The sequence below is a fragment of the Lichenibacterium ramalinae genome (assembly GCF_004137085.1).
In the GTDB taxonomy this organism is placed as follows: Bacteria; Pseudomonadota; Alphaproteobacteria; order Rhizobiales; family Beijerinckiaceae; genus Lichenihabitans; species Lichenihabitans ramalinae.
Genome location: NZ_QYBC01000016.1, coordinates 56,424 through 158,605, shown reverse-complemented (window position 1 = coordinate 158,605; position 102,182 = coordinate 56,424). Strand labels below are relative to the sequence as shown.

The 102,182-nt window shown below is 70.4% G+C and carries 99 protein-coding genes, 2 tRNA genes and 5 pseudogenes (1 of these 106 only partly in view); 61 read left to right on the top strand and 45 right to left on the bottom strand.

What is annotated here, in order from left to right; translation table 11 throughout:
• A pseudogene (locus D3272_RS28020) lies at positions 1 to 286 on the bottom strand (AraC family transcriptional regulator); the annotation flags it as partial.
• A gap of 170 nt (positions 287 to 456) precedes the next feature.
• On the opposite strand from D3272_RS28020, the gene D3272_RS18885 reads away from it, so the two are divergent.
• Together D3272_RS18885 and D3272_RS18880 are read left to right on the top strand one after the other, a co-directional pair.
• Positions 457 to 1,383 (top strand): DMT family transporter, encoded by a 927-nt coding sequence (locus tag D3272_RS18885; RefSeq protein WP_129220762.1) that lies wholly within the window; start codon positions 457 to 459, stop codon positions 1,381 to 1,383.
• Positions 1,384 to 1,471: 88 nt separating this feature from the next.
• A complete protein-coding gene (locus tag D3272_RS18880; protein ID WP_129220761.1) occupies positions 1,472 to 3,022 on the top strand; it encodes a S10 family peptidase in 1,551 nt (516 codons plus the stop codon).
• A 22-nt stretch (positions 3,023 to 3,044) separates the two neighbouring features.
• On the opposite strand, the gene gndA is transcribed toward D3272_RS18880, so the two are convergent.
• Positions 3,045 to 4,511, bottom strand: a complete 1,467-nt coding sequence (gene gndA, locus D3272_RS18875) for an NADP-dependent phosphogluconate dehydrogenase (protein WP_245496668.1) — start codon at positions 4,509 to 4,511, stop codon at positions 3,045 to 3,047.
• Positions 4,512 to 4,764: 253 nt separating this feature from the next.
• On the opposite strand from gndA, the gene D3272_RS18870 reads away from it, so the two are divergent.
• Entirely contained in the window at positions 4,765 to 6,153 is a 1,389-nt protein-coding gene (locus tag D3272_RS18870) for an MFS transporter (RefSeq protein ID WP_129220759.1), read from the top strand.
• A gap of 76 nt (positions 6,154 to 6,229) precedes the next feature.
• Here the strand turns inward: D3272_RS18870 and D3272_RS18865 are convergent, their stop codons facing one another.
• The 3 genes from D3272_RS18865 to D3272_RS18855 all read right to left on the bottom strand — a co-directional run bounded on the left by D3272_RS18865 (position 6,230) and on the right by D3272_RS18855 (position 9,291).
• Positions 6,230 to 6,940 (bottom strand): LrgB family protein, encoded by a 711-nt coding sequence (locus tag D3272_RS18865; protein ID WP_129220758.1) that lies wholly within the window; start codon positions 6,938 to 6,940, stop codon positions 6,230 to 6,232.
• Complete coding sequence (locus D3272_RS18860) at positions 6,937 to 7,344, bottom strand: CidA/LrgA family protein (RefSeq protein WP_129220757.1); 408 nt, start codon at positions 7,342 to 7,344, stop codon at positions 6,937 to 6,939. The genes D3272_RS18865 and D3272_RS18860 overlap by 4 nt, the downstream gene beginning before the upstream one ends.
• A gap of 93 nt (positions 7,345 to 7,437) precedes the next feature.
• On the bottom strand, positions 7,438 to 9,291 hold the full coding sequence (locus D3272_RS18855) for an alkaline phosphatase family protein (protein ID WP_129220756.1): 1,854 nt from the start codon (positions 9,289 to 9,291) through the stop codon (positions 7,438 to 7,440).
• A gap of 170 nt (positions 9,292 to 9,461) precedes the next feature.
• Here D3272_RS18855 and D3272_RS18850 point away from each other — a divergent pair, with 170 nt between their 5' ends.
• The 3 genes from D3272_RS18850 to D3272_RS18840 all read left to right on the top strand — a co-directional run bounded on the left by D3272_RS18850 (position 9,462) and on the right by D3272_RS18840 (position 13,872).
• Positions 9,462 to 10,625, top strand: a complete 1,164-nt coding sequence (locus D3272_RS18850; RefSeq protein WP_129220755.1) for an ROK family transcriptional regulator — start codon at positions 9,462 to 9,464, stop codon at positions 10,623 to 10,625.
• A 116-nt stretch (positions 10,626 to 10,741) separates the two neighbouring features.
• Entirely contained in the window at positions 10,742 to 12,055 is a 1,314-nt protein-coding gene (locus D3272_RS18845; protein ID WP_129220754.1) for an MFS transporter, read from the top strand.
• 155 nt (positions 12,056 to 12,210) lie between these two features.
• Positions 12,211 to 13,872, top strand: coding sequence for a formate--tetrahydrofolate ligase (locus tag D3272_RS18840; RefSeq protein WP_129220753.1), 1,662 nt, complete (start codon positions 12,211 to 12,213; stop codon positions 13,870 to 13,872).
• Between the two features lie 248 nt (positions 13,873 to 14,120).
• On the opposite strand, the gene D3272_RS18835 is transcribed toward D3272_RS18840, so the two are convergent.
• Together D3272_RS18835 and D3272_RS18830 are read right to left on the bottom strand one after the other, a co-directional pair.
• On the bottom strand, positions 14,121 to 14,474 hold the full coding sequence (locus D3272_RS18835; RefSeq protein ID WP_129220752.1) for a HepT-like ribonuclease domain-containing protein: 354 nt from the start codon (positions 14,472 to 14,474) through the stop codon (positions 14,121 to 14,123).
• Complete coding sequence (locus D3272_RS18830; protein ID WP_129220751.1) at positions 14,464 to 14,760, bottom strand: nucleotidyltransferase family protein; 297 nt, start codon at positions 14,758 to 14,760, stop codon at positions 14,464 to 14,466. The genes D3272_RS18835 and D3272_RS18830 overlap by 11 nt, the downstream gene beginning before the upstream one ends.
• A gap of 299 nt (positions 14,761 to 15,059) precedes the next feature.
• On the opposite strand from D3272_RS18830, the gene D3272_RS18825 reads away from it, so the two are divergent.
• A complete protein-coding gene (locus tag D3272_RS18825; RefSeq protein ID WP_207210258.1) occupies positions 15,060 to 15,311 on the top strand; it encodes a hypothetical protein in 252 nt (83 codons plus the stop codon).
• A gap of 17 nt (positions 15,312 to 15,328) precedes the next feature.
• Here the strand turns inward: D3272_RS18825 and amaB are convergent, their stop codons facing one another.
• The 3 genes from amaB to D3272_RS18810 form a co-directional block, all read right to left on the bottom strand.
• Positions 15,329 to 16,852: an L-piperidine-6-carboxylate dehydrogenase gene (gene amaB / locus D3272_RS18820; RefSeq protein WP_129220750.1), complete on the bottom strand. Its 1,524-nt coding sequence runs from the start codon at positions 16,850 to 16,852 to the stop codon at positions 15,329 to 15,331.
• A 29-nt stretch (positions 16,853 to 16,881) separates the two neighbouring features.
• On the bottom strand, positions 16,882 to 18,177 hold the full coding sequence (locus tag D3272_RS18815) for an NAD(P)/FAD-dependent oxidoreductase (protein ID WP_129220749.1): 1,296 nt from the start codon (positions 18,175 to 18,177) through the stop codon (positions 16,882 to 16,884).
• 101 nt (positions 18,178 to 18,278) lie between these two features.
• The gene (locus tag D3272_RS18810; RefSeq protein ID WP_129220748.1) at positions 18,279 to 18,740 is read right to left on the bottom strand and encodes a winged helix-turn-helix transcriptional regulator; all 462 of its coding nucleotides are present in this window, start codon (positions 18,738 to 18,740) and stop codon (positions 18,279 to 18,281) included.
• Positions 18,741 to 18,841: 101 nt separating this feature from the next.
• Between D3272_RS18810 and D3272_RS18805 the strand changes: the two genes are divergently transcribed.
• Positions 18,842 to 19,903, top strand: coding sequence for an SDR family oxidoreductase (locus tag D3272_RS18805; RefSeq protein ID WP_129220747.1), 1,062 nt, complete (start codon positions 18,842 to 18,844; stop codon positions 19,901 to 19,903).
• On the top strand, positions 19,900 to 20,808 hold the full coding sequence (locus tag D3272_RS18800; protein WP_129220746.1) for an EthD domain-containing protein: 909 nt from the start codon (positions 19,900 to 19,902) through the stop codon (positions 20,806 to 20,808). Before D3272_RS18805 ends, D3272_RS18800 begins: the two co-directional genes overlap by 4 nt.
• 10 nt (positions 20,809 to 20,818) lie before the next feature.
• Here the strand turns inward: D3272_RS18800 and D3272_RS18795 are convergent, their stop codons facing one another.
• Positions 20,819 to 21,619, bottom strand: coding sequence for a transporter substrate-binding domain-containing protein (locus D3272_RS18795; RefSeq protein WP_245496667.1), 801 nt, complete (start codon positions 21,617 to 21,619; stop codon positions 20,819 to 20,821).
• Positions 21,620 to 21,737: 118 nt separating this feature from the next.
• On the opposite strand from D3272_RS18795, the gene D3272_RS18790 reads away from it, so the two are divergent.
• Complete coding sequence (locus D3272_RS18790; RefSeq protein WP_129220745.1) at positions 21,738 to 23,306, top strand: D-aminopeptidase; 1,569 nt, start codon at positions 21,738 to 21,740, stop codon at positions 23,304 to 23,306.
• A 243-nt stretch (positions 23,307 to 23,549) separates the two neighbouring features.
• Here D3272_RS18790 and D3272_RS18785 read toward each other — a convergent pair whose 3' ends face one another.
• From D3272_RS18785 to D3272_RS18775, 3 genes are all read right to left on the bottom strand, one after another.
• A complete protein-coding gene (locus D3272_RS18785; RefSeq protein ID WP_129220744.1) occupies positions 23,550 to 24,404 on the bottom strand; it encodes an alpha/beta fold hydrolase in 855 nt (284 codons plus the stop codon).
• 68 nt (positions 24,405 to 24,472) lie between these two features.
• Positions 24,473 to 25,243, bottom strand: coding sequence for an enoyl-CoA hydratase/isomerase family protein (locus D3272_RS18780; protein WP_129220743.1), 771 nt, complete (start codon positions 25,241 to 25,243; stop codon positions 24,473 to 24,475).
• A 94-nt stretch (positions 25,244 to 25,337) separates the two neighbouring features.
• Positions 25,338 to 26,243, bottom strand: coding sequence for a LysR family transcriptional regulator (locus D3272_RS18775; RefSeq protein WP_129220742.1), 906 nt, complete (start codon positions 26,241 to 26,243; stop codon positions 25,338 to 25,340).
• A gap of 108 nt (positions 26,244 to 26,351) precedes the next feature.
• On the opposite strand from D3272_RS18775, the gene D3272_RS18770 reads away from it, so the two are divergent.
• The 5 genes from D3272_RS18770 to D3272_RS18750 all read left to right on the top strand — a co-directional run bounded on the left by D3272_RS18770 (position 26,352) and on the right by D3272_RS18750 (position 29,762).
• Positions 26,352 to 26,987, top strand: a complete 636-nt coding sequence (locus D3272_RS18770; RefSeq protein WP_129220741.1) for a glutathione S-transferase family protein — start codon at positions 26,352 to 26,354, stop codon at positions 26,985 to 26,987.
• Positions 26,988 to 27,104: 117 nt separating this feature from the next.
• Positions 27,105 to 27,779, top strand: a complete 675-nt coding sequence (locus D3272_RS18765; RefSeq protein WP_129220740.1) for a peroxiredoxin-like family protein — start codon at positions 27,105 to 27,107, stop codon at positions 27,777 to 27,779.
• Positions 27,780 to 27,827: 48 nt separating this feature from the next.
• Positions 27,828 to 28,544 carry an SDR family oxidoreductase gene (locus D3272_RS18760; RefSeq protein WP_129220739.1) on the top strand — a complete coding sequence of 239 codons (717 nt, stop codon included), beginning with the start codon at positions 27,828 to 27,830 and terminating at the stop codon, positions 28,542 to 28,544.
• Between the two features lie 239 nt (positions 28,545 to 28,783).
• Positions 28,784 to 29,260 (top strand): YbaK/EbsC family protein, encoded by a 477-nt coding sequence (locus tag D3272_RS18755; RefSeq protein ID WP_129220738.1) that lies wholly within the window; start codon positions 28,784 to 28,786, stop codon positions 29,258 to 29,260.
• Positions 29,261 to 29,480: 220 nt separating this feature from the next.
• On the top strand, positions 29,481 to 29,762 hold the full coding sequence (locus tag D3272_RS18750) for a hypothetical protein (protein WP_129220737.1): 282 nt from the start codon (positions 29,481 to 29,483) through the stop codon (positions 29,760 to 29,762).
• Between the two features lie 155 nt (positions 29,763 to 29,917).
• Here D3272_RS18750 and D3272_RS18745 read toward each other — a convergent pair whose 3' ends face one another.
• Positions 29,918 to 30,511, bottom strand: coding sequence for a hypothetical protein (locus D3272_RS18745; RefSeq protein WP_129220736.1), 594 nt, complete (start codon positions 30,509 to 30,511; stop codon positions 29,918 to 29,920).
• Positions 30,512 to 30,806: 295 nt separating this feature from the next.
• Between D3272_RS18745 and D3272_RS18740 the strand changes: the two are divergent.
• A pseudogene (locus tag D3272_RS18740) lies at positions 30,807 to 31,985 on the top strand (IS3 family transposase).
• Between the two features lie 85 nt (positions 31,986 to 32,070).
• Here the strand turns inward: D3272_RS18740 and D3272_RS18735 are convergent.
• The 5 genes from D3272_RS18735 to D3272_RS18715 form a co-directional block, all read right to left on the bottom strand.
• Positions 32,071 to 32,382 carry a DUF1330 domain-containing protein gene (locus D3272_RS18735; RefSeq protein ID WP_129220735.1) on the bottom strand — a complete coding sequence of 104 codons (312 nt, stop codon included), beginning with the start codon at positions 32,380 to 32,382 and terminating at the stop codon, positions 32,071 to 32,073.
• Complete coding sequence (locus tag D3272_RS18730; protein WP_165361417.1) at positions 32,382 to 32,858, bottom strand: lipocalin-like domain-containing protein; 477 nt, start codon at positions 32,856 to 32,858, stop codon at positions 32,382 to 32,384. The genes D3272_RS18735 and D3272_RS18730 overlap by 1 nt, the downstream gene beginning before the upstream one ends.
• An 11-nt stretch (positions 32,859 to 32,869) precedes the next feature.
• Positions 32,870 to 33,865, bottom strand: a complete 996-nt coding sequence (locus tag D3272_RS18725; protein ID WP_129220733.1) for an aldo/keto reductase — start codon at positions 33,863 to 33,865, stop codon at positions 32,870 to 32,872.
• Positions 33,866 to 34,020: 155 nt separating this feature from the next.
• Positions 34,021 to 34,251 carry a tautomerase family protein gene (locus D3272_RS18720; protein ID WP_129220732.1) on the bottom strand — a complete coding sequence of 77 codons (231 nt, stop codon included), beginning with the start codon at positions 34,249 to 34,251 and terminating at the stop codon, positions 34,021 to 34,023.
• A 1-nt stretch (position 34,252) separates the two neighbouring features.
• On the bottom strand, positions 34,253 to 34,648 hold the full coding sequence (locus D3272_RS18715) for a (R)-mandelonitrile lyase (protein ID WP_129220731.1): 396 nt from the start codon (positions 34,646 to 34,648) through the stop codon (positions 34,253 to 34,255).
• 109 nt (positions 34,649 to 34,757) lie between these two features.
• Here D3272_RS18715 and D3272_RS18710 point away from each other — a divergent pair, with 109 nt between their 5' ends.
• Positions 34,758 to 35,660: a LysR family transcriptional regulator gene (locus D3272_RS18710; protein WP_129220730.1), complete on the top strand. Its 903-nt coding sequence runs from the start codon at positions 34,758 to 34,760 to the stop codon at positions 35,658 to 35,660.
• A 402-nt stretch (positions 35,661 to 36,062) separates the two neighbouring features.
• Here the strand turns inward: D3272_RS18710 and D3272_RS18705 are convergent, their stop codons facing one another.
• The 3 genes from D3272_RS18705 to D3272_RS18695 form a co-directional block, all read right to left on the bottom strand.
• Complete coding sequence (locus D3272_RS18705; protein WP_129220729.1) at positions 36,063 to 36,350, bottom strand: hypothetical protein; 288 nt, start codon at positions 36,348 to 36,350, stop codon at positions 36,063 to 36,065.
• A 23-nt stretch (positions 36,351 to 36,373) separates the two neighbouring features.
• Positions 36,374 to 37,450, bottom strand: coding sequence for a YeiH family protein (locus tag D3272_RS18700; protein WP_129220728.1), 1,077 nt, complete (start codon positions 37,448 to 37,450; stop codon positions 36,374 to 36,376).
• Positions 37,451 to 37,528: 78 nt separating this feature from the next.
• Complete coding sequence (locus tag D3272_RS18695) at positions 37,529 to 38,917, bottom strand: cupin domain-containing protein (RefSeq protein WP_129220727.1); 1,389 nt, start codon at positions 38,915 to 38,917, stop codon at positions 37,529 to 37,531.
• Here D3272_RS18695 and D3272_RS18690 point away from each other — a divergent pair.
• Together D3272_RS18690 and D3272_RS28450 are read left to right on the top strand one after the other, a co-directional pair.
• Entirely contained in the window at positions 38,894 to 40,030 is a 1,137-nt protein-coding gene (locus D3272_RS18690) for a helix-turn-helix transcriptional regulator (RefSeq protein ID WP_129220726.1), read from the top strand. The genes D3272_RS18695 and D3272_RS18690 overlap by 24 nt on opposite strands.
• Before the next feature lie 98 nt (positions 40,031 to 40,128).
• A complete protein-coding gene (locus D3272_RS28450) occupies positions 40,129 to 40,266 on the top strand; it encodes a hypothetical protein (RefSeq protein ID WP_129220725.1) in 138 nt (45 codons plus the stop codon).
• A 139-nt stretch (positions 40,267 to 40,405) separates the two neighbouring features.
• Here the strand turns inward: D3272_RS28450 and D3272_RS18680 are convergent.
• Positions 40,406 to 40,627: pseudogene (locus tag D3272_RS18680) on the bottom strand (IS481 family transposase); the annotation flags it as partial.
• 250 nt (positions 40,628 to 40,877) lie between these two features.
• On the opposite strand from D3272_RS18680, the gene D3272_RS18675 reads away from it, so the two are divergent.
• From D3272_RS18675 to D3272_RS18650, 6 genes are read left to right on the top strand one after another with little or no spacing between them, the layout of a single operon-like run.
• A complete protein-coding gene (locus D3272_RS18675; RefSeq protein ID WP_129220724.1) occupies positions 40,878 to 42,605 on the top strand; it encodes an ABC transporter substrate-binding protein in 1,728 nt (575 codons plus the stop codon).
• A gap of 37 nt (positions 42,606 to 42,642) precedes the next feature.
• Positions 42,643 to 44,499 carry a dipeptide ABC transporter ATP-binding protein gene (locus D3272_RS18670; RefSeq protein ID WP_129220723.1) on the top strand — a complete coding sequence of 619 codons (1,857 nt, stop codon included), beginning with the start codon at positions 42,643 to 42,645 and terminating at the stop codon, positions 44,497 to 44,499.
• Positions 44,496 to 45,476 carry an ABC transporter permease gene (locus D3272_RS18665; protein ID WP_129220722.1) on the top strand — a complete coding sequence of 327 codons (981 nt, stop codon included), beginning with the start codon at positions 44,496 to 44,498 and terminating at the stop codon, positions 45,474 to 45,476. Before D3272_RS18670 ends, D3272_RS18665 begins: the two co-directional genes overlap by 4 nt.
• On the top strand, positions 45,473 to 46,426 hold the full coding sequence (locus D3272_RS18660) for an ABC transporter permease (RefSeq protein ID WP_129220721.1): 954 nt from the start codon (positions 45,473 to 45,475) through the stop codon (positions 46,424 to 46,426). The genes D3272_RS18665 and D3272_RS18660 overlap by 4 nt, the downstream gene beginning before the upstream one ends.
• A 22-nt stretch (positions 46,427 to 46,448) precedes the next feature.
• A complete protein-coding gene (locus D3272_RS18655; protein WP_129220720.1) occupies positions 46,449 to 47,756 on the top strand; it encodes an alpha/beta fold hydrolase in 1,308 nt (435 codons plus the stop codon).
• 24 nt (positions 47,757 to 47,780) lie between these two features.
• The gene (locus D3272_RS18650) at positions 47,781 to 49,013 is read left to right on the top strand and encodes a M24 family metallopeptidase (RefSeq protein ID WP_129220719.1); all 1,233 of its coding nucleotides are present in this window, start codon (positions 47,781 to 47,783) and stop codon (positions 49,011 to 49,013) included.
• A 276-nt stretch (positions 49,014 to 49,289) separates the two neighbouring features.
• Here the strand turns inward: D3272_RS18650 and D3272_RS18645 are convergent.
• Positions 49,290 to 49,365: transfer RNA gene (locus D3272_RS18645), tRNA-Thr, on the bottom strand.
• Positions 49,366 to 49,512: 147 nt separating this feature from the next.
• Between D3272_RS18645 and D3272_RS28210 the strand changes: the two genes are divergently transcribed.
• The 4 genes from D3272_RS28210 to yciA are packed head-to-tail and all read left to right on the top strand — an operon-like array spanning position 49,513 to position 51,117.
• The gene (locus tag D3272_RS28210; RefSeq protein WP_129220718.1) at positions 49,513 to 49,824 is read left to right on the top strand and encodes an SH3-like domain-containing protein; all 312 of its coding nucleotides are present in this window, start codon (positions 49,513 to 49,515) and stop codon (positions 49,822 to 49,824) included.
• Positions 49,821 to 50,111, top strand: coding sequence for an SH3-like domain-containing protein (locus D3272_RS28205; protein WP_129220717.1), 291 nt, complete (start codon positions 49,821 to 49,823; stop codon positions 50,109 to 50,111). The genes D3272_RS28210 and D3272_RS28205 overlap by 4 nt, the downstream gene beginning before the upstream one ends.
• The gene (locus D3272_RS18630; RefSeq protein ID WP_129220716.1) at positions 50,108 to 50,713 is read left to right on the top strand and encodes a nitrile hydratase subunit alpha; all 606 of its coding nucleotides are present in this window, start codon (positions 50,108 to 50,110) and stop codon (positions 50,711 to 50,713) included. The genes D3272_RS28205 and D3272_RS18630 overlap by 4 nt, the downstream gene beginning before the upstream one ends.
• Positions 50,713 to 51,117, top strand: a complete 405-nt coding sequence (gene yciA, locus D3272_RS18625; RefSeq protein ID WP_245496666.1) for an acyl-CoA thioester hydrolase YciA — start codon at positions 50,713 to 50,715, stop codon at positions 51,115 to 51,117. The genes D3272_RS18630 and yciA overlap by 1 nt, the downstream gene beginning before the upstream one ends.
• A gap of 19 nt (positions 51,118 to 51,136) precedes the next feature.
• Here the strand turns inward: yciA and D3272_RS18620 are convergent, their stop codons facing one another.
• Positions 51,137 to 51,871 (bottom strand): DUF1194 domain-containing protein, encoded by a 735-nt coding sequence (locus tag D3272_RS18620; protein ID WP_207210257.1) that lies wholly within the window; start codon positions 51,869 to 51,871, stop codon positions 51,137 to 51,139.
• A gap of 86 nt (positions 51,872 to 51,957) precedes the next feature.
• The gene (locus D3272_RS18615; RefSeq protein WP_129220715.1) at positions 51,958 to 52,617 is read right to left on the bottom strand and encodes an HAD family hydrolase; all 660 of its coding nucleotides are present in this window, start codon (positions 52,615 to 52,617) and stop codon (positions 51,958 to 51,960) included.
• A gap of 195 nt (positions 52,618 to 52,812) precedes the next feature.
• Here D3272_RS18615 and purS point away from each other — a divergent pair, with 195 nt between their 5' ends.
• From purS to D3272_RS18545, 14 genes are all read left to right on the top strand, one after another.
• The gene (purS, locus tag D3272_RS18610) at positions 52,813 to 53,064 is read left to right on the top strand and encodes a phosphoribosylformylglycinamidine synthase subunit PurS (protein ID WP_129220714.1); all 252 of its coding nucleotides are present in this window, start codon (positions 52,813 to 52,815) and stop codon (positions 53,062 to 53,064) included.
• Positions 53,061 to 53,744, top strand: a complete 684-nt coding sequence (gene purQ, locus D3272_RS18605) for a phosphoribosylformylglycinamidine synthase subunit PurQ (RefSeq protein ID WP_129220713.1) — start codon at positions 53,061 to 53,063, stop codon at positions 53,742 to 53,744. The genes purS and purQ overlap by 4 nt, the downstream gene beginning before the upstream one ends.
• A 202-nt stretch (positions 53,745 to 53,946) precedes the next feature.
• Complete coding sequence (locus tag D3272_RS18600) at positions 53,947 to 54,285, top strand: STAS domain-containing protein (RefSeq protein ID WP_245496665.1); 339 nt, start codon at positions 53,947 to 53,949, stop codon at positions 54,283 to 54,285.
• Positions 54,282 to 54,647, top strand: coding sequence for a response regulator (locus D3272_RS18595; protein WP_129220712.1), 366 nt, complete (start codon positions 54,282 to 54,284; stop codon positions 54,645 to 54,647). The genes D3272_RS18600 and D3272_RS18595 overlap by 4 nt, the downstream gene beginning before the upstream one ends.
• Positions 54,648 to 54,679: 32 nt before the next feature.
• Positions 54,680 to 56,899, top strand: a complete 2,220-nt coding sequence (locus D3272_RS18590; protein ID WP_129220711.1) for a chemotaxis protein CheA — start codon at positions 54,680 to 54,682, stop codon at positions 56,897 to 56,899.
• A gap of 5 nt (positions 56,900 to 56,904) precedes the next feature.
• Positions 56,905 to 57,372: a chemotaxis protein CheW gene (locus D3272_RS18585; protein WP_129220710.1), complete on the top strand. Its 468-nt coding sequence runs from the start codon at positions 56,905 to 56,907 to the stop codon at positions 57,370 to 57,372.
• On the top strand, positions 57,369 to 58,280 hold the full coding sequence (locus D3272_RS18580; RefSeq protein WP_129220709.1) for a CheR family methyltransferase: 912 nt from the start codon (positions 57,369 to 57,371) through the stop codon (positions 58,278 to 58,280). Before D3272_RS18585 ends, D3272_RS18580 begins: the two co-directional genes overlap by 4 nt.
• Positions 58,277 to 59,344 (top strand): protein-glutamate methylesterase/protein-glutamine glutaminase, encoded by a 1,068-nt coding sequence (locus D3272_RS18575; protein ID WP_129220708.1) that lies wholly within the window; start codon positions 58,277 to 58,279, stop codon positions 59,342 to 59,344. Before D3272_RS18580 ends, D3272_RS18575 begins: the two co-directional genes overlap by 4 nt.
• 4 nt (positions 59,345 to 59,348) lie before the next feature.
• The gene (locus D3272_RS18570) at positions 59,349 to 59,738 is read left to right on the top strand and encodes a response regulator transcription factor (RefSeq protein WP_129220707.1); all 390 of its coding nucleotides are present in this window, start codon (positions 59,349 to 59,351) and stop codon (positions 59,736 to 59,738) included.
• A complete protein-coding gene (locus D3272_RS18565) occupies positions 59,735 to 60,283 on the top strand; it encodes a chemotaxis protein CheD (RefSeq protein ID WP_129220706.1) in 549 nt (182 codons plus the stop codon). Before D3272_RS18570 ends, D3272_RS18565 begins: the two co-directional genes overlap by 4 nt.
• 20 nt (positions 60,284 to 60,303) lie before the next feature.
• Positions 60,304 to 60,732, top strand: a complete 429-nt coding sequence (locus tag D3272_RS18560; protein WP_129220705.1) for a hypothetical protein — start codon at positions 60,304 to 60,306, stop codon at positions 60,730 to 60,732.
• Between the two features lie 287 nt (positions 60,733 to 61,019).
• Positions 61,020 to 61,388: a response regulator gene (locus D3272_RS18555; RefSeq protein ID WP_129220704.1), complete on the top strand. Its 369-nt coding sequence runs from the start codon at positions 61,020 to 61,022 to the stop codon at positions 61,386 to 61,388.
• 198 nt (positions 61,389 to 61,586) lie between these two features.
• Positions 61,587 to 62,624: a GGDEF domain-containing protein gene (locus D3272_RS18550; protein WP_129220703.1), complete on the top strand. Its 1,038-nt coding sequence runs from the start codon at positions 61,587 to 61,589 to the stop codon at positions 62,622 to 62,624.
• Between the two features lie 5 nt (positions 62,625 to 62,629).
• The gene (locus tag D3272_RS18545; RefSeq protein WP_129220702.1) at positions 62,630 to 63,106 is read left to right on the top strand and encodes a PIN domain-containing protein; all 477 of its coding nucleotides are present in this window, start codon (positions 62,630 to 62,632) and stop codon (positions 63,104 to 63,106) included.
• A gap of 84 nt (positions 63,107 to 63,190) precedes the next feature.
• Here the strand turns inward: D3272_RS18545 and D3272_RS28330 are convergent, their stop codons facing one another.
• Positions 63,191 to 63,790: a Ros/MucR family transcriptional regulator gene (locus D3272_RS28330; protein ID WP_342634192.1), complete on the bottom strand. Its 600-nt coding sequence runs from the start codon at positions 63,788 to 63,790 to the stop codon at positions 63,191 to 63,193.
• A gap of 351 nt (positions 63,791 to 64,141) precedes the next feature.
• Here D3272_RS28330 and dinB point away from each other — a divergent pair, with 351 nt between their 5' ends.
• The 4 genes from dinB to D3272_RS18520 all read left to right on the top strand — a co-directional run bounded on the left by dinB (position 64,142) and on the right by D3272_RS18520 (position 68,390).
• On the top strand, positions 64,142 to 65,263 hold the full coding sequence (gene dinB / locus D3272_RS18535; protein WP_207210256.1) for a DNA polymerase IV: 1,122 nt from the start codon (positions 64,142 to 64,144) through the stop codon (positions 65,261 to 65,263).
• Between the two features lie 89 nt (positions 65,264 to 65,352).
• Positions 65,353 to 65,427 (top strand) — tRNA-Thr (locus tag D3272_RS18530).
• Between the two features lie 79 nt (positions 65,428 to 65,506).
• Positions 65,507 to 67,111, top strand: coding sequence for a site-specific integrase (locus D3272_RS18525; protein ID WP_129220699.1), 1,605 nt, complete (start codon positions 65,507 to 65,509; stop codon positions 67,109 to 67,111).
• Between the two features lie 679 nt (positions 67,112 to 67,790).
• Positions 67,791 to 68,390, top strand: coding sequence for a recombinase family protein (locus D3272_RS18520; protein WP_129220698.1), 600 nt, complete (start codon positions 67,791 to 67,793; stop codon positions 68,388 to 68,390).
• Positions 68,391 to 68,730: 340 nt separating this feature from the next.
• Here the strand turns inward: D3272_RS18520 and D3272_RS18515 are convergent, their stop codons facing one another.
• Positions 68,731 to 69,747: a hypothetical protein gene (locus tag D3272_RS18515; protein ID WP_129220697.1), complete on the bottom strand. Its 1,017-nt coding sequence runs from the start codon at positions 69,745 to 69,747 to the stop codon at positions 68,731 to 68,733.
• 440 nt (positions 69,748 to 70,187) lie between these two features.
• Here D3272_RS18515 and D3272_RS18510 point away from each other — a divergent pair, with 440 nt between their 5' ends.
• From D3272_RS18510 to D3272_RS18495, 4 genes are all read left to right on the top strand, one after another.
• Positions 70,188 to 70,622: a hypothetical protein gene (locus D3272_RS18510; protein WP_129220696.1), complete on the top strand. Its 435-nt coding sequence runs from the start codon at positions 70,188 to 70,190 to the stop codon at positions 70,620 to 70,622.
• Between the two features lie 360 nt (positions 70,623 to 70,982).
• Positions 70,983 to 71,432: a hypothetical protein gene (locus D3272_RS18505; RefSeq protein WP_245496664.1), complete on the top strand. Its 450-nt coding sequence runs from the start codon at positions 70,983 to 70,985 to the stop codon at positions 71,430 to 71,432.
• 56 nt (positions 71,433 to 71,488) lie between these two features.
• On the top strand, positions 71,489 to 72,268 hold the full coding sequence (locus D3272_RS18500) for a ParB N-terminal domain-containing protein (protein WP_165361416.1): 780 nt from the start codon (positions 71,489 to 71,491) through the stop codon (positions 72,266 to 72,268).
• Positions 72,269 to 72,537: 269 nt separating this feature from the next.
• Complete coding sequence (locus tag D3272_RS18495; RefSeq protein ID WP_129220693.1) at positions 72,538 to 72,921, top strand: hypothetical protein; 384 nt, start codon at positions 72,538 to 72,540, stop codon at positions 72,919 to 72,921.
• Between the two features lie 965 nt (positions 72,922 to 73,886).
• Here D3272_RS18495 and D3272_RS18490 read toward each other — a convergent pair.
• The 10 genes from D3272_RS18490 to oxlT all read right to left on the bottom strand — a co-directional run bounded on the left by D3272_RS18490 (position 73,887) and on the right by oxlT (position 85,181).
• On the bottom strand, positions 73,887 to 74,987 hold the full coding sequence (locus D3272_RS18490) for a glycosyltransferase family 2 protein (protein ID WP_129220692.1): 1,101 nt from the start codon (positions 74,985 to 74,987) through the stop codon (positions 73,887 to 73,889).
• Between the two features lie 25 nt (positions 74,988 to 75,012).
• Positions 75,013 to 76,230 carry a polysaccharide biosynthesis/export family protein gene (locus D3272_RS18485; protein WP_165361415.1) on the bottom strand — a complete coding sequence of 406 codons (1,218 nt, stop codon included), beginning with the start codon at positions 76,228 to 76,230 and terminating at the stop codon, positions 75,013 to 75,015.
• Positions 76,231 to 76,456: 226 nt separating this feature from the next.
• The gene (locus tag D3272_RS18480) at positions 76,457 to 77,764 is read right to left on the bottom strand and encodes a KpsE/RkpR family capsule polysaccharide export protein (protein ID WP_129220690.1); all 1,308 of its coding nucleotides are present in this window, start codon (positions 77,762 to 77,764) and stop codon (positions 76,457 to 76,459) included.
• Positions 77,761 to 78,426: a hypothetical protein gene (locus D3272_RS18475; protein ID WP_129220689.1), complete on the bottom strand. Its 666-nt coding sequence runs from the start codon at positions 78,424 to 78,426 to the stop codon at positions 77,761 to 77,763. The genes D3272_RS18480 and D3272_RS18475 overlap by 4 nt, the downstream gene beginning before the upstream one ends.
• Positions 78,408 to 80,096 carry an ABC transporter permease gene (locus D3272_RS18470; protein WP_129220688.1) on the bottom strand — a complete coding sequence of 563 codons (1,689 nt, stop codon included), beginning with the start codon at positions 80,094 to 80,096 and terminating at the stop codon, positions 78,408 to 78,410. The genes D3272_RS18475 and D3272_RS18470 overlap by 19 nt, the downstream gene beginning before the upstream one ends.
• Before the next feature lie 31 nt (positions 80,097 to 80,127).
• Positions 80,128 to 81,039 carry an alpha/beta hydrolase fold domain-containing protein gene (locus tag D3272_RS18465; RefSeq protein WP_165361414.1) on the bottom strand — a complete coding sequence of 304 codons (912 nt, stop codon included), beginning with the start codon at positions 81,037 to 81,039 and terminating at the stop codon, positions 80,128 to 80,130.
• Positions 81,036 to 81,641: a methyltransferase domain-containing protein gene (locus D3272_RS27430; RefSeq protein ID WP_165361413.1), complete on the bottom strand. Its 606-nt coding sequence runs from the start codon at positions 81,639 to 81,641 to the stop codon at positions 81,036 to 81,038. The genes D3272_RS18465 and D3272_RS27430 overlap by 4 nt, the downstream gene beginning before the upstream one ends.
• The gene (locus D3272_RS27425) at positions 81,638 to 82,399 is read right to left on the bottom strand and encodes a hypothetical protein (protein ID WP_165361412.1); all 762 of its coding nucleotides are present in this window, start codon (positions 82,397 to 82,399) and stop codon (positions 81,638 to 81,640) included. The genes D3272_RS27430 and D3272_RS27425 overlap by 4 nt, the downstream gene beginning before the upstream one ends.
• Positions 82,399 to 83,541, bottom strand: a complete 1,143-nt coding sequence (locus D3272_RS18455) for a GSCFA domain-containing protein (protein WP_129220686.1) — start codon at positions 83,539 to 83,541, stop codon at positions 82,399 to 82,401. The genes D3272_RS27425 and D3272_RS18455 overlap by 1 nt, the downstream gene beginning before the upstream one ends.
• A 356-nt stretch (positions 83,542 to 83,897) precedes the next feature.
• The gene (gene oxlT / locus D3272_RS18450) at positions 83,898 to 85,181 is read right to left on the bottom strand and encodes an oxalate/formate MFS antiporter (protein ID WP_281010971.1); all 1,284 of its coding nucleotides are present in this window, start codon (positions 85,179 to 85,181) and stop codon (positions 83,898 to 83,900) included.
• Positions 85,182 to 85,346: 165 nt separating this feature from the next.
• Between oxlT and D3272_RS18445 the strand changes: the two genes are divergently transcribed.
• From D3272_RS18445 to D3272_RS18430, 4 genes and pseudogenes are all read left to right on the top strand, one after another.
• Entirely contained in the window at positions 85,347 to 86,345 is a 999-nt protein-coding gene (locus tag D3272_RS18445) for an SDR family oxidoreductase (RefSeq protein ID WP_129220684.1), read from the top strand.
• 84 nt (positions 86,346 to 86,429) lie between these two features.
• Positions 86,430 to 87,329: an alpha/beta fold hydrolase gene (locus D3272_RS18440; RefSeq protein ID WP_245496663.1), complete on the top strand. Its 900-nt coding sequence runs from the start codon at positions 86,430 to 86,432 to the stop codon at positions 87,327 to 87,329.
• A gap of 270 nt (positions 87,330 to 87,599) precedes the next feature.
• Positions 87,600 to 88,069: pseudogene (locus D3272_RS28000) on the top strand (integrase core domain-containing protein); the annotation flags it as partial.
• A 947-nt stretch (positions 88,070 to 89,016) separates the two neighbouring features.
• Positions 89,017 to 89,934 carry a glycosyltransferase family 4 protein gene (locus tag D3272_RS18430; protein WP_165361411.1) on the top strand — a complete coding sequence of 306 codons (918 nt, stop codon included), beginning with the start codon at positions 89,017 to 89,019 and terminating at the stop codon, positions 89,932 to 89,934.
• Between the two features lie 247 nt (positions 89,935 to 90,181).
• Here D3272_RS18430 and D3272_RS18425 read toward each other — a convergent pair whose 3' ends face one another.
• Positions 90,182 to 91,426 (bottom strand): acyltransferase, encoded by a 1,245-nt coding sequence (locus D3272_RS18425; RefSeq protein WP_129220681.1) that lies wholly within the window; start codon positions 91,424 to 91,426, stop codon positions 90,182 to 90,184.
• 295 nt (positions 91,427 to 91,721) lie between these two features.
• Here D3272_RS18425 and D3272_RS28445 point away from each other — a divergent pair.
• Both D3272_RS28445 and D3272_RS18415 read left to right on the top strand, forming a co-directional pair.
• Positions 91,722 to 91,935, top strand: a pseudogene (locus D3272_RS28445) (transposase); the annotation flags it as partial.
• A gap of 179 nt (positions 91,936 to 92,114) precedes the next feature.
• Entirely contained in the window at positions 92,115 to 92,714 is a 600-nt protein-coding gene (locus D3272_RS18415) for a hypothetical protein (protein WP_129220680.1), read from the top strand.
• 187 nt (positions 92,715 to 92,901) lie between these two features.
• On the opposite strand, the gene D3272_RS18410 is transcribed toward D3272_RS18415, so the two are convergent.
• The 5 genes from D3272_RS18410 to D3272_RS18390 form a co-directional block, all read right to left on the bottom strand.
• A complete protein-coding gene (locus D3272_RS18410; RefSeq protein ID WP_129220679.1) occupies positions 92,902 to 94,728 on the bottom strand; it encodes a glycoside hydrolase family 15 protein in 1,827 nt (608 codons plus the stop codon).
• Between the two features lie 224 nt (positions 94,729 to 94,952).
• Entirely contained in the window at positions 94,953 to 95,624 is a 672-nt protein-coding gene (locus D3272_RS18405) for a hypothetical protein (protein WP_129220678.1), read from the bottom strand.
• 8 nt (positions 95,625 to 95,632) lie between these two features.
• Entirely contained in the window at positions 95,633 to 96,919 is a 1,287-nt protein-coding gene (gene fliI, locus D3272_RS18400) for a flagellar protein export ATPase FliI (protein ID WP_129220767.1), read from the bottom strand.
• A gap of 38 nt (positions 96,920 to 96,957) precedes the next feature.
• Positions 96,958 to 97,683, bottom strand: a complete 726-nt coding sequence (gene flgF, locus D3272_RS18395; protein WP_129220677.1) for a flagellar basal-body rod protein FlgF — start codon at positions 97,681 to 97,683, stop codon at positions 96,958 to 96,960.
• A gap of 7 nt (positions 97,684 to 97,690) precedes the next feature.
• Positions 97,691 to 98,554: a DUF1217 domain-containing protein gene (locus tag D3272_RS18390; protein ID WP_245496662.1), complete on the bottom strand. Its 864-nt coding sequence runs from the start codon at positions 98,552 to 98,554 to the stop codon at positions 97,691 to 97,693.
• A 478-nt stretch (positions 98,555 to 99,032) separates the two neighbouring features.
• On the opposite strand from D3272_RS18390, the gene motA reads away from it, so the two are divergent.
• The 4 genes from motA to D3272_RS18370 all read left to right on the top strand — a co-directional run.
• Positions 99,033 to 99,914 carry a flagellar motor stator protein MotA gene (motA, locus tag D3272_RS18385; RefSeq protein ID WP_129220676.1) on the top strand — a complete coding sequence of 294 codons (882 nt, stop codon included), beginning with the start codon at positions 99,033 to 99,035 and terminating at the stop codon, positions 99,912 to 99,914.
• Position 99,915: 1 nt separating this feature from the next.
• Positions 99,916 to 100,839, top strand: a complete 924-nt coding sequence (locus D3272_RS18380; protein WP_129220675.1) for a FliM/FliN family flagellar motor switch protein — start codon at positions 99,916 to 99,918, stop codon at positions 100,837 to 100,839.
• A gap of 222 nt (positions 100,840 to 101,061) precedes the next feature.
• Positions 101,062 to 101,643, top strand: coding sequence for a rod-binding protein (locus D3272_RS18375; protein ID WP_129220674.1), 582 nt, complete (start codon positions 101,062 to 101,064; stop codon positions 101,641 to 101,643).
• Between the two features lie 137 nt (positions 101,644 to 101,780).
• A protein-coding gene (locus tag D3272_RS18370) for a flagellar protein FlgN (RefSeq protein WP_129220673.1) crosses the window boundary here: on the top strand, positions 101,781 to 102,182 show its 5' portion. The gene runs 42 nt beyond the window's last position; 402 of the gene's 444 nt are visible here — the first part of the coding sequence; it begins with the start codon at positions 101,781 to 101,783; its stop codon lies off the right edge, out of view.

The window sequence follows — 102,182 nt, the reverse complement described above, 5'->3', positions numbered from 1 at the left end:
AGGCGAAGGGCGACGTGATCTCCCAGTCCGACGATGTGCCGTGCGGCATGAAGCACAGCGCCCCCGGCCAGCCGGCGCAGGACCGGCGGTCGACGCGCCGCGTGCCGCCGCCGCCCTCGAGATACAGGCTGAACGTGTGGCCGTCGGGGCGCTCGTAGGCCACGCGGTCGTCGTCGTTGCGCCACACGGCGGCGGAGCCGCCGGAGCCGAGGTCCAGGGTGGCGACCGCGCGGGCGCGCGGCGAGGCCGACAGGAAACCGAAGACCGAGGGGCGGCGGCGCGCCATGGGGGCAAGTTCCGGGACCGTGACTGGAACCCCGACCGTAGCGGCGCAGGACGGCGCGCGACAGCCCCGCCGGCAGACCGGCGGGCCCTCCGCCGCACTCCGCCGCAAGATCCTGCAAGAGCGGCGGCGCCCGCCGGGGTAGGGCTGCGGCTCCGCCGTGCGAGCCCGCCATGAACCTCCTGCTGTTCCTGTCCACCGTGCTGATCTGGGGTACCACCTGGATCGCCATCGCGCTCGAGGTCGGCCCGGTGCCGGTGCTGGTCTCGGTGTTCTACCGCTTCGCCCTCGCGGCGCTGATCCTGCTCGGCGCCCTCGCCGCCACCGGCCGCCTGTCGGTGCCGGCCCGGCGCCACCACCCCTTCATCCTGGCGCAGGCGCTGTGCCTGTTCTGCTGCAACTTCCTGTGCTTCTACGCGGCGGCCGCCACGGTGCCGTCGGGTCTGGTCTCGGTGGTCTTCTCGCTCGCGACCCTGTTCAACGCCGTGAACGCCCGCCTCTTCTTCGGAACCCCGGTCACGGCGCGGGTCGCCCTGGCGGCGGCGCTGGGCGTCTGCGGCCTGCTGCTGCTCTTCGGCCACGACGTCGCGGTCGGCATCGACGGCGGCACGCCGAGGGGCATCGGCCTCGCCGTGCTGGGGACGCTGTTCTTCTCGCTCGGCAACATGGCGTCGCGTCGCAACAGCGAGGCCGGCATCCCGCCGCTCACCGCCAACGCCTGGGGCATGGCCTATGGCGCCCTCGTGCTGCTCGCCCTCATGGGCATCACCGGCACGCCCTTCGTGGCGCCCCCGAGCGGGACCTATGTCGCCGCCCTGGCCTATCTCGCGGCGGTCGGCTCCGTCGTGGGCTTCACCACCTACCTGTCGCTGGTGGCGCGGGTCGGCGCATCGCGGGCCGCCTATGCCACCGTGCTGTTCCCCATCGTGGCGCTGGCGATCTCGACCCTGTTCGAGGGCTATCGCTGGCACTGGACCGGCCTTCTCGGCCTCGCCGTGGCGCTGCTCGGCAATGCCGTGACGTTCTGGCGGCCTGCGGCGCCGCGCACGCGGAGCAGCCTGCGCGGGAGGGCCGGGCGATTCCTCTCGGGATTGTCATGATGCGCTTTTCGGTCGTCGGCGCGCCCCCGCGGTGGTATGGGGCGGGGCGGGCCCGCGCCGCCGAGGCCGGTTCCTGGAGCCTTCGATCGTGCGATCAACCCTCCGGTCCCTGACCCTCTGCTGCCTCCTCGCCGCCGCCGCCATGCCCGCCGGAGCCCAGCAGGCCCAACAAACTCAGCAGGCCCAGCAGGCCGACGGCGACCGGACCCGCAAGGAGCGGGGCGACCGCAACCAGCAGCAGCCCGACCGGCCGCGCCCGCCGGCGCCCGATGCCGTGACCCGCCAGACGCTCGACCTGCCGGGCCGCAGCCTGCACGTCACCGCCACGGCGGGCTTCGTCCGCATCCTCGGCGAGGACGGCACGCCCGAGGCCGACATCGGCACGACCGCCTACACGCTCGACGGCGCCGACCCGGCGACGCGCCCCGTCACCTTCGTGGTCAACGGGGGGCCCGGCATGGCCTCGGCCTGGCTGCAGATGGGCGCGGTGGGCCCCTGGCGAATCCCCTTCGTGCCGGGCCCCTCGGCCTCGCCCGTGCCGCAGCCCAACGCCGACACCTGGCTCGACTTCACCGACCTCGTCTTCATCGACCCGCCCGGCACCGGCTACGGCACGGTGCTGCCGCCCGGCGACGCGGCGGCGAAGAAGCGGCTCTGGTCGGTGGACGGCGACATCGACGCCCTGTCGCAGGCGATCCGCCGCTGGCTCGACAGGGCCGGCCGCATCGCCACCACCAAATACCTGCTCGGCGAAAGCTACGGCGGGTTCCGCGGGCCGCGCCTCGCCCGGCGCCTCGCCCAACACGACGGCGTCGGCCTGCGCGGCCTCGTGCTGGTGTCACCGCTCTTCGACTACGGCAACCGCAGCGGCGCGCTCGACGTGCTGGGCTACGCGGCCGAACTGCCCTCCATGGCCGCCGCGGCCCGGGCCGACCGGGGCGAAGCCGTCGCCCGCGCCGACCTCGCCGAGGCCGAAGCCTATGCGACCGGGCCGTTCCTGGCGGACGTGCTGCGCGGCCTCGCCGATCCGGCGGCGCTCGCCCGGGTCGTCGACCGCGTCGTCGCCTTCACGGGCCTCGACCCGGCCGTGATCCGCCAGCACCGCGGCCTCGTCAACGCCTGGACCTTCCAGCACCAGCACGACCGTGCCGCCGGGCGGATCGACAGCGCCTACGACGCCACCGTGACGCTGCCCGATCCCTACCCGGAGGTGCCGGAGGGGCGCGGCGACGACCCCATGCTGGGCGGCCTGTTCGCGCCCGTCACCGGCGCCGTGCTGGCCGTCTACGACAGGCTGCGCTGGCACCCGGACGGGCAGGTCTACCGGCTGTTCGACCCCGAGATCCCGAAGCAGTGGGACTACGGGCGGGGCTTCCTGCGGCCCCAGTCCTTCGACGCGCTGCGCCAGGCGCTGGCGCTCGACCCGCAGCTGCACGTGCTGATCGGCCACGGGCTGTTCGACCTCGTCACCCCCTTCGAGGGCACGCAGATCCTGCTGAACCAGCTCCCGGCCGGCGCGGGCGGCGATCGCGTGCGGCTCGTCACGCTGCCGGGCGGCCACATGTTCTACAGCCGGGACGAGTCCCGCGCGGCCTTCCGGGCCGAGGCCGCCCGGCTGATCGGCGGCCTCGACCGTTGAGCCGGGGCGAGGCGCGCCGGCGTCAGCTGCGCGGCGTGCCGCCCTCGCTCGGCGTGTCGGTGCGGATCTCGGACCCGTCCTGGCTCCAGCGCGTGTGGAAGGAGCCCTCGGCGTCGAAGCGCCGGTAGGTGTGGGCGCCGAAATAGTCGCGCAGGCCCTGCAGCAGGTTGGCGGGGCCGCGCGAGCGACGCAGGCCGTCGTAGTAGGACAGCGACGACGAGAAGGCCGGGATCGCCACCCCGTGCTGCACCGCCAGCATCACCACCTTGCGCCACGCCGGCTCGGCCGCGAGCACGGCGTCGCGGAAATAGTCCTCCAGCACGAGGTTCGGGATGCTGTCCGACGCCTTGTAGGCGTCGCGGATGCGGTCGAGGAAGCGCGCCCGGATGATGCAGCCGCCGCGCCAGATGGTGGCGACCTCGCCGAGCTTCAGCTCCCAGCCATAGTCCTTCGAGGCCGCCGTCATCTGCTCGAAGCCCTGCGCGTAGGCGATGATCTTGGACGCGTAGAGGGCGTCGCGCACGGCGTCGATGTCGGCCTGGCTCGGCTTCAGCCCCGCCGGCGCGCGGAACGGCAGCAGCTTCTCGGCTTCGCCGCGCAGCGCCCGGCGGCCCGACAGCGCGCGGGCGAAGACCGCTTCCGTGATGCCGGTCAGCGGCACGCCGAGGTCGAGCGCGTTGGCGGCGGTCCAGCGGCCCGTGCCCTTCTGCTCGGCCTCGTCGACGATGCTGTCGACCAGCGCGCCGCCCGTCTTGGGGTCGCGCTTCTTCAGCACCTCGGTGGTGATGTCGATGAGGTAGCTGTCGAGGTCGCTCGACTTCCAGCCCTCGAAGATGTCGGCGATCGCCGCCGCGTCGAGGCCGTAGACGGTCTTGAACAGGTCGTAGGCCTCGGTGATGAGCTGCATGTCGGCATATTCGATGCCGTTGTGCACCATCTTGACGTAGTGGCCCGAGCCGCCGAGGCCGATGTAGGTGGCGCAGGGCTCGCCATCGACCTGGGCCGCCATCTTGGTGACCATGGGGGCGATGCGCTCGTAGGCTTCGCGCTCGCCGCCCGGCATCATGCTGGGCCCGAGCAGCGCGCCTTCCTCGCCGCCCGACACGCCCATGCCGATGAAGCGCAGGCCCTTCTCCTTGAGCTCGCGGTAGCGCCGGTCGCTGTCCGAGAACAGCGAGTTGCCGCCGTCGATGACGATGTCGCCCTCGTCGAGGAGCGGCACGAGGTCGGCGATGACGTCGTCGACCGGCTTGCCCGCCTTGACCATGATGATCATGGCGCGGGGCTTGGCCAGCGAGGCCACGAAGCCGGCGAGGTCCTTGGAGGGCACGAAGCGTCCCTCGTGGCCGAACTCCGACACGAGCGCGTCGGTGCGGCCGCCGTGGCGGTTGTAGAGCGCCACGCCGAAGCCCTTGCGGGCGGCGTTGCGGGCGAGGTTGGCGCCCATGACGGCGAGGCCGATGACGCCGATATCGCAGAGGTCAGTCACGTGTCGTCTCCTGGCAAGCGCCCCGGCGGCCGCGGCCGCACTCGGATGCCCCCATGATTGAGGGTGGAGCCCGCCCGCCGTCAACGCCCGCCACGACATCTCCGGCCTGCGCCCGGCCGCGGGCCGGCGCGCGAAACAGGACGCGGGGGGCGGCCGGGGCCCGTGGCGGCGCGATGCTGCCCCGCGCCGGCCGGCCTGTTCATTCCCGGCCGTGCCCCATAGAACTCGCGCCACGAGGGTTGGAGCGGTTCTGATGACGTCTGGGACTTCCGCGCTGCCGTCCGCCGCGGCGCCTGCCGCCCCCGGCTGGACGCAGGCCGCCGCGAGCCTCGGCTTCGCCCTGGTGCAGCTCGACGTCACCGTGGTCAACGTGGCGCTGCCGCGGCTCGGCGCCGACCTCGGCGCCGGCATCTCGGGCCTGCAGTGGATCGTCGACGGCTACGCGCTGGTCTTCGCCGTGATGCTGCTGATCGGCGGGTTCCTGGGGGACCGCTATGGCGCCCGGCGCGTGTATCTCGCGGGCGTCGGGCTCTTCGCGCTGGCCTCGGCGCTGTGCGGCGCCGCCCCCGACGTGGTCACGCTGGTGGCGGCCCGGGCCCTGCAGGGCATCGGCGCCGCCGTGATGCTGCCCTGCTCGCTGTCGCTCATCAACCACGCCACCCAGCACCACCCGCCGCTGCGGGCGCGGGCCGTCGGCCTGTGGACGGCCTCGGGCAGCATCGGGCTGGCGGCCGGCCCGGTGCTGGGCGGCCTGCTGCTCGCCGCCGGCAGCTGGCGGCTGATCTTCCTGGTGAACCTGCCGGTCTGCCTCGTCGCCGCGCTGCTGGCCCTGCGGGTGCCGGAAACGCCGCGGGAAGACGAGGGGCAGGGCTTCGACCCCCTCGGCCAGCTCCTCGCCATCGTGGCGCTCGCCGGCGTGACCGGGGCCGTCATCGAGGCGCACCCGCTCGGCTTCGGCCACCCCGCCGTGCTGGGCCTGCTCGCCGCCGCCCTCGTGGCCGGCCCGCTCTTCGTCGGGGTCGAGGCCCGGGCCGCGGCGCCGCTGCTGCCGCTGTCGCTGTTCCGCTCCGGCACCTTCTCCACCGCGCTGGTCTACGGCACGGTGGCGAACTTCACCTTCTACGGCATGGTCTTCGTGCTGAGCCTGTATTTCCAGCATGTGCGGGGCCTCGGCGGCACCGCCACGGGCTTCGCCTACCTGCCGCTCATGGCGACCTTCGTGGCGGTGAACCTCGTCAATGCCCGCATGGTCGGCCGCTTCGGCGTGCGGGCCTGCATGGTGGGCGGCTTCCTGCTCGACGCCTGCGGCTTCCTGCTGCTGCTCCTGCTCGGCCCCGACAGCCCCTATTGGATGGCGCTGCCGGCCTTCGTGCTGATCCCGGCCGGCATGGGGACGGGCGTGCCCGCCATGATCGGGGCCATGCTGGGCAGCGTCGAGCGCGCCCGCTCGGGCGTGGCCTCGGCCGTCTCCAACGCGGCCCGCCAGGCCGGGGGCGCCATGGGCGTCGCGGTCTTCGGCACGCTGGCGGGGCCGGACCTTGTCGCCGGGCTGCGGGCCGCCGCCGTGATCTCGGCCCTGCTGCTGGTCGCCATGGCGCTCGCCTCCTGGCGCTTCGTGCCGGGGCGCGCGGCGCGGCACTGACGGCGCCCGTGCGCCGCCCCGACGGGCGGACGACCCCGGGGCCGCGGTGTGGCCGCGTCGCGCCGCGCCGGGATGGTCAGAACAGCCCCAGCAGGATGGGCGCCAGCACCGCCGTCACCAGGGCGTTGAGCCCGAGCGCGATGCCGGCGAAGGTGCCCGCCACCGTGTCGACCGTGAAGGCCCGGGCGGTGCCGATGCCGTGGGCGGCGAGGCCGGCGGCGAAGCCGCGCGCCGCATAATCCTTCATGCCCATGGCGTTCATGAGCGGCGTCACCATCACGGCGCCGAGGATGCCGGTGAGGATGACGAGGGCGGCGGTCAGCGACGGCTGGCCGCCGAGCCGCTCCGACACCGCCATGGCGACCGGGGTCGTGACGGATTTCGGCGCCAGCGAGGCCAGCACGTCGCGCGGCGCGCCCAGGGCCGCCGCGATGCCCACCGCCGAGGCGATCGACACCACGGCCCCGGCCAGCAGCGCCGCCATCATGGGCAGGAGGTTGCGCAGCACCAGGGCGCGGTTGCGGTAGAGCGGGATGCCGAGCGCCACCGTGGCGGGGCCGAGCAGGAAGTGGATGAACTGCGCGCCGTCGAAGTAGGTGCGGTAATCCGTGCCGGAGGCGAGGAGCAGCGTCCCCACGATCACGGCGGCGATCAGCACGGCATTGACGGTGGGGTGGCGGCCCGAGGCCTTGGCCAGCGCATCGGCGGCGAGCCAGGCCAGCAGCGTCACGGTGAGCCAGAACAGCGGCGCCGTCGACAGGTAGACCCAGAGGCCGAAGACGCTCACGGCAGGTCTCCCTCGCCGCGCGGCGCCTCGTCGGAGGGCCGGTGGCCGACGAGCCGCGACACCCCGACGAAGACCAGCACCGTCACCACGAGGGTGAGGGCCGTGGAGCCGACCAGCGCCAGGGCCAGCGGCAGCGCCTGGGCCCTCAGCAGCCCGCCATACTGGATGACGCCGACGCCGGCCGGCACGAAGAGCAGGCCGAGGTTGGCGAGGAGCCCGTCGCCCACCCGCGCCACGGCGCTGTCGCGCACCTCGGCGTCGGGCCGCCCCCGTCCCCAGGCGGCGAGGCCGAGGACCAGCAGCACGAGACCCAGCACGGGGCCGGGCACCGGCAGGCCGAAGCCGCGCGACGCCATCTCCCCGACCAGCTGGCACACCAGCAGGATCGCGAAACCCAGGACCATCGAGGCACCCCCAACCGCAGCCGCCGCCCCCCGGCAATGCATGGTCCCGGCGCGCCGCGCAAGGCGGCGGGCCGGCGCCCCTGGGGCGAGGGTTCACCGGAAGCGGAACAGGTCCATGAGGTTGCCGATGGCCGGCGGGTTGACGGGCACGTAGGGGTTTCCGGCCGTCACGGGCTGGGGAAGGTTGTCGCGGCTGCGCCGCGACAGCGGGTCGAGGCCCCAGTTGGCCTCGATGAACTTCACCAGGGAGGCGTGGTCGGCATAGACGTGGCCGACGTGCCCGCCGCGGCTGAAGGGCGACACGGCGATCATCGGGACCCGGACGCCGTCGCCGAAGAAGTCGATCGGCTGGACGTAGCCCGAGTCCCAGTACCCGCCCCCCTCGTCGAAGGTGACCAGGATGGCGGTGTCCTTCCAAAGGTCCGGCTGGGCCTGGATCTCCTGGATGTATTCCTTGGCGTAGTTCTCGAAGGAGCTCAGCTTCGACGAGTCCGGATGGCCGCTCGGCGCGTCCTCGGGGCGCACGAACGAGACGGCGGGCAGGCGGCCGGCCCGGATGTCCTTGAGGAGGTCCTCGGCGTCGCGCAGGTGGGCGCGGCCCCCCGGCGTGCCCATGACGGCGGTGGAGAACTGGAACGGGTTGCAATTGTCGCAATAGCCGGGCGACGCCGTGTGGGAGGGGTCCGCCACGTAGCGGGCGTAGCCGCCGCCGAACCAGGCCCAGGAGATGCCCTTGGCGCTGAGTCGCTCGCCGAGGGTCGGCACGGAGGACCGGGGCAGGGCGTTGGCGGCCGTGTCGACGGTGCCGTCGGCGAAGAAGCCCGGATGGCGGCTCGCCACGTGGTAGTAGGCGCCCGGCGCGCAATGCGGGTCGGGGCCGTAGGGAAGCGAGGCCAGGTAGGCGCGGATCGTGGCCACGCCGGGCTGGGCCGGATCGGCGCAGGCGACGAAGTTTCCCCCGTCGTTCACCGGCGTGTTGTTGGCGCCCGGGCGCGGATCCGGGTTCAGGACCAGGCTGGTCGACGGCGTCGCGGGGTTGCCCTGGCCGTCGCTGTAGAAGAGTTCGTCGGCGGTGCCGAAGAACATCCAGTTCGGCGACGAGGGCCCGCGCATCGGCTGGTGGTAGTTGTCGCTCATCGTGTACTGGCGCGCCAGCGAGGCGAAATAGGGCACGTCGCCCCGCGCCACGTTGTAGAAGCCGAGGGCGACGCCGCCGCTGCCGATGCCGTTGGCGTTGCGGCTCGCCTCCACCCAGGGGAACAGGTCGTTGAGGCACCCGCTCGGATTGGCGGCCGTGGCATGGGAGACGGCGCAATCGGCCTCCTGCCATTCGGAAAAGAAGCCGTGGTTGGGGTCGGCCGTGTAGAAGTCGTAGGGCGTCTTGCCCGTCAGTTGGAAAGGCCCGTCGGGCAGAGCCGTGACGTTGGCGATCCGCGTGTCCGGCACGTATTTCGGCAACGCGTTGGCGCCGGTCGTCAGGTCGACGGGATTCAGGAGAGCCGCGAAGCCGTGGTAGAACTGACGTTCGTAGGCGAGCGCACCCGATGCCGTTGCGAAAGGCGGCCCGGCCGTATCGCTCGAACCCTGCGGCAGGTTGCCGGTCGTCTCGGCCGGCAGGTGGACGTAAGGCATCCTGCCGTTCGGGGCGAGTTGGAAGGTGCCGGTCTCCACCGCGCTGAACTGGGCGCCGGCGGGAAAGTTCGGGCCGGGCCGGCCCTGGATGTCGACGATGCCCTCCGACAGGAGGTTGCGGACGCGGTCGCTGGACGGCGCCCGATAGGTCGCGAAGACATGGTCGAAACTTTGGTTCTCGCCGATGATGACGACGAGGTGCTTGATGGGCGTCGTCGTCGATGCCGCCGCGGCGGCACCGGGAGCCGATGCGGCGACGATCGCCTGCAGGCTTGCGGCCGCCAGCCGCCTGCCGAACCGGTGTCGGGTGGCCATTGAGGTGGTCTCCTTGGGGATCGAGGCTCCCCGGTCCCGGTCGGACGAGGGTGGATGGGGGGTCGCGGCTGGCATGCTTCCGGGCACCCGGTCGGGACTTTACTATGCGTCATGCATAGTATGTGCTGAGCATGAAAGTCGCGTGACGGTGTGTCCGGACAGGGGGGGCCATGAGCGTGGTTGACGCCCGTCCGGAGCCGCACCGTCCCGGTCCCGCCGCCGGACCGGACGACCGGATCGTCAGCCCGGGCGGGCGCCGGGCATTGGACCTGCTGTTCCGGCGGGGCGTGCTCAGCCAGGCCGAGGTGACGCGGGCGCTCGACCTGTCCCAGCCCACCGTCGCGCGCCTGATCCAGGGCTTCGAACGGGACGGGATGGTGGTGCTGTCGCGCCGCACGACCGAACGTCCGGGGAACCCCAGCGTCGACGTGCGCCTCGCCCCCGGCTTCGCCTACAGCTTCGGGGCGGGCCTGATGGGGGACCTCGTGTCCCTGAACCTCATGGACTTCTCCGGCGCCGTCGTCGGCAGCCGCCGGGCCGCGATGCGCTCCATGGGCCGGGCGGCGGTGCTGGACCGTTTGACGGCCTTCCACGGCGAACTCGTCGCCGAGCATGGCATCGATCCCCGCCGCGTGGTCGGCCTGGGCGTCGGCGTGTCGGGCTTCTTCGTCGGCGAGGGACGGCGTCTCGACCCGCCGGCGTCGCTCGACGATTGGGGCCTGAGCGAGACCGCGCCGATCTTCGAGGAGGCTCTGGGGCTGCCCGTGACGGTGCAGAACGCTGCCGCGACGGCGGCGATCGCCGAAAGCCTCTTCGGCGTCGGGCGCACCTGTCCCGATTTCGCCTATCTCCATCTGTCCAACGGCTTCGGCGGCGGCATCATCTCGGGCGGCCGGCTGTTTCCGGGCGCGCATGGTAATGCCGGCGCGTTCGGCGGCATCTGGACGGCGGCCGGCCTGGGTTATCCCAGCCTCGACCGCATGCTCCACCTGGTCGGCGCCGCCGGAGGGACCTTTCCCAGCGTGGAGCCGATGCTCGCGGCCGTCGGCGTCGACACGCCGGGCGTCGAGGCCTGGCTCGCCGAAGCCGAACGCGCCTTCACCATGCTCTGCGCCTTCCTCGCCCATGCGCTCGATCCCGCCGCCATCGTGATCGGCGGGCGCCTGCCGCCGCCCATCGCCGGCGCCCTCGCGGCGCGGATCCGCATCCCGGCGGCGACCGAGCGCCGGATGCGGCCGCCGCCTCTGCCCGTGGTCCGGACGTCCGAGGTCCCGGGCGACGCGGCCTCGCTCGGCGCCGCCGCCATGCCGCTGCAGGCGACCTTCCTCGCCTGAACCGGACGCCGCGGCGTTTCCGGCCTTCCGCGGGCACGGAATCGATGCACAATGGGGTTCGGAACCGCCACGAGCCGCAAAGGCCGCCCGGTCCGCGCTTTTGGGAGGAGACCGACATGCAGGCCAAGGCCTCGCCGCGCGTCAGACGCATCCAGACCATCTCGCTCGCCCTGATGGTCACGGCCGGCGTCGTCAATTACGTCGACCGCGCCACCCTGGCGGTGGCGACCCCGCTGATCCGGGAAGACCTCGGCCTGTCCATCTCCGACATGGGCCTGCTGCTGTCGGCCTTCCTGTGGGCCTATGCCTTCGCGCAACTGCCGGCCGGCGCCCTGGCGGACCGGCTGGGCCCGCGCCTGATGCTGACGCTCGGCCTCGCCTGCTGGTCGCTGGGCCAGATGCTGGGCGGGGCCGTGACGTCGTTCTGGACCTTCGTGGGCGCCCGCATCGTGCTGGGGGTCGGCGAGGCGCCGCACTTCCCCACCTGCGCCCGGGTCTCGCGCGACTGGTTCAACATCCGCCAGCGCGGCACCGCCACCGGCATCTGGAACTGCGCCTCCTCGCTCGGCAGCTTCGTGGCGCTGCCGCTCCTCACGTTGCTCATGGTGAACTTCGGCTGGCGGTCGATGTTCGTCGCCATGGGGGCGGCGGGCCTCGTGCTGGCGGCCGCGATCTTCCTCGTGTTCCGCAACCCGCGCGAGGTGGACCTCACGGCGGAGGAGCGCGCCTTCCTCACCGAGGGCGACGCGCCGGGCGCCGCCGCGCGCGTGACCTGGGCGGACTGGAAGCGGCTCTTCGGATACCGCACCACCTGGGGCATGATCATGGGCTATTTCGGCTGCATCTACATGACGTGGCTCTACACGGCCTGGCTGCCCGGCTATCTCGAGCTCGAGCGCCACTTCACCCTGCAGAAGACCGGCCTCGTCGGGGCCATCCCCTTCGCCTTCGGCGTCGTGGGCGGCGTGCTGGGCGGCCGCATCGTCGACGTGCTGGTCCGCCGCGGCATCGACCCCATCCGCAGCCGCAAGATCCCCATGGCGTCGGCGCTGGTGGCGACGGCGGCCTGCACCGTCGTGGCGGCCGTGACGCCGAGCGACACGCTCGCCATCGCCTGCATCTCGGCCTCGCTCTTCCTGGTCTACGTCTGCTCCTCCTCGGCCTGGGCCATGGCGTCGGTGGCGGCGCCGGCCAATTGCACGGCCTCGCTCGGCGCCATGCAGAACTTCGGCGGCTACATCGGGGGGGCGCTGGCGCCCACCGTGACGGGCTTCATCGTGAAGGGCACGGGCCACTTCTCGCTGGCCTTCATCACCGGCGCCGTCATCGCCCTCGTGGCGGCCATGGGCTACTGGTTCCTGATCCGCGAGCCGATCCCGGAGGCGACGCTGGGCGGGCGCGTGGTCGGGGGGCTGCGGGCGGCGGAGTGACGGGGCGGCGGCGCGGCGGGAACGCCCCCCGCCCTGCGGCCCTGGCGACCGCGCGCGTCATGCGCTAGGTATCGCGTCCTCTGACGATGGACGTGGGATCGAGGCATGCGGCACGGACGATGGATGGCTGCGGGGTGCGGGGCGGCGCGCCGGCCATGACCACCGATGCCGAGATCGCCCGCGCCGCCGTGCTGCGCCCCATCGCCGAGATCGGGGCGCGGGCGGGCCTGCCGGCCGACGCCCTCTACCGCTACGGCCCCTACAAGGCCAAGGTGAGCTTCGACGCGCAGGAGGCCCTGCCGGAGCGGCGCGGCCGGCTCGTCCTCGTCACGGCCATCAGCCCGACGCCGGCCGGGGAAGGCAAGACCACCACGACGATCGGCCTCGGCGATGCGCTGAACCGCATCGGGCGCCGCACGATCATCTGCCTGCGCGAGCCCTCGCTGGGGCCGTGTTTCGGCCTCAAGGGCGGGGCGAACGGTGGCGGCCGCGCCCAGGTCGTGCCGCAGGACGAGATCAACCTGCACCTCACGGGCGACTTCCACGCCCTCACGGCGGCCAACAACCTCCTGGCCGCCATGATCGACAACCAGGTCTACTGGGGCAACCCGCTGGGCCTCGACCCGTCCCGCGTCACCTGGCGCCGCGCCCTCGACATGAACGACCGGGCGCTGCGCGACGTCGTCGTCGGGCTCGGCGGCAACGGCGCCGTGCGGCAGGACGGGTTCGACCTCACCGTCGCGTCCGAGACCATGGCGGTCTTCTGCCTCGCCGCCTCGCTCGGCGACCTGCACGAGCGCCTCGGCCGCATGGTGATCGGGCAGGACTTCGCCCGCGCCGACGTCCGCGCCGACGCCGTCAAGGCCACGGGCGCCATGACGGCGCTGCTGCGCGATGCCTTCCAGCCCAACCTCGTCCAGACCATCGACGGCTCGCCCGCCCTGGTCCACGGCGGGCCCTTCGCCAACATCGCCCACGGCTGCAACTCCGTCGTGGCGACCGACCTCGGCCTGAGGCTCGCCGACTACGTCGTGACCGAGGCGGGGTTCGGGGCGGACCTCGGGGCGGAGAAGTTCTTCGACATCAAGTGCCGGGCGGCCGGGCTCTCGCCCGCCGTCGCCGTCGTGGTGGCGACGGTGCGGGCGCTGAAGATGCACGGCGGCGTCGCCAAACCCGACCTCGGCGCGCCCGATGCCGCCGCGGTGCGCCGCGGTGCCGCCAACCTGCGCCGCCACGTCGAGAACGTGCGGAAGTTCGGCGTGCCGGTCGTGGTGGCGATCAACCACTTCACCGCCGACACCGAGGCCGAACTCGCCGAAGTCTTCGCCTGCTGCGCCGACCTCGGCGTCGGCGCGCACCTGTGCCGCCACTGGGCCGAGGGCGGCGCCGGGGCGGCGGACCTCGCCGAGGCCGTGGCGGCGCTGGCCGACGGCGGCACGGCCCGCTTCGCCCCGCTCTACCCGGACGCGCTGCCGCTCGCCGACAAGATCGACACCGTCGCCCGCGAGATCTACCGCGCCGACGGCGTCGCGCTGTCGCCGACGGCGGTCCGCAAGCTGGCGCGGTTCGAGGCCGCCGGCCACGGCCACCTGCCGGTCTGCATGGCCAAGACCCCCTACAGCTTCTCGGCCGACCCGGCGGCCCTCGGGGCGCCGAGCGGCTTCACCCTGCCGGTGCGCGACGTGCGGCTTTCGGCCGGGGCCGGCTTCGTCGTCGCGCTCTGCGGCGACATCGTCACCATGCCGGGCCTCCCCCGCCGCCCCGCCGCCGAAACCATCCACGTCGACGCCAGTGGGGTGATCCAGGGGCTGTTCTAGGCGGGGCCCTCTGCAGGCTCGTCGCAGGATCGGCGCGGGTCATCGTCCGTCTGACACAGGCCGGGCGCCCGATCCGCTCCGGATCGGGGACGGGCCCGCGGCGGTGTGCCTTGTCCGGCCGCTTCCTGAGCCGAGCCTCCCTGCGGTCGTCGCCGGACCCGCAAAGGACACCTTGCGGACCACGTCTCACGAGCCGAAAACCGAGGCCTCGCCTCGATGTCCGACAGGGGACCCGGACCAAGGTCCCATCACGCCCGACGATCTTCGGCCGCCAGTTCCGCTTCCACGATCGCCAACAGTGATGGCAAGGCTTCCTGCACCGTATACCAGACACGCTGTTGCATGACGTCCTCATAGTCATGCCGATAGATGCTGCCTGCACCGGCCATGTCCTTCCAGGGCATGGCCGGGTGGCGGCTTTTCAGCTCCGTCGACAGTTTTCGCGACGCTTCGGAAATGATCTCCAGAGCGCGAGTGACGGCGTAGAAGCTCTTCTCATCGTCACGAAAGCGCTCGAATGACAGCCCTTCGACGAACAGCTTCGCTTTCGCGATGTTGTCGCGGATGTGGATGAGCCGATACTGGTCGCCGTCAGAACGCATAGACCGCGTCGGCCATCGCCGACGGACGTACGTGTGGCTTCAGGCCTTCCCGATCGACGACATCCACGCAACCATCGAACATGTCGGCGATGAATCCCTTGAGGCCGGCATAGTCGAACACCGTCCGTACCACCTCGGGATCGAGATCGACCAGGATGTCGATGTCGCTGTCGGCATCGGCCTCGCCGCGGGCCGCCGAGCCGAACAGGGCGGCGTGGTTCACGCCGCGCCGCCGCAGCACGCCTTCCGCATCCCTCAGCCTTGCGATGATGCCGTCCCTGTCCATGAACTCATGATGGAACGTTCGGGCGGCAGGCTCAAGCCCCCGATGTCGCGGGCGTCTCGGCCGTCGCCGCTGGAGCGCTTGCGCCTTGGGCGCATTCGCTCCAACTCCAAATCGAGAGCATTCTCATCGGCTTGGAACCGCCAAGGCGGTCCCGAAAAAGCCGATCCTGCTCTGGGACGGAGCGGAAGGCGATGCCCCTCGGCCCGTCCTCCGCCGACCGCGTCCCCGCGCCCCACCGCTGCGACCCCGTCGCCGCTGTCGCGCCGTGAACCTCGGCGCCGCTGCGCCGTTGACGCGCCATGACCGACAAATCGACCGACACAGCGACCGACACCGACCGCATCGCCGATGCCCGCCGCCGCGAGATGGCGATCGAGCACCTCCTCTTCGGCACGATCCGCTTCATGGCGCATCGCCACCCGGATCTCCTCGACGAACTCGACGGCAGCCTCGCCCACCTGTGGGACAAGGCCGACGACGCGACGCGGGACGACGAGGCCGTCCGCGTCGTCGCCCGCCGCTTCATCAAGAGCCTGCGCGCCGAAAGCTGACGCGCCGGCCGCGCGCGTCACGCGATGTCGAACCTCACGCCCTGCGCCAGCGGCAGGCTTCGGCCGTAGTTGATGGCGTTGGTTTGCCGGCGCATGTAGCCCTTCCAGGCGTCCGAACCCGACTCGCGCCCGCCGCCCGTCTCCTTCTCGCCCCCGAAGGCGCCGCCGATCTCGGCGCCCGACGGGCCCATGTTGACGTTGGCGATGCCGCAATCCGATCCCTGGGCCGACAGGAAGCGCTCGACCTCGCGCAGGTCGTTGCCGAAGATCGACGACGACAGGCCCTGGGGCACGCCGTTCTGCAGGGCGATGGCCTCGTCGAGGTCGCGGTAGCGCAGCACGTAGAGGATGGGGGCGAAGGTTTCCTCCAGCACCGGCCCGCTCTGGGTCGGCATCTCGACCAGCGCCGGCCGGGCGTAGAAGGCGCTGGCGCCGTTGACGTCGACCCGCTCGCCGCCGTGCACGGTGCCGCCGGCGGCCCGGGCCGCGCCCAGCGCCGTCGCCATGCCGTCGAAGGCGGCGCGGTCGATCAGCGGCCCCACCAGCGCGTCCCCGGCGACCGGGCTGCCGACCGAGATGGCGCGGTAGACGGAGGCGAGCTTCGGCACCAGCGCGTCGTAGACGCTCTCGTGCACGATGAGGCGGCGCAGCGTCGTGCAGCGCTGCCCGGCCGTGCCCATGGCGGCGAAGGCCACGGCGCGCAGCGTCAGGTCGAGGTCGGCCGAGGGCGTGACGATCGAAGCATTGTTGCCGCCGAGCTCCAAAATGGCCTTGGCGAAGCGCCGCGCCAGCCGCTCGCCGACCGCCCGGCCCATGCGGGTCGAGCCCGTGGCGGAGACGACGGGCACGCGCGGGTCGTCGACCAGCGCTTCCCCGACGTCGCGGCCGCCGATCAGCAGCGTCGCCAGGCCCTCGGGGGCGTCGGCCCCGAACGTCGCGGCGGCACGGCGGAACAGGGCGTCGACGGCGAGGGCCGTGAGGGGCGTCTTCTCGGACGGCTTCCACACCACGGGGTCGCCGCAGACCAGCGCCAGCGCGGCGTTCCACGACCACACCGCCACGGGGAAGTTGAAGGCCGAGATGATGCCGACGACGCCGGCCGGGTGCCACTGCTCGGTCAGCTTGTGGTCGGGCCGCTCCGAGGGCAGCACGAGGCCGCCGAGCTGCCGCGACAGGCCCACGGCGAAATCGCAGATGTCGATCATCTCCTGCACTTCGCCGAGGCCTTCGGAGACGACCTTGCCGACTTCCAGCGTGACGAGGCGGCCGAGGGCCTCCTTGCCGGCCCTGAGCTCCTCGCCGAGCAGCCGCACGAGCTCGCCGCGGCGCGGCGCCGGCACCCGGCGCCAGGCCAGGAAGGCGGCCTGGGCGCGGGCGATGGCGGCCGGAACCTCGCCGGCCGGGGTTTCCGCCACGGCCGCGATCGCCTCGCCGGTGATGGGGGAGTGGACCGGCAGCGTGCCGGCCGCGAAGCGGCGCTCGTCGACGCCGAAGCGCCCCAGGATGGCGGCGGCTTCGGCCGCGAGGGATGTTGGGGCCATGGGTTCGTCCTCGATGTCGGGGGAGGGGGTCAGAAGCGGGCGGCGGTCGCGTGGGCCAGCTGGGCGCCGGCCTCGTACCAGGCCTCCTTGAGGCGCCGGCGGCGGGCCGGTACCGGCACCGTCACGGGGAGCGCCAGGTCGTCGTCGCCCAGGCGCCCCAGCACGAGGTCGGCGAGGCACCGGCCGAAGACCGTGCCGGGCGCGATGCCGCGGCCGTTGTAGCCGCTGAAGCCGACCGTGTTGCGGGCGAGGCGGTGGAAGCGCGGCAGGCTGTCCGCCGTCATGCCGATCTGGCCGTACCATTCGTGCGCGAAGGCCACGTCGCCGAGCTGCGGGAAGAGCCGCTTCAGCGCCCGCCGGCCCCAGTCCCGGTGGACCGCGCGGCCGGTGCCGCGCAGGGCGCCGACGCTGCCGAAGACCAGTCGGCCGTCCCGGTCGAAGCGGAAGGAACTCAGGATCTCGCGCGTGTCCCACACGCCCTCGCGCCCCGGCAGGATCGAGCCGCGCAGGTTGTCGCCCAGCGGCGCCGTGGCGAGGTTGAAATAGGGCAGGTGGACGATCTCCTGCCGGACCTCGGGCCACACGGCGGGGCCGCCGCCCCCCGTATAGGCGTTGGTGGCCACGACGACGTGGGGCGCCCGCACGGCGCCCGCCGCCGTGCGGATGCGCCAGTTCCCGCCCTCGTCCTCGGCCGCCACGACGGGGCTCCCGGTGAAGATGCGGGCGCCCGCCGCCAGCGCCGCCGCCGCCAGCCCCCGCGCATAGGCGAGCGGCTGGATCGTGCCGGCGCGCCGGTCGAGCAGGGCGCCCGCATAGGCGCCGGTGCCGACGCGCCGGGCGGTCTCGGCCGCGTCGAGGATCGCCACCGGGGCGCCGCGCGCCTGCCACTGCCGCGCACGCTCGGCGATCTCCGCGAGGCCCTTCGGCCCCACCGCGCAGTGGAGCGTGCCGGCGCGCTCGGCCTGGCAGGCGATGCCGTGGCGCGCCACGAGGTCGAAGACGGCCTGCGGGGCGTCGCCCAGCAGCTCCAGCAGGCGCCCGCCATGCACGGCGCCGAGCGCCGCCGGCAGGTCGTCCGGCATGACCCACATGCCGGCATTGACGAGGCCGACGTTGCGCCCCGAGCCGCCGAAGCCGATCTCGACGCCCTCGAGCAGCGCCACCGCGGCGCCGGCCTCGGCGAGGTGCAGCGCCGCCGACAGGCCCGTGAAGCCGCCGCCCACGACGGCGACATCGGCCACGACCTCCCCGGCGAGCGCCGTCGTCGCGGGGGGCGGGGGCGCGGAAGCTTCCCAGAGCCCGTGGCTGCGCGGATCGTCCCTCATGCGGCAAGCCCCCTGATGAGCGCCAGGACGCTATCGCACGCGCGGCGCGCGGCGGCCAGATAGGGCGCCGCCTCGTCCACCACCGGCGCGCCCCGCGCCCCTCATTCCCCTGCCGGGACCGTCTCCCCGGCGGGGTCAAGGGCGCGGGCGCCCGCATCGACGCCGTCGCCCGCCGCGTCCGGCCGGTCGCGCCGCCCGGTGCGGCGCCGGCCGAGCTGGTCCAGCGCGTCGGCGTTGCGGCGGCCCCAGTCGTAGAGCAGTTCCACGGCCTCGACGAAGCGCCGGCCGAGCGGCGTGAGGTCGTAGGCCACGGCGGGCGGCACCGTGCCGCTGACGTGGCGGGTGAGGAGCCCCGTCGCCTCCATCTCGCGCAACGTCTGCGTCAGCATCTTCTTCGAGATGCCGGGGAGGGAGCGTTGCAGCACCCCGGTCCGGGCCCGGCCGCCGTGCCGGGCTTCGAGCGTGTGCAGCACCATGCTGGTCCATTTGGTGGCGAAAAGGTCGAGCGTGCGGCGCGGCGCGCAGTCCTCGCGCCAGTCGTCGTCGGGTGTGCTTCCGGTCATGGGTGGGAACCTCGGGGTGCCTATGTCCCCAAATGGTGCCGTCTTTACGGGGCGAAAGGGAGGCCCCACGTCCGGCCCTCGACATCGACGAGGGGGACGACATGGCAGGCAAGGCTCTGGTGGTGGGGACGAGCGGGATCGTGGGCAGCGCCACGACGGCGCTGCTCCTGTCGGAAGGCTGGACCGTCCACGGCCTGGCGCGGCGGCCCGAGGCGGGGGCCGGCATCCTGCCGGTGGCGGCGGACCTCCAGGACGCGGCCGGGACAGCGGCGGCGCTGCGGGACGTGCGGCCCGAGGCGGTCTTCATCGCCACCTGGGCGCGGCAGGCCACCGAGGCGGAGAACATCCGCGTCAACGCCGGCATGGTGCGCAACCTGCTCGACGGGCTGCGGCCGGCCGGAACGGTGCGGCACGTGGCGCTGGTGACGGGCCTCAAGCACTACCTCGGGCCCTTCGAGGCCTACGGCAAGGGCAAGCTGCCCCAGACGCCGTTCCGCGAGGAGCAGGGGCGGCTCGACATCGAGAACTTCTACTACGCCCAGGAGGACGAGGTCTTCGCGGCGGCGACGCGGGACGGCTTCGCCTGGAGCGTCCACCGCCCCCACACGATCATCGGCAAGGCCGTCGGCAATGCCATGAACATGGGGACGACGCTCGCCGCCTATGCCGTGCTGTGCCGCGAGACCGGCCGGCCCTTCCGTTTTCCGGGCTCGGCGGCGCAATGGAACGGCCTCACCGACATGACGGACGCCCGCCTGCTCGCCCGGCAACTGCTCTGGGCCACCGAGACCCCGGCCGCCGCCAACCAGGCCTTCAACGTCGTCGACGGCGACGTCTTCCGCTGGAGCTGGATGTGGGGGCGGATCGCGGACTGGTTCGGCCTGGAGCCGGCGCCCTTCGACGGCACGGTGCGGCCGCTCGAGGAGCAGATGGCCGGCGACGCGCCCGTGTGGCGCCGCATCGCCGAGCGCGAGAACCTCGCCGAGCCCGATCTGGCGCGCATGGCCTCGCCCTGGCACACCGACGCCGACCTCGGCCGGCCCATCGAAGTCGTGACCGACATGTCGAAGAGCCGCAAGCTCGGCTTCACCGCCTACCAGGCCAGCGACGAGGCCTTCTTCGACCTCTTCGCCCGTCTCCGGGCGGACCGGCTGATCCCGTGAGCGGGCCGGCGCCCGTCGCGGCGGGGCCGGACTTCGCGGCGCGCGACGCCGCGATCCGGATCCTCACCTACACGCCCATCCGCCGGCGGGAGGGCGTGCCGCAGGACCTGTTCGACACCTATTGGCGCGACGTCCACGGGCCGCTCTGCGCGCGCCTGCCGGGGCTGGCGTTCTATGCCCAGCACCATGTCGCGCGGGAGCGCGGCGCCAACCTTTGGCCGCTGCCGGACGGGGTGAGGCCGCTCGACACGGTGCTGGACGGCCTGGTGGAGATCGGCTTCGCCGATGCGGCGGGGCAGGGGCGCTTCGAGGCCGCGAGCCCGCTGCTCTTCTCGGACGAGCGCAACTTCATCGGCCACGACGTGGCCTATGCGCTGCCGGACGGCGCCCGCACGCTGGTCGACCGCGATCCCGACCCGGTGCCGAACCGGATCGAGCCCGGGCACCGGCTGCACCTGCACCTGCACGGCACCGGCACCGACGCCTTCCGGGACTGGGCGGGGTCCTTCGCGGCCGGGCTCGCCGACGCGCCCGGCATCGTCAAGGTGCGGCTGCACCGGCCGGAGCCCTACCACAACGCCGCGCCCGCGCCGGCCGCGCCGGGCGTCGACCACGCCCTGCCGCGGGAGCGCAAGCGCGTCGCCATCGTGGAGGTGGGCTGGACGGACCGCCTCGCCGCCGAAGCCTTCCTGGCCGGCGACGCCTATGCGGCGCTGGCCGAGGGCCTCGCCACCCATGTCGCGGCGCTCGGCGCCTTCCTGGTGACCCGGCAATGCGTGTTCATCCGCGACGGCGTGCTCACCACGGCGGGGCTGCGCGGGAGCCGGCCGGCCGAGCTCATCGCGGCGCTCGGCGCCCTGAACCAGACCGAGCCGGCGGTGACGCGGCTGTTCCGCGGCACCTGACGCGGCGCGTTCAGGGCGCCACGGCGTCCCCCGGGAGGCCGAGCGCCGCGAAGGCCCGGCGCACCGTGCCGTCGCGCTTGGCCCGTTCGAGGAAGGCCGTGGCGGCCGCCAGCGCTTCGGGCCGGCCGGGCGGCACCGCGATCGAGATCGTGGTGCGCTGGAAGCCGCCCGGCACGATGCGGCTGCCCGGCACCGTCGGGGCGATCTGCTCGAGGCTGTCGCGGCTGAGCGCCAGCGCATCGGCGCGGCCGTCGCGCAGCATGGCGACGGCCTCGTCGACGCCCCGGATGGCGACCGGCCGGGTGGCGACGAGGCTGCGGCCCGCGGCCCGGATCGTCGTGGTGTCGGCGATGCCGACGACGCGGCGCCCGGGTCGGTCGACCTCGGCCAGCGTGGCGATGCCGGAGGCGGCCGAGACGAGGTAGGTGCTCTCGATGGCGGTGTAGGCGGGCCCGAAGGCGACCCGGGCGCTGCGGGCGGGATCGACCGGCATGAAGGCCACGTCGACGGCGCCGGACGCGACCGCGTCGGTGCATTCGCCGCTGTTGGGGAAGACGACGTCCGACACCGGCAGGCCCAGCCCGGCGGCGAGGGCGGCGCCGAGGTCCACCGTGACGCCGCGCGGCGCGCCGTCCGGGCCGACCGCGGCGAAGAACACGCCGGCCTGCGGCGCCCGCACCACGCCGACCCGCAGGATGCCGCCGGGGGCCAGGGCCCGCGCCGCTTCGGGCGGGGCCGGCGCCGCGCCGCCGGGCGCGACGACGGCCAGAACGGGGAACAGCAGCGCCGCGACACCGATCCTGCCCAGCATGCCCGCTCCTGTCGCTCCTGCGCCGCCACCCGCTATCAGGCGGGCGCGCCGGCCGCAACGGCCGCCACGGCCCTTCCCCGGCCTTTACGCGCCGGCCCGCAGGTCCCAGGATGGCGGCATGACGACGCTCGGCTCCCGCCTCGACCTCGCGCTTTCGGCCCTGCAGCGCCGTTTCCCCGGGCCCGGCGGCGCCGCCGCGGTGCTGCGCGAGGGCGAGGTTCTGGCCAGGCACGCCTGGGGCTGGGCCGATGCCGAGCGCCGCATCGCCTTCACGCCCGCCACGCTGTTCCGCATGTGCTCCGTCACCAAGCAGTTCACCTGCGGGCTGATGCTGGAACTGTTCCCCGACCCGGCCGTGCTGGACGGGGCGGTGCGGGCCCGGCTGCCGAGGCTGCGGGGGGATGCCCCGACGGCACTGCACCTCGCCCACAACCAGTCGGGCCTGCGCGACTATTGGGCGCTCGCCATGCTGCACGGCGCGCCGGCCGAATCGCCCTTCGGCGAGGCCGAGGCCTCGGCCGTGATCGGCGGTGCCGAAACGCTGCAGTTCGCGCCCGGCACGCGCTATTCCTACTGCAACCAGAACTTCCGCATCCTGTCCGACGTCCTGGCGGAGCGGGCCGGCCGCAGCTTCGCCGAGCTGCTGGGCGAGCGCGTCCTGGCGCCGGCCGGCATGCGGACGGCCTTCCTGGCCGCCGAGACCCGCGCCATGCCGGACGGGACGCAGGGCTACGAGGGCAGCCAGGCCGGCGGCTTCCGCCCGGCCGTGAACCGCATCCTGTGGACCGGGGATGCCGGGCTCGGCGCGAGCCTCGACGACATGATCGCCTGGGAGCGCCACATCGACGCGACCCGCGATGACCCGGCCTCGCTCTACCGCCGCCTGTCCGCGCCGGTCGCCTTCGCCGACGGCACGCCGGCCGCCTACGGCTTCGGCCTCGCCCGCCACGGGTCCTTCGGCCAGCCCGTCACGGGGCACGGCGGCGCCCTGCGCGGATGGCGCAGCCACAGGCTGCATGCCGCCGCGGCCCGCGTCAGCGTGGTGGTGCTGTTCAACCACCTGTCCGACGCCCGGGCCGCCGCGCTCGACCTCCTCGCCGCCGTGCTCGACGCGGAGCGGCCGGAGCCGGAGGCGTCGCTGGCGGCGCCCGACTGGTGCGGCGCCTACCTGGAGCCCGAGACCGGGCTCTCGGCCCGGGTGGATGCGGCGGCGCCGGGCCAGGTGGGGCTGCGCTTCGGCCAGACGGCGGAGCGGCTCGACCTGCGCCCCGACGGCACGGCCGGCCGGGACGGGACGCGGCTGCGGCCCGGCGCCGACGGGCTCGGCCTCGAGCGGCCGGGCGACAACATGCGCACCACCCTCGTGCCCTGCGCGCCCGCCGACCCCGCCGCGGACCTCGACCTCGCCGGCCGCTACCACTGCGCCGAGCTCGACGCCGACCTGACCGTGACGGAGGCCGGCGGCCTGCTCTACGGGGCCTTCTCGGGGCGCCTCGGGCCCGGCCGCATGGAACTGCTGGAACCGGTGGGGCGGGACGTGCTGACCCTGCCGTGCTGGCGCGCCCTCGACCATACGCCGCCCGGGGACTGGACGCTGGCCTTCCGGCGCGACGCCGCCGGCCGGCCGCGCGGCGTCACGGTGGGGTGCTGGCTGGCGCGCGGCCTCCCCTACGAGCGCGTCGCGTGAAGGCCCCGACGCTGGGCTCCAGACGGTCTCGAGAACAGGCCGGCGCGTGATCGTCGGGCCCGAGGAGGGCGTGAGCCGGTCTCGGTCCGACGTTCGGCAAGGTCGCGGCATGGCGGGCGGAGGTTTGCTGCGAAGTCGCTCCCCTGCGCGGCGGCGACGGTCGAAGAGCAATCCGTCCCGCCGACGCTGGCTCGCCTCGTCGGCCAATCCTTCCGGTCGACCGGCGCCGTTCTCCGCCGATCGTCACCCGAGGACGGCGTCGATGGCCCGCGCGATCTCCGCCGCATGGGTTTCCAGGGCAAAATGGCCCGTGTCGAGGAAACGCACGTCGGCGTGGGGCAGGTCGCGGCGGAAGGCCTCGGCGCCCGGCGGCAGGAAGAAGGGGTCGTTCCGGCCCCAGATGGCCAGGAGCTTCGGCTGGTGCTGGCGGAAATAGGCCTGGAAGGCGGGATAGAGCGCGACGTTGGTGGCGTAGCTGCGGAACAGGTCGAGCTGGATCTCGTCGACCTCCGGCCGCTGCATGTACCAGGCGTCGAGCGCGCTGCCGTCCCGCGACACCAGCGACGTGTCGGGGACGCCGTGCTCGTACTGCCAGCGGATCGAGGCCGGGGTGAGCAGCGACCGCAGCGCCTGCCGGTTGCCGTCGCTCGGGTCGCGCCAATAGCGCTGGATCGGGTCCCACCCCTCGCTCAGGCCCTCCTCGTAGGCGTTGCCGTTCTGGGAAACGATGGCGGTCACGCGCTCGGGATGGGCCATGGCGAGGCGGAAGCCCGTGGGGGCGCCGTAGTCGAAGACGTAGAGCGCGTAGCGGTCGAGCCCGATCACCTCGGTGAAGCGGCCGATCACCTCGGCGAGCTTGTCGAAGCTGTAGTCGAACGCTCCCCGAGGCTTGATCTCGGACAGGCCGAAGCCGGGCAGGTCGGGGGCGACGAGGTGGAACCGGTCGGCCAGGAGGGGGATCAGGTCCCGGAACATGTGTCCGGACGACGGGAAGCCGTGCAGCAGCAGCAGCAGCGTCGGCCGGGTCCGGTCGCCGGCTTCGCGGTAGAAGATGTCGAAGCCGTCGACGTCGGCGGTGCGATAGCGGACCTGGGTCATGGGGTGTCCTCGGACAGGATGGGGTCGAGGACCGCCCGGCGTCCGGCCGAGCGGTCGGTCGGGAAAGGTCAGGCCTGGGACGACAGGGTGCGGGCGACCTCGGCGGCGCTGATGCCCTCCAGCGCCATGCCGTAGCCGATGCCCTCCTCGACGAGACGCCGCAGCCGCTGCGTCAGCGCGATGCGGGTGTAGCGGCTCGTCAGCGGCGGCAGGGACGCGATGCCGTCCGCGATCTCGTGGGCCCGGGCGAGCAGGCCGTCGGCCGGCACGATCTCGTTGACGACGCCCCAGGCCTTGGCGGTCTCGGCGTCGAGCACCTGGCGCGTGAGCAGGAAGTACCGGCCCCGGATCGAGCCGATCACCTCGGGCCACAGGACGTGCATGCCGTCGCCCGGCACGATGCCGAACTCGAAGTGGGGCTTGTCCTGGAACACGGTCTCGGGCGTCGCCAGGATGATGTCGGTCAGCAGCGCATATTCGCTGTGCAGCAGCACCGGGCCGTTGAGCGCCGTGATCATGGGCACTTCGACGTCGAGGATGTTGGACAGCACCTTGCGGCCCTCGCGCAGGATCTTGTCGTAGCCGCGCGGGGTGAAGAAGTCGAAGCCCTCGGGGCTGATCGCATCCATGAAGGCGTCGCCGGTGCCCGTCAGGATCACCACGCGGTTGTCCCGGTCCTCGCCGATGGCGTGGAACAGGTCGACGAACTGCTCGTGGGTGTGGCCGTCGAAGACGAGCTTGCCGCCAGCCGTGTGCAGCGCGACTTCGAGCACGCCGTTCGGCTTGCGGCTCAGGCGGGCGTTGGGGAAGGCGTCACGATAGGTGTCGAACCGGGTCATCGTCGTCGTCCTGATGGGGCCGGCACCGCCGGCGTCATGGACAGGGTCTAGGCGGTTCGCTCCAGGGGCGGACGAGGGCGCGGGGCGATAAGGCTTATGCCTGGCCGGAATGGCCGGCCGCGCCGTCGGCCATGCCGGCCTCCACGAACGTCGCGAAGGCCCGGGCCTTGGCGCTGGCCATGCGGCCCGTGGGGAACACCGCCCAGAGATCGATGGGCGGCAAGGTCCAGGCGGTCAGGACGCGGCGCACGCCGCCGCTCACGAGTTCGGGCGAGAACATCCAGTCGGAGGCGATCGTCAGTCCCATGTCGGCCAGCACCGCCGCCCGCAGGCCTTCGGCGGCGCTGACCCGCACGCGGCCGTGGACCGCCACCGACACCTCGGTTCCGGCCTGGGAAAAGCTCCAGGCGCTCGGAAGCTGGCTGTAGATGACGGCCTCGTGGCCGGCGAGGTCGGCCGGGTTGCGGGGTTCGCCGGCCCGCTCCAGGTAGGCCGGCGTGGCCACGACCGATCGGCCCCCGGTCGAGATCCTGCGGGCGACGGCCGACGAGTCGGGCAGGTCGCCCATGCGCAGCGACAGGTCGATCCCCTCGGCCACGAGGTCGATGACCCGGTCGTCGAGGACCACGTCGATCTCGAGCCCGGGATGGTCCGCCAGGAACCGGGGCAGCAGCGGCACCACGTGCAGCCGCGCGAAGGTGGTGGCGGCCGACACCCGCAGGCGGCCGGACAGGCCCGCGCCGGAGCCACGGGCGGCGATGTCCGCCTCGTCCGCCTCGGCGATGGCGGCACGGGCGCGTTCGAAGAAGCGCTGTCCGGCCTCGGTCGGAGACAGGCCATGCGTCGAGCGCACCAGCAGGCTCACCTGGAGCCGGCTTTCCAGCTGCGCGATCGTCTTCGAGACGGCCGGTTGGCCGACGTTGAGCTGCCGGGCCGCGGCCGAGAAGGAGCCGGTTTCCACCACCCGCACGAAGGTCGCCATCGCCTGGTACCGGTCCATGCCATTCCTTCGAAGAATGAGCGTTATTGCCCGGAGCCGCCTGCCATGTCGGGCCGCGCGGAGGCATCGTCTCCTGGACGCTCATATCCGAGCCGCCGAGGCCACACCATGCTCGACCTCTACGCCTTCGCCACCCCGAACAGCATCAAGGTGCCCATCGCGCTGGAAGAACTGGGGCTCGCCTACACGCTCCACGGCATCAACGTCCGCAAGGGCGAGCAGAAGGCGCCGGACTTCCTCGCCCTCAACCCGAACGGCAAGGTGCCGGTGCTGGTCGACGCCGAGGCGGAGGGCGGACGGTTGGTGCTGACCGAATCCGCCGCGATCCTGGTGTATCTCGCCGAGACGACGGGCCGCCTGCTGCCGGCCAGCGGCACAGGTCGGGCCCGCGTCTTCGAGCAGCTCTTCTTCCATGCGTCGGGTCTCGGCCCCGCCTTCGGCCAGGCCGGCTTCTTCCAGCGCCAGGCGGCCGAGCCGCAGCCGCTCGCCATCCAGCGCTTCTCGGCCGAGGCCGAGCGCACGCTCGGCATGCTCGACGGCACCCTGGCCGAGCGCCCCTACGTCGCCGGGGAAGCCTTCAGCATCGCCGACATCGCCCATTTCGGCTGGCTGTGGCGGCGCGAGTTCGCGGGCGTCTCCCTCGACGCGGTGCCGCATGTCGCGCGCTGGTACGCCGCGATGACGTCCCGGCCCGCGGTCGAACGCGCCATCGCGCGGGTGAATGCCCTCGTGCCGGCCCCCTGACGTCCCGGTCCATTCCCAGACGGAACGACGCTCGGTCGGACGCCGCCGCCACGGCCGCCGACACGGTCCGCTCACCCTCCACCCTGAGGCCATCCACGCCACCCCGGAGCCCCCACCATGACCCTGCAAGCCAAGCTCGACGCCTTCAAGGCCGACTTCGAAGCCGGCAAGCCGCCCTACAACGTGCCGTATTCGGTCATCGAGACCATGCACCGCGCCACCGCCGGACTGGTCGTGTCCGGCGCCGCAGCGCGCGCCCTGAAAGCCGGCGACAGGGCCCCGGACTTCACGCTGAGCGACCCCGACGGACGGCCGGTCTCCTCCGCCGACCTCCTCGCCCGCGGGCCGCTGGTGGTGAGCTTCTACCGGGGTGTCTGGTGCCCCTACTGCAACATGGAACTCCAGGCGCTGCAGGCCGCGCTGCCGCGGTTCGAAGCGCTCGGCGCCGCGCTGGTCGCCATCTCGCCCCAGACGGCGCCCAACAGCCGCAAGTCCGTGCGCCAGAACGACCTCGGCTTCCCGATCCTGTCGGACCCGCACAACGACGTCGCGGCCGCCTTCGGGCTGCGCTTCGCCATGCCCGACGAGCTGGTGGACCTCTACAAGGGGCTCAAGAACGACCTGCCGGCCTTCAACGGCGACGCGAGCTGGACGCTGCCCATGCCCGGCCGGTTCGTCATCGCGCAGGACGGGACGGTGCTCTACGCCGAGGTGAACCCGGACTACACACGCCGTCCCGAACCCGACGACATGCTCCCGGCGCTGCGCCGCGCCGCTTCCGTCGCGGCCTGACCCCGCCCCGCCCCCGCCACGGCGGCGGGGGCCAACCCGGAGCTCCCCATGTCACGCACCTTCCTCGTCACCGGCGCCAGCAAGGGCATCGGCCTCGCGCTCTCCCGGCGGCTGGCCGTCGACGGGCACCACGTCATCGGGGTGGCACGCCGGCAGGCGGAGGCTTTCCCCGGCACCTTCGTGCCGCTCGACCTCGGGGACGCGAACGCGACCAGCGCGGCGCTCGCCGACCTCGCCGGGCGTTTCGCCATCGACGGCATCGTCAACAACGTCGGGCTCGTCCGGCCTCAGCGGCTGGGAGCCATCGACCTGCCCGCCCTGGACGAGGTGCTGCGCGTCAACCTGCACCCGGCGGTCCTGGCCGTGCAGGCGGTGCTGCCGGGACTGAGGGAGCGGGGCTGGGGGCGCGTCGTCAACGTGTCCAGCCTCACCGTCCTCGGGGCGGTCGAGCGCACCGCCTATGCGGCCGCCAAGGCAGCACTGGTCAGCTTCACCCGAAGCTGGGCGCTCGAACTGGCGACGACCGGCATCACGGTCAACGCCGTGGCGCCGGGACCGACCGAGACCGAACTGTTCCGCGCCAACAACCCGCCCGGCAGCGATGGCGAGCGGCGCTACCTGTCGGGCGTCCCCATGGGACGCTTCGGCACGCCGGACGAGATCGCCGCCGTGATCGCCTTCCTGCTCTCGGACGGGGCCGCCTTCATGACCGGACAGACGCTGCACGTCGACGGCGGCGCCTCGGTCGGCAAGGCCGCTTTCTAGGGCGCTTTCGCCTTCGGCGGATCCGCTCCAGCTCCGAATCGAGAGCAGTCTCATCGGCTTGGAGCCGCCAAGGCGACTGCGAGCACGCCGATACTGCTCCAGGCGCGCGGGTGCGGAGAGCGCTCGTGGGGGGGCGGCGTGAGGGGCGATGCTCCAGCGGACGGTCCTGGCGCCGGGCGAGCAGCACGCACGAGTTTCCCTCGCTACAATGGCGGAAAGAATCAGGCAGATCTTTCCGTATGAGCAGCGAGTCAGTCCGGAGTTTCCTGGCCGAACATGCGCCGGACCTCACGATCATCGATCATGGCCGGAGCACCGCCACCGTCGCCGAGGCGGCGTCGACGCTGAATGTCGCCCCCGCCCGGATCGCCAAGACGCTGTCGCTGCGAGCGCCCGAAGGGGTTGTGCTGATCGTCGCGCGTGGCGACGCCCGCCTGGACAATGCGAAGCTGAAGGCGGCACTCGGCGGACGCGCCAGGATGGTCGGCCCGGACGAGGTGTCCTCGCTGACCGGTCATCCCGTCGGCGGCGTCTGCCCATTCGGCCTCGCCACCCCACTGCTGATCCTCTGCGATATCTCGTTGCGCGACTTCGCGACCGTCTTCCCTGCCGCGGGGTCGCAGACGAGTTCGATCGAGGTCGCTCCCGAACGTTTGGCGACGCTTGTCGGCGCCCGCTGGGTCGACGTGTGCAGCCCTGCCTTGCGGGATGGGTGAAGGGCTCGGCTTCTGACACGCCCTCCCTCCTGCGAGATGCCCGCCATCGATGCCGTCTCACCGCTTCGAGCCGCTGACACCAGCCGATCGTGGAACGTCGTGTCGCAACCGAGAGCGGCCGGTTCGGCCATCAAGGCGGCTACTGGCGCGTTCCGATCGACACCATCTCCTCCTCGCTCGCCATCGAGCCCCGCCCCGACCTGTGGACCCCATTCCCGTGATGACGACGCGTTTCATCGATTGGTTTTGGCGAGATCGGCACACGGGCCGGATCGTCATCGCGCAGTGGCCGAACACTTGGCTTTGGATCTTCGCCATCGCATCCGTCCTCGAACTGTACACCGGCACCGCGGAACCGGTCGGCATCGGCGTCCACATCGTCGCAACCGTGTCGTTGGTGGTTTGGGCCGGTGACGAGTTGCTGCGCGGCGTGAACCCGTGGCGGCGCTGCCTCGGGGTCGCAGTCCTCATCGGCTTGACGACCAGGCTCGTCGCCTGGTGAATGCTCGCGTCAGGTGGCGTGCCGCGGGAGTCATGATGTTCGGGCCTGTCGCATCCCCACACGGCAGCCCAAGGCCGCGGCGGGCCTCGAACTCCGGCTCGGCCAACTGAGAAACGAGGTCGCCCGAACGTTCCCAGGCCAGCCGTGATGCCCTGTCAGGTCGCGTAAGAGTTGAGGTAGCCGTACGACGTCGTGGAGTCAGACGTCACGCTGCCCGGGACCTGGTGACCGTTCAGATATTCACCGGAACGAGACGAGTAGCCGGTGTGGTAGTATCCGTCCGCCAATGTCGTTTCGGAAGCGTTCTGGAAGCTTACGGTGCTGTATGCGCCATCGGTGTGCGTCTCGATGTCGGATACGTTGTATGAGGTGACCTCTCCCGGTCCATACGAACCGACATACGAGCCGTACGAACCGCCTGCCTGATAGGACGAGTATCCGTAGATGCCCGTAATGTGATACAGGGGCGGATTGTGATAGGAAAAATCAGCGATGTGACTGTAACGATACGATGCGTTCGAATAGTCGTAGGATGTGCTCTGCTCGTATCCGCCCTTGAACGTCGTTGTGTTCTGCTCGAAGATGCTGCCGTTCTGGCCTTCGTAGGCGTAGCTGGAATACTGGCCCTGTTGCAGGTAGGCGTGCGTGCCGGGACCGTCGAGATAAGTCCTCGCGTCGAGGTGGCCGCCGGGACCGGGCACCGAATAATACCCGCCGCCGTAACCGTAGTCATCATACCCATAGCCCATTTGCCTGCCCCTCGATCGTTGCCGCTGTGCTTTCGTCGCCGACAAATTCCACGCCAATAAGGCGCCGCTCGGCGCCAGGATGTTTCGATTGAGCGGCCGTCGCGTGGTGGAGAAGGGTTCGACACGGTCTGGACGTCGTCCGGCCGTCCGGGCCGTGCCCTCTCGGGTCCCGACCAAGACGGCCGGAAGGCGCGGGTCCCCGCCAGCGGTCGGGTGGAATGGGGTGACTGTGATCCTCCCCCCTTGAAGTGGTCCGCCCTGGAGTATGGGTTTCGAGCCCTGGAGGACGGACGATATGGCAAAGCGGCATAGGCCCGAGGAGATCGTCACCAAGCTGCGTCAGGTCGATGTGCTGGTGTCACAAGGGTCGAGCGTGGCGGACGCGATCCGCAGCATCGGAGTGACGGAAGTCACGTACTATCGTTGGCGGCAGGAGTACGGCGCGCTGAAGTCGGATCAGATCAAGCGGATGAAGGACCTGGAGACCGAGAACAGCCGGCTGCGCAAGGCGATCGCGGACCTCACGCTCGATAAGCCGATCCTGCGGGAGGCATTCCGGGGAAACTTCTGAGCCGCGCTCGCCGACGCGTTTGCATCGACCATGTCCGTGATGTGCTGAACATTTCCGAGCGCCGCGCCTGCCGGGCGCTCGGTCAGCATCGGTCGACGCAACGCAAGGTGCCGCGGGGCCGCGACGACGACGAAGAACTCACGACCTGATGGAGTCGGCACGCCAGTACGGCCGATACGGCTACCGCAAGATCGGCGCCCTGCTGTGGGACGCTGGCTGGGTGGTCAACGACAAGCGCGTCGAGCGGATCTGGCGCCAGGAAGGGCTGAAGGTGCCGGCTCGGAAGCCGAAACGCGGGCGGCTGTAGCTGGGCGACGGCTCCTGCATACGGCTTCGGCCCGAGCGCCGGGATCACGTGTGGGCCTATGACTTCGTCGAGGAGCGGACCCACGATGGCCGTAAGTTCCGCACCCTCAACGTCGTCGATGAGTTTACCCATGAGTGCCTGGCCATCCGGGTCAGCCGCAAGCTGAAGTTGATCGACGTCCTGTCCGACCTGTTCGTCCTGCGCGGCGTGCCGGAGCATGTTCGTTCCGACAATGGCCCGGAGTTCATTGCCAAGGCCGTACAGAGATGGATCTCAGCCGTCGGAGCTGAAACTGCCTACATCGCGCCCGGTTCACCCAGGGGAATGGTTATATCGAAAGCTTCAACGCCCGCTTTCGGGACGAGCTGCTCAACGGCGAAATCTTCTATTCGCTCCGTGAAGCCGAGATCATCATCGAGAGCTGGCGTCGCCATGACAAGGCGATCAGGCCTCATGCATCGCTCGGGTACCGCCCGCCAGCCCCGGAAGTGGTGGTGCCAACCTACGCCGCTTGGCCGGCTGCGCTGACCCGACCTGCTCCGCGTCCCCGCTCGACGTGCTACACGACACTCACAACTCAGCCGCTGGTGCGGTGATCACCGACCCGACCACTGGCGACACCATCACGGTCTTCGGTGTCACCAAGGCCCAGCTGCTCCACAACAAGGCAGACATCAGTCTTCACATTTGAGAATAGGCGGGCGAGTCGTACCAGGCCCTGGCCTTGTCCAGGCTGTCGAACATGATGACGACGAGGCGCCCCTTCGAGCGGGACGGGATCCGCCCCCGCACGATGGAGCGGCCACCGAACGGCTTGAACGTGCCTTCCACGGCGGCGCTGCAGGGCTTGATCCCCTCCTCGTCGCTCACCTTGACGTCGGCGACGTCGTCGGCGGGAGCGCCCGTCGCGGCCCTGTCCCGCGAGGCGGCCGGGTCGGCGACGCCGAGCGCCGCCACCCCGACGGCCAGGACGCGGATGGGAGCGAAACGCATCAATCGTGCTCCCACGTCACGGACCACTTCTCTTCGGGCCTGGCGGATCGCAACGTCAGGTGCCCGTCGGTCGAGAACTGCATCACGCGCGGCAGGTCCCGACCGATCAGCGTGCGCACGAGGGAGCCTCGAACGTGATGCGTGACGGTGTGGGCCTGCTCGTCGACGTCGTAGCTGCCGAACGACGCCTCGTACCCATCTTTGGAATACGGGGAATTGGTCGTGGAGGAGATGTCCGACGCGGGATACATGACCTGCACCGAAACGTGCCCGTCGGCCGTGTAGACCAGCATGGCATCCCGGTCGTCGCGATGGGTCAGCGTCCCGTCGGGCGCCTGTTCCTCCATCGACACCATGTGCCAGGCCCCCACCAGCCTCGCCCTGTCGGGGCCGGCGGCGGCCTGCCCGGAAGACTGCGCGGGCGCGGATCCGCCGGCCGCGATCATGGCGACCACGGCGAGCGCCGCTGTTCTCATGGTTTGGGTTCTCATCGGCCGACCAACCTTTCGTGGGCTTCGGGGTATCGGGCTCCCGCGACCTCGATCCGCGCGGAAGCGTCATCGATCGCGCGCAGGTCGTCAGGGTTCAGCTCGACCGCCGCCGCGCCGAGGTTCTCCTCGAGCCGGTGGAGCTTCGTCGTGCCGGGGATCGGCACGATCCACGGCTTGCGGGCGAGCAGCCAGGCCAGCGCGACCTGGGCGGGGGTCGCCCGCCGTTCCGCCGCGAACCGGACGAGGACATCGACCAGGGCCCGATTGGACTCGCGGTTCTCCGCGGAGAACCGCGGCACGCTGTTGCGGAAATCCGAGCTGTCGAACGTGGTGCCGGCGTCGATGGCGCCCGTGAGGAAGCCCTTGCCGAGCGGGCTGAAGGGGACGAACGCGATGCCCAACTCCTCCAGGGTCGGCATGACCGTTTCCTCCGGCTGCCGCCACCACAGGGAATATTCGCTCTGCAGCGCCGCCACGGGCTGCACGGCGTGGGCCCGGCGGATGGTCGCGGCGCCGGCTTCGGACAGGCCGAAGGCCCTGACCTTGCCCGCCTGGATGAGGTCCCTCACGGCGCCGGCCACGTCCTCGATCGGAACGTCGGGATCGACACGGTGCTGATAGAAGAGGTCGATCGCGTCGACCCTCAGCCGCCTGAGCGACCCTTCCGCCGCTGCCCGGATGTGATCCGGCCGGCTGTTCAGGGTGGACCAGCGGTCAGTGTCGTCCGGGCCGGGCGCCCAGCCGAACTTCGTGGCGATCGTCACCCGGCCCTTGAACGGCGCCAGGGCCTCGCCGAGCAGGTCCTCGTTCGTCAGGGGGCCATAGACCTCGGCGGTATCGAAGAAGGTCACGCCGCGATCGACGGCGGCGTGGAGCAGCGCCGTCATGTCCGCTCTGTCCTTGGCCGGTCCGTACGACCAGCTCATGCCCATGCAGCCGAGGCCGAGGGCCGACACCTCCAGGCCGCTATTGCCGAGCTTTCGCGTCTGCATCCGTCGTGTCCCCGCTGCTGTGGTCGATGCCCGTGTCGTCACCCCGAGCGCGCCGGCTCAGCGTCGGGCGGGGGTCGTCGGGCTGAGGTTCCGGCTGGCGCCGATCGTCGACCGAGCGACGCCGACGAGGCTTTGTCGGCTGGCCGGCGGCGGCCTCACGCCAGGTGGTAGCCAGGCTTCTTGTGGAGGCTCTCGGGTTTGCCGAGGATGTCCGGCCTGTAGACCTTCTCGGCCCATTCGGCTGGATCGACATCCTCGATGCTGACCGAGACGGCATCCTCGTCGACCGTCGTGGTGGCGACGAGGGCCTGGGTGATGGCGGACGCCATGCGGGCCTTCGTCTCCTGGGACCGGCCCACGGCGATCTTCACGATGACGTGGGGCATCTCAGCCCTCGTACTGGAGGTCGGTGACGTGCTCCATCCAGTCGACGGGCGAGCCGTCGAGCTTCTCCTGGATGGCGATATGGCTCATCGCGGTCGTGGCGGATGCGCCGTGCCAGTGCTTCTCGCCCGGCTCGAACCAGACGACGTCACCCGGCCGGATGGCCTCGATCGGACCACCCTCGCGCTGAACCCGTCCGAGCCCGGCGGTGACGACGAGCGTCTGCCCGAGTGGGTGCGTGTGCCATGCCGTTCGGGCACCGGGTTCGAAGGTGACGAGAGCCAGTCCGACGCGGGCCGGCTCGGGCGGGTTGTTCAACGGATCGATGCGGACGGTTCCGGTGAACCAGTCGGCAGGCCCCTTGCCGGACGGCTGAGAGCCACTGCGCTTGATGTCCATCGCCTTCTCCCTCGCGACGCGTCGCTGCCTGATGCCGAGGAAGATAGCGCTCTCGCCCAAGCCCGATTAGAAGCTGAATTGCGGATGTCGTCATTAGAAATGCTAATCAATGAGTGACGCAAACCTCAACGACCTCGCGGCTTTCCTGGCCGTGGCGAGGGAGCGCAGCTTCACGCGCGCGGCCGCCAAGCTCGGCGTGTCGCAGTCGGCACTGAGCCAGACCCTCCGCAACCTCGAAGGGCGCCTCGGCCTGCGCCTGTTGACGCGCACGACGCGTAGCGTCGCGACGACGGAGGCGGGCGAGCGCCTGCTGCGATCGATCGGTCCCCGGGTCGACGGCATCAAGGCGGACCTGGCCGCCCTCCGTGAACTGAGGGAGAAGCCGGCCGGCCTCGTCCGCATCACGGCGGACGAGAACGCGGCGCGCACGATCCTGTGGCCCGCCATGGCGAGGCTCCTTCCCGACTACCCGGAGGTCAGGGTCGAGGTGGTCATCGACTACGGCCTCGCCGACATCGTCGCGGACCGCTACGACGCCGGAGTGCGCCTCGGCGGCATCATCGCCAAGGACATGATCGCGGTCCAGATCGGCCCCGAGATGCGCATGGCGACGGTCGGGTCTCCGTCCTACCTCGCGTCCAGGGCTGCGCCCGTGACGCCCCAGGACCTGACCGACCACGCCTGCATCAACCTGCGCCTCCCGACCTACGGCGGCCTCTACGCGTGGGAGTTCGAAGACGGCAAACGCGAGTTGAAGGTGCGGGTGGACGGGCAACTCGTCTTCAACAGCGTCCCGATGATCCTGGACGCCGTCCGATCCGGGTTCGGGCTGGCCCACGTGACCGAGGATCAGGTCGAGGCTGACATCGAAGCCGGGCGACTGGTCCGCGTGCTCGCCGACTGGTGCCGACCCTTCTCAGGCTACCACCTCTATTACCCGAGCCGGCGCCAACCCTCGTCCGCCTTCGGTCTGGTGGTGGATGCGCTCCGCTTCAGAGGAGTGCCGTCGTGATCCGCGGGCGTCCACGACGGCCACGAATCCGCCGGAGTCGCGCTTACCGTTTATGGTGAGCGGGCTCGCCCCATCCTCGAAGCTCCGGAGATGTCCGCTTCCGAGCATAACTTCTCGACGGCAGCCGTTCTGGACTCCGCCCGGAACCGACGTTGCGCGACCCGCCGCTGTCGAGACACCGAGTCCGGATCGTGTGATCGACGTCATGCTCCGAACCTATCGCTAGAGCAGATCGCGATCAGGTCGAGTCACCTGATCGCGTGAAGATGCTCGCAAAAACATGGCACTAGAGCTGAAGTCGCGAGCCAAGGCGAGCGGCGACGGCTCTAGACGGGAGAACACGCCTGCAGCGGTGCTCTTCCATGGCGTGAGACGCCGTGACCGAGCGAGCAGCAGTCCGCGTCACAGGCATCGCTCGTCGGCCGCTGGTGAGCGGCCTTGACCGCTCATGAGGCGGCAGAGCTGTCGACCGGACGACAGCGTCGGCAGCGTCTGTCCGGGTGGCTGCCTCGACCAGAGGACGAGCCCGGACTGGCAGTCGTAGATGGCCACGATCTCGCCCTGCTCCTCGCAGGTGTCATGGCGCTCCGCGCTCCGGGACGGCGACCAGCAGCCCATGAGGAGCGTCACCGCCACGCCGCTTGGCACGATCCAAGTCCGGGCCTTGCCCATCCCGCGCAGCACCATCATTCGGAACTCCGATGTGGAAGGTTTCAGGACGGCGACAGGCCACGCACGATCGCGAGGCTCATGAGAAAGATGCCGGCGAGCGACCCGGCCACGGCCAGCGCGATCCGGTTGCCGCACCGGGTCAGGGTGCGGATGTCGACGTTGAGGCCGAGTGCCGCCATGGACACGACGGTCAGCAGGTGAGCGGCGACCGCGGCAGGTTCGACGAATGCGCCGGGCAGGAGGCCCGCCGAGCGGCACGATGCCAGGCCGACGAAGCCCACCAGGAACCAGGGGACGAAGGTCGAGACCGATGCCGCGATCCGGGGAGGTTCGCATGTCTCCGGCGGGGATCGATCAGTCCCGACGACGCGACGCGCGCGGCACACCTGGACACCGGCGATGCCCAGGACGACCGGGCCGAGCATGAGCACGCGCGACAGTTTGACGATGGTGCCGATCTGGCTGCTCAGGATTCCGACCGGCGCTGTCGCGGCCAGCACCTGAGGGATGGAATAGACGGTCAACCCCGCCAGTTCGCCGTACTGAGCCGGCGTCAGGTGTAGGATGGGGATGAGGGTCGGCAGGGTCAGCACGACGAGGAGGCCGAACACGGCGGTGAAGGACACGGCCGTGGTGATGTCGCGGGCATCGGCGCCGACGAGGGGCGCGACGGCGCCGATCGCCGCGTTCCCGCAGATCGCGTTTCCGCAGGCGATCAGGACCGAGAGCCGATGGGGCAATCCCCAGGCCCGTGCGAAGCCATAGCTGCCAGTGACGGCGGCCACCACGAGCAGGCCGACGCTGAGGATCGTGGTGGGCCCAAGCCGCGACAGCGTGTTCGCGTCGATCGAGGCGCCGATCAGCACCACGGAACATTCGAGCAGGACTTTGGCGCTGCAGGTGATGCCCTGCGCCCAGGCCGCGCCCGGCCGCCACACGGCGCGGACGGACGTCCCGAGAAGGATCGCGAGAACGACGGGATCGACGAACAGCCGACCCGTCAGGGCGATCTCGGCGGGCACGAGGCGATCGGCCAGGAGCGCGACGGCGACGCACAGCATGACGCCGGGAAGGATGCGCGCCAGCAGGACGATGCGGTTCAGGGCGAGGGTGGTCATGGTTGACCGACGACGAGGAGAGGGCAGGGCAGGTCCGGAGACGATGGCGGTTCCCGGGGCGAGCGCAGCCGCGGGCCGTCACGCGCGGGCGAAGACCAGGGGCTGCCGTGGCAACGAGGCGACCTCGGGTTCGGTCAGGCCGAGATTGGCGGCGACGAGGTGGGCCGGCACGGTCGAGAGCCACCGGGACAGGGAGCTTTCGGCATAGCTCGGAGCGTCGTGAACACCGACGAAGTGGCAGGGTTCGGCCCCGATGTTCTGCACGATGTGCCCCATGGCACGCGGCAGGTAGGCACAGTCGCCGGCCGCCAGTTCCGCCGTCGCCATCCGCTTGTCGGCTTCGAAGATCGTCACCTTCGTGCGACCCTTCAGGAGGAAGTGCCATTCGTTGGCGCCGGGATGCCAGTGCGGCGTGTGGATCGCCCCCGGCTGCAGGGTCTGGACGAAGCCCGTCATCGTGCCGGACACCGGGAAGGCCGCCGCTGACGCGACCCGGAGGGACCCCGCCTCGGTCTCGATCAGCGGGCTGGACCCCGACAAGGCGTAGCGGTGCGATCGCTTCGCATCGAGGCGTTGCTCCGCCGTCGCGCGGGCGCCGTCGAGCGGCACCACGGGGCCCTGCATGATGTAGGTCTCGCCTTCGGGCAGTCGCCGGGCCAAGGCCTCATCGACGCCGAGCGTGGTGCGGAGCATGGGCCCATCGAGGCGGCTCATGAAGTCGCTGAGCCCGAACGTTCCATGTTCGCCGTAACGTCCGTCGTCGAAGGTCAGGATGGCGTGACAGGGCGTCGTACCGAGGGCCTGGATCGCATGGGCGTGGCCGGCCGGAAACGACCATGTGTCGCCGGGCCCGAAGTTGACGACCTCCATGACCCCGTCGGGGTCCACGATCGTGGCCTGGCAGCGGCCCGCGATGACGTAGGCCCATTCGGCGGAGGCGTGCCAGTGCATCTCCCGGACCCCGCCGGGATTGAGGAACAGGTGGGCGCCAGCGATTCCGGTCGCGATGGGAAGCTGGTTGGTCGTCAGGTCGCGGGCCCAGCCACCCGAGGTCGCCTTGATCGGCCCGGAATCGAGGGAGGCCGAGAAGGCCTGCCCGGTTCCGGGCTTGCGCGGAAGCGTGCGGACGAAGGCGGATGCCGGGGTGGCCTCGTCGCCTGCGGCGCGCCCATCGCCATCGGCCGCGGCGGCCCTCGAGGCCGCGAAGGTTCCGGCTCCGATTGCGAGACCGCTGAGGATCTTCCGCCGCTCGACGTCCATGGCCGTCTCCGAAGTGCTCTGCACATCCGCGGCAGCGTCGAAGCGCTCAAGCTGAAGACGACCCGCCCTCGCACTGTCGATCGCGCGCCGCGCGATTGCATCATCCGAACGGATGAGACATAAACTACTCCTGAACCTGTCTACGAGATCGAGCCTGATACCGGATCGCCGGGAGACTGTTCGATGCAGACCACCGAGATCGAGCATCTATCGCAGGTGCTGGCCGCCTTCTACGACGCCACGCTCGATCCGGTGACGTGGCCGGCAGCGCTGGAGGCCGCGTGCGCATACCTCGACGGAGCGGCGGCCAACATCTTTTGGCAGGACCCCGTCGTACAGAGTGCGGTGATCTTTCACTCCTGGAACGACGACCCCGAGTTCATCGAGAGTTATGTCAGTCACTACGTGCGACTCAATCCTTTCTTCCCCGCCATCACCTTCATCGATCCCGGCGTTGTCTTCAGTGGCGGCGACATCATCCCGCATCCTGAGTTTCACAGGACGCGTTTTTTCGAGGAATGGGTGCAGCCGCAAGGCCTCATCGATGTGATTGGGGTCAACCTTTATCGGTTCTCGACGAGCGCCGCCTGTTTCTCGGTGCGACGCAGCAGAGCCCAGGGTGTCGTCGACGAGGAGATGCGACGCCGCATGGCTCTCATCGCACCTCACGTGCGTCGGGCCGTGATGATCGGGCGCGAGATCGATCGGCAGAAGTCGCTGTCGACGAAACTGGGCGCGATCCTGGATTCCGTGACGGCCGGCGCTTTCCTGGTCAATGCGACGGGGCGGATCGACTTCACGAACGAAGCGGGAGATGCCCTGCTCAAGGACGGTGGGCTGTTGAGACTGCGGGACGGCTCGCTCACGGCGGTCGATCCCGAGGCCAACCACGCGCTTCGGGCCAGTCTCGCCGCCACGGCTGTCGGGACCGACGTTTCGCTGGGACTCGGTTCGCCTTCGATCCTGCTCGCGAGCCGAACCGGAGAGCGGTTCCTGGCTCACGTCCTCCCTTTGTCGTCGGGCGCCAGACAGAAAGCCAGTCTCGGTTACTCTGCCACGGCCGCCATCTTCGTGCGGCGGGCCGAGATCCCGGTGGTCTCGGGTGTCGAAGCGATCGCCAGATCACACAAGCTGACACCCAGCGAGATGAGGGTGTTGCAAGCGGTCGGAACCGGCGGAAGCGTCCGCGAGATCGCCGATGCGCTGGGCGTCAAATCGGCGACCGTGAAAACGCATCTGGCCTCGATCTTCCGCAGGACGGGTGCCCGCCGTCGCTCCGACCTCCTGAGGCAGATCGCGTCGCACGGTAATCCCATCTGACGGTGCATGTTGGGATCGTGGTATGTCTTGAGCGGTCGTCCGAATGTCGCTTATCGTCCAGAAAATCAGCCGATCCACTTCCGCCCATCCAGAACCGCATGCGCCGAGCGCGCGATCAGCTTCTGACCTTCGCCGCCTTCCCCGGACGGATCGAGGCCCGCAACAACGCCCGCGAGCGCGACCCGAGGCCCGCCGTGTTCCGGCGCAAGAACACCAACGGCTATGGCGCCATGTGATCCGCCACGGGCGAGGCCGCCGTACGGACAGTGGTGACCACCGCGTACATCACCTCTGGCGCGAGCACATTCAGCACCGTGTCGAGCGCCACCGGCACAGGCCGTCGCTCAGCCGAACTCCACATCCGATGGATGGTTACGCCGATCCTTCCATCTTGCCCGCGCTGTCGAAGCACTCAGCAGATGTGAACTTGCAGACGCGATCGATGGCCGGGACCATGATCGGCTTTCCGCCGGCATGACGCTGCTCACAACAGTCGATGTGCACGTAGCCGATCTCGTGTGTCTCGGAGCGCCTGCGCGCCTGCGCCGTCTCGGCTGTCAGAAATGAAGACGCGGCGTCGTGCAGGCGTTGCCGTGAAGAACGCTTGCCAAGGGTCATCCTCCCGACGCGTCAGGATCGATGATGCACCATCACACACCGGGATTGCATGCTCAAACGAAGGAGCGAGCAGCCCCGTCAAGCTCCATGCGGAGTGACGATCATCACACTCGCGCACAGATCGCCAGTCCGTAAATTTCTGTAGTCCGACAGTCGATAGCTTGACAGGTCGGTGCTGTCGAGACGAGGTTGTGTCTGCTGTTTGATTTCACCTCGTTGCGAGCCAGCCATGTCGTATCGCATCAGATCTCTGCTCGCTGGCGCCGCATCCTGTGCGGTTGTGGGCTATGTCGGTCCTGCCGCGGCACAGCCGCCGCAGATGGGCGGCACCCTTCGCATCCTGGGAACAGCGGATATCGATCATTTCGATCCCACATCGGCGGCCCTGGTCACGACCAACAACTTCCTACGCGCCGTGTCCCGGCAACTCGTCAGCTACGAGGCCTCCGCGGATCCGCAGATGCAGATCGAACCCAAGCCCGACCTGGCAACGGAGATCCCGCAACCCACCGACAATGGCCTGCGCTATACCTTCACCCTGCGTCCCGGGGTCATGTGGGGTACTCCGACAGGAGCCCGGCCAATCGTCGCGGCCGACTTCAAGCGGGGCATGAAGCGCATGTGCAATCCCGCGCTCGGCTCGGCGGCGCTGACCTATTACGTCGACCTGATCGTGGGCATGCGGTCCTTCTGCGATGGCTTCGCCAAGGTCAAGCCGACCGTGGAGGCCATGAAGGCCTATATCGAGTCCGACGACATCGCGGGGATCGAGACACCCGACGACCGTACGATCGCCATCCGCCTCACCGAGAAGGCGGGCGACTTCATCTCCATGCTCTCGTTGCCGACAGCGGCTCCCGCGCCTGTCGAGGTGCTGGGCACGATGCCGGACGGGCCCGACTACCGGTCCAAGTTCATCGCCAGCGGGCCCTACACGGTCGCCGAATACGCCCCCGACTCCTCGCTCAAGCTGAAACGCAATCCAGCCTGGAAGGCGGAATCCGATCCGTTGCGGAAGGCCTACGTGGACGCGATCGAGATCACCTTCGGCTTGCAGGCCGATGCCGTGATCCAGCAACTGCAGTCGGGCGACGGCGACATGGTCTACGACGTGACCATCCCGTCGGCCACGCTGCAGACCCTGCAGGCTTCTCACGACGACAAGCTGTCCACCATCGCGACGGGCCGGACCACCTTCCTGTTCATCAACACCGTGTCGGCCAACAACAACGGCGCGCTGAAGACCTTGAAGGTCCGGCAAGCCCTGCAATATGCGATCGACAAGGCCGCCATCGTCCAGCAGATGGGTGGCTCCCTGGTTGCCGCCCCCCAGAACGGCATCTTCGGGCCGGGCGTGCTCGGCTACCACGACTTCGCACCCTATGGGGCGGGCGACGCGACCAGGGCCAAGGCGCTTCTGGCCGAGGCGGGTTTCCCGAACGGGCTGACGCTGAAGATGCCGTTCCGAAATCAGAACGACGAGCCGGCGATCGCCCAGACGATCCAGGCTAGCCTGGCCAAAGCCGGTTTCCAGGTGGAGCTGACGCCCGTTGCGCCTGCGGATTACTATTCCAAATTCATGACCAACACGCGCAACACCAAGGAAGGAACGTGGGACATTGCCCCCGTCGCCTGGTCCCCGGACTGGGTCGGCGGGGCGGCCCGGTCGGTGTTCCAGCCGCAGTTCACGTTCAACGGCACGCACCAGACCTACGACTATACGGATTACAACAACCCGGAAGCCGACAAGATCGCCGCCGAGGCCATCGACGCCACGATCCCCGCGACATCCGCGGCGCTCTGGGCGAAGGTGGACGAGACCGTGATGGCGGATGCGCCCGTCGTGCCCTATGCCGCGCCCAAGGTGGTCCTGTATCACGGCGAGGCCGTGCAGAACTTTCTGCCCTATGCCATCGGCGCCCAGGGCGACTGGACGAACGTCTGGTTGTCGCGCTGATGGTGGCGACACCCCGCGCGTCCGCCGCGGCGCGGTCATGACACTTCTCGAAGCGCGTGACCTCGTCGTCCGCCTGCCAGTCGAGGACGGCGTCGTGCATGCCACCCAGGGCGTGTCGTTCTCCGTCGCGGCCGGCGAAGTGTTCGGTATCGCCGGCGAGTCCGGTTCGGGCAAGAGTGTTCTGACGCAGGCCCTCACCGGGCTGATCAGGGGGGCTCAGGTTTCGGGAAGCGTGACCTTCCAGGGCCGAAACCTGCTGCGCCTCGCTGCGCGGGACCTCTGCGGCTTGCGCGGATCCCAGATCGGGATGATCTTCCAGGATCCGCTTTCCAGCCTTCACCCCTTCCATACGATCGGCCGGCAGATCGCCGAGGTGATCCACGTGCACGAGCGCGTCGGCGGTGCCGAGGCACGTCGGCGGGTGGTCGCCATGCTGGACCGTGTCGGCATCGCCGACCCGGACAAGCGCTTCGACGACTACCCCCATCAGTTCTCCGGCGGCATGCGCCAACGCGTGATGATCGCCATGGCGCTGGTGCTCAACCCGCCGCTCGTCATCGCGGACGAGCCCACCACGGCGCTCGACGTCACGGTCCAGGCCCAGATCATCTCCCTGCTGGACGAGATGCGCCGCGAGCGCGGCACGGCCATCGTGCTGATCACGCATGATCTCGGCCTGCTGTCACGCATCGCCGACCGGGTCATGATCCTCTACGCCGGGCAGCGTGTCGAGATCGCGCCGAGCCGAAGCCTCTTCGCGCAGCCGGCCCACCCCTACACGGCGGCCCTGTTGCGTTCGTCCCCAGGACACCATAGCCCCGGTGGCGAGATCGCGCCGATCCCCGGCCGCCCCCCCAGCCTCCTGGTGCCGTCCCGGGCCTGCGTGTTCGCGCCGCGCTGCACGGAAGCGATGCCGATTTGCGTCGCGCGCAAACCGCCGCTGCGCCTGTTCGACGATGGCGCTCGCGCGCTCTGCTGGCTCGAGGATGGCGCCCGAGCACCGGCTCCGCGAACCCCGGCGGGCGCGCCGCCTCCCCGGCCCTCCCGAGGAGGGGAGGCACCGATCCTCGAGGCCGAGGGTGTCCGGTTGTCCTATCCGACCGGCCGCCTCCTCGGCGGCCGGGGTCGCCACGAGGTGCTGCGCGGGATCGACCTCGCGCTGTGGCGGGGTGAGACCCTGGGGCTCGTGGGAGAGAGCGGCAGCGGCAAGTCCACGCTCGCGCAGGTCCTGGCCGGCCTCGTTCCCACAACGGGGGGACATGTGACATTCGAGGGCAAGCGGCTCGACGGCCTCGACAGCCGAGGCTGGACGGCGTTACGCCGTCAGGTGCAGGTCGTCTTCCAGGACCCGTTCGGATCGCTCAACCCTCGCCGGCGTGTCGGCGCGATCATCGGCGATCCTTTCCGCATCCACGGCCTTGCGAAAGGCCAGGCGCGCAAGGCCGAGGTGCGCGGCCTCATGGAGATGGTCGGTCTCGACCCCGAGCACTACAATCGGTTTCCGTCCGAGTTCTCCGGGGGGCAGCGGCAACGGATCGGCATCGCCCGGGCCCTCGCCCTGAAGCCGAGCCTCGTGATCCTCGACGAGCCTGTCTCGGCGCTCGACGTTTCCATCCAGGCCCAGATCCTGAACCTCCTCCGATCCCTTCAGCGCGACCTCGGCCTGACCTACCTCTTCATCTCCCACGACTTGGCGGTGGTGCGGCATGTTTGCGACCGGATCGCCGTGATGCGCGCCGGCGAGATCGTGGAACTGGCCGACACCGAGGACATCCACGCCCGGCCGGGCCATCTCTATACCCGGATGCTCCTGGGCGCCTCCCATACGGCGCCGATCCCGGCTGCCGTCCATACGCGGCGCCTCGTCGAAACCACGAACGAGGTGGCGACATGAGCGTTGCGCCGACGGGCGACGCGGCATTCGACGCGGTGAGACAGGCCGAAACCCGCGACGAGGTCGTGCAGCGCGGATCCGCATCACTGACGCTCCGGCGTCTGCGACGCGACAAGGCGAGCATGGGGGCACTCGCCTTCATCGTCGTCCTCCTCGCCTTCGCGTCCGCCGCGCCCTTGGTCGAGGCCTGGACCGGCCATTCACCCATCGCCCAATACCGCCAGTCGGGAATGACCGCGATGGGCCTGCCGGTCGGGCCACGTGCCGAGTTCCCTCTGGGAACCGACCATCTCGGACGCGACGTGCTGGTGCGGCTCGCCTATGGGGCTCGCGTGTCGCTTCTCGTGGGCGTGTTCGCCTCTTTGGCGGCCGCCACCGTGGGCCTTTCGGTCGGGGTCCTGGCGGGGTACCTGGGCGGCTGGGTCGACGTGGTGCTCAGCCGGGCCATGGACCTGGTCATGAGCGTCCCCTTCCTGCTCTGCGCCCTCGCCCTCGTGTCGGTCTGCGGCCCCGGCCTGTGGCTGAGCGTCGGCGTCATCGTCTTCTTCACCTGGACCACCATGGGTCGGGTCGTCAGGGCGGAAGTGGTCTCGCTGTCGCGTCGGGATTTCGTTCGCGCCAGCCGTTCGCTCGGGGCCGGGCCGCTGTCGATCATGGGCCACGACATCCTGCCCAACCTTTCGGTGCCGATCATCGTCTACACGACCTTGATGATCCCAAGCGCCATCGTGTTCGAGGCGACCTTGTCATTCCTCGGCCTCGGGATCGTTCCGCCGGCCCCCAGCTGGGGCGGCATGCTTTCGGACGCGGCCGCCAACGGCATCTATCTCGTGGCCTGGTGGCTCGTCGTGGTCCCTGGCGCCGCCCTGCTGATGACGACCCTCGCCTTCAACATCCTGGGCGATGGGCTGCGCGACGCCCTCGACCCCAAGCCGCGTCCGATCCGGCGCGCGTCCTGGCGCGGGGCACCGCCATGATCCGCTTCCTCGCCGGCCGTCTCGGCTTCGCCGCGCTGGTTCTCTTCTGCCTGAGCGCCTTCGTGTTCCTCCTCTTCTTCGTAGCCCCGGGAGACCCGGCCCGCATGGTGGCCGGCGACAAGGCCACGGAAGCGCAACTGATCCAGATCCGGAGCAACCTCGGCCTTGATCGCCCCATCCTGGTTCAATATGCGAGCTTCCTCTCCCGTGCCGCCACGGGCGACCTCGGCTTCTCCTATCGCAACCAGCAGCCGGTGGCGTCGCTCATCCTGAACCGCATCCCGGCCACCGTGTCGCTCGTCGTGGGCGGCACTCTCCTCTGGCTCGCCATCGGCATCCCGATCGGCGTCATGTCCGCATGTCACGTCGGCGGCCTCCGGGACCGGATCGGGCAATCCTTCATCCTCATCGGCCTGAGCTTCCCGACCTTCGTGCTCGGCATGATGTCGCTCTACCTGTTCTACTTCCTGCCCCGGCAGGCCGGCTTCACCCTTTTCCCGCCAGGCGGCTACAAGCCGCTGCTCGCCGATCCCCTCGTCTGGGCTTGGCATCTCGTCCTTCCCTGGACGACCCTTGTCCTGGTCACCGCCGCCATCTACGCGCGCCTGACGCGCGGCCAGCTCCTCCAGGTGCTCGGGGAGGACTACATCCGCACGGCCCGCGCCAAGGGTCTGTCCGAACGGGTGGTCGTCTACCGGCACGCCTTGCGCGCGACCTTGACGCCGCTCGTCACGCAGCTCGGCGCCGACATCGCCCTCCTTCTCGGGGGCGCCATCGTGATCGAGCAGGTCTACGGCCTGCAGGGCGTCGGCGCCCTTGCGGTGCAGGCGGTCAAGAACCAGGATCGGCCCATCATCATCGGCGTGGTGCTGCTGGGCGGCCTCTTCATCGTCATCGCCAATATCGCGGTCGACCTGCTCTACGTGGTGCTCGATCCTCGCTTACGCTGAGGCTTCAGACGAGGACGCTGCGATGATCCTTTCCGAATATGTGATTCCCGGCATGCGGGTGCGCGACCACCGCGTCACGGTTCCGCTCGACTGGAGCCGGCCGGACGACGGCCGAACGTTGGACGTGTTCGCACGCGAGGTGGTCAACCCGGAACGCGACCGCGATGCCTCCCTGCCGAAGCTGTTGTTCCTGCAAGGGGGACCCGGCGGAACGTCGCCGCGGCCGGCGGCCGGCGGTCCGCCTTGGCTGAAGGAAGCCCTCGCGACCCACCGGGTGATCCTGCTCGATCAACGCGGCACGGGGCGCTCGAGCCGCATCGAGGCGCGACACATGGCTGCCTTCGCCGATCCCGAAAGGGCGGCCGACCACCTCTGCCTGTTCCGTGCCGACAGCATCGTCCGCGATGCCGAATACCTTCGCACCACGGTCTTCGGCGGCACCCGCTGGGAGACGCTCGGGCAGAGCTACGGCGGCTTCGTGACGATGACCTACCTGTCCTTCGCTCCCGAAGGCTTGTCGGCCTGCTACGTCACGGGCGGCCTGCCGGGGCTGAGGGCCACGGCCGCCGATGTCTACCGTCGCACCTTTCCCCGGGCTCGCCGGAAGACGGAGCGTTTCTACGAGCGCTATCCCGACGACCGCGCTCGCATCGGCCGGGTCGCCGACCTCCTCGCCGCGCGAAACATCCGCTTGCCCGACGGCGATGCCCTCACGGTCCGTAGGCTGCAGATCGTGGGCATCGACTTCGGCATGGCGCCGGGGTTCGAGAACGTCCACTGGCTGTTCGACGAAGCCTTCTCGGACGCGGCGGAAACGCGGCTGTCCGACCATTTCCTGTCGCGTGTCGCCGCCCTGACCTCCTACGACGGCAATCCGCTCTACGCCGTGCTTCAGGAAAGCATCTACGGGCAGGGCGAAGGCGCAACAGGCTGGGCCGCCGAGCGCGAACTCGCCGCCCATCCGGACTTCGCCCCGCAGCACCGACCGCTCCTGTTTCCGGGCGAGATGATCTATCCCTGGATGTTTCAGGACATCCGCTCGCTACGACCGTTCGCGGCCGCCGCAGGAGCGCTGGCGGCGCGGCCGCGCTACGGGGCGCTCGTCGATCCCGGGCGGCTGGCCGCGAATGCCGTGCCGCTCGCCGCCGCCGTTTACTTCGACGACCTTTACGTCGATGCCGAGCTGTCGATGGACACTGCGGAGCATCTCGGCAACGCCGAGGTATGGGTCACCAACGAATACGAGCACGACGGCCTTCGCGCGTCGCCGGCCGTCTTCGCGCGCCTGCGCGACATGGTGCGCGACCGCGGTGGCCCGCTCGCCGCCTGATTTCCCTCCAGAACCGATGAGCCGATGGAATCCCTCGCGCCGCAACCCGTCCCGACGATCACCGACGATGAACGCCGTGCCCGGCTGGTTCGGCTGCGTGCGGCCATGGATGCGGGAGGCGTGGCTGGCCTGCTCCTCGGTTCCACGGTGAACCTGCGTTACGTCACGGGCCTCGTGTGGCACCCGAGCGAGAGATTGTGCGGCGCGCTGGTGACGCGGGACAGGCTCATCTACGTCGTCCCCGGCTTCGAAGCGTCGCGGGTCGCGACCCTGCCGCATCTCGAAGGCGAGGTCGCCGTGTGGGAGGAAGAGGAAGATCCTGCCGACCTCGTGGCACGCCTCATGGGCCCTGGGCCGTTGGCGCTCGACGAGAAGCTGCCGTTGTTCGCCTATCATGGCCTAGCCCGGGTCCTAGGGGCCGAGCGTCTCAGGGACGGGGGGCCCCTCGTGGCGATGCTGCGCCTCCGGAAATCGGCCGCGGAGATTGCCTTGATCCGGCACGCCATGGCGGTGACGCTGCAGGTGCAGGATGCGGCGCGCGCCGCGATGCGGCCGGGGATCAGAGCCTCGGAGGTGATTGCCCTCATCGACGCGGAGCATCGCAGGTTCGGGGCCGATGACGGCTCGACATTCGCGATCGTGTCCTTTGGCACCGCGACGGCGCTGCCACATGGTGCCGACGGCGATCAGGTCCTCGGACCCGGTGATCCCATCCTGGTCGACACGGGCTGCCGCTTCGACGGCTACCATTCCGACCTGACCCGGACCTACACGCTCGAGGTGCCGAGTGCCGAAATCGGGCGGATCTGGGCGATCGAGCGCGAGGCGCAGGACGCGGTCAAGGCGGCGGCGCGCCCCGGCGTGTCCTGCGCCGCTCTGGACGAGGCCGCGCGCGACGTGCTGGCCTTTCACGGTCTCGGGCCGGACTACCGATTGCCCGGCCTGCCCCACCGGACGGGCCATGGCCTCGGTCTCGAATGTCACGAGGCGCCTTACATCGTTCGCGGCAACGGCCTGCCTCTCGCTCCCGGCATGTGCTTCTCCGTCGAACCGATGATCGTCGTGCCGCAACGCTTCGGGATCAGGCTGGAAGATCACATCGTGATCACCGAAACAGGAGCACAATGGTTGACGCAACCCGCTTCGGCAGCTTTCGAGCCGCGGCCGACGGCCGACGGCCGACTCGCCTCGAGACCGCTTCTCACGCTGATGTCGGCCGAGACGCCGGCAAGCGGTCGGGGCTGTCGAAGGAGGTGATCGCCGGGGTTGACGAAGCCCTGGAGACCGATCCCACGGCGGAACCGGGACAAAGGCCTTCCCGGGTGGCGCCGTGGACAGCTAAGCTGGCGCGCAAAGTCACCTCGCAGGCGACATCGTCGTAGATGGAGCGTCGGCTCAATGACCAGCCCGGAGTTTACGCCGCAGAGCTGGCAGGGCACCAAGCGGCACGATGACGCGAAGCCAATGGATCTACGTCGCTTCCCATGTGCTTCCCAATCGCGATTTCTGGAAAGCAACAAGGAGCTAAGTCATTGGTGCCGCAAGAGGGATTCGAACCCCCGACCCCCTCATTACGAATGAGGTGCTCTACCAGCTGAGCTATTGCGGCGCCGGTCCAGGGCGGAATGTGCCGTGGATGGAGGGAGGAATAACAGATCGGGGCGGCTTGGCAAGCGAAACCCTGGTGGCGCGCTGCCGTGGTGCGGCCGCGGCGCGGCGGGCTGGCCCCGGCGGGGCGACGTGGTAGGGTGGGGGGATGGATCAGGATCATCCCCGCCAGCACCACGATATCGGCGGCGTCCCGGCGTTCATGTGCCGCGAGGTCGACACCGAGCCCCATGCCCTGTCGGACTTCGACCGCGAGGTCGATGCCCTGCGCCAGATCCTCGGCCAGAAGCGCGTCATGTCGGTCGACGAACTGCGCCGGTGCATCGAGGCCATCCCCGAGGCGGACTACCACCGCCTGAGCTATTACGAGCGCTGGATCCGGGCCATCGCCGATCACCTGCTGCGCCAGGGCACCGTCACGCCGGACGAGCTGCGGGCGGCGCTGGAGCAGGGCGGGTGAGCGGCCGCTTCCAGCCCGGCGCCGCCGTGCGGGTGCGCGACGCCTGGCCGGAACGGCAGGGGCCCGTGCATCTGCGCACGCCGCACTACCTCCGCGGCCGGCCGGGGCGCGTCCTGCGCAGCCTCGGCGCCTTCCCCAACCCGGAAGACCTCGCCTTCGGCCGCCCCGCCGCCGCCGTGCCGCTCTACCACGTCGCCTTCGACCCCGGCACCCTCTGGCCCGATGCCGCGCGGGACGGCGACCTCGTGGTCGAGGTCTTCGAACATTGGCTGGAGCCCCGCGCATGAACCACGATCCCGCCGGCCTCGTCGACGCCGAGGGCGGGCGGCTGCTGGCCGCGCTGCGCCACCTGCTGGCCGAGAAGGACATCGCCACGCCGGGCGAAATCGCCGAGCGCATCGCCGCGACGGAGCGGGCGTCGCCGCGGCTCGGCGCCGCCATGGTGGCCCAGGCCTGGTGCGACCCCGCCTTCCGCGCCCTGATGCTGGCCGACGGCACCGCGGCGGCCGAAAGCCTCGGCATCGCCATGCGCGGCCTGCCGCCGCTCGGCGTGCTGGAGAACACCCCGGCGCTCCACCACCTCGTGGTCTGCACGCTGTGCTCGTGCTACCCGCGGGCGGTGCTGGGCTACCCGCCCTTCTGGTTCAAGTCCGCCGCCTATCGCGCCCGGGCGGTCCGCGATCCCCTCGGGCTGCTGGCGGAGTTCGGCACGCAGCTGCCGGCGGGCCAGCGCGTGCGCGTCGTGGATTCCACCGCCGATTACCGCTGGATGGTGCTGCCGCTGCGCCCGGCCGGCACGCAGGGGTGGAGCGCCGAGCGCCTGGCGGCGCTCCTCGATGCCGGCGACCTCGTCGGCACCACCGTGCCGACGGCCCGGGAGCGGGTCTGATGGGGGCGGGCGCGATGGGCGAGGGAGAAGGCCAGCCGCAGGGCGAGCTGATGGTGCGGACCGTCGCCATGCCGGCCGACACCAATGCCAACGGCGACATCTTCGGGGGCTGGGTCATGTCGCAGATGGACATCGCCGGCGGCATCGCGGCGGTGGACCGCGGCCGCGGGCGCGCCGTCACGGTGGCGGTCGACGGCATGACGTTCATCCGTCCCGTCAAGGTCGGCGACGTGCTCTGCGTCTATGCGCGGCTCGAGCGCGTCGGGCGGACCTCCATGCGGATCGGCGTCGAGGCCTGGGCACGACGCTTCCGCACCCGGGCGCGCGACAAGGTCACGGCCGCCACCTTCACCTTCGTGGCCATCGACGACGAGGGCCGCCCACGGCCGGTGCCCGAGGCCTGACGGCGCCGGCGCCCGGCGCTCACGAGATCTCCTGGATCAGCTTGCGCACCAGGGCGCGGCCGAAGCTGTCGAAATCCTCCGCCACCGCCACGAAGCTGTTCGGCCCCCCGGCGACGTTCTGCCGGTAGTAGCCCTGGAGCCCGCCGGGCGGATGGGTGTGGGCCACGAGATAGGCCGGCCCCGTGCTGTCGCTGAGGATGACGATGCCGTTGATGGCGGTGACGCCCCGCGCCAGGGCGTCGTCGCGCGCCGCCTGGATGTCGGGGCCGCCGTTGCTGTCGCCGTCGCCCGACACGTCGATGATGCGCCGCTCGGCGGCGAAGGGCGCGGCGGGGAAGAGCGCGGCCGAGAAGGCGAGCGCGGCGCCGATGGCGGTCCGGTCCGCGAAGGAGCGCGGGGCCGCCGCCACCGCCGCCCCGAAGGCCCGGGCCTCCTCGCCGTCGCCGATGGCCGTCCACGGGATGACGAGCCGCTGCGAGGACGCGCCGGCCCATTCCACGAAGGCCACGGCGATGCGACGGTGGGGGCCGGACGCGATGGCGCGCAGCACCTCGGGGTCCGACATGGCGGCCGCGTAGCCCTTGCGCTGCAGCTCGTATTTCTCGTCGGTGATGGAGCGCGACACGTCCGCCGCCAACACCAGCAGCAGGTCCACGCTCGGCGCCTCCGTGCGGGGGCCGGCAGGCGGGTCGGCCGGCCAGGCCGGCGTGGCGGCGAGGCCGATCAGCAGCATAACCGCACCCGTCCGCCGCATGGCCGCCTCCGGTGACGCGGCGCGCCCGCCGGCCCGCCGTTCCGCCCAGCAGAGACCCCCGGGCGGGCGCCGTCAACCGCCCGCCGTCAGCCCGGGAACAGCCGCGCCTCGATGGCGGGAAAGCTGCCCTCGACGTAGAGGGCGCCGGCTTCGGCGAGCGCCCGCTCGTGCTCGGGCTCGATGTGGCTGCCGCCCGTGAATCCGATCGGCGTCATGCCGGCCGCGACGGCCCCGAGGACGCCGAAGCGGGAATCCTCGATGACGACGCAGCGCGCCGGGTCGACGCCCATGCTGGCGGCGGCGAACAGGAACAGGTCCGGCTCGGGCTTGCCCCGCGCCACCTGGCTCGACGAGAAGATGTCCTCGCCGAAGAATTCCGACAGGCCGGTCAGCCGCAGCGAGTTGCGGATGCGCTCGGGCCCCGACGAGGAGGCCACGCAGCGCCGCACGGTGGGATGGCGGCGCAGGAAGTCGGCCAGGCCCGGCATGGGCTTCAGCTCCGCCTCGAACCGGTCGCGGATCGCCGGCCAGATGCGGGCCGAAACCTCGAGCGGCACGTCGTGCCCGGTCTCCTCCGCCACCTTCAGCATGATGTCGGCCTGCTTCATGCCGAAGTAGCGCGCCACCATGGCGTAGGTGGCGGGCACGCCCGCCTCGTTCAGCACCGACACGACGCCGCCGATCGACAGCACCTCGCTGTCGACGAGCACGCCGTCGCAGTCGAACACGATCAGGTCAGGGGGCATTCCGGGTCCTCTCGTCCGCTCAGGTCTCGTCGCCCCTCTTCGCAGGTTCGGCCCCGGCGGGAAAGCGCCCGCGGTTGCCTCTGCGGGACCGCGCGTCTAAGAGCTTCGGGCAGCGGTCGGCCAGGGCGGACCTCGCGAAGGTCCGTCGCCCGATCCGTCGCCCGACCCGTCGTCACGACTCCCGGAAGCTCCCGCATGCAGGCCCGCGTCTCCGTCACCCTGAAACCCGGCGTCCTCGATCCGCAGGGCAAGGCCATCGAGGGGGCGCTGCACGCGCTCGGGCACGGCGCCGTCGAGAGCGTGCGGCAGGGCAAGGTCTTCGACGTCGCCCTGAAGGCGACCGACCGGGCGGCCGCCGAAGCGGAACTGCGCCGGGTCTGCGAGGCGCTGCTCGCCAACACCGTCATCGAGGATTACGCCATCGCCTTCCCGGGAGAGCCGGCGTGAAGGCGGCGGTCGTCGTCTTCCCGGGCGTCAACCGAGACCGCGACGTCGCCCGTGCGCTGAAGCGCGCTTCCGGCCACGAGCCCGCCAGCGTGTGGCACACCGAGACGCGGCTGCCCGAGGGCACCGACCTCGCCGTCCTGCCGGGCGGCTTCTCCTATGGCGACTACCTGCGCTGCGGCGCCATCGCGGCGCGTTCGCCCGTCATGGACGCGGTGCGGGCCCATGCCGCCCGGGGCGGCCGGGTGCTGGCCATCTGCAACGGCTTCCAGGTCGCCTGCGAGGCGGGTCTGCTGCCGGGCGTGCTGATGCGCAATGCCGACCTCCACTTCGTCTGCCGCCTGCAGCACCTGCGCGTCGAGCGGGCCGATACGCCCTTCACGCGCGCCTATGCCGCCGGCCAGGTCATCGCCGTGCCGGTCGCCCATGGCGAGGGCAACTACGCCGCCGACGACGACACCATCGCCCGCCTGGAGGGCGAGGGCCGGGTGGCGTTCCGCTATTGCGGGCCGGAGGGCGACCCCGGCCATGCCGCCAGCCCCAACGGCTCGCGCAACCACATCGCCGGCATCTTCTCGGAGCGGCTCACCGTGCTGGGCATGATGCCCCATCCCGAGAACGCCATCGAGGCGCTGGCGGGCGGCACGGACGGCAAGGGCCTGTTCGACAGCCTGATGGGCTGAAGGCGGGGCCCCGGCCCGGCAGGCCGGAGCCGGCGCCCGGCCGACACAATCGCGCCACCGATGTGGCGCGGGCCGCCGCTGTTTAAGGTTGCATCAATCCCGAACCGTTAGACTTGGACACAAGGTGAGGATCGGCGTCGTCGACGCGCGCTCCTCCCCGCCGGCCTGTGGCCGCGGCGGCGTGTTCAAGAGGATGCGGGACGTGGTGAAACGGATCAGCAGATCGCCCCCTCGGGCCAAGGCCGCAGCGGCGGCCGCGCCCCCGCGCCAGGCGCTGGCGCTCGACGCCGCGCTGGACCTCAACGCCGCCGGCCAGTTGCGCGCCGCGCTGCTGGCGTTGCGCGGCGCCGACCTCGCCCTCGACGCTTCCGCGGTCCACCACCTGGGCGCGCAATGTGCCCAGGTCCTGGCCTCGGCCGCCGCCACCTGGGCCGCCGACGGCGCCGCCCTCACCATTCCGGTCGCCTCCGAGCCCTTCGCCCACAGCCTGCGGCTGCTCGGCCTCCAATCCATCCTGATCCCCGAAAGCATCCAGGCATGAGCAAGACGGTCCTCACGGTCGACGACAGCCGCACCATGCGCGACATGCTGAAGGTGGCGCTGACCACCGCCGGCTACACGGTGATCCAGGCGGAAGACGGCCAGCACGGGCTCGACGTCCTGGCCGGCTCGCAGCCCGACGTCATCATCACCGACATCAACATGCCGCGCCTCGACGGCTTCGGCTTCATCGAGGGCGTGCGCGGCGACAGCCGCATGCGGGCCGTGCCGATCCTGGTCCTGTCCACCGAGAGCGACGTCGAGAAGAAGCAGCGCGCCCGCGCCGCCGGGGCGACGGGCTGGATCGTCAAGCCCTTCGACCCCGTCAAGCTCGTCGACGCCGTTCGCCGCGTCGCGGCCTGATCCTCGGCACGTAACAAATCGGGGGACCCCGCGTGGACGCTTTGGCCGAGATCAAGCAGACCTTCTTCCAGGAATGCGAGGAACAGCTCGTCGAACTCGAGACGGGGCTGCTCGCCATCGAGGCGGGCGACCACGATTCCGAGGTCGTCAACGCGGTGTTCCGCGCCGTCCACTCGGTCAAGGGCGGGGCAGGGGCCTTCAACCTCACCGACCTCGTGCACTTCGCCCACACGTTCGAGAACGCGATGGACCTCGTGCGGGTCGGGCGCCTCGCCCCGGCGCCGCCGCTGGTGCGGGTGATGCTGCGCGCCGCCGACATCCTGGCCGACCTCGTCCGCGCGGCCCGGGCCGACGCGCCCCACGATGCCGCCCGCGCCGCCGCGGTGGCGGCCGAGCTGACCGCCTGCTGTGCCGAGGCCGCCCCCAAGGGCGCCAAGGCTACCGCCGTGGGAAGCGTGGCCGCCGCCGCCCCGGAGCCCGCCGCCGACGACGCCTTCGAGTTCGTGCCCCTGGCGGTCGACCTGTCGGACTTCGGCGACCTCGCGCCCATGCCCGGGCTGAACCGGTTCCGTATCACCTTCCGCCCGCGGCCCGAGCTCTACGCCAAGGGCAACGACACCGTCATCCTGATGCGCGAGCTCGCGCTGCTCGGCGACGCCCTCGTCACCTGCGACACCGGTGGCCTGCCCGGCCTCGCCGACATCGACCCGGAAGGCGCCTATTTCGGCTGGACCGTGATGCTCGAAACCGAGCGCGACGAGGCCGCGGTGCGCGAAATCTTCGATTTCGTCGAGTGGGACAGCACGCTGGAGGTCGAGCCCGTGGCGGCGCCGGCACCCGCCGAGCCCGACGAGGAGGAGTTCGTCTTCGAGCCGATCCCGCTGGACGAACTGCCCGACCTCGGCCCGCCCGACCTCGATCCGCCGGCCCCCGCGCCCGGCGAGGCCGAGCCGTCCCAGGCCGTCGTGGTGCCGCTGCGCGCGGCCGAGCCCGCCGCCGTGCCCGCCGCCGCGGACGCCGCCACCGAGCATCGCCCGGCCGCCCAGGCCTCGCCCACCATCCGGGTCGACCTCGACCGGGTCGACCGCCTGATCGACCTCGTGGGCGAACTCGTCATCAACCAGGCCATGCTGGCCGAGCGCGTCAACGAGGCGGGGCTGGCCCGCATGTCGCAGGTCGCGGTCGGGCTCGACGAGCTCGAACAGCTGACGCGCGAGATCCAGGACAGCGTCATGGCGATCCGCGCCCAGCCGGTGAAATCCGTGTTCCAGCGCATGCCGCGCCTCGCCCGCGAGGTCGCCATGCAGGTCGGCAAGAGCGTCCGGCTCGTGACCGAGGGCGAGAACACCGAGGTCGACAAGACCGTGATCGAGCGGCTGTCCGACCCGCTGACCCACATGATCCGCAACGCCATCGACCACGGGCTCGAGCGGCCCGAGGTGCGCCTCGCCGCCGGCAAGCCCGAGGAAGGGCAGGTGCGTCTGTCCGCGCTGCACCGCTCGGGCCGCATCGTCATCGAGATCTCGGACGACGGCGCCGGCATCAACCGCGAGCGGGTGCGCGCCATCGCGGTCGAGAAGGGGCTGATCCCGCCCGACACCAAGCTCACCGACGAGGAAACCGACAACCTCATCTTCCTGCCGGGCTTCTCCACCGCCGCCACCATCTCGGACATCTCGGGCCGCGGCGTCGGCATGGACGTGGTGAAGCGCTCCATCCAGGCGCTCGGCGGCCGCATCTCCATCGCGTCGGTGCCCGGCAAGGGCTCGACCTTCACGATGAGCCTGCCCCTGACCCTCGCCGTGCTCGACGGCATGGTGGTGACGGTGGCGGGGCACACGCTGGTGATCCCGCTGACCGCCATCGTCGAGATCCTGCTGCCCAAGGCCACCGAGGTGCACGGCTTCGGCGGCAATGCCCGGGTGATCGGGGTGCGCAACGGCTTCATCCCGCTCGTCGACGTCGGCGAGGTCATGGGGTTCCGCGGGTCCCTCGAGGACGCCCGCGCCGGCGTCGCCCTGCTGGTCGAGATCGAGGGCGGGGCCCGCAGCGCCCTGCTGGTCGACGCCATCCAGGGCCAGCGCCAGGTCGTCATCAAGAGCCTCGAATCCAACTACGGCCACGTGCCGGGCATCGCCGCCGCCACGATCCTCGGCGACGGCCGCGTCGCCCTCATCCTCGACGTCGACACCGTGGCGGCCGCCGGCTCCCGGGTCGGCAGCCCCGACCTCACCCTCGCACTCGCAGGCTGATCGCCATGAACGAAGCCCACAAGACCGACGGCGCGGCCTCGCGCGAACTGATCTCCTTCCTGATCGGCACGCAGGAATTCTGCGTCGACATCATGTCGGTCCGCGAGATTCGCGGCTGGACGCCGGCGACGCCGCTGCCTCATTCGCCCGGCTACGTGCGCGGCGTCATCAACCTGCGCGGCGCCGTCCTGTCGATCGTCGACCTCGCGGCCCGCCTCGGCTTCCCGCCCACCGAGCCCTCGGCGCGCGCCGTCATCATCGTGGCCCAGGTCGGCCACCAGGTCGTGGGCCTGCTGGTCGATGCCGTGACCGGCATCCTGACGGTGACATCCGACACCGTGCAGCCGACCCCCGACGTCGCCTCCGACATGGCGCGCAGCTTCGTCACCGGCGTGCTGGCGGTCGACGGCCGGATGATCAGCCTCATCACGCTCGACCACGTGCTGCCCGCCGCCGAACGGCAGGCCGCATGAGCGCTGCGCTGAACGTCCCACGGTCCAAGGCCGAGGGCTCGCGGACGGACAGCATCGTCGAGGGGGAGTTCGTCTTCCGGGCGGAGGACTTCCGCCGCATCGCCGCCATGCTGCACGCCGACGCCGGCATCTTCCTGCCCGAAGCCAAGTCGACGCTGGTCTATTCGCGGCTCGTGAAGCGCCTGCGGATCCTCGGCCTCGAATCGTTCCGCGATTACTGCGCCTTCCTCGACGAGGCGGGCGGCGCCGACGAGCGCCAGCAGATGATGGCGGCGCTGACCACCAACGTGACGCGGTTCTTCCGGGAGCCGCATCACTTCGAGCACCTGCGGACGACCGTGCTGCCGCCGCTGCTCGAGGCGGCGAAGCGGGGCGGGCGCGTCAGGATCTGGTCGGCGGGCTGCTCGAAGGGGCACGAGCCCTATTCGCTGGCCATGACGGTGCTGTCGCTGATGCCGGACGCCGCGGACCGCGACGTGCGCATCCTCGCCAGCGACATCGACCCCAACGTCGTTGAGGAGGGGAGGGCGGGCCGCTACGACCGCGGCGCGCTCGACGGCGTGCCGCCGGCCGAGCTCAAGCGCTTCTTCCGGCCGGATGGCGGCCGGGGCGAGTCCGGCTGGTTCTCCGCCACGGACGACATGCGTCGCCTCGTCGCCTTCCGCGAGCTGAACCTCATGGGGCAATGGCCCATGGCGGGGCAGTTCGACATCATCTTCTGCCGCAACGTCGTCATCTACTTCGACGAGGCGACCCAGGCCAAGATCTGGGAGCGCTTCTCGCAGAAGCTGCTGCCGGGCGGCACACTGTGCATCGGCCATTCGGAACGGCTGTCGGGCAGCGCGCAGTCGCGCTTCACCAACGTCGGCATCACCATCTACCGCCACGCCGGGGGGAAGGGCGCATGAGAAAGAACCGCGTCCTCGTCGTCGACGATTCGGCCAGCATGCGCCAGCTCATCTCGGCGGTGCTCAACGCCGAGCCGGACCTCGAAGTGGTGGGCCATGCCGCCGACCCGCTCGAAGCCCGCCAGGCCATCAAGGACCTCAGCCCGGACGTGCTCACGCTCGACGTCGAGATGCCCAACATGAGCGGCATCGACTTCCTCGAGCGGCTGATGCGCCTGCGGCCGACGCCCGTCATCATGGTGTCGAGCCTCACGCCGCGCGGCGGCGAGATCACCACGCGGGCGCTGGAGATCGGCGCCGTGGACTGCGTCACCAAGCCCGGGCTCGGCGAGCTGCGCCCCTTCGGCGACCTCGCCGACAAGGTGCGCATGGCGGCGGGCGTGCGCATGCAGCCCGGCAGCCCGGCATCGGGCCGCGGTGCGCCCGCCACCGCCAGCGCCGGACCGGCCGCCGCCTATGCGCCGAACGGGCGCATCGTGGCGATCGGCTCCTCCACGGGCGGGGTCGAGGCCCTCACCGCCGTGCTGACGACCCTGCCGGCCGACTGCGCCCCCGTGGTGGTGACGCAGCACATGCCGCCGCTCTTCACCCGCAGCTTCTCCGAGCGGCTCGACAAGCTGTGCCTCGCCACGGTGGCGGAGGCGACCGACGGCGCCCCGCTCCTGCCCGGCCGCATCTACATCGCGCCGGGCGGCCACCAGCACCTCGAGGTCACCGGGCGGGCGGGCCCGCGCGGCGCCGGCCCGCCGCGCTGCCGCCTGCGCGAAGGGCCGCCGGTGAACGGCCATTGCCCGTCCGTGGACGTGCTGTTCCGCTCCGTCGTCAAGGCCGCGGGCGGGGACGCCGTGGGGGTGATCCTCACCGGCATGGGGCGCGACGGGGCGGATGGGCTGCTGGCGATGCGCAACGCCGGCGCGGCGACGCTGGGGCAGGATGCCGCGAGTTCCCTCATCTATGGAATGCCGAAGGTCGCGTTCGAGATCGGCGCGGTGGACCGGCAGCTGCCGCTCCGGCGGATCGGCGCCGAGATCGCCAGCCTGACGAACAAACTGGACAGGACGTAACGCCATGCCGCTCGCCTCAGTCTTGAAGGTCATGATCGCCGACGACCAGCAGACGAGCCGTCTGCTGATCCGCTCGGCCCTGTCCGACATCGGCATCACCAACGTCGCCATGGCCAAGGACGGCGAAGAGGCCCTCGGCATGGTGATGAAGAGCCCCGTCCACCTCGTCATCTCCGACTATCACATGCCCAAGCTCAACGGCGTCGAACTGCTGCGCGCCGTGCGCTCGCACGGTCCGACGCAGAAGAGCGCCTTCTTCCTGCTCACGGGCGTCGAGGACAAGGAGTTCCTGCAGCTCGCCATGAGCCTCAAGGTCAACAACTACCTGAAGAAGCCGGTCTCGGTGCCCGAACTCAAGAAGAAGATCGAAGCGGTCTTCGGCGTGCTGCAGTGAGGGCGGCGCTCGACGGCGGCGCCGTCGCCGTCACCCACCACGTCATCCAGGGCGAGCAGAAGGTCACCGAGGACCCGCGGGACGTCCTGGCGACGCTGCTGGGCTCCTGCGTGGCGGCCTGCCTGCACGACCCCGTCGCCGGGGTGGGCGGCATGAACCACTTCCTGCTGCCCGGCGATTCCGGCGCGGGCGGGCGCGCCTATGCCGAGCGGTTCGGCGTGCATGCGATGGAACTGCTCGTCAACGCCCTGCTGGGGCGCGGCGCCCTGCGCTCGCGGCTCGAGGCCAAGCTGTTCGGCGGCGCCAGCACCATGCAGGGCCTGTCCGACATCGGCTCGCTCAACGCTTCCTTCGCCAAGGGCTTCCTGCAGCGCGAGAACATCCGCATCACCTCCGAATGCCTCGGAGGCGAGCGCGGCCGCCGCATCCAGTTCTGGCCCGTCACGGGGCGGGCGCGCCGCAGCTTCATGGGGGCGGCCGAGCCGGTGCCGCCACCGCGCCCGGCGCGGGTCGTGCCGAGCGCCGGCGCGCTCGAGCTGTTCTGAGGCCGTGGCGGGAGATGTCGATGTCCGTCCGATCGCTGTTCCATCACGATGAGCCCCCGATGACCCTGCAGGCGCAGAACCGACCGGCGGACGACGCGCCCGGTCGCCACCGCGGCGAGGCCGATGCCGCGCTGCTCGTCGAGCGCGTCGGCCGCGAACTCACGGGCCTGTCGCTGGCCGTGGACGAACTGCAGGCCTCGCTCGGCCCGGCCCTGGCCTCGGCCGCGGCCAGCGACGCCAGCCTGATGCAGCAGGCCCAGAAGCTCGACCTCGTGGCCCAGTCGCTGCAGGGCCTGTCGGCCTTCCTCGCCGCCGTCGGCCGGCTGCGCATCGGCCGGGAACCGCTGGACCTCGACGGCGTCGCCGCGACCCTGACGCTGGCGAGCCTCGGCGCGCGCCTGGCCGGACGGGCCCCCGGCCCGACCAGCGGCGAGTTCGACCTGTTCTAGAACGGCTCGCATCCGGTTGCGGGCGTGCCTCTGCAACGGCATGACCTACGCCCGAGCGCCTTCGCCCGGTTCATCGGCTTCCAATCGCCGCGGCCGGTCCCGCGTGGGACCGCCGGAAGACCGCTGAACCGCCGGCCGCGCCGCGCGTTGGGTTTTCCGTGGATGCGAACCGGCTCCGTGGCGCGGAGCCGGGCAGGCGCCAGGCCTTCGAGCGCGGTCCCGCACCGCCGTTCGGGTCGCCGAACCTGTTCCGTGCTGAAGGTGCCGCCGCGAGCGGGGGAAAGCCGATGGTCGTCGGAAAAGCCGTGCTGGTCGTCGAGGACGACCCTTTGCTGCGCGTCGACGCCGCGACGATGTTCGAGGCGGCTGGCCTCTGGGTCATCGAGATGGAGACCGCCGACGAGGCCTTGGCCTACGTGCGCGACCAGGCGGCCGACGTAGGGGCGATCTTCACCGACGTGCAGTTTCCGGGCGAGGCCGACGGCTTCGACCTCGCCGGGACGGTGGCGGCCCGCTGGCCGCACATCACCGTCCTGGTGACGTCGGGCCGCGCCCGCCCGCCGGCCGATCTGCCGAAGTCCGTCCGCTTCGTGCCGAAGCCCTGGCGGCCGCTCGACGTGCTGGCCGCCATGCAGAACGCCGTCACGCTGCACTGACCCGCGCCGGGCGGACGACCCGTTTAGGCGGGATTAAAGCTTTGGGGCCGACACTCGGTCCGACTGGGTCGGAGTCGCTTCGGCGTCGGCAACCCGGATGAGGCTGCTCTCGATGCCGGGCCGGCGCCATTCGCCACAGCGACGAAGGCGCTTCGGGGATGCCGGGCGGTATCAGGCGCGTGCGAAAGGCCAGGGGGGATGCAACTCGACGGGCCGGCCACCTTTCCGTCCGCCAGCGCATCGGAGCGGGACCGCCGCTTCGCCATGGACCTGATGCAGCACCTCGTCGTGCCGACCTTCGTGCTGGATCCCGCCGGGCGGGTCCTCATCTGGAACAAGGCCTGCGAACGGCTGACGGGCCTGTCCGCCGAGGCCGTGGTCGGCACGGCCGAGCATTGGCGCGCCTTCTACGCCGAGCCGCAGCCCACGCTCGCCGACCTCGTGCTGGAATCGCGGTTCAGCGAGATCCACGCGTTCTACCGCGACTTCAGCAAGTTCGGGCTCAACGACTTCGGCGCCGCCGTCGAGGACTGGTGCGACCTGCGCCATGCCGGTCGCCGCGTCTATCTCGCCATCGATGCCGGGCCCATCTACGACGACGGCGGCGCCGTCATCGCCGTGGTGGAAACGCTGCGCGACATCACGGCCCAGCGCGAAGCCCAGGACGCGCTCGCCACCCTGGCGGCGCTGGACGGCCTGACCGGACTCGCCAACCGCCGCAGCTTCGACCAGGCTCTGGACCTCGAGAGCAAGCGCTGCGCCCGGGCCGGCACGCCGCTGGCGCTGCTGATGATGGACATCGACGGCTTCAAGCTCTTCAACGACAGCTACGGCCACGGCAGGGGCGACGAATGCCTGCGCGTCGTGGCCCGGACGGTCGGCAATGCCGTGCGCCGCAGCGTCGATCACGCGGCCCGCTACGGTGGAGAGGAATTCGCCGTGATCCTGCCCGACACCGACCTCGCCGGCGCCCGCGCGGTGGCGGACCGGATCCGCCTCGCCGTGGAAGCCCTGCGGATCCCCCATCGCGCGGCGCCGGTCGGCACCGTCGTGACGGTGAGCATCGGCGGCGTGTCGGTGCCCCGGCCCGATCCCGACGGGCGGAACCTGCTCGCCGCAGCCGATGCCGCGCTGTACCGGGCCAAGCGCGATGGCCGCAACCGCGCCGTCGTGCGCCCCATGGCTCTGGCCGGCCGGCTGCGCCCGCCCGCCGTGCCGCTGTCGGACTGCGCCTGAGCGCCATGGCCCCGCGCGACCGCCCCGTCGTCGCCATCGACGCCAATGCGCTCGACCGCGACGGCTCGCCCCGGGACGCGGTGTTGGACGCCTTCGCCGCCGCCGTCACGGCCGGGGCGTTCCGCCTCGTCGTGCCGTCGGGCGTGGCGGGCGAGATGCGCCACGCCGGAGCGCCCGATGCCGTGCGGGCTTTCGCCGCCGGCCTCGCGCCGCCCTCGCGGGCCGCGCCGCTCACGCCCCGCCAGCATATCGATCGCATCCGGGTGCGGGCCATCCTGCGCGGCGATGGGCGCCCGGGCAAGCACGACGCCGATGCCGCGCACCTGTCGGAGGCCGCCGAGGCGGGGTGCACGGTCTTCATCACCCGGGACGGCAAGATCCTGCGCAAGCGCGACATCCTGCGCGGGGCACTGCCGCCGGGCTTCCGGGTGGTGACGCTGGAAGAGTTCATGGCCGGGCGCGGCGCGGCGCCCGACGCTTGAGCGCCGCCGGCCGGCCCGCACCCCCCCGCCGCCCCTTCGACCCGAGGTGGGCGCGAAAGGCGGTTCGGTTCCGCCGCGTCGGCGTCAGTCGGCCTTGGCCTTCCGGCGGCCGGGCTTCTTGCCGGGGGCGGCACCCTCGGCCCGATCCTGCCCGCCGTGATCTTCGTCGGCGTGATCTTCGTCGGCGTGGTCCACGCCGCTGTGGTCCGCGCCGCTGTTGTCTTGGTCGGCAGGCACGGGCTCTCGGTCGGCATGGTCGTGGCCGGCATGGTCGTGACCGGCCTGGTCCGGCCCCCCGGCCAGGGCCGGCTGGGCGGACTTGCGGCCGAGGCCGATCGTCTTGGCGAGGTTCGACCGCGCATCCGCGTAGGCCGGCGCCACCATGGGATAGTCCTTGGCGAGGCCCCAGCGGGCCCGATAGGCGTCGGGCGTCAGCCCGTGCTCGGCCTGGAGATGGCGCTTGAGGGACTTGAAGCGGCGGCCGTCCTCCAGGCAGACGATGTAGTCCGTCGCGATGGACTTGCGGATGGAGACGCTGGGCTGCAGCGGCTCGGGCGCGGCCTGGGGCTTCGCGGCGCCGGACAGGCCGTCGAGCGCGTCGTGCACCGACCTGATCAGGGCGGGAAGCTCGGAAGCCGGCACCGAATTGTGCTCGACATAGGCCGAGATGATGTCCGTGGTCATTTCGACCCTGCTCAGCGCTGCTTCGATCTCTGACATCCGGCGACCCATGGTAAGACCCTGGTTGGCTTAGAGGCCCACCCTGCCGATTGCAAGGCCGACGCCGGGCCTGAACCGGGGATTGTCGGCGCGCGTCCGCGCCGGCCCTCCCGCCCGGCCGCGACCTCCGCCCGGGGAGGTGGTGTCGCGGACCTCGGGCCGCCGGGACAGGCCCGCCTGTCCCGCCTCTGCGGCAAGCCGCGTGCGACGCTGCGCTTCAACAACGGCCCGCCAGGCTTTAGACAGGGTGGGGTCGTCCCATCCCATCCGCCGAGGATGTCGCCGTCACGTCCGTCCCGCCCGATCGGTCGCCGCATGCCGGGTCCCGCCACGCCGTCCCTGGAGCGAAGCCCGGCCGCCCCGCCGGACGGGGACGGCCGCAAGATCATCCACGTCGACATGGACGCCTTCTACGCCTCCGTCGAGCAGCGCGACGCGCCCGCGCTGCGCGGCCGGCCGGTGGCGGTGGGGGGCTCGCGCCAACGGGGCGTGGTGGCGGCGGCGAGCTACGAGGCCCGGCGCTTCGGCGTGCGCTCGGCCATGTCCTCCATGGCGGCGGTGCGGCGCTGCCCGGACCTCGTCTTCGTGCCCCCGCGCTTCGACGTCTACAAGGCGGTGTCGGGGCAGATCCGGGCGGTCTTCGCCCGCTACACCGCCCTGATCGAGCCGCTGTCGCTCGACGAGGCCTATCTCGACGTGACAGACGCGGGCGGGCCCGGCTCGGCGACGCGCATCGCCGAGGAGATCCGCGCCGCCATCCGGGCCGAGACCGGCCTCACCGCCTCGGCCGGGGTCAGCTACAACAAGTTCCTGGCCAAGCTCGCCTCCGACCACCGCAAGCCCGACGGCCTGACGGTGATCCCGCCGGGGCGGGGCGAGGCCTTCGTGGCGGCGCTCGCCATCGACCGGTTCCACGGCGTGGGCCCGGTGACGGCGGCGCGCATGCGGGCGCTGGGCATCGCCACCGGGGCCGACCTCCGCGCCCGTTCGGCCGAAGCGCTGGACGCGGCCTTCGGCAAGGCGGGCCGCTACTATTACTGGGCGGCCCGCGGCGTGGACCACCGGCCCGTGAAGCCCGACCGCCCGCGCAAGTCCAGCGGCTCCGAGACCACCTTCCCGCAGGACCTCACCACGGAAGCCGAACTCGTCGCCGGCCTCGCGCCCGCGGTGGCGGCGGTGTGGCGGCACTGCGAAGCCTCCGGCCTGCGGGGCCGCACCGTGACGCTGAAGGTGAAATACGCCGATTTTCGTCAGATCACCCGCAGCCGCACCGGCCCCGACCTCCTGTCGAGCCAGGACGTCCTCGCCGCCACCGGGCGCGACCTGCTGCGCGGCCTCTTCCCGCTGCGGGCCGGCGTCCGCCTCATCGGCCTCACGGTCTCGGGCTTCGAAACCCCGCCTGCGGCCGAACCCCGCCAACTCACCCTGTCGCTCTGACCCACCTCGCCCCGGCCACGGGGCTTGCGTCCGCCGGCCGCCTGTGGCACATCCTCGCCCATGACGGACGCGCCCACGGGCCGTCCCGGGCTGCCGTAGCTCAGTGGTAGAGCACTCCATTGGTAATGGAGAGGTCGAGAGTTCAATCCTCTCTGGCAGCACCATCAATCCCGCTTGACGATCAATGTGTTAGGCCTTTTTAGAGGCTTACAGCGTTCCCGCTCTTACACAGCGGGCTCACACATGGCGTTGAAGATGGCTCAGCCCTGGCGAGACCCGAAGTCCCACGTTTGGAACCTGCGGCAGCGCACCCCGGCTGACCTCGTAAATCGGCTCAAGGGCAAGACGGTGATGCTTCCCGTGGGCGAGGGCTTCGCCACGGTGAAGGTCGGGGCGATGGTGCAGGCCAGCCTTCGGACCTCAGATCCGAGGACAGCGAAGGAACGACACGCCATTGCGGACGCGGCCCTGCGGCAGTTCTGGGAGAGACACCGGACCGGGCCCAAGCGACTCACCCACAAGGAAGCGGCGGCGTTGGCAGGAACGCTCTATGCGGACTTCGCCCGGATTGAGGATGACCCCGGCATTCCGGAGCTTTGGATCAGCGCCGCTGAAGGCAACATGGCGGCCCGCTCGGGAACCTCTACGCTCATCATCGGGGACCCTGCCTTGGCCGCTTCGGTCGCGCGGCGGGATCGCTTCGGCGCCTTCGCGGACCTTCTCCTAGCGCGTGAGGGACTGGTGGTCGATGCAGACAGCCACGAGCTGTTGCTCAAGGCCGTTCAGGGCGCGATGGAGAATGTGACGGCGCGGCTGCGGAAGGCCGCGGACTTCGATTACACGCCCGACCCTGCCGCCCAGCGCTTCCCCGAATGGCAGCGCTCCGAGACGGCTCCGAAAGCACCAGCGGGCAAGCTTACAGTGGATGACGTGTTCACCGCCTGGACAGCGTTCAAGGCCGACAAGCTGACTCCGAACACGATCAAGCGCTACGGAGCTAGCTTCCGATCCCTGGCGGCTTTCGTGAAGGGCCGGGAGGTGAACGCGCTTGCCCCGGAGAACATCCACGGATGGGCAGAGCACCGGCGGGATAGCGAGGCCGTCAGCACCGGAACGATCAACCGCGTGGACCTCGTGGCTGTCAGCGCGGTGTTCAAATGGGCTACGGGCATGGAAGGCAAGAGGCTGATGCGGGCCAATCCGGCCGCAGACCTCCGCCTGTCCGAAGGCCGAGCGGTTCAGAAACGGGAGAAGGTGTTCCGGGCGGAGGAGATCAAGGCTGTCCTACGGGCAGCGCTTGCCGCTCCTCCCGAGCCCCGCAATCCCACGGCGGGCTTTGCCAAGCGGTGGTGCCCATGGCTTGCTGCCTACTCCGGGGCGCGCATCTCGGAACTGACCGGCTTGCAGGGTTCGGATGTGAGGGTTGAAGGCAACGTGCCCGTGATGGACTTCCGGAAGACGAAGACCGGCATTGCTAGGACGGTCCCCCTGCACGAGCATATCATCGCAATGGGCTTCCTGGACTTCGCCAGATCGCGTGGAAGCGGCCCGCTGTTCTACGATCCCACACGCGCCACCGGGAAGGCCGTGACCGATCTCGCGGAGATACGCTCCGGGCAATTGGTCAAGTGGCTGCGGAAGACTGTGACGCTGGACGAAGAGCTACAGCCGAACCACGGATGGCGTCACACATGGAAGACGAGGGCTCTGGAGGTCGACATTCAGGAACGGATCAGCGACGCCATCACGGGTCATGCCACCACTCGGGTATCTCGGAAGTACCAGACGCCCACGGTCAAGATGATGGCGGACGCCATGGCGAAGTTCCCCCGCTATGAGGTGGGCTGAAAAGGCCCGTTTTCATTTTTTCACCACACTTTCGAGCCCTCTTCGATTGAGGCGGCCACGACCGTTCCCCCCGTGCCCACCCGCGGTATCGCGCAGCCGCCCGCGGTGGATTGCTGGCGCGCGCGCACGGATGAGGAACCCGGGAGTGCCGCGCGGGCGGGCGCGGGAAGATGTGGGACTTTCGCTGAAAGTGGGACTTGCTGCCGAGCCATAGGCCCCCCATGTCCGGCATCCAACAGAGGAGGTTCCTTTGACCCACCTTTTGATGGACCCGGCAAGCACCCCATAGTGCGGGGTGACACGGCCTCCGGGCGAAACGGCGTGATAGGCGTCGAACAGGCGTTAGGGCTTTGGCCCCGTGTTATCGCGGTGACGCAACGGCGTGGTGGCCCACCTAGGGCAGTGCGTAACGGCAGCAGCTCACAAGGCTGTTGCAAGCCATGGGGACGGATCGTCCTATCCCGACCGAGCCTCAGAAGCCTCGCCTTTGTGCGGGGCTTCTTTTTGTCGGCTCGACGGCCCGGCTTGCTGGGTCATGCGTCTAGCGCAGTCTCGGGAGGGTATACCGCAGCGAGACGATGCGGCGAGACACTATCTGAGTCTCATTTGGGTTGACTTCCGGTTTGTGAGACGGCACCTTCGGACGGTCTAGAACCATACGAGACAGCAAGGCCCCGAGATGACCCGCACCGCGCCTGCCGCTTCGACCACCGCCAAGAGCCACACCTACGGCTATGCCCGGGTCAGCACCACGGATCAGGACCTCACCATTCAGCGGGACGCGCTGACGGCCGCAGGCTGCACCATGATCCGGGAGGAGAAGGCCACCGGCACCACCCGCGAGGGCCGCGCTGAGCTTGCCACCTTGCTCGACTTCATGCGGCCGGGCGACGAACTGGTGGTGACGCGCATCGACCGTCTCGCGCGCTCCATCGGGGACCTTCAGGACATCGTGAGGGCCCTGCGGGCCAAGGGCGTTCACCTCCGGGCGACAGAGCAGCCCGTGGACACCAGCACGGCGGCCGGCAAGGCATTCCTCGACATGCTGGGCGTGTTTGCTGAGTTCGAGACGAACCTGCGGAAGGAGCGCCAGCTAGAGGGGATCGCAAAGGCCAAGGCTGAGGGCGTCTACAAGGGGCGGAAGGCGACCATCGACGTTGCCCAGGTGCGGGCCCTGGAGGCCGAGGGGCTGGGCGCCACGGCCATCGCTGAACGCATGGGGATCGGCCGGGCCAGCGTCTACCGTGTCCTGGGCGGCAAGGCGGAGGCGGCGGCCTGAGCGGGTTGGCTAGCGACTAGCCGGCGGACGAAGGCGGCCCTTGCTGCCAAGCGGGCGAAGCTCCCCAACCTCACGGATGCCGAACGGGACGCGTTCCGGGCCGCAGGTAAAGCCACCGCGCTCGGCGGGGACCGGGGCAACCTCACCGCCACCATCCGCCACCATCCGCCAGCGAGGCAACGAGGCCAGCGCCAGGGTGCGCCAGGAGTCCGCCAAGGGCCGGGCCGGTGATCTCGCTCCGGTGCTGCCCAGCTTCGGGCGGAGGGCGTCACAGCGCTCCATTTTCTCCCTCTACCGGGGACATAGCTGCGCGCGCTTCGGGAGGGGTACACATATGGGCCTAAGTGCGCTCGGTCCGGTCACCTTCGAGAAAGCTGGCCGTGAGTGCCAGGATGAGATCGCCAAGTTGCGTCAGATAGGAGAGAATGATCGGTACTCCCCCAAAATGCATGTTCTCTAGCGCCTCTACCAAGTCTCTGTTCTTTAGATCGAGATGCGCCCCGATTTTGTCGGCTACGCCATGCAATAAATCTACATTGGTTGTCGGAGATTGGTTTAGAGCGCCTCCGTTTCGGCAAAGCCAATCATCAATATCAGTCTGGCAGGTTAGAAAATGTGTGGGTGAAAGCGAAAACATCTCCTTAGCGTACCAAAAATCGAGACTGTCGATCAGCTGGTAAGGAGTCCACAGCTGGGGATCGCTAGGAGGGCGTTTCCATACGGGCAGGACAACGCCTCTAAACGCAGCGCAATCTTGGAGAAGATGATTGCCCTTACCTTTACCGATCAGTTTTCGCAAGTGGACGCTTACTGGAACCGTATAATCAAGATCGCCTCTCTTCAGGGCGCTGTTCGCTGCTGAAAGCAGGCGAAATTCTCGTTTTAAATCTACGATGCTCCTTACCTTTTGCTCTGTTGTAAGGCCAGTTCTCTCATAGTCCCGCACTCGTTGCGTGCGCGCTGAGAGAGCGGCATCAATGCTGGCTTGATCCTTTGTCAGGCCATTTTCGGAAGGAGTATCGGGACGGAGAGTAGCAGCTACTTCCATGCGCCTCGACCTGGAAGTCACGTCCTCGCCATTGATATACAATTCCAGTTTGCCGGTGGATGCGTGATAATTAATCACCCAGAACAGGAACAGTACACCCGTTCCGACAAGGCGAATACGAGGCGACACTGCCTCCGCAAATATGAAACCTGTATCGATATACCGTAGGTAAACTCGCATGCGTCCGCTTTGGGTAAAATGCACCTCTAAAAACTCGTGATCCATCGTCTGATGAAGCGCTTTCACACGTTCGGGAGGAGGCCAGGAGCTTTCAATTGTAAGAGAAGCGCTTACAGCAAAATCCTGCATCTTCAGGCTCCGACAGCCGCTTCCCAGGAGCGTCCGCTCGTATTTACACCGGCTGCATAGCCACTGCCAACACACGCGAGACATGAGACGGCACCCAGGAGTCGCCGCGGGCCGTCGTGATACCGCGGTCGTTCAACGCGGCGGCAATGGAGGGCACGCGCTGAGCCATCAAGACGGCGATGTCCGTACGGCGGGGAGATAGTGAAGCTCGGTGCGGATGAAATAATTTTCCCGGCTAAGCCCCGCATTGGATTTAGCTACCACATAAATCTAATGGGAAGGAGTGCCCCATCACTAGGTTGCGAGAGCATGTGGCGTAAATTCTGCCACACAGCCACTGTCGAGGCCTAAGTTGATATCTGCGCCCTTCCCTGGCAAAAGGTACCAGCAACGGCGGGCCGCGGTGGTCTACAGCCGGGCAGTTCCTGAGATTACAGAGCATGAGACAGGCTATCCGCGCCCTCGCGTGGCCGCGCGTGGGAGGCCGCATTCGTATCGGCAGCTTCTTCATCGGCTGGCATGATTGGCAGAGCTTCCGTTTCGGCAGGCTGTTGCCGGGAGCTATGGACGCTGAATGGGAGGAAGACTCGGGAGTGTGGGTGTTCGTCTACTCGCCAGCGACCATTGAGGGCTGGGAAGTGCCGGAGGGGTTTTCGGTCAAGGCCCGGAGATGGGGCGCTATCCGGCGCGGGTTCTTTGCCTTCGATCACGAGGTCTGGACACGGAAGCTGTCCCCGAGGCTGGCGGCGGAGATTGGGGAACACAAGGCCCGGATCGCGGCACGGCAGACAGAGCGGGGAGAGCGAGCAGCGTATTGGGCCGCGCTTGAGGCCCGCGCCGATGCTCCCGAGCAGGATGCCCCACAGGCCGCCTAGGAAGGCCGTGGACGGCCATTCAGCAACGGACCCCATCTTCCCACGCCCGCGTCTGTCTGGTCGGAGAAGGGCGCAAATAGCGACCCTGCAAAGCCCGGCCAGGATCACAGGCGACAACCTTCACGACATCAAAGGATTATCATGCCGAGACACTGCCGGTCCCCCGGCTGCACTGCGGAGGCCACGCGATACGGGGCCTTCTGCACTTCGCACAAGGCTACCCTCCGCAGGCACGGCGATGCCGATCAACGCGGGATCACGAAGGCCGACCTCAAGGCCCCGCTGCGGGCCATACGGGGACGCGTCGAGCGCAACAGCGGCAACCCCGTGTGGGGTCAGAGCGAGGGCCGATGGCAGGAGGTGGTCAGCCATGCCCACGCCGTGCTGGCCCGCCAGGGCGCAGGGAGCGCCTACGTCAGGCAGGCCGCCAGCGAGACGGTGAAGCTGGCGGAGACCGTCGAGGCGAGGACGGTGATGGAGACTGCCTTCGCCGTGTACCTCATGGCGGACCAGCAGCCCCGCCGGTTCGCGTCGGATCGGGCATTCAGGGTTCAGCTAGTCCGGCGCCTTCGGGGCCTTGCGGAAGCCAATGCGGGGACGTGGTTCGACCACGACACGGGGCGGATGAAGCGGGTCTATCGCGAGCTTCCCCCGCAGGCCGCCAAGGTCATGGGGGAGTGGTGCGCCAAGGCATTCGGGGCGGTCGGGTTGTTTCTCGCCAGGATGGACAGGGAGCAGCGGGAAGCCGCAGCGCGGAAGGCCGATGCGGACAGAGCAGCGATGACTGCGGCATTGGAGGCATTGACGTGAGCGGGGTCGGGATCACGGAGGCGGAGCAGCCCGAGGCAATGCCGAAGCTGTCCCCGATGACGCTCAAGATCCGGGAGTTGGAGGCCAAACGACAGGCGGGCACGGATGCACCGCTTCCGGAGTGTCTGCCCTTGTCGGACATCGTGAGGCTTGAGGAGCTGTTCCAGCCGCGTCGCGAGGCCGAGCACCACGTCACGGACCTTCGGGAGGCCATCAAACGGGGCGCCACCTTGGACCCGCTCACGGTTCTTCGGGTCGGGAGCACGGTCTACCTCGTGGACGGCCATCACCGTTGGACGGCCTACGATGAGGAGCACGTCACCGCACCAGTTCCGGTGGTCGCCTTCAAGGGCACCGTTCTGGAAGCCGTGCGGGAGAGCAGGAGGACGAACGCTAAGGCCAAGCTCGTCATGCAGCCGGCCGAGAGGGCCGATGCGGCTTGGCGCCTGACCATGTGCGAGGGACTGAGCCTTGCGGAGATCGCGGAGGACTGCGGCGTGGGGACCGCGACGGTTGGACGGATGCGGCGAACGATGCGGGCCTTGGGTGACGCTGCCTTCGACATCGAAACTTGGAAGCAGGCCCAGCGCGCAAGCAAGGGCGTCTCTGATCCGTTGGGAGATGACGAGATGGAGGAGAAGATGCGCTTGCTGGCCGAGAGCTACACGAAGCGGATCGGCAGGACGTTCGGGCGAAGGCTCACGGACAACATCGAAGTGACCGCGATGGCACTGGATGGCTACTTCGGGCGCACCCTGCCGGACCTCGTGGAACAGCTCTGGGGCTACCTGCCGGAGGCCGTGCAGGAGCGCATACGGACACCCCCCGATTTCTAGAGCTTCGATCATGCCTACGGGCGATCAATGATCGACCATGAGCCTCCCGAGCGGTTCACAGCGGGCCATCGGAAGGCGCACCAGCGGGCCACCTCAATCATGCCTACGGGCGATCAATGATCAACCCAAGCCGTTCGGAAGCGCACCGAGCGGCCACCATCACGGCCTAGCTGGGGCGCCTCATGCCACCATTATGCAGCCTGCCCGGAGCGCTGGCGGCTGTCAGTCCCGTCCCCCATCGCCCCGCCCACGAAGTCCAGGAACCTACGATGATCCCCGGCAAGCCCACCCGCGCCGTCGTCTCCGAGAAGATCAAAGCTGGGACCTCAGCGCCTCCGCCTACCGCCATCCCGGTGGACCCGAACGGGTTCCGGCTGGTGGCCTGCCTCACCGATCCGGCGCAGCACGTCGAGGGAGATCACGCCGGGAACTTCCGCAGGGACACGCAAGCGATGATGGACGATGACGGTCCGCACGTCTCACCGCGGGAGCGGCGCAATCTGGCGCTGTTGCGCACGAAGGCCGTTCGGCCGCACCCGTTCCAGCCCGGGGCCGAGGTGGTTGTGATGTCGGACCAGAACTGGGATCGCTGGGACATGCTCCGCAGGTCGTTCGTCATCCTGAACGGCAGGCGGCGCAAGCAGGACGCTTGATCCCAGCAGCGGAGGGACCGGGCCGCGCTCGGGCGGGGACATGGGCCAGCTTGACGCCCACACTGCGCTCTCACACAATGGGCTTTGAGGGAGCGCGTTGATCACTGAAATCGTTGCGTAATTATGGGCGGCGCCTGTTTTCAATCCTCTCTGGCAGCACCATTTATCCCCCTCAGGCCTCTGTGCTTTTGGACTCGATGGCATGACTGGCGTGGTTTTCGCGTGTGAAGCACGTGGACAGAACCGCGTTGGCAGTCGATCGAGCGGGCTCAGGCGGTACGATCTGTCAAGAACCCTTTGTCACGGCACCGGCTTGGCGATGGTCTTGGACCGATCGACGGCCCGCTGAGCCGTAGACGATACGCAACTTTCATAGGCGCCGACCGCCTCCGGGTTTCTCAGAGGCCGCGGAATACGACTGTAATGGCCAGTGCGCCGTTACAGTAATCAAGCTAATAGGCCTGCTCGACGGGCAAGGCGTCGAAGGAGAGGTAGGTTCGCTGGGCGTCGGCGGGCCCTGGCCGGTCGACGTCGACGTCCTGGGAAGCCAGTTCGGCCAGGCGATTCGCGTGAGAGACCGACATGCGCGGCCCAGGCCGTGAAGTGCGAGCCGGCCGGTGACGGCTGCTCGCTGGCGAACCCCGACCAGAGCGTCGGCGCCGGGACCGATGGCGCTGAGCTGCGACGGCAAGCGGAGCACCGCGATGTAGGCGGTCAGGCTCGCCGGGTTGACGGTCGGGGAAGGCGTCACGTCGAGCGCGCTTTGCATTTTGGCCCCGGTCGCCCTCCGGCAGGCTGCCGAGCGTAAAGTCGATCGGCGCCCAGCGTCCGCTCTCCATCCGTCGGAGGGTCGCGCCCGGACCCTGGAGCGCTTCCGCCTTCGATGAATTCGCTCCAACTTCGAAGCGGGAGCAGTTTCATCGGTTTGGGGCCGCCAAGGCGATGTCGGGAAAACCGATACTGCTTTAGAACCACTGGCCGGGGTTGAGCAGGCCGGCGTCGACGAGGTCGCGCGTGGTGCCGTAGCGGCGGCTCGCCTCCTGCAGGGGTGCCGCGTCGCGCAGGCGGGCGAGGCCCGGATAGGCGGCGAGGCCGCCGTCCTTCACCGTCACGGCCGCCTCGTGGCGGGCCGCCGTCTCCAGCGTCTCGGGCCGGGCCAGCAGCGCGTAGCGCAGGATGCAGGCCGTGGGGCTCGAATGCCAGGGCGTGTGGGGGTTGTTGAGATAGGCCGGCATGACGAGCCGGGTGCCCGCCACGTAGCCGTAGAACCACTGCCACTTGACGAGCGGGACGCGGTTCAGCGCGGGGCTCTGGCGCGGCCGGCTCCGGTGCAGGGTGCGGCGCTGCAGGCCGCCGCGCACGATCACGTTGCGCAGCCGGCCGGGGTCCAGCGTCACGAACCCGAAGGCGTCGAACCGGTCGAGCGCGGCGGGCTGGACGCCGTCGGCCGCCAGTTCCGCGGCGGGCCGGTCCCCATAAAGCTCCACCACCAGGGCATAGACGTGGTGGCGGCTCTCGGAATCGAGGAACTCGGTGAAATCCGCCAGCCGGCGGTCCTCGCAGCGGAAGAACACGAAGGCGTCCGTCGTGTCGAGCGACAGGCACCAGCGGCCCGTGGCGTAGCGGGCCCGCAGCCCGTTGAGCCAGACGGGCGCCTCGCCCACGCGGGCCGGGTCGCGCGGGCGCCACACGGCGCAACCGGGCCGGTCGCCGAGATGGGCGGCGAGCCCGCCGTCCCGGGACAGGTCGAGAAAGACGTAGTGGCGGGCGCCGAGGCGCCCGTGATGGGCCAGGAAGGCGTCGGCCATCGCGTGGTCGCCGTGATGGGCCGCCACCACCACGCAGCCGCGCCCCGCCGGTGCCGCGGCGGGGCCCGACAGCAGCGTCAGCGCCCGGAGGCTGAGCCGCGCCCGGAGCCACGGCCACAGCAGCACCGAGGCGACGCGGAAGGGCGCCTGCAGCCTGGCCCAGAACCCGCCGAGCCGCAGCGACTGGAACACCCGGACGCGGCGGCGCTGTCCCGCCATGGGGCCGCGGTTCACGTGGGTTCGGCGGGGCGGGATCATGGGGCCGTCGTTCTCCCGGGCGGTCTCAATCCGACGCGCCCGCGTCGCTCGTCGTGGTGACGACGCGGCGGGCCGTGGTGGTGGTCGACGTCACGGGGCCGCGGAAGTCGTAGTAGATGCCGGCGATGCCGCGCATGATCTGGACGGCCTTGCTGAGCTCCACGCCTTCGGCATTGGCGATCAGCACCGTGTCCCTGTCGCGCATGTCAGTGGCCTGGCTGATGAAGTAGCCGGCGGCGGCGCGCAGGTCCAAGTGGTAGACCACGGGGACCTGCGCGGCCTTGGGGTCGATGGTCTTGAGCCGCGCGTCGCCGGCGGGCAGCAGGCTGCGCAGCAGGGCCGCGGGCTCGAAGCGCATGAGGTAGATCTGGCCGACATCCGCGACGGCGTCGTTGCCGCCCCCCGCGCGGGCGACGCCCTCGGCCAGCGTCACGCGCTCCACGTTGAAATTGTACTGCGACACCTTCAGGGCCGCGCCCAGCACCGAGAAGCTGCGCGGGTTGTGGATGAGCACGAGGTTGTCGCCGGGCTCGATGCGGATGTTCTCGTGCGGGTCGTCGATGAGGCGTTGCATCTTGGCCCGGGCGACGCGGCTGCCCCGCACGAGCTGCACGTCCGTGTCGAAGGGCGGGTCCTTGGGGCCGCCCGCCTGGGCGATGACGTCGAGCACCCGCTCGCCCCGCACCGTGATGGGCACCAGCCCCGGCTTGCCGACGTCGCCGTTGACCGAGGCCGTGTTGACGGTGGAGCTGAGCAGGCTCACCAGGGCCTGGGGGTTGGTGGCCTTGCCGTCGAGCGATTTCGCGATGGCCCGCCCCGCCTGCGTCGGGGTCAGCCCGGCGACGTGGACCGGGCCGCCGAACGGCACCGACACGCTGCCGTCCTGCTCCACGACCTGGGCCGGCAGGGTGGCGGTGTGGCCGCCCACGGGCGTGCTCTTGTCGGAGGTGGTGCTGAGCGCCGGGGCCGGGCCGAACAGCGGGATGGGGGTGACCTCGTAGACCGTCGTGGCGATCATGTCGCCGGGCTTGAGGACCAGGCTGGGCCGGTAGACGTCGGCGCCGAGCGAGGACAGGCCGGGACGGTGGTAGGCCGAGATGGTCCTGGCGGTCGCGAGGTCGAGGTCGAGGCTGACGTAGCCCGGGTCGCCCTGCATCAGGCCGGGCGCGGCGAATTCCACCGCCGTGGGGGCGCCGCTCGGCAGCACCGAGCATCCCTGCAGCGCCGCGGCGCTCAGGGACATGGCGCACCAGACCCCTGCGGCCGACCTCAGACCCATACGGTGGAACGCTCCCATCGCGGCTGCCGGACGCCGCTGGCCCGGATCTCGCCGGCCGAAAGGCGGCCAGTTCTTCCGCCGCCACGACTCCCGCTGGTAGACGCCCCCGCGGCCCGTGGCCAGCCCGGGCAGGGCGTCACAGTGCCTTCGGGCGCGGGAAACCGGCGGCCGCGGCCGAAAGGACACGCCGTCAACCCATCATCTGGTCTCGCGCGGCGCCGAGCACGAGGCTGCCGAAGGCGAAGACCAGCAGCGACGCCAGGAACACCGTCGCGGTCGCCTCGGCGGGGAAGGCGTAGCTCGGGTGCTGGGGCAGGTCGGGCGGGATGAAGTCGACGAGGTAGTTCTGTTTCGTGGCGGCGTCGGCCCGCGCCACCACGAGCCCCTGCTGCGCCGCCATATAGGCGTTCTTGGCGAACTCCTGTTCGAGCTGCAGGCCCTGGTAGTCGTCCAGCACCTGGGAATAGGGCGTGGCGGTGCCGCCGGGGCCGGGCCTGTCCGAGGCGAGGCGGTTCTGCTCGGCCTTGAGCTGCCCCTCGAGCGCGGCGATCTTGGCCTTGAGCTGGACGATGATGGGCGAGTTCGGGGCGAGCGAGCCCGCCGCGTTGGCGAACTGGCCGCGGGCGTCCGAGAGCTGCCCCTCGATCGTGCCGACGATCGTGCCGAGCTGGTTGGCGGCGCGGCTCGGGTCCTGGTCGCCCTGCCGGTTCTGGAACTGCGTCATGGCGGCCCGCGCCTTGCGCACGCGGTCCTCCTGCCGGCCGAGTTCGGCTTCGGCGAACTTGACCTCGTTCTGCCGGGCCCGCGCCGTCAGGTCGTCCACCATGGCGTCGGCCGCCGCCACGATCGCCTTGGCCAGGGTCTGGGCGAAGGCGGGATCGAAGGCGTCGACCTCGACCTTGATGTAGCCGCCGAGCCCTTGCGACAGCTGGACGCGCGAGCGGAAGTAGTCGAGGAAGCCTTCCCGCGAGCTGTCGTCGTCGAGCCGCGACATCCAGTCGATGTCGTGCGAGGCGAAGTGCCGGCGCAGGTCGAGCTCCTTGTCGAGCTTGTCGGCCAGCGTCGACGACCGGAGGTACTCGTAGACGATGGCGCCGAGGTCGACGAGGTTGTTCTGCGCCGTGCCGGTGACGCTCTGCACGAGGCCGGTCGCCAGCGACGAGGGGCCCTTGTAGGTCTGGTAGGTGAATTCGAAGTCCGACGTGTAGCGGGGCGTCGCCACCAGGAACGTGTAGCCGGCCGTGAGCAGGGTCGGCAGCAGCACGACGAGGGCGAACCAGCCCATGAGGCGCCGCGAGCGGGAGCGGCGTCGCTCCACCAGCGCGATGGCATATTGCGCGGTCGCCGGCCAGCCGACGGGGCCGCCGTCCCGCGCTTCGCCGGGCGGGCCGGCGCGCCGGACGCCGATGCCGCGGCCCGCCGCCCGGCCCGGGTTCGCGACCTTGGCGTCGGCGCCTGCCTTGACGATGGCGGTCCCGGTGTCCTCGACGTCGCTCATCCCTGCCTGCCGCCCTCGTGATCCTCGACCGCGTCCCGCGGCTCAGCGAACAACCGCAGCACGCCATCGCGCAGCGTCACGGCGGCCTGGGCATGCTGCATGGCGAGGCGCGGTTGCGATGTGGTGAAGATCACGCCGGCCTGCCGATGCCGTGCCAACGCGAAGCAACGCGCCATCACATCCTGATCGACGAGGCCGATCTCATCGACGAGGTAGCATCCGAATGGGATCACAAATGTGGTGGCGCATTCGAAATTGCGACGCTTGGCGCCGTCCTGCGTCTTCAACGGCCTGTCGAGCAGCAGGTCCGAGCCCGCCAGCGCCACGGCGGCCGCCAGCAGCCCGTCGGCGGAGAAGCCGTAGGCCCGCGCCAGGAAGCGGACGTTCTCCACGGCGCTGAGCCCCGGATGCATGAGCGGGCCGGCGTTGACGGCGGGCGACATGAGGTCGGCGCCCAGCACCGCGCCCCCGTCCGGCCGCAGCGCGCCCGCCAGCAGCTGGAGCAGGGTGGTCTTGCCGGCCTTGCGCGCCGCCAGCACGGCGAGGCGGCCGTCGGTCGGCAGGCTGATGGTGCCGGGCAGCAGGATGACCTGGGGCGAGGCGCCGGCATGCGCGAAGCTCTTCGCCGCGTCGACGAGGTGGATCAGTCGCGCTCCGGGCACCCGGCGCTCCGATAAACCAGCAGGCCCGTGACGAGCAGCGCCACCGTGACGGCCGCGGGATAGCGCAGGTCGACCAGGGCCACCGGGTAGCCCGCGTCGAAGGCGTGCCGCTCGTGCTCGATGAGGTGGAGCAGCGGGTTGTACCAATACCAGCGCGCCACCAGCGGCGGCGTGGTGGCGAGGGTGAAATACAGGCCCGAGGTGACGAAGAGCCCCCAGGTGAGCAGCTTCTCGACCGTCTTCATCACGCTGAAGCGGCGGCCGAGCCCTTCCAGCACCAGGCCGAGCCCGAAGCCGGACACGCCCGCCATGGCGAACACCCGGCAGGTCTCGGTCACGCTCGGGAGGGGCAGGCCGTCGCCCACCACCTTCGACGGCAGGAACGCCAGGATGCAGAAGCACAGGTTGAGCGTCAGGCCCCAGGACGCCTTGGCGAGGCGCAGGTGCAGGTCGGTGATGCCCGGCCAGGCGGTGGCGCCCGCCGGCCACTTGCCGCCCGACGAGCCCCCCGCCCAGCAGGACTGGAAGGCGAACCAGGTGGCGAAACCCGCCAGCACGTAGCTTTCGATGGGGATCTGGCCCGGCATGGGCTTCTTCAGCCAGAAGAACAGCCAGTAATGGACGAAGACCACCACGGCGGGCCGCACCAGTTCCACCGCCACGCCGAGGACGTTGTCGCGGTGGTGGGCGCGCAGGTCGCGCAGCACGAGCGCGCGCAGGATCATCAGGTGGTCGACGAGCCGGGGCCGCCGGCGCCGGCGCGCGATCCCGCGCAGGGTCGCCGCCGTCACCATGGCGTCGACGTCGCCCGGCGCCGTCACCATGGCGTCGACGTCGCCCGGCGCCGTCATCATGGCGTCGACGTCGCCCGGCGCCGTCATCATGGCGTCGACGTCGCCCGGCGCCGTCCCGGCCGTGTCGGCGGGGCGGGACGGCACGGCCCTGGGCGACACCGCCACGCGGGCGCGGGCGGCGGCGGAGACGGGGGACGCCGCGACCGGAGACGCCGGTGTGGGGGAGGCCGGGGTGGCGGAGGCCGGGGCCGCGGCGTCCCCCAACGCCGGGCCGGTCGCGGTCGCGCGGCCGCGCCGCGCCGCGAGTTCGGCGTCGAGGCGGGCCCGCTCCGCCTCCAGCGGGCCGCCCGGGCCGCAGGCGGCCAGGGCCTCGGCCGCGTCGTCGAGCCGGTTGAGGGCGAGGTGGCAGCGCGCGGCCGCGAGCCGCACGTCGGGCCTCTGCGGGGCCAGGGCCAGGGCCTCTTCGACGACCGCCAGGGCGGGCCGGTGCTGCAGGCGCCGCTGCAGGGCGGCGGCGAGTTGCAGCCGCAGCGCGACGGCTTCGGGGTGCAGCGCCACGGCGGCCTTGAGGTGGCCGATCCGCGCCCGGCCGTCGTCGGCCCTGGCGGCGAGCCGGGCGGCGAGCAGCGGCACGCGCGGCGCCGCCGGGCCGAGCCGGGCGGCCTCGTCGCAGGCCCGCCGCGCTTCGGCGATCCGGCCGGCCGCGGCTTCGGCGCGCGCCAGAGCCAGCCAGGGAGCGGCCTCGGCCGGCGCCAGTGCGGCGGCGTCGGCGAAGCGGAGCGCGGCGGCCGGGAAGGCTCGGCTTCGGAACGCCGCCGCGCCGGCCGAGAGCGCCTCCTCGAGCGTGTCGGGGGCGGACAGCCCGTCCTGCGTCATGCCGGTACGCTCCGGTGCGGCGGCGCCAGCTTCACCGGCCGAGGGCGCCGGCGAAGAAGGCGACGGCCTCGGCGAGGAACCCCCGCCAGCCGCCGGTGTCGGCGGCGGTCCGCAGCGTCAGGGCGGCGCCGCGTTCCCGCGCCACCTCGGCGAGGATGTCGCCCTGGGCGGGGCTGTGGATGTAGTCGGCCGGGGCGCTGCCCGGCGGCAGGGCCTCGGGCGCGTGGCCGTAGTAGCTGAAGACCGGGGGGCCGCCCGCATGCAGGTTGGCGATGGGCGAGGCCTCGGCCTCCGGGCCCCGGAACCGGGGGGCGTCGAGTTCCGCGGGCGAGCCGGCGCCGTAGAACTGCGCGAGCCAGCGCGGCAGCCGGTCGGTGTGCAGCCGGCTCCTGATGTCGGCCGGGTCGTAGGTGGCCTGGGCGTTGCCGGTCACGACGGCCGAGACCGCGGTCGACTGGCGCAGCACCGGGTCGGCCGCCCCGGGCTCGGCGAGGTCCGGGCGGAACGCCACCCAGAGGGCGATGCCGGCGCCCGCCGACATCCCCATCACGCCGACGCGGGCCGGGTCGAGGCCGTAGTCGGCCGCGTGGGCCCGCAGCCACTGCACGGCGCGGGCACCGTCGCGCATCGGCGCCGGGTAGGGCGCGTCGGGGGCGAGGCGGTAGTCGGCGCAGGCGAAGGCGATGTGCCGGGCCGCCAGCATCGCGACGAGCTGGGGCGCGCAGGGATGCTTGTCGCCGCCCACGAAGGCGCCGCCGTGGAAGAACACCACGACGGGCGCGGGGCCGCCCCCCTCGGGCACGTGGAGGTCGAGGCTCTGCAGCTGCGCCGGCCCGTAGTGCAGGTCGGCATAGGTCGCCGCCGCGGCGCCGCCGCCCGGCGCCGAGACCGCCGCCACGAAAGCCGGCACGAGGGCCGGCAGCAGGGCGGCGGCCGGTCTCACGCCTTCTGCGCCACGGCGAAGAGGTGGGGCGTCATGAAGACCGAGCGCAGCTCCTTCACGTCGAAGCCGTCGAGCACCATGCGGCGCAGCCCCTGCGGGCTGAACCGGACGTGGTCGCCCCCGGCGGCCGAGACCGCGGCCGTGGCGGTGAGGAACGGGATGGCGTTGCCGCTGGCCCCCACCACCTTCACGCCGAACTTGTTGGTCTTGCCGAAGCCGCGCGTGCACACCACCAGGGTGCCGCCCGGCGACAGCACGCGGCGGATCTCCGCCACGGTCAGCCAGAAGCGGGCGTCGCGCTCCAGCGCGCGGTCCCAGATGACGGCCGAGAAGCAGGCGTCGTCGAACAGCGGCGTGAGGTCGTTGGCATTGCCCTTGTGGAAGTGCACGCCCCCCGCTTCCCCGCCGTCGCCGGCGACGACGACGTGGCGCTCCATGCCCTTGAGGAAGGGCGCCTGGGCGATGGCGCCCTCGCGCCCGCCGCCGGCGATCTCCAGCACGGGGCCGGTGATGTCGTGCGTCTGGAACAGCGTCGCGAATTCGTCGACGATCTTGGCGCGCAGGCCGGCCTTCGGCTCGGGTTGGGTCTCGACCAGGCTCATGGATTCTCTGTCCCTCGGTGATGCGCCGATGGCGGGCGGGTGACGTCGCCGGCGAGATGGGCCAGGACCTCCGTCATCATGATGGTCCCGTAGGCCTCGTTGCCGTGGTGGGGGTCCGCGGTCTGGCCGAGGGCTTCCAGCGTGAAGCCGTCGCCGTCGAGGCACCGATCGGGGACCCCCACCACGGCGACCCCGAGCCCGTCGAGCTCGGCCCGGATGGCGTCGCGATAGATCCGGTCGACGCGCATCACGACCTCCGCCGGGATGCGGCGCAGCGCGGGATGGTGGCGGAAGGGGCGCGGGGCCTCGATGGCGAAGACGCGCCGCCCGAGCCGCCGCAGCAGCGCCACGAGGCCCAGCATGGGACCCTGGTCGTCGAGGGCGAGCCGGCGGATGGTGCCGCTCGACACCGGCGCGGTGTCGGCCGGCGGTGCCGCGAGGTCGGCCGGCGCGAAGCCCTGCCAGTCGGAATGGCGCCACACCCTCACGGGATGCAGCAGGGCCGACACGCCGTAGACCATCGCCTCGGGGTCCTCCTCGCGGGGCAGGCGGGCGAACTGGCGCCGGTATTCCGGCAGGGTGACGTCGGCGTGGCTGCCGCGGTCGGCGAAGAACGGGACGGTGGCGAGGTGCCCGCCGCCGAGCGGGCGCACGTCGAGCCGGAGGCCGTCGGGCCAGCGCCCGTCGGTCTCGATGGCGCTCTGCCCCCGGCGCAGGGCCGCCGTGTGGCTGTCGCCGAAGACCAGGACGTCGGTCATCAGTAGCGCCCGAAGACCGAGGCCAGTTCCTCGTCGCAGAGCAGGCGCTCGGCATCGCCGGCCGGCGCCGGCTCGCTCCCGTCCGGGCCGGGGGCCGCCGGGGCCGCGCCGCCGGGGGCCGCGCCCGCGTCGTGGCGCGCGGGGGCGCCCACCTTGACGCGTCCCGCGGCGGCGCGCCGGTCGACCGGGGCGTGTTCGGCGAAGAACTGCTCCATGACGTGGCGCACGCCGGCCGACGCCACGGTGCGCATGTCGGTGTCGTAGAACATGGCGCGCATCGGCGGCGAGGTGGTGATCTCGTAGCCCGGGAAGTAGTCCACGAAGGGGTAGCGCTCGGCGAGGGCACCGGCCGCGGCGCGCAGGATCGACTTCGAATGGGTGTTGGCCACCACCACATGGTCCGGCGTCGCGGTCGCCATGATGGAGACGGGGCTCACCGTGAAGATGAAGTGCATGTCGCCGTTGATGGCCCGCAGCCGGGCGATCACCTCTTCGAGGTCCGCCACGACCTCCGGATAGGTGAGGTTGAGAAAGCGGTAGCGGGCCTCGTCCCAGATGCCGCCGGCGGTGCCGGGCGCCACCGGGAACACCGTGCCGTCCTGCCGTGCCATCCAGGTCTCGGTCATGCCGAGCGTGAACACGAAGGCGTCGGTCTGCTCGAACAGCGCCACGACGCGCGACAGGTGGTGGCGGCGCAGCGCCTCGACCTCGTCGGCCGTGCCGACCGGGCCCGGCTCGATGTTGGGGCGGAAGGGGTCGACGTAGCCGCCGTCCCGCTCCCAGGCCCGGTCGGCCGGCGCGATCTCGCCGGCGGCGCGCTGCAGCAGCTGCAGCAGCTGGCGCGACGTGTAGAGGTTGCCGTAGCGGGCCGAATAGATGCCGTAGCCGTGGTCGAGGTGCATGGCGGGCGGCAGGAAGCCCGGCGCCGGCTCGACGTCGAGGTAGTCGGCGCCGCGGCGCTTCATCTCGCGGCCGATGTGCTGGGCGAAGCAGCTGCCGCCGGTGGCGAGGCGGCGTCCCTCCAAGGAGAACTTGCGGCGGTACCAGCCGCCGATCTCCAGCGGATGGACACCCTCGACGCTGCGGCGCCAGAAGGCGCGGGCGGGCTGGTCCTTGTAGGGGTGGTGGCGCCCTTCAACCATGATCGTCCAGAGAGTCCGCTACGGCGCCCGTCCAGGCGTGTTCGAATGCCATGGTGCACAGATCGCCGTCCGATGTCGATTGTAAGGCACCCATGAGAGGCGGGCCGGCTCCGGTGTCGGGCCGGGTGGATGCGGGCCGAGGGCCTGTGAACGGGTGCCCGGTTCTTCGAAACCGAAGCGGAGTTCTCCGATGTTCTCAGACGGCGCTCAGGCCCAGGTTCGATGCATCCCCAAACGCTGACGGCTCGCCACGGCCGCGCGGCTCGGGGCCGCGCCCCGCGCGCCGCCTTCGGCGGTAGGCGGCGGGCGGGGTTCGGGAGCCGGCAGGCCCTGGCGTCGGGCTCTGCCGGGCCGGTTCAGCGGGCCGGGAGCGGGGCCGATCGCTCGGATGCCCCGCCCGCCATGCGGCGGCGGAGCGGCTTCAGCAGCGCGATGGCCAGCAGGGCCGTCGCGACGTCGGCGCAGATGGCGACGGTGAAGACGGCGGTCCAGGAGCCGGTGCCGTCGTGGAGCAGCGACGCCATGGGACCGCCCAGCACGGAGCCGACGCCCTGCGCGATATAAAGGCAGCCGTAGTTGGTCGTGGCGTGGCGGGTGCCGAACGTGTCGGTGAGCGTCGAGGGGAAGAGCGAGAAGATCTCGCCCCAGCCGAGGAACACCACGCCCGACAGCAGCACGAACAGGACGGGGTCGCCGCGGGTCAGCAGCCAGGCCGTCATGGCGAGGGCTTCGAGCAGGAAGGCGATGAACATCGTGTTCTCGCGGCCGATCCGGTCCGAGATGGCGCCGAAGACGGGACGCGTCAGCCCGTTGCAGAACCGGTCGATGGTCAGGGCCAGGGGCAGCGCCGCCAGTCCCAGCACCGTGGCGCCCGTGACGCCGAAGTCGGCGGCGAAGAAGCCCATCTGCGTCGTCACCATCAGGCCCGTCGTCGACATCAGCGCCATCATGACGAACATGAGCCAGAAGACGGGATGGCGCAGCATGGCGGCGGTGGCGACGTCGCGGACACCCGACAGGCTCGCGGCCGGGGCCGCCTCCGCGACGGGCGGCCGCCTGAGCCCGGCCGCCGCCAGGACGCCGACGACCGCGAAGACCAGCCCGAACCTGAACAGCGCCGTCCGCAGGCCGTCACGCGCCAGCGTGTCGGCGATCGGGAAGGTCGTGACGATCGCCCCCATGCCGTAGCCGGCCGCCACGATGCCGGCGGCGAAACCGCGCCGGTCCGGGAACCAGCCCATCACCAACCCGACCACGCCCACGTAGACGATGCCGGTCCCGAGGCCGCCGATGAGGCCGTAGGTGAGGTAGAGGGCCGCCAGCGAGGTGGCGAAGGAGGCGAGCACCCAGCTCAGGCCCGTGAGGGCGGCGCCGAGCCCGATCAGCAGCGCCGGCCCGAAGCGCTGCACCAGGTAGCCCTGGAAGGGCGAGAAGAACGTCTGCAGGACGATGAGGATCGTGATGGTGACCTGAAGGGCGGCGGCCTGGGCGCCGAAGGCCGCCGTCATGGGCTTGGTGAACAACGCCCAAACATATTGGGGACTCGACACCGTCATCATGCAGAGCAGGCCGAGACCGAGCTGTACCCAGCGGGTCGCCCCCGGGGCTGTGCGGTCTCGAGCGAGGATCGTGGTGGTCAATGTCGCGGTTCCGTTACGGGGGGTGAGGTGCGAAATCGCATGCAATCCGCTTGCCAGCCGTCGCCGACCGGGCGCGTGCCGATAGGACGCATCGCCGCTTCCCGTCATCGGCCGTTGTGGCCCCGACGGCGCTCATCCGGTGGCGCAGCACGGGATACGGACGCGATGCCACCCCTGAAACCCTTGAAGGCCCAGACGATCGTCATCACCGGTGCGTCGAGCGGCATCGGCCTGGCGACGGTCCGCATGGCGGTCGAGCGCGGCGCGCGCGTCGTCATGGTGGCGCGCGACGAAGCCGCCCTCGCCGCCGAACAGGCCCGCATCGATGCCGGCGGCGCCGGGCGGGCGATCCACGTCGTCGCCGACGTGGGCGACCGGGAGGCGCTCGACGGCGTGGCCCGGCGCGCCGCCGAAGCCTTCGGGGGGTTCGACGCCTGGGTCAACGTGGCCGGGCTCACCATCTACGGCAAGCTTTGGCAGGTGTCCGAAGAGGACCACGAACGCCTGATGCGGACCAACTTCTGGGGCACCGTCAACGGCTCGCTCGTGGCGGTCGCCCATCTGCGCGACAAGGGCGGCGCCCTGGTCAACGTCGGCAGCGTCGCCTCCGACCTCGCCTTCCCGCTCCAGGGCATGTACTGCGCGTCGAAACACGCCGTGAAGGGCTTCACCGACGCCCTGCGCATGGAACTCCTGCAGGACGACGTCCCGGTCGGCGTCACGCTGATCAAGCCGACCTCGATCGACACGCCGCTGCCCCAGCGCGCCCGCAACTACATGGACCACGAGCCCAGCCTGCCGCCGCCCATCTACCGGCCGGAGGAGGTGGCGGAAGCCATTCTGCATGCCGTCGTGCATCCCCGCCGCGAGATCTACGTGGGCGGCGCCGGCAAGGCCCTGTCCGACTTCAAGGCGCTGGCGCCGAACGCCTACGACCTGCTGGCGCCGGTCGTGTCGGCCTTCGAGCAGCGCCGCGAGAAGCCGCGCGATCCCGAGGGCGCCCTGCATGCGCCCAAGGGCGCCGGGCGGACGCGCGGCGACTATCCCGGTTACGTCATGCGGACCAGCACCTACACGCGGGCCGGGCTGAACCCCGTCACCACGACGGTGCTGGCGACGGGCGCGACGCTGGCGGCCGCGCTGCTGCTGGGGCGTCGGCGCTGACCGGGGTGGCACCGGCCGGAGCGCTTCCGTCGTCGACGGCCTGGCTCCAGCTCCGATCCGAGAGCCGTCGGGACAGGCGCTGACGTGACCGTGGTGCCGTTTCGACGTCCCGCCGCCGCCGCGCCGGAGCCGGATCACGCTCCCGGCGCGGACCGGCGCTTCGTCGTCACAGCCGACCGGCGGCGCATCGCCTACGTCGAGGCGGGCGCCGGCCCCGACCTCGTGCTGATCCACGGCACGCTGATGACGGCCGACGACATGCGGCTCGGCCCGATGGGGGCGCTCGCGGAACGTTTCCACTGCATCGCCTTCGACCGGCCCGGACACGGCTGGAGCGACCACCGGCGCGGGGTCGACGCCTCGCTCTGGTCCCAGGCCGCCACGCTGCGCGCCGCCGTCCGCGCGCTCGGCCTGTCGCGTCCGCTCCTGTGCGGCCATTCCTTCGGGGCCGCCGTGGCGCTGGCCTATGGGATGGACCATCCGGCGGAGGTCGCCGGCGTCGTGGCGCTGGCGCCGATCTGCTTTCCCGAGCCGCGGCTCGAACAGGCGCTGTTCGGGCCGCGGGCGATCCCGGGCCCGGGGGAACTCCTGTCCCGGATCCTTGGCGCCACGACCGATCCCGTGCTGCTGCCGGCCCTGTGGCGGGCCATGTTCCTGCCCCAGGCCATGCCGGCGCGCTTCGCCGCGTCCTTCCCCTTCGCCCGCGCGGGCCGTCCCGAGCAGATCGTCACCGAGGCGGAGAATGCCGCCGCGCTCTGGGGCGACCTGTCCCGCAGCGCCCTCGCCTACGGGCGCTGCGCCGTGCCGGTCCGCATCCTGTGCGGGGGCGCCGACATCGTGGTCAACACCTTCACCCAGGGGGCCCTGGCGGCGGCCGTCATCCCGGGCGCCCGGTTCGACCTCCTGCCCGGCGCCGGCCACATGCTGCACCACCTCGACCCGGAGGCCGTCGCGGCGGCTGTTGCGGCTTTGGCGGAGGGCTGAGGGTCTGGGAAGGCATGCGGGATTTCCCGAAAGGAAAGGGCAATCGCGGACGGACCTGGGGATTGAGAACAGCCGGCTGCGCGAGGCGATCGCGCACCTCACGCATGACAAGCTGATCCTCCAGGACGCGTCCCCGGGGGAACTCCCGAGCCCGCTCGCCGACGCGTTTGCATCGACCGTGTCGGTGACGTGCCGAACATTTCCGAGCGCTGCGCCTGCCAAGCGTTCGGTCAGCAGCGCTCAACGCGGGGCGCCGCGACGACGAAGAGAAGCTTTGACGTCATCGACGCTCTGTCCGATCTGCACGGCGTGCCGGAGCATGTCCGCTCCGACGACGGTCCGGAGTTCATCGCCAAGGCCGTACAAACGTGGGTCTCGGTCGCCGGAGCTGGAACCGCCCATATCGCGCCCAGGCTATCCTTGGAACCGGCTATTTCGAAAGCGTCAACGCCCGCTTTCGGGATGACCTGCTCGATGGCAAGATCCCCTGTTCGTTCCGTGAAGCCGAGATCATCGTCGAGATCTGGCGTCGTCATGACAATGCGAGCAGGCCTCATGCAAGGCTCGTGTACCGGCTGCCAGCCCCGCAAGTCGTGGTACCAACCTACGCCGCTTGGCCGGCTGCGCTGAAACCCGCCCTGCTTCGTCGGCCAAGCTTCCCGCGGTGCAATGGCCTACGGCGCACTAACATTCATACTGGACCCGTGAGTGGGCCAGTCAGCAAGACCTCCACTCCCTAGCACCATCGCGATCTACGATTATTTAAAGTACAAGATAATTCACACCCGCAGTTTCAGTCTGTCTTGATTATGCGATGATCCCAAGTTATAGGCGGATTAACCAATTCATTTTGACAGCCCGCCGAGGAAGATCGAATGACCCTTCCCCAGGTCCGATCACAGAGCATCGTCGCAGCTGACTTGGTTCACTTCCCGCGTAAGGTATCGAGACGTCGCTGTCGGTTGGCGCGGTCCCACGGACGATTCCGACTGAAGCGGTTGCAGCCGACAGGCCCGGCGATCTCCACAAGCCCGGGGCAGCAAACCTGCATGGGCGAGGCTTCAAAGCCGAAGGGGTGTTCGACGACCGCTGCCTCCGATCGCGTGTCCCCGTCCTCCCGAGGTCCCCAACAGCCCGACACCATGCAATCGTGGGTGCTGAGAGTATCTCCCGAGGCGCCGGCGCTGTGGAGCCCTCCGAAGACAGGGTTGGCCCGGCAATGCCATACGACGACGATAAGCATCACGATGTCGATGACGTCTTTGTATACGACCCTGGAGCATTTGGATCGATCGTCGCCCGTGGCGTCTTCTTCGGTCGTCGACATTGGACAGCGGTCCGAAGCGACTGCACATCTGTGTGGACCGATCGGTCCACCAACCTCAGATGTGATTTATAGACTCGGAAGACCCGCAATACCTGTCTTTTGAGTGCGCCTGTGCACGACGTGCAAAACCTCCCATGGCGCCCGATGACCATTCAAAAATCACGTTGACACTCGTTACAACGCGTCCGTCGTCGTCCTGATAGCGAAGGTTCACCGATGCGCATTAACTTCGTCCTCCCGCTTCTGATGCGAGTGCCAGTCGGCGGTTTTCGGGTTGTGTTCCAGTACGCAAATTACTTCGCGTCTCAAGGGCACAGGGTCACGATCATCTATCCTCGCCGATGTGTAGAGGATCCCAGCTTGTCGGGGATCGTCAAGGACGCGCTCTGGCCGACTAGGAAACGTTTGACGGCAGGCCCCTTGATGCCGTGGTTCGACTTCCACGAGAACGTGAGGCAGAAGCTGGTGGCCTACCCGGACGCCGGGAGCGTTCCGGACGCGGACGCTACGATTGCGACGGGTTGGTCGACGGCGAAACCTGTGTCGGAACTTCCGGCCTCGAAGGGTCGCCCCTTCTACCTCATCCAACATTACGAGATCTGGGCTGGCAAGAAGGAGGACGTGGACGCCTCCTGGCTGTTGCCGCTCAAGAAGATCGTCATTGCGCAGTGGCTGATCGATGTCGGCCATGAGATCGGTGCGACCGATATGACGCATATCCCGAATGGTCTCGACTTCTCGGCTTTCAAGCTCACAAAGCCGGTTGAAGGTCGAAAGATGACGATCGTGACCTTAAATCATCACGAGCCGTTCAAGGGCGTTCCTGTCGCCATCGAGGTTCTGAAGAATTATCACGAGATCCACCCCGAGGTCCCGATCAAGATGTTTGGGACCATGCCGAAGGGGAGCGAAATCCCGGACTGGATTGAATACTATCAAAATCCCGAGCAGAAGGTGCTCGTGGAGGACATCTACAATGGCAATTCGGTCTATCTAGGGGCCAGTCGCCAGGAAGGGTGGGGTCTCCCTCCCGCGGAGGCCATGGCCTGCGGTTGCACATTCGTCGGCACGGATATCGGCGGTTTTCGTGAATTTGCGATCGACGGCGAGAACGCGCTGCTGAACCCGGTCGACGACGTCGGCGGGATGGTTTCGAGCCTGCGGGCGCTGACGCAGGACGATCAATTGCGGTGCAGGTTGGCGACGGCGGCCGAGCGCAGCATCCGGCAGTTCACCTGGGACAGGGCCGGCTCGGCCTTCCTGGCGTGCCTGGATTGACGTTACGTCACTAGAGCAGCATCGGCCTTCTCCGAGCCGCCTTGACGACTCCGAGCCGATGAAACTGTTGTCGATCCGAGAGCTGGAGCGAATCCGCCGGAGGCGAAAGCGCTCTGGATGCCATCGTCGGTCAGCACCGTGTGGACCTTGGAGGGCGCGGCCGCCAGAAGGTGGCCGAGACAGTCGCCCGACGTCGAAACAGCTCGTGCCTGCCGGCGATGTCGCCGCTCTGTGACGACCGACCGCTTCAACGCAGGAGTCTCGTCGCGCCCCGGGCATTGTCGACGATCAGGAGGGTCGCCGTCGTCGCGACGATGACGGCGAGCAGGAATGCCAGTCGCTCGACGAGGGATGCTGGCCAGAAATACGCGCGAATGAGATAGACGAACTCCATGTGCAGGAGATAGAGGCCGAGCCCCATGCTTCCGAGCGCTCTCCCCCAATCGGCCCACCTCGTGCCGAGCCTGACGTGAAGCGAGAGCAGAAAGACCCCGACACCGAAAGGTATGGAGGACAACAAGGCGTCGTTGCTGACCATGGGGACGCGGAAGACCTCCTGCAGGACGCTTCCCTCGGCCAAGGTCAGTCCGGCCCCGACGGCGATCAGGACGATCGCGGTCCGCGGCGAGAAGGTCCGGCCCGAACTCTTCAGCCAGGCCCCGATCATGACGAACAGGAATGCGGAGATCGGCAGGGTCCGGCATATGCGCCTGGTCAGTTCACTGGAGGGCGTTCCGAAGACCAGCGGGCTGTAGGGTCCGTAGATAAGGCCGATGACATACAAGGCAAAGCCGATCGTCAGCGGCAGAGCCCATCGGTGCGTCCGAGCGACGACGCGCATCAATAACAAGGCCGAGCAGAGACACGGTAGGAACCAAAGCTGAACGCCATACCCCCCGTTGACCAGGATTTTCAGTGCCAGCGATGGTGTGAGCGGTTGCCCATCGATCATGAAATTGAGCGCATAGACCGCCACCCAAAATACATAGACGACCAACAACCACGAGATGGATTTGATGAATCTGACCATATCGTAGCGCAGCGCGCGCCCGAACCACAGATATCCACTCGACAGGAAGAAGAACGGAACGGCAAATCGGGACAGCTGGTCGACAACGGAACCGACAGGATCACGCAAACCCGCTTCGAACGGATCTCCCCCGTGCGTGAAATGGACAGCTGAGACCGTGTGGATCGAGACGACACCACAGAAGGCCAGGAACTTGAACAGATCGATGGAGGACAGCCGCGAGCCAACCTCGTCCTGATGGGGCCGACCTGGGTCGGTGAGGGAACCGAGGCGCATATTGGACATAGACGGGCAAAGACCTCGAAACTTGGCCGAGTTGATCATCATGCAAGGCGGGAACGCCGGACGCTCCATATCAATGCATTTCTGCTCGAGCGACAAAACATTTTTTACGGCAATTCGTATGTCGGTCGTTAATAGATAACTTCCCTTGTGGAAGAACTCGGATCTGGCGGTCTGCAACGTTGGATCTGATGGACAGAGCTACGATCGGCATGCGGTTTCGCAGCTGTGGCGCCGACGTGCTCGTCCCCGCGTTGAAGCCCGGCGACACGGTCGTGACGGACAATCCTGCGGCCGACAAGGTGGCCGGCGTCCGCCGGGCGATCGATACGGCCGGAATTCACCGACTCTATTTCCTGTCCTATGGTGTCGACTTCAAAAGAGTCGTAAGCGCCTGCCCTAAGCTGAATGCGCTGCTACGCAAGGCAGCGGCCCGAACCGAACCGGTCCTGCGGGTCGCCATCCGCGATGCGTTTCCGAGTCGTTCTTCTCGCGCATCCGCCGGGCCGAGATCGGCATTCAGCACCACACCGCCGGCCCCTACCTCGAAGCCTACAGCCAGGAAATGGCTTGGCGCGAGGTTCACCGCCGGATCCGACGGCGAGCAGTGCCTGAGGATGACGGAGGCGGCGCTCCGCCACCCAGTGCTGCGGGTGTGGAAGGCACATCGGCAGAGGGCGGCGTTCTGAAAACCAAAAAGGCAACCCGCTATGTGGGGTTGCCTTTTTGGCCTACGGGGTCTTCTGTGACTGACCCCGGGAGCATGCCTGGCGGCAGAGGCCGACCCGGGGTGTACGCGGACACAGATAGGCCCACGGGCCATAAGAGCAAGTGAATTATCTTGCGGACCCCGCCCATCGATCTCGCCTTGGCTGAGACCATTTCCCACGAGCGACTGGAAAAATACCTAGCTGAAAACGCTGGAGATTTGAGTCTGGCGATTGCTCTTTACGAGCGAAATCGCCGCCTTTCCGAATCATTCTACAGCCCGCTCCAATCCATGGAGGTCTGTCTGAGAAATCGGCTAAGTACCGAGATGGCAGAGACTTTTGGTCTCGACTGGCTTCATAACGGTACGCCGCCCTTTGAACGCGACGCTGTGGATAGCATTGCCAAAGTGATCGACTCCCTCGGGCGTCACCCCGTGACAGGCGGTCGGATCATCGCCGAGCTGAATTTTGGATTTTGGGTTGGCCTGCTTGGACCGCGTTATGACGCGACCCTCTGGAGATTATCGCTGCATCGTGCATTCCGAGCGGCAGGATCGAAAAAGCGATCGATCGTCCATGGTCGCTTCAATGCGCTTCGGCGTTTTCGCAATCGGATCGCACATCACGAACCGATTTTTCATCGGCCCCTCGCACAACTCCACGATGAGACGATCGAAGCCATCGGATGGATGTGCGCGGAGACGAGCGCTTGGACGCTTCATCTCAGCAATTTCGCCGCGGTGTACACCGCACCGTAGGCAGGTCAGGCCGTCCGCATCACCCAGACCCGCACGTTCCCGACCCTCACCGCCCAGTCGGCCGCCACAGCATGTTCCCCCATTCATCCTTGCCAGCCGCGAGCCTTCCCTCGCGCTTGAGCACGCGGCTGTCGGCGGCTCCCGCTCGGGGTGCAAGGCGCGTCGTCGAAGCGCCGCGGCCTCGGCCTCAAGCGTCGGCGGCCCGCCGCACGCGGCCGGCGAGCGAGATGGCGGCGTGGATGAGCGACAGGTGGCTGAGGCCCTGGGGCAGGTTGCCGAGGAAGGCGCCGGTCCTCGGGTCCACCATCTCGCCGAGCACGCCCACGCCCGGCGGCAGGGCGGCGAGCGCCTCGTCCATCAGGGCCTCGGCGTCGCCCTGGCGGCCGAGCTCCGCATAGGCCTCGACGAGCCAGAAGGTGCAGGCCAGGAAGGCGCCTTCCTCGCGTTCGGCCCCCGAATAGCGATGCAGCCAGGGTCCGCGGCTCCAGCGGTGGGGGCCGCAGCCGAGCTCCTTGCGGATGGCGTCGAGCGTCGAGGACAGGCGCTCCCGCCCGTCGAACCCGAAGCGGACGGCCAGCGCCATCGCGGCGTCGAGCCGGTCCGTGCCGGCGTGGAACGTGTAGGCGCGCTTGGCTTCCGACCAGCAATGCTCCGCCACCCAGGCGGCGATGCGCTCGCGCTCGCGCGACCAGCGCGGCACGCAGGTGGCCGGGATGTGGCCGGCTTCGGCGAGTTCCACGGCGCGGGCCAGCGCCTGCCAGCAGCTGACCTTGGACATGGTGTAGTGCTGGCGCTCCTCCAGCTCCCACATGCCGGCGTCCTTCTGGCGCCAGCGGTCGGCGCATTCGTCGGCGAGGCGCGACAGGATGAGGGCGCTCTGCCCGTCGAGGATGTTGCCGGCCTCGACGAAGAGCCACGCCGCCTCGAAGATGTCGCCGTAGATGCCGTGCTGGTGCTGTTCGGCCGCGATGTTGCCGGTGACGACGGGCTGGGAGCCGCGGTAGCCGGGCAGGTCGAGGGCGGTGATCGGCGGCACGGGCGCGCCGTCGAGCCGGTAGCAGACCTTGGCGCCGGTCTCGCCGAGCCGGTGCACCAGCCAGGTGAAGGCCGCCTTGCTTTCCGGGATGACGCCGAGCCGGATGAAGGCCGCCAGCGTGTAGGCGGCGTCCCGGATCCAGGCGTAGCGGTAGTCGTAGTTCTTGTCGCCGCCGATCCGCTCGGGCAGCGACGTCGTGGCGGCGGCCGCGACGGCCCCGGTCGGCGAGAAGAGCAGCAGCTTCAGCGCCAGCGCGCTGCGCCGCACGGCCGCCCGGTGGGGGCCGTCGTAATGCAGGCCCTGGGCGAAGGAGCGCCAGGCCTCGTCGCTGAGGTCGATGCGGCGGTCGATGTCGGGGATGGCGGGCACGCCGAGCGGCTCGTTCTCGCCCGCCACCACGGCGACCAGCGCCCGCTCGCCCGGCGCCAGCGTCGCCTCCGCCACGATGCTCCGGTCGCCCCGCTCCACGATGCGCATGTTGGGCGAGGTGCGCAGCAGCCCCAGCACCGGCCCGACATGGAAGATGCAGCCGTTGGGGTTGTCCTGGAGCCAGGGCGAGGCCGTGTCGCCGCGCGTGCCGAAGATGAGCCGGGCCCGCACCGTCACGGTGCCGGACAGGGCCTCGATGCGCCGGGCGAACTCGCACCAGGGCAGGCGCCCGGCCAGCGTGCTGTTCATCGATTCCGTGAGGCGCACCTGTCCCGACGCCGTGGTGAACAGCGTTTCGAGCACGTTGCTGTCCTCCCGATAGTGCCGTTCCGCCCGGAAGGGCTCGGTCGGCTGCACGGCGAACGAGCCGCCGTCGACGGGGTCGAGCAGGATGTCGAAGAGCGGGGGCGAGTCGATGTTGGGCACGCACCACCAGGCCACCGCCCCGTCGGGCCCCACCAGGGCCACGGAGCGGCCTTCGCCCAGGGCCGCATAGTCCTGGAGCGGGAAGATGCGGCGCAGGGCGGCCGGGTCGAGGGGGGCGGTCATCGGGCGGTCGTCTCCTCCAAGGCGCCGCCGGACGGCGACGCTCCGGTGGCACGCCGCCCCGCCGGCCGGCGCGACACGGTGTCAAACGCCGACGCCCGCCCAGGTTCCGGCCCCGCGTCACTGGGCAGCGCGGCCGCGCCGGCAAAATGCCCGCCGGCCCCGAAACGCCGGCACGGCCATCGGCGCGGGACCGCCGAGGCGACGCCGACTGCGCCGCGTGGGGGTCAGCGGCGCTGGGCCGCGATGAGGCCGTTCTGGGTCAACACCACCCAGTGCTCGCCGCGCTTCTCGATGGACAGGACCTCGCCGGCGCCCTCCAGCACCGAGCCCGGCTTGACCACCGAAAGGCTGGAGCGGGACTCGACCAGCGCCTTGCCGTCGAAGACGTCGCGCAGCTTGAAGTTCGGCAGCAGGCGGCCTTCGGCGCCGCCCCGCCCGCCGCCCGGCGTCTCGGGCCGGCCGTCGCCGGGCGCCTGGTCGGGGCTGCCGGCGAGCGAGCCCGTCGGGGTGAAGTCCACGGCGTCGGATTTGGCGAGGTCGCGGCGCGTGGCGTCGGGCGAAGCCGCCTCGGGCGCCGCCGCCGTCGCGGTGTCGGGCGCCCCGCCCCGCCGCGCCGCGGGGCCCTGGTAGATGCGGTCGTAGCGGGCGAAGATGTTGAAGTTGCCGGACGGCACGACCTCCCCCGTCGAGAAGACCAGCGCATAGGCGGCGAAGCCCGCCGAGGCGGTGGCGACGCCGACGCCGAGCCCGTGCCAGGCCCAGTCGCCGACCCCCCGCGGGCCCGGGAGGGCGGGGCGGGACGGGGCCCTCGGGCGCAGGGACGAGATGGCGGCCGGGGCGGGCGTCACGAGGCGCAGGTGGGCGGCTGTGCGCGGCTGTGCGGGACGCAGCGGCATGGAGGTCCTCACTTCGGCTTCTGCAGGGCGGTGGCGAGGTCGCGGAAGGCGTCCTCGCTGGGCTTGACGCCGGGGGATTGGACCAGCGCGTCGTAGATGCGGGGCACCATCAGCACCGCCTGGTCGAGGTCGGGGTCGCTGCCGGGCCGGTAGGCCCCCATGGCGCGCAGGTCGCGCGTTTCCTCGAAGCGGCCGATGAGTTCGCGCAGCTTGCCCACCAGCACGCGCTGTTCGGGCGTCCACACCTGGTGGGCGAGGCGCGACAGCGACACGCCGAGGTCGATGGCGGGGTAGCGGCCCTGCGCGGCGATGCGGCGGTCGAGCACGATGTGGCCGTCGAGCGTGCCGCGGATCGTGTCCGCCACGGGGTCGTTGTGGTCGTCGCCGTCGACCAGCACCGAGAAGATGCCGGTGATGGACCCCGAGCCCTCGAGCCCGGGCCCGGCGCGCTCGAGCAGCTTCGGCAGGTCGGAGAAGACCGAGGGCGCGTAGCCGCGCGCCACCGCCGGCTCCCCCGCCGCCAGCGCCACGTCGCGCGCCGCATGGGCGTAGCGGGTCGCGCTGTCGACGATGAGCAGCACGGCGTCGCCGCGGTCGCGGAACCATTCCGCGATGGCCATGGCGGTCTTGGGGGCGAGGCGCCGCATCATGGGGCTCTCGTCGCCGGTCGCCACCACGGTGACGGCCCGCGCCCGGTTGGCGCCGAGCGATTCCTCGATGAACTCGCGCACCTCGCGGCCGCGCTCGCCCACCAGCGCGATCACCACGGTGTCGAACCCCTTGGCCTCGGCCAGCATGGCGAGCAGCGTCGACTTGCCGACGCCCGAGCCCGCGAAGATGCCGATGCGCTGCCCCGGGCAGATGGGGCAGAAGATGTCGATCGCCTTGACGCCGGTCTTCAGCGCGCCCTTCACCCGGGCGCGTTTCAGCGCGGCGGGCGGGTCGGCGTCGGCGGTGACGGACGTGCGGCCGGGCGGCAGGGCGCCGAGGCCGTCGACGGGGCGGCACAGGGCGTCGATGACCCGGCCGCGCCAGCACGGGTCGGGCGAGAAGCGCAGCGCCCCGACCCGGCGGACCTTGAGGCCGAGCCGCGCGTCGCCGCCCACGCCGAAGGGCTTGACGGTGACGCCGGTGCGCTCCACCCGCACGACCTCGCCCATCTGCTCGCCGCTCTCGCCCGCGAAGGCGACGGCGTCGCCGAGCCGGACGAAGGGCGACAGGCCGGACACCCGGTAGGCGGTCGGCGACACGGTGGCGACCGTGCCGGTGCAGCGCACGAGCGACTCCGACGCCATCGTGCCGCGCACGGCGGCGCCGAGCCGGGCGAGCCGGTTCACGACGGGCTCCCCAGCGCCTTGATGGCGTCCTGCAGCGTCGTGTCGGCGGTCTGGTTCGCCTGCGTCACGCCGTCGAGGCTGTGCTGCACGCTGATGAGCTTGGTGATCTCCAGCACCGGGTTGACGTTGGAATTCTCGACGAAGCCCTGGATGACGCCCGCCGAGGTGAAGTCGAGGATCGGCGTCGCGGCCCGGTCCGGGATGACGCCGGAATCGGGTCCCCGCGTCAGCTTGGCGGCGGGGTCGATGGCGAAGAGCCCGATGGCGCCGACCTGGGCGCCGTTCTGGGTGATCATGCCGTCGGCGGCGATCGTGGGCGGCCCGGCGGACGGGTCGAGGATGAGGCCGGTGCCGCCCGCGTCGAGGATGGGGTTGTCGTTGACCGAGAGGAGCTGCCCGGTGGGCGACATCTTCATGCGGCCGTCGTGGGTGTAGACGACGCCCTGGGGCGTCTTCACGCCGAACCAGGCGGAGCCCTGGACGGCGACGTCGAGGGGGTTGTCGGTCTTGGTGCGCTCGCCGCCCGAGCGATCGATGAAGCTCGATCCTTCCGCGCTGAAGGCGACGGGCGTGTCGCCGGTCTGCGACAGCAGCGTGTCGAAGGTCACGCCCTCGGCCTTGTAGCCGGCCGTGTTCATGTTGGCGATGTTCTGCGCGATGGTGGTGAGCCGGCGCTCGACCGTCATCTGCCCCGATAGGCCGACGTAGAAGTTCGACTGCATGGCCCGCTCAGCCCCCCTTGTGCAGCTTGGCGAGGCTCAGCAGCAGATTGGAGCTGACGCCGGACTGGGCCGCGGTCGTATCGAAGAGGTTCAGCACGGAATCGGCCGCCACCGTGCTGCCGATGCCGTTGGCGGCGTCGAGGATGGAGGTCGTGGCGTCCGACGTGTCGGCCAGCAGCACGTTGGTGGCGCTCGCCGATGTCGAGACGTCGTACTGCGCCGTGTAGCGCGAGATGATCTTGGCGACCTTGCTCTCGTCCTGCAGGTCGGCGATGGGCACGACCCTGGTCAGCACCGCCGCCTGGGTGTCGATGTCGCTCTGGCCGAGGGTCGACGAGATGCCGTAGGCGGTCTCGACCACGCTCAGCATCGTGGAATCGGCCAGCAGCCCGTAGACCGAGGTGATGGACGAGGCGTGGCGGCTGAAGTAGAGCGCGTTCGACACGCCCTGGTTGGTCTTGCCCTGGTTGTCCTCCAGCGTCTGCTCGACGTATTTCGCCGTCGTCCCCGTGGTGGCGGCCGTGCTCGTGGTGGTCGACGTGCCGTTGGCGGCGAAGTTGAACGCGGTCGCGAAGGCCTTGTAGCGCGGGTCGCTCAGCGTGTTGGCCAGGGCCGAACTGCTCGTGACGCCGCCGTTGAGGACCTTCGTCATGAGGCCCTTGGCATAGGTCATGTCGCTGAGCCCGAAGGCCTTCATGGCATAGGAGAACAACTGATAGTTGTTGACGAACTGGCCGACCGTCTGCACCTTGCCGATGTTGGCCAGGTAGTAGTCCGTCGCGTTCTTCACGTCGCCTTGCGAGGCGGTCGCGGCCTGCTGGCGGGACAGGTTGTTGGCGACCGCGAGATAAGCGGCAGTGGTGGAGATCACGGTCCCGGCCCTCGGCGGATGGGAGCGGCCGGTCGGGAGAGAGCCAGCCTTCCGTTTCACCCTCGCGGCGTGGACTTGCCCGAGGCTGGTGGCGGGCGCCGCCCCGCGCCGGTGTCGCTCAGTGCCGGCGGTTCGAGCGCCGGATGCGCCCCCGAGCCGGTGCCGAAGGAGGTCACGACCTCGTCGTGCGGTTCCGTCGCCGGCTGCCCGGCGAGGGCGACCCGGCCCTGGACCGCCGCGTCGGCGAGGTCCCGCTCGGCCGGCGGCAGCGCTCCATCAGCATGGCGGGCGCTTCGGAGGCGCGTTCCAGCAGTCCGCAGGCCGTCACCGACGGCGCGCGGCCGGCGCGCCGGTGGCGGGCGTCCCGGGCCAGCCCCGCGCAAGGCGCCCCTGGTGGATTGATGGCGGACAGCCGGGACCCTTCCGGTCCAGGCCCGGCGCGCCGCGCCCGGGCACGCTGCCCACCGGAGGCAACCCCTTGAGCTTCTTCATCGGCATCACCGTGGCGCTGGGCTGCATGATCGGCGGCTACGTGGCGGCCGGCGGCCATCTCGCGGTGATCTGGCAGCCCTACGAGCTCATCATCATCTGCGGCATGGCGCTCGGCACCTTCATCGTGGCCAACCCGCTTTCCACCATCAAGGACACCGGCAAGGCCATCGGCCAGGCCATCATGGGCAAGACCCCGAAGGGCCGCGACTACCTCGACCTGCTCGGCATCATGTACACGCTGATGAAGGAACTGCGCGGCAACGCCCGCAACGAGGTCGAGGGCCACATCGACAACCCCGCCGAATCCGCCTTCTTCCTCAAATATCCGAAGGTGCTGGCCGACAAGGACATGACGGCCTTCATCTGCGACTATTGCCGCCTCATCATGATCGGCAACGCCCGCTCGCACGAGATCGAGTCCCTCATGGACGAGGAGATCAACACGATCATGCGGGACAAGCTGAAGCCCTACCAGGCGCTGCAGAACACGGCCGACGGCCTGCCGGCCCTCGGCATCGTGGCGGCGGTGCTCGGCATCGTGCATGCCATGGGCTCGCTCGACCAGCCGCCGGAAGTGCTGGGCGAGCTCATCGGCGCCGCTCTGGTCGGCACCTTCGCCGGCATCTTCCTCAGCTACGGCCTCGTGGGGCCGCTGGCCACCAAGGTGAAGGTGACGCGCGACAAGCGCGCCCGGCTCTACGTCATCATCAAGCAGTCGCTGCTCGCCTTCATGAACGGCGCCGTGCCGCTCATCGCGCTGGAACACGGGCGCAAGACCATCTCGGCCTACGACCGGCCGTCGATCGACGAGGTCGAGAACGAGACCATGGGCGGCGGTGCCGACGCGCCCGCCAAGAAGGCGGCCTGACGTGACCGCCCTGTCGACCCCGCTGGCCTCGCCCGCCGCGCCCCCGCGCCGGTGGTTCGACCGCGGCACCCCGGGCCTGGGCGAGCGCATCCCGCTCTTCGGCGAGGCCATGACGCTCGCCGCCTCGGCCTGGACCGAAGGCTTCGCCGCCCTGACGGCGACGCCGGCCGCCTTCCTGGTCGGCGGCCTCGCCGAGACCCGCGTGGCGAGCCTGCCGCATCGCCGAGGCCGCGACGCCGTCTTCGCCGTGCTCGACGCGCCGGGGTGGGGCACCACGGTGGGCCTGCTCTTCGACCGGACCTTCGTGTCCACGGTGGTGGAGGCGCTGTTCGGCGGCGGCGACGAACTCGACGCCGCGTCGGAGGGGCCGCTCACCGCGGTCGAGCGGCGCATCGCCGAAGTCGTGGCCATGCAGGCCTCCGAGGCCCTGAAGGTTGGCTTCGCCGAGGTGCTGCCCTCGGCCTTCCCCTTCGACCGCGTGCAGGCCAAGCCGGACCTCGCCTTCCTGGGCCGGCCCAACGCCGCCGTGGTGGTGGCGACGCTGCGGCTGAAGACGCTCGGACAGGTGGCGGAGATCGACCTGCTGGTCGCCCGCGCGGCGCTGGACGGCTTCGTCGACCAGTTGGCCGTGCTGCCCGCCGACGAGCCCGCCAACACCGACCCCCGCTGGTCCGAGCGGCTCGAAAGCCAGCTGTCCCGCGCCCCCATGAGCCTGTCGGCCATGGTGGAGCTCGATCGCATGACGCTCGGCGCCCTCGCCGCCCTGCAGGTGGGACAGCTCCTGACACTGCCGCGCGACGCCGCGACGGACGTGCGCCTGGTCTGCGAGGGACGCACCCTGTTCCGCTGCGACCTCGGCCAATCGGCCGGCCACTACACGGTGCGGGTCGACGAACCCGTCGGCCCCGTCACGCCGGCGGCGTGACATCGTCGTTCCCCTCACGCCGGCGGCGTGACATCGTCGTTCCCCTCACGCCGGCGGCGTGACATCGTCGGCCCCGTCACGCCGGCGGCGTGACATCGTCGGCCCCGTCACGCCGGCGGCGTGGTCTCCCGGCAGGGCCCCGCCGGACGGCAAGCCTCCGGCAAGACGCCCGGCGCAGTCTCGTCCCCGCGGCGCCGCGTCCGCCGTTCGAGGTGTCGTCACGTGTCCATCGCCCCTCCCTCCGACATCATCCTCGACGTCGCCCAGGCGGCCGATCCGCAGCGGCTGCAGGCCGCCACCAGCAAGCTCAACACGATGGCGACGTCGTCGGGCGGCGAGAGCGTGGACTTCGCGACGCTGCTGGCCGGTGCCGGCCACAAGTCCTGGTCGCCGGGCGGCGTGGGCGCGGCGCCGCCCACCACCTACACGCCCCATGCGGGCGGCTCGGTCCAGGCCATGTCGCCCTACAGGAAGTTCGAGGCCGTCCTGCTGCAGACCTTCGTGCAGGAGATGCTGCCGAAGGACGACGCCCTCTACGGCGGTGCCGCCTCGGGCGACGCCTACCGCTCCATGATGGCCGAGCAGCTCGCCGACCAGCTGGCGAAATCCGGCCGCATCGGCATCGCCAGGATGATCGAGAAGGCGCACGGGCCGGGCACCGCCGGGGCCGCCGCACCGGCGGTGCCCGGCAGCCCGACGATCCCCGGAAGCCCGACGGGCCACGACGCTCCGGCCGCTCGCGCGCCGGACCTCGCCGCTTCGGCGGCCGTCGCCGCGCCGTCGCCGCGCCGCGCCGACGGCTGACCCGCCTCGGCCCCGGACCCGCGTCAGCCCCGAGCCAGCCAGGGCCGCCAAGCTCGGGCGCGCGGCCTCGCCTGAGCGACGTGCCGCGCCGTTCCCGCCGGGGACGCCCGCCACCACACCCTTTGAAGGACCGATCGATGACCAAGGGACAGGGGCAGGCGCTGGGCAGCATCTTCGGCACCACGCGGCGCCGCGCCGCCTCCCCCGCCGCGCCGGCGCCCGAAGCCGCGACGCCGGCCGTCGTCATGGCCTTCATCGCCGTGGTGGACCGCGTCGAAGGCGTGGTCGAGGCCGAGACCGAGGCGCTCACCCGCAACCTGCCCGCCGACATGACGGAACTCGGCAACCGCAAGCGCCAGGGCCTGCTGGAGATGAGCCGGGCCCTCAAGGCCGCGGCCGCGGCCGGCCCGCGGGCGGAGATCCGCGACAGGCTGGCGCGCTTCGCCGGGCGGCTCGAGCGCAACCGGGCCGTGCTCGGGACCCAGCTCTTCGCCGTCCGCGAGATAGCCGAGATCATCGCCCAGACCCTGCAGGACGCC

Excerpts from the sequence above, each read along its gene's own strand:
- D3272_RS18520 (WP_129220698.1), top strand. The coding sequence starts at position 67,791 with ATGACCCGCACCGCGCCTGCCGCTTCGACCACCGCCAAGAGCCACACC.
- D3272_RS18730 (WP_165361417.1), bottom strand. The coding sequence starts at position 32,858 with ATGAGAACAGCGGCGCTCGCCGTGGTCGCCATGATCGCGGCCGGCGGA.
- D3272_RS18835 (WP_129220752.1), bottom strand. The coding sequence starts at position 14,474 with ATGCGTTCTGACGGCGACCAGTATCGGCTCATCCACATCCGCGACAAC.
- D3272_RS18480 (WP_129220690.1), bottom strand. The coding sequence starts at position 77,764 with ATGAGCGACGTCGAGGACACCGGGACCGCCATCGTCAAGGCAGGCGCC.
- D3272_RS18665 (WP_129220722.1), top strand. The coding sequence starts at position 44,496 with ATGAGCGTTGCGCCGACGGGCGACGCGGCATTCGACGCGGTGAGACAG.
- D3272_RS18845 (WP_129220754.1), top strand. The coding sequence starts at position 10,742 with ATGCAGGCCAAGGCCTCGCCGCGCGTCAGACGCATCCAGACCATCTCG.
- D3272_RS18660 (WP_129220721.1), top strand. The coding sequence starts at position 45,473 with ATGATCCGCTTCCTCGCCGGCCGTCTCGGCTTCGCCGCGCTGGTTCTC.
- D3272_RS18715 (WP_129220731.1), bottom strand. The coding sequence starts at position 34,648 with ATGGACATCAAGCGCAGTGGCTCTCAGCCGTCCGGCAAGGGGCCTGCC.
- dinB (WP_207210256.1), top strand. The coding sequence starts at position 64,142 with ATGCCGGGTCCCGCCACGCCGTCCCTGGAGCGAAGCCCGGCCGCCCCG.
- D3272_RS18810 (WP_129220748.1), bottom strand. The coding sequence starts at position 18,740 with ATGACCGGAAGCACACCCGACGACGACTGGCGCGAGGACTGCGCGCCG.
- D3272_RS18735 (WP_129220735.1), bottom strand. The coding sequence starts at position 32,382 with ATGCGTTTCGCTCCCATCCGCGTCCTGGCCGTCGGGGTGGCGGCGCTC.
- D3272_RS18555 (WP_129220704.1), top strand. The coding sequence starts at position 61,020 with ATGGTCGTCGGAAAAGCCGTGCTGGTCGTCGAGGACGACCCTTTGCTG.
- D3272_RS18825 (WP_207210258.1), top strand. The coding sequence starts at position 15,060 with ATGACCGACAAATCGACCGACACAGCGACCGACACCGACCGCATCGCC.
- amaB (WP_129220750.1), bottom strand. The coding sequence starts at position 16,852 with ATGGCCCCAACATCCCTCGCGGCCGAAGCCGCCGCCATCCTGGGGCGC.
- D3272_RS18580 (WP_129220709.1), top strand. The coding sequence starts at position 57,369 with ATGAGCGCTGCGCTGAACGTCCCACGGTCCAAGGCCGAGGGCTCGCGG.
- D3272_RS18770 (WP_129220741.1), top strand. The coding sequence starts at position 26,352 with ATGCTCGACCTCTACGCCTTCGCCACCCCGAACAGCATCAAGGTGCCC.
- flgF (WP_129220677.1), bottom strand. The coding sequence starts at position 97,683 with ATGCAGTCGAACTTCTACGTCGGCCTATCGGGGCAGATGACGGTCGAG.
- D3272_RS18795 (WP_245496667.1), bottom strand. The coding sequence starts at position 21,619 with ATGCTGGGCAGGATCGGTGTCGCGGCGCTGCTGTTCCCCGTTCTGGCC.
- D3272_RS18755 (WP_129220738.1), top strand. The coding sequence starts at position 28,784 with ATGAGCAGCGAGTCAGTCCGGAGTTTCCTGGCCGAACATGCGCCGGAC.
- D3272_RS18655 (WP_129220720.1), top strand. The coding sequence starts at position 46,449 with ATGATCCTTTCCGAATATGTGATTCCCGGCATGCGGGTGCGCGACCAC.
- D3272_RS18775 (WP_129220742.1), bottom strand. The coding sequence starts at position 26,243 with ATGGACCGGTACCAGGCGATGGCGACCTTCGTGCGGGTGGTGGAAACC.
- D3272_RS18790 (WP_129220745.1), top strand. The coding sequence starts at position 21,738 with ATGACGACGCTCGGCTCCCGCCTCGACCTCGCGCTTTCGGCCCTGCAG.
- D3272_RS18745 (WP_129220736.1), bottom strand. The coding sequence starts at position 30,511 with ATGGGCTATGGGTATGATGACTACGGTTACGGCGGCGGGTATTATTCG.
- D3272_RS18690 (WP_129220726.1), top strand. The coding sequence starts at position 38,894 with ATGCAGACCACCGAGATCGAGCATCTATCGCAGGTGCTGGCCGCCTTC.
- D3272_RS18510 (WP_129220696.1), top strand. The coding sequence starts at position 70,188 with ATGAGACAGGCTATCCGCGCCCTCGCGTGGCCGCGCGTGGGAGGCCGC.
- D3272_RS18455 (WP_129220686.1), bottom strand. The coding sequence starts at position 83,541 with ATGGTTGAAGGGCGCCACCACCCCTACAAGGACCAGCCCGCCCGCGCC.
- D3272_RS28330 (WP_342634192.1), bottom strand. The coding sequence starts at position 63,790 with ATGACCACGGACATCATCTCGGCCTATGTCGAGCACAATTCGGTGCCG.
- D3272_RS18830 (WP_129220751.1), bottom strand. The coding sequence starts at position 14,760 with ATGGACAGGGACGGCATCATCGCAAGGCTGAGGGATGCGGAAGGCGTG.
- D3272_RS18710 (WP_129220730.1), top strand. The coding sequence starts at position 34,758 with ATGAGTGACGCAAACCTCAACGACCTCGCGGCTTTCCTGGCCGTGGCG.
- D3272_RS18525 (WP_129220699.1), top strand. The coding sequence starts at position 65,507 with ATGGCGTTGAAGATGGCTCAGCCCTGGCGAGACCCGAAGTCCCACGTT.
- D3272_RS18515 (WP_129220697.1), bottom strand. The coding sequence starts at position 69,747 with ATGCAGGATTTTGCTGTAAGCGCTTCTCTTACAATTGAAAGCTCCTGG.
- D3272_RS18670 (WP_129220723.1), top strand. The coding sequence starts at position 42,643 with ATGACACTTCTCGAAGCGCGTGACCTCGTCGTCCGCCTGCCAGTCGAG.
- D3272_RS18575 (WP_129220708.1), top strand. The coding sequence starts at position 58,277 with ATGAGAAAGAACCGCGTCCTCGTCGTCGACGATTCGGCCAGCATGCGC.
- D3272_RS18695 (WP_129220727.1), bottom strand. The coding sequence starts at position 38,917 with ATGCTCGATCTCGGTGGTCTGCATCGAACAGTCTCCCGGCGATCCGGT.
- D3272_RS18620 (WP_207210257.1), bottom strand. The coding sequence starts at position 51,871 with ATGCGGCGGACGGGTGCGGTTATGCTGCTGATCGGCCTCGCCGCCACG.
- D3272_RS18630 (WP_129220716.1), top strand. The coding sequence starts at position 50,108 with ATGAACCACGATCCCGCCGGCCTCGTCGACGCCGAGGGCGGGCGGCTG.
- D3272_RS18650 (WP_129220719.1), top strand. The coding sequence starts at position 47,781 with ATGGAATCCCTCGCGCCGCAACCCGTCCCGACGATCACCGACGATGAA.
- D3272_RS18675 (WP_129220724.1), top strand. The coding sequence starts at position 40,878 with ATGTCGTATCGCATCAGATCTCTGCTCGCTGGCGCCGCATCCTGTGCG.
- D3272_RS18750 (WP_129220737.1), top strand. The coding sequence starts at position 29,481 with ATGACGACGCGTTTCATCGATTGGTTTTGGCGAGATCGGCACACGGGC.
- D3272_RS18725 (WP_129220733.1), bottom strand. The coding sequence starts at position 33,865 with ATGCAGACGCGAAAGCTCGGCAATAGCGGCCTGGAGGTGTCGGCCCTC.
- D3272_RS18595 (WP_129220712.1), top strand. The coding sequence starts at position 54,282 with ATGAGCAAGACGGTCCTCACGGTCGACGACAGCCGCACCATGCGCGAC.
- D3272_RS18495 (WP_129220693.1), top strand. The coding sequence starts at position 72,538 with ATGATCCCCGGCAAGCCCACCCGCGCCGTCGTCTCCGAGAAGATCAAA.
- D3272_RS18765 (WP_129220740.1), top strand. The coding sequence starts at position 27,105 with ATGACCCTGCAAGCCAAGCTCGACGCCTTCAAGGCCGACTTCGAAGCC.
- D3272_RS18840 (WP_129220753.1), top strand. The coding sequence starts at position 12,211 with ATGACCACCGATGCCGAGATCGCCCGCGCCGCCGTGCTGCGCCCCATC.
- yciA (WP_245496666.1), top strand. The coding sequence starts at position 50,713 with ATGGGGGCGGGCGCGATGGGCGAGGGAGAAGGCCAGCCGCAGGGCGAG.
- D3272_RS18785 (WP_129220744.1), bottom strand. The coding sequence starts at position 24,404 with ATGACCCAGGTCCGCTATCGCACCGCCGACGTCGACGGCTTCGACATC.
- D3272_RS27430 (WP_165361413.1), bottom strand. The coding sequence starts at position 81,641 with ATGAGCCTGGTCGAGACCCAACCCGAGCCGAAGGCCGGCCTGCGCGCC.
- D3272_RS18815 (WP_129220749.1), bottom strand. The coding sequence starts at position 18,177 with ATGAGGGACGATCCGCGCAGCCACGGGCTCTGGGAAGCTTCCGCGCCC.
- D3272_RS18860 (WP_129220757.1), bottom strand. The coding sequence starts at position 7,344 with ATGGTCCTGGGTTTCGCGATCCTGCTGGTGTGCCAGCTGGTCGGGGAG.
- purS (WP_129220714.1), top strand. The coding sequence starts at position 52,813 with ATGCAGGCCCGCGTCTCCGTCACCCTGAAACCCGGCGTCCTCGATCCG.
- D3272_RS18855 (WP_129220756.1), bottom strand. The coding sequence starts at position 9,291 with ATGGCCACCCGACACCGGTTCGGCAGGCGGCTGGCGGCCGCAAGCCTG.
- D3272_RS18490 (WP_129220692.1), bottom strand. The coding sequence starts at position 74,987 with ATGATCCCGCCCCGCCGAACCCACGTGAACCGCGGCCCCATGGCGGGA.
- D3272_RS18780 (WP_129220743.1), bottom strand. The coding sequence starts at position 25,243 with ATGACCCGGTTCGACACCTATCGTGACGCCTTCCCCAACGCCCGCCTG.
- D3272_RS18560 (WP_129220705.1), top strand. The coding sequence starts at position 60,304 with ATGTCCGTCCGATCGCTGTTCCATCACGATGAGCCCCCGATGACCCTG.
- D3272_RS18545 (WP_129220702.1), top strand. The coding sequence starts at position 62,630 with ATGGCCCCGCGCGACCGCCCCGTCGTCGCCATCGACGCCAATGCGCTC.
- D3272_RS18870 (WP_129220759.1), top strand. The coding sequence starts at position 4,765 with ATGACGTCTGGGACTTCCGCGCTGCCGTCCGCCGCGGCGCCTGCCGCC.
- D3272_RS18550 (WP_129220703.1), top strand. The coding sequence starts at position 61,587 with ATGCAACTCGACGGGCCGGCCACCTTTCCGTCCGCCAGCGCATCGGAG.
- D3272_RS18485 (WP_165361415.1), bottom strand. The coding sequence starts at position 76,230 with ATGTCCCTGAGCGCCGCGGCGCTGCAGGGATGCTCGGTGCTGCCGAGC.
- D3272_RS27425 (WP_165361412.1), bottom strand. The coding sequence starts at position 82,399 with ATGACCGACGTCCTGGTCTTCGGCGACAGCCACACGGCGGCCCTGCGC.
- D3272_RS28210 (WP_129220718.1), top strand. The coding sequence starts at position 49,513 with ATGGATCAGGATCATCCCCGCCAGCACCACGATATCGGCGGCGTCCCG.
- D3272_RS18760 (WP_129220739.1), top strand. The coding sequence starts at position 27,828 with ATGTCACGCACCTTCCTCGTCACCGGCGCCAGCAAGGGCATCGGCCTC.
- fliI (WP_129220767.1), bottom strand. The coding sequence starts at position 96,919 with ATGGCGTCGGAGTCGCTCGTGCGCTGCACCGGCACGGTCGCCACCGTG.
- D3272_RS18470 (WP_129220688.1), bottom strand. The coding sequence starts at position 80,096 with ATGACGCAGGACGGGCTGTCCGCCCCCGACACGCTCGAGGAGGCGCTC.
- D3272_RS18700 (WP_129220728.1), bottom strand. The coding sequence starts at position 37,450 with ATGACCACCCTCGCCCTGAACCGCATCGTCCTGCTGGCGCGCATCCTT.
- D3272_RS18885 (WP_129220762.1), top strand. The coding sequence starts at position 457 with ATGAACCTCCTGCTGTTCCTGTCCACCGTGCTGATCTGGGGTACCACC.
- D3272_RS18410 (WP_129220679.1), bottom strand. The coding sequence starts at position 94,728 with ATGACCGCCCCCCTCGACCCGGCCGCCCTGCGCCGCATCTTCCCGCTC.
- D3272_RS18405 (WP_129220678.1), bottom strand. The coding sequence starts at position 95,624 with ATGCCGCTGCGTCCCGCACAGCCGCGCACAGCCGCCCACCTGCGCCTC.
- D3272_RS18500 (WP_165361416.1), top strand. The coding sequence starts at position 71,489 with ATGACGCTCAAGATCCGGGAGTTGGAGGCCAAACGACAGGCGGGCACG.
- D3272_RS28450 (WP_129220725.1), top strand. The coding sequence starts at position 40,129 with ATGCGCCGAGCGCGCGATCAGCTTCTGACCTTCGCCGCCTTCCCCGGA.
- D3272_RS18705 (WP_129220729.1), bottom strand. The coding sequence starts at position 36,350 with ATGATGGTGCTGCGCGGGATGGGCAAGGCCCGGACTTGGATCGTGCCA.
- D3272_RS18570 (WP_129220707.1), top strand. The coding sequence starts at position 59,349 with ATGCCGCTCGCCTCAGTCTTGAAGGTCATGATCGCCGACGACCAGCAG.
- D3272_RS18805 (WP_129220747.1), top strand. The coding sequence starts at position 18,842 with ATGGCAGGCAAGGCTCTGGTGGTGGGGACGAGCGGGATCGTGGGCAGC.
- D3272_RS18720 (WP_129220732.1), bottom strand. The coding sequence starts at position 34,251 with ATGCCCCACGTCATCGTGAAGATCGCCGTGGGCCGGTCCCAGGAGACG.
- D3272_RS18585 (WP_129220710.1), top strand. The coding sequence starts at position 56,905 with ATGAACGAAGCCCACAAGACCGACGGCGCGGCCTCGCGCGAACTGATC.
- D3272_RS18445 (WP_129220684.1), top strand. The coding sequence starts at position 85,347 with ATGCCACCCCTGAAACCCTTGAAGGCCCAGACGATCGTCATCACCGGT.
- D3272_RS18850 (WP_129220755.1), top strand. The coding sequence starts at position 9,462 with ATGAGCGTGGTTGACGCCCGTCCGGAGCCGCACCGTCCCGGTCCCGCC.
- D3272_RS18615 (WP_129220715.1), bottom strand. The coding sequence starts at position 52,617 with ATGCCCCCTGACCTGATCGTGTTCGACTGCGACGGCGTGCTCGTCGAC.